We start from the raw sequence: 110,739 nt of genomic DNA, 5'->3' as shown, positions 1-110,739 counted from the left end.
GCCGTCGGGGAACTGCAGTGATGCGAGCCGGTTGCGTGCGTCATAGGAACGCACCACCCGGCGCCCGCTCGCCGCGGCAATGTCCTGGTTGCAGTTGCCTGCATCGGACAGGTCCAACCCCTGCGCGCTTCCAACCGGGTTCGATGCGGCGTCGTAGTCAATTACGGTGGCGCCGGTTTCCGGTTCGATCGTCTTGCACAACCGCTGCGCCGCATCGTAGACATAGCGCCGGGTCGACGTCACCGAGCCATTGCTGGCCCTGCGGATGATCGACGTCGGCTTGCCGAAGACGTCCCGCGGGATATCCAGCACGGCTCCCTCGGCCAGTTCGATACGTACCGGCCAGTCAAGCTTCGCGGCATCTGCACCGGTGTAGGTCACGACGGTCGGGATACCCCTGGCATTGGTCGTGCGCACGCGCCGCCCCGGCAGGTACTCGGTTGTGCTGACCAACGCGCCAATCTCGGAATCCTGGCTGACCTGGACCACCCGCCCAAGTGCGTCGTACGTCGTACGGACGCCAGTTCCGGCGTCCTGGACCGTACCGACCCCCGCGACAGGATAGGACTGGAAGGTGACCCGCCCTGCCGTGTCATAGGCGGTCACCGAGGCCCGCTGCGTGCCGGCTTCATTGCCCGCGTCGTACTCGCGCACCAGCAATGGGCGCCACAGCGCATCGTAGTAGGTGACCTTGCGCGCATTGCCGGTGCTGACCGTCTGCCGCCAATGACCGGCAGGAATGCCGTACTCGGCGCCGCCCACCTGGGCAAACTGTGTCGTGGTGGACGCCCAGTCCACCGTATCGCCGTCGGGGTAGTCGACCAGCGACATGCGCCCCATCGCGTCGTAGTCGTAACGCGTGGTGTTGCCCCGGCCATCGGTGATCCAGCGTATCCAGCCATTGTCATCCACGCCGGCAGACTGGGTCGAACCATCCGCATACTGGATGTTCCCGGGGATGCCGCGCTTCCAGCCGGACAGGCTCACCGTATTGCCACGCCCGTCCACCACGGCGCGAACGGTACCGTCGCTGTTGTAGTGAATGGTCTGCTGGAGCTGGCCGAAGGCATGGATCCGCTGGGGCTTCGCGGTGGCCGGGTCATAATCCACCTGGGACTCGGTCCGGCCCGTGTCCTGGTTGACCGACGTCCGGACCTGGCCAAGCACCCACTTCGACAGATCATCGTGATAGGTGATGACGTTGGTCTTGCTGTAGGACTGCGCCCCCGCACTTCCCACAACCGTGCCCAGCAACATCATCGCGGAAAGTGCATTGACTCGACGCATCGTCAGTGGGCCTGTTCGCAATGGATGGCGATGGGACAACCAGGACCAGGCAACGGAAAGACCGGCGAAGCGCACATCACAGCAAACCGCGCACACGCACAAAACCGGACGCGACTGCATCCGGTTGGCGATTGACGTTGATGCTGGACGAAGCCCCCTTCGTCATGCCGCGCCTGTTCCCTGGACTCGGCCAAGTATAACCATGGAAACGGGGGCGGGACGCCCGGTCCTTCGCAGCCCTGCCGGGCTGCGAAGGTTCCCGGGGCATGACGCGCCTCCGGGGCTCGACGGCCGCGATCGGCCGCCCGGCGCGGGACGTCAGGCGGCCTTCATGGCGTGCTTGCGTGCCCGCATGACGTTGTGGCACTCCTGCACATCCGGCAGCAGCTGGGTCACTTCCTGGCGCACCGCCGGCGGCAGATCGTTGTCCTGCAGCACATCCTTGAACGCGCCCAGCAGGCGGTCTTCGGATTCTTCCAGTTCGGCCACGTAGCCGTAGTTGGTATCACCAAACGCGGCGCGCACCTTGCCGTAGAACTGCTGCATCGAACCGACCATGGTGCCGTGCTCGGCCGGCTTGCCGCCGCTGGCGGCAACCGAACCGCTGAGCGCCGCGACGATCCGCGCCTTCACCCCGGCGATACGGGTGAACAGTGCCGACAGTTCGGCATCCTTTACCTTCGTTGCGGCTTCCTCATAGAAGGACTTGCCATCACGGGCGATCTCGATCAGGTCGTTGAGGCGATGTTCGATGGTGGACTGGGTGCTCATGGCGTCGCTCCTGTGTGCTCGAAAGTCAGTGGAGAATGGCAGCGCGTCGGCACTGCCTTCGACCTCACTATCATCGTCCTCGTGTGCCGGCCGGGTGAGTACGAATTGATGTACACATCACCATGCGGAACACGTGCTGACTTCTTCATTGCCGGCATCATTGAATGTTCACGGAAAACAAGCATGCGATGCCTGCCTTACCATGGCGCGATGACGATGATCACACTGATCAGCAGCGCAATTGCCAGAATCACCAGCAGCACATGCCATTGCTTCCAGCTGGGTTTCGGCTTGCCAGGCGTATTCATCGGCGGCCTCCTGTGTATGCCGGGAAAGGAGCTGCCAGACTGAAGCGAAACGACATTGCACAACGTCGACGCGACGTGCACTCCCCGTGCAGGACAGCGGCCAAGGGCGCGCGAAGATAACGCGTCCATAACGCAGTTCAAATGTGAGCGGGATGTTAGGTTCCTCTCGATTCCGGGTAACGGAATGCAGACCGGTCGTAGCGCCGCGCGCATTGCGACCACACAACGGATTTGGAGAGAGAAACAATGCACTACAAATACACTCTGCTTTCGGCAGGGATCGGCGCCGTGTTGGCTGCCGTTTTCTCGCCGGCTGCCAATGCACAGGACGATGCTGCGAAGTCTCCGAAGAACCTGGACCGCATCCAGGTGACGGGATCGGCGATACGCAGCGTGGATGTGGAAACCCAGCAGCCGGTGCTTGCCATCTCGCGCAAGATGATCGAGCAGCAGGGCTTCACCACCATCGCCGACGTCCTGCAGAACCTCACGTCGGCCGGCGCACCAGCGCTCTCACGTTCGCGCACGCTGTCGTCCGGCGAAGACGTCGGCGGCAGCTACGCAAACATCCGCAACCTCGGCGCCACCCGCACCCTGGTGCTGGTGAACGGCAAGCGCCTGGGCGCCAGCACCAGCGGCCTGCAGGACCTGAGCCAGATTCCGATGAGCGCGGTCGAGCGCATCGACGTGCTCAAGGATGGCGCCTCGGTGCTCTACGGATCCGACGCCATCGCCGGTGTCATCAACATCATTACCCGCAAGAGCGTCGAGGGGCTGGAGCTTTCGGCGCAGCATGGCCAGTTCAGCCAGGGCGACGGCAAGGACAGCACGTTCTCGCTCGTTACCGGCGCGCGCGGCGAGCGAGGTGGCTACACCTTGGCCCTGGAATACCAGAAGGCCGACCCGGTGTTCGCCCGCGACCGCTGGTTCTCCAAGCATGGTGGTTCGGGGCCGGGTTATCCGCGCGCGGGCTGGAGCGACCTCAGCCAGAACGGCTCCTGGTGTGACCCGGCGCTTTACGACTGTGCCACCGGAAATTCCGTATTCAAGACACTCAATCGTGGTGGCGACCCGAAGAACCCGAACGATTACCATCCGATCACGCCGGCCGAGTATTCCAACGGCAACGAGCAGATGCATGTGCAGACCGGCATCGAGCGCCGGTCGCTGTTCCTCAGCTCCGACTATGCACTGAGTGACCAGATCACCTTCACCACCGATATCGGCTACAACGAGCGCATCTCGGACCAGCAGATTGCCGGCTACCCCTACGAATCGACCAAGTTCGGGACGCCTCTGGCCGGCAACAGTGCGTTCAACCCGGTCGGCCATGACATCGCCTTCAACCGCCGCCTGTGGGAGCTTCCGCGCACGACCGAAAGCAAGCTGAAGTCGCTGCGCGTGGCACCGACGCTGTCGGGCTACTTCGAACTGGCCAGCAAAACGTTCGACTGGGAGGTGGGCGCGCTGTTCAACCGCAACGAGGTGACCAAGACCGGCCGTGGTGACATGAGCCTGATCGCCTCGCGCCAAGCGCTGGGACAGTCCTTTGTTGATGGCAACGGTGTAGCACGCTGTGGCAGCGCAGGTGCACCGATCGCCGGCTGCCTGGCCTGGAATCCGCTGCTGCCGTACGGCGTTGCTGGCGCCGGCTCGCTTGCCGACCCGGAACTGCAGCGCTTCCTGTTCCCCACGTTCACCGATACCGGCATCACCAAGACCCGAAGCTACTTCGCCAACATCTCCGGCCCGGTGCTGGAACTGCCGGCGGGCGAGCTCTCGGTGGCGATGGGCTACCAGTACCGCAAGGAAGAAGGACGCTACGTTCCCGACGCCTTTGCCCAGTCGCGCCAGAGCACTGCACTGGGGGCACAGACCACTGCAGGCGGTTACAGCCTCAATGAAGTCTTCGCCGAAGTGAATGTGCCGGTGCTGCGTGACCTTCCGTTCGCCAAGGAGCTGACCGTCAACGTTGCGGCACGCTATTCCGACTACAGCAACTTCGGCAGCACCACCAACACCAAGGCCAGCTTCGCCTGGCGCCCGGTCGAGGAGCTGATGGTGCGCGGCACCTTCGCCGAGGGCTTCCGTGCTCCCAGCATCTCCGACCTGTATGGCGGCCTGGGCACCAGCTTCGAAACCTACGTGGACCCCTGCGGCATCGGCGCCACCAACAGCGTCAACGGCAACGCGGCCTGCAACGCCGCCGGTGTTCCGCGTGGCTACGAGCAGCTGGCCCAGGGCCTGAAGCCCTGCACCAGCTACCCGTGCGCCACCCCGAACGAATTCACCACGGGCTCGAACCCGAACCTGCGCCCGGAAGAGTCCAAGAGCAAGACCGTCGGTGTGGTCTGGAGCCCGCGCTGGGTCAACGGTCTGGACATCAACCTGGACTGGTACAGCTACAAGATCGCCAACATGATCATCGAGGACAACGTCGATCGCATCCTCCGTGACTGCTACGTGCTGGGCAATGCCTCGCGCTGCGGCAGCGTCAAGCGTGCCGCTGATGGCCACATCACCAGCATGTTCTACGGCCTGACCAACCTCGGCGCGATGAAGACCGAGGGCTGGGACCTGGGCATCCGTTACCGCCTGCCGGAGTACGCGTTCGGTCGCTTCACCCTTGACCTGCAGAACAGCTACGTCTCCAAGTACGACGAGGAGAAGCAGAACTCGGCCGGTGACACCATCATGGACGGTCGTATTGGACGCCCTGGGGTGTTCCGCCTGCGGTCCAATCTCGGCGTCAACTGGCAGCTGGGCAACCTCTCGGCCCAGTACACGGTCCGCTACTACTCCGGGATGATGGAAGGCTGCATGCCAAACCGGCCCTGCACCGCGCCCGAACGCATCGCCAACGGCGAACCGGATGCCGTGCGCAGGGTCGGCTCGAATGCGTTCCACGACATCCAGGTCAGCTACAGGCTGCCCTGGGATGGCACCGTGGCAGTGGGCTCGAACAATGTGTTCGACCATCGCGGCCCGATCATGTTCTCCAAGCCGGAGAGTTCCTTCCCCTACTACGGCGGCTTCGACATCGGCCGCACGGTGTACGTGAAGTACTCGCAGCGCTTCTGACCGTAGCGTCCGTGCACGTGGCCGGCGGAAGGGGAGTTCCGCCGGCCACGCCGCACACAACCTCCACCCAATCTCCACGCTACTTCGACCCAATCTCCAACATCCCCGGCAACACTGGCGCAACGGCAGCAGATGGAGCAGGCAAGCGAGGATCGCCCGCGCGGCATCCACCTCGCCCGACCTCTCCGGATTCACCACTGAATGCGATGGACCACCCCCTCCCCGCTGCGGGGATGAGGCTGGTCCAAGGGAAGCAAGCGATGACAACGGCAGTACACAGTGGCTTGACCGATCTGGTCATGGATGCGCAGCGCTACCTGCGCCGGATCCTGCCCGGCCTGGCCTCGGTGGTCGGCCCCGTGGCTGCGGCCCGCTTCATCCCGCAGACCATGGCCTCGCGCTATCACATCGCCGAGCTGACCCTCTATGGTGAAACGCCGGCGATGCTGGCAGTTCCACGCGTCCCGGGCGAATCCAGCAGCCGCGTCATCCAGGATGTGAAAGTGCTGCGCTCAGCGGCAAAGGCCATGGTGCTGTATGTCTCGCCGTACCTCACCCCCACCCAGCGCAGGTTCCTGGTCGAGAACCATATCGACTTCGTGGTACCGCACAACCAGCTGTACGCCCCCAGCCTGGCGATCGAGTTCCGCGATGCGCCCGACCACGAGAAGAAAGCGATTTCGCTGCTGCCTTCGGCGCAGGCCGTGCTCATCCACGTACTCCTGTCCGGCCAGGTACGCTGGTGGTCGCCGCGTGAGGTCAGCCGTGCTGCCGGATACACCTCGATGACCGCGTCGAGGCTCTCCGCTGAACTGGTCGGTCGCGGACTGGCCGAACGCTCCACCGGCGGACGCGAACGCTTCCTGAGACTCGCCGGCAGCCGCGGCGAGGTCTGGGCGAGAGCGCAGCCGTTCCTGCGCTCCCCCGTGCTGAAGGAAGTGGAGGTCTGCTGGGAACAGGTCGCCGACGTTCTGGCCCGACATGCTCAATCCGCCCCCCAGGCAGGGACGGAAGCAATGCTTGCGGTGCCGTCGAAAGACCACGGCATCACGCGCGCCCTGTACATCGATGCCTGGCGGAAGCTGGGGGCACTGCCTGCAGCCGGCCGCGACTGCACGCGCAGCGGAACGTTGCAGATATGGTCGTATCCGCCTGCCTTCACCGGTAGCGGTGACCGCGTGGACCCGCTGTCGCTGTACCTGAGCCTGCAGGGCAAGCGCGGCTACGACGCCGACGCGCTGGAGCAGGAGGTGGAGCAGGCGCTGTGCGGGACGACACGCCACGGCTGAGGTCCGCGCGGGTCCGGCCCGACCGCGTCAGGACGCTTCGCCCCCACTCGCCATCGTCGCGCGCTTCGCTGCGTACTCGGCGAAGACCACACCGGATACCGCCAGCACGCCCCCTGCCAGTACCCAGCCACTGAGCGATTCACCCAGCAGCAGCACGGCCAGTGCGGCGGTCACGATCGGCACCAGGTTGAAGAAGCCGGAGACACGCGCTGCGCCCAACCGTGACAATCCGGTCATCCAGGTCAGTGGGGCCAGGATCGACGCGCATACTGCCGCAAACCCGATGCAGCCGACCGCGGTGAGATTGTTCACCCCGGTACCGACCAGCAGCTGCGCCGGCAACAGGATCAGCGACGCGGCGGTGGCCTGCAGGAACAACGATTCCAGCACCGTCAGCGGGATCTTCCAGCGCTGCATCAGCACGTTGTAGGCGGCAAAGGCCAACGCACCGATCAGCATGATCGCATCACCGCGGTTCACGCCCTGAGCGGCCAATCGTGCCAGGTCGCCCTGCGAGACCACCGCCACCACCCCGACAGTGGAAATCACCGCACCGGCAATGGAGGTACCGCGCACCGGATGGCCCATGAACACGCGTGACAACGCCAATGCGAGCAGTGGAATCAATGCCTGGATCACGCCCATGTTGGTGGCCGAGGTGAAGTGCGCCGCATAGTACGCAAGGCACTGGTACATCACCCCGCCCAGGCACCCCAGCAGCAGGAAGCGGCCAAGGTTGGCACGCACGGTCTGCAGGTTGTTGCGCAGCCGCGGCAGCGCGAAGGGCAGCAGGACAATGGCCGCCACCAGCCAGCGGAAGAAACCAATATCGATGGGACCGACCGCGCCCGAGGCCAGCTTGGTCACGATGGTATTCGCGCCCCACAGCAGGCAGGCAAGGATTGGGAAGAGGTAGTTCAAGAGCGTGGGTGTACGTGGGGGAATGGCCAGCGTACGCTTGGCGCATATCGAGGACATCCTGAAAATGCGTCACTCCGACCCCGGGTTGCGGCAACCGATGGAGCCCATCCCCACCTTCCGCCAGCTGCCCGGTCCGGTCTACTTCCGGCAGGGTGCGATGGAGCCCACCGACTGGGGCACGCACAGCCATCCTTGGGGCCAGTTCAACTTCGTCGCACAAGGGGTGATGGAGATGAAGATCGACGGCGAGTGGATGGTGTCCCCACCCCATTACGCGATCTGGATCCCACCGGGAATGCCCCACTATTCGCGCAACCGGTCGCGGTTGGCCTATCGCTCGGCCTACCTGTCGCCGGCGTTGTCACGCCGCCTGCCCGAGCGTTGCAGTGCGCTGGAAGTCAGCCCATTGCTGCGCGAGCTGCTGCACGAGCTGGCGCGACAGGGCGTGACCGATCCGCGGACGCCGGCCCAGCGGCGCATGGCCGCCGTGGTGATCGACCAGATCCTCAATGCCGCAGTGCTGCCCAGCTTCCTGCCGATCGCCAGCAGCGATGCCCTGAAACAGGTGATGGCGTACATCGAGAAGCACCTGTCCGCAGCCGAGTCGGTCGCCGATATCGCGCAGCGGCACCACATGAGCGTACGCAAGCTGGAACGCATGGCACGCAGTGAGCTGGGCATGTCACTCGGTGACTGGCGCGGTCGGGTGAAGTTCGTGCGTGCCACCGAAGCGCTGTGCACACGCCGGCCGATCAGCCGGATTGCCGAGGAGCTGGGCTACTCCGGCGTCAGCGCCTTCGCAGAGATGTTCAAGCGGCACGCACAGTGCACGCCGGACCAGTACCGGAAACTGCATCAGGCGGGGTGAAGAGCGCATCGAGGGATGTCGATTTCCGTCCTCGTCGTTCGTCGGAACAGAAGAGACAGGCCTTCCCGCCTGCAGGAGCGCCGCGATGTCCCCCATCCTCACCGCCTTTGCCACCTCCCCCGACCGCGGCCAGGGCCTGGCCCGTGACATGCGCGTGCGCTGGGCGCTGGAGGAACTGGGCGTGCCCTATGACGTGCAGCTGCTGACCTTCGCCGAAATGAAGCAACCTGCCCACCTGGCGCGGAATCCCTTCGGACAGATTCCCACCTGGCAGGAGGGCGACCAGGTCCTGTTCGAATCCGGCGCGATCGTCCTGCACCTGGCCGAACAGCATGCCGGCCTGCTGCCCGTCGGTCCGGATGCACGCATGCGCGCAGTCATGTGGGTGTTCGCCGCGTTGAATACGGTGGAGCCACCCATCGTCGAGCGCTCGATGGCCTGGGTGCTGGAGCGCGAACAGCCCTGGTATGCACAGCGATTGGTGATGCTGGACGAGCGCGTGCGGATGCGTCTCTCACAACTGTCCGCGTGGTTGGGCGCGGCAGCGTGGCTGGACGGCGGGTTCAGCGTGGGCGATCTGATGATGGTCTCGGTACTGCTGCGCCTGAAGAGCAGCGGCCTGCTCGACGAGTACCCGCTGCTGGTAGCCTATGTGGCACGGGCGACGCAGCGTCCCGCCTATCAGCGCGCGTTTGCTGCGCAGTTGGCGGTATTCCAGAACGGGTAGTTCCACGCCATGGGGGGAAACACTCAGCGCAAGCTGCGCCGGCAGGCGGCCTGCACCAGCATCAGCTGCGCTACCAGGATCAGCATCGCGCAGCCTGACAGCAGCCACGGGTCGATGTACCACTGCGCGTTGAAACTGAAATCGCCGGCGGAAATGCGCTTCCAGCCATTGAAGTGCTGCATCGCTGCAACCACGAACGCGAAGCCGCCCGCTGTGTACGACAACCAGGGCACGATGAGGCTCCCCGGCCGCGCGAACAATGTCAGCACCCCCAGCACACCGATGACAGTGCGTTGTACGCGGCAGTATGGGCAGACATAGGCCATCCCGCTCCATTCCACCGCCCAGGCCAACAGGCTGACCAGCACGGCCACGCCTGCGGCTGTGTACAGGACTTTCGGCGTGATCGTCATGCCACCCTCGTGTGCCATCCGGTGCTCCTTGGTTGAAAGACCCGGGCAGGGTAGCAGTGCTGCAGCCTCATCCCTTCTTGATGACAGTCCGCTTGCCGATGGTGCTGGTCTTGCCAGCGGTCGGCCTGGCCAAGCCAGGAATCAGGAAATCGGTGGCCTTGTGGCCCATCGACACCTTGGACGCCAACCAGCGCGGCATGCGCCCGCGACCGGTCCAGGTCAGGCGCTTGTATTCCGGGTCGCGATACTTGGGCGCGACTTTGCCGGATTTACGGCGGGTGGGTTTGCGGGCGGGCGCAGGTGTTTCCGAAGCTTCGCCACCGAAGAGTTCTTCGAGGGTGTAGCCGGCTTCGGCCGCAGCAGCCTTCAACATCCGCCGCACCGCGCTGGCCGGACGGCGGCTGGAAATGAGCTGTTTCCGCTGTTCAGCCGCAACCACCAAGGCGCCCAGCTCCCGAAGGCTGAGCGATTCAATATCGATCGTCATGATGGAAAGGTGTCCTGCGGCCGGCCAGCTGTCAAGCCGCCTTGCCCGGTACGTAGACACGGGCTTCACTGCCGGTGGGCTCCGATCGCCTTCGGCAGCCATCTCCGAGGACTTCGACGTGAGCAACTCATCGCATTCGCTCGCCTACCTGCTTGCGCGCATCCTGCTGATGGCACTGTTCCTGGTGTCCGGCATCGGCAAGCTCGGCGACCTCAGCGGTACCCAGGGCTACATGGAAGCGATGGGGGTACCCGGCATCCTGCTGTGGCCTACCATCGCCTTTGAGATCGGCAGCGGCCTGTGCATCCTGCTGGGCTTCCAGACCCGGCTGGTATCGATCGTGCTGGCAGGCTTCAGCCTGGTCACCGCCTTCATCTTCCACCACAACGTTGGCGACCCCACCCAGCAGATCATGTTCCTGAAGAACCTGGGGCTGGCCGGTGGCTTCCTGCTGCTGGCCTGCACCGGGGCGGGGCGCTACAGCATCGATGGGCGTGGGCGGCGCGGATGAGCACGCGGCATGCCGCCGTCATCCCTGGCCCACGGGCTGGACGCGCTGCAGACGCAGGTTGCGCCATGTCGGCTGGGAGCTGCGGAAATCCACCGCTTCGCCATCGCTGGTGAACAGCAGGCCTGGCTCCACTTCAGTGACCAGGCGGATGCCATCGATGTACAGCCAGCCCTGTCGCTGCTCCAGCACAACGGACATCGACGGTTTTCCCCATTGGTCGATGCGATAGCGCCCCAGCCAGGGTTGCCAATGGGGCGCGTGCGGCCCGGTGGACCCATCGATGGGATCGTTCTGGTCCAGGCTATCCTCGCCGTTCGTACATTCCAGGTGCGCCGGCAGCCTCTCCGTCGCCGCATGGTGACGGTACGTCGCAACCTCTCCATCGGTGTCCGCGGTGAACAGTCGGTCGCTGTCGATGGCCGCAAACCGTCTGCCCACAGCTTGCGCCCCACGATGCAGTTGCAGTTCACCGCTTCCGGCAACCACGATCTTCGCCTTGCCGCTGCGCCCTATCCAGTCTCCCGCCATCCGCTGCATCTGGTCCTGGTTCAACCTGATCGGCGCCAGGGACGATAGCGGCACACGCGGCTGACGGGGCCCGAAACGCGCCGACAGCAGCTGATCGATCAGACGCTCGCCGATGCCGTACCCCGCGGACGTCGCGCGGTTGAACATCGCGGCAAATCCAGCGTTGGCCTGCCTGCAGTAGGTGAACACGCACCCGAATCCGAAGCCTCCGCCGCGATGGTGAAGCAGCCGCACCGGCGTACTGCCGTAGAGGCGTTCGCTGCGCATTACACCGAGCCCGTAGTCACCGCCCAGGCCGAAACCATGCATCTGGTCCCAGAGACGGGGCTCAAGCAGTTGCTGCGCACCGGATCGGCCGCCACCGAGCAGGAAGCCAAGATACTTCGCCATGTCGGCGGCACTGGTCCAGACGCCTCCCGACACCACCAGCGGTGTCACTGGCGGCACCTGCGCATAGCCCTCCTGGGTTCCCAGTGCCCGACCCTTGCTTGCCAGGTAGACCGACGCATCGGCCGTACTGTCGTGCATTCCCAGCGGCTCGAAGATCCGGCGTTGCAGCCATGCCGGATAGCCAATGCCCGCAACCTGCTCAAGGACATGACCGGCAAGGTCGAAGCCCAGGTTGGAATAGCGATAGCGCGTACCCACCGGAAAGCGCAGCCATGTCTGCGAGATGCTGCGGACGTGCGCATCAAAGCCCGGTGACGCCGGTTCGTAATTGTTGCCCAGCGGCGCCTCGTGCGTGAATCCCGCGCGGTTGGCAAGCAGCAGGCGCAGGGTGATGCGCTCCTGCGGGGAATGCTCGAAGCGACTGCGCACGGTGAACGACGGCAGATAGCGGGTAATGGGCGCATCCAGATCAAGAATGCCGTCCTGCACGGCCAACAGCACCGCCACCGCCGCGAAATTCTTCGAGGTGGACTGGATGCTGAACATCGTGCTGGCGTCTACTGCTGCACTACCGTGACCCGACGCGTACCCGAAGCCCTCGAGCCAGCGCACCTGCCCGCCTTCGACCAGGCAGACGGCAGCGGCACCGATGCCGCTGCCTTGCATGGCGGAGCGGATCACGCTGCGCTCCGCTTCGATCAGGTTCCCGGTGGTGACGGTGGGCTGCGCCGCCGTGGCAACACCGGTGGGCATGAGCGTGGCCGCCGGAACAGCCGCGACATTGGCCAGGAAGGCGCGACGACTGAGCGTACCAGGCATCAGAACACTCCACTTCGGGATGCCGCCATCTTCCCGCCAGCAGAAATGGCGGGGCATGTGTCATTCGGCACAGAGTGCGGTGATCGACGGTGCTGCGCCTTCGCCGGCCGAGCAGGCCTCAGCCCGGAGGGTCCGGCAAGCGGATTCCCTGCGCCGAAACAAAGGCGCGGGACTCGCTCCAATAGGCCTGTGGCGGTTCCCGCAACTCTGGTCGCGCCCAGTAATCGTCGCCATGCAATACGCTCATCACATGACGCCAGCCATCACGCGGATCATGAACCTGAAATCGACCGCGATGATGGCGCGGATGATATGCGTAGTGGCCGAGCGCCTCCTGGCGCGCTTCATCCGGCGAACGACCTGTCTGATGGACCAGCGTCCATGCACGCATGTGGCGCGCATGCGCGAGCGCGCCAAGGTACTCGTCCTCATCCAGCAGTGGGACCCGCTCACTGCGGGCCAGGCACAGTGCGTCCGATTCGGCTTCATAGTCCAGCGATGGCTGCGCCAGTTCCGGGCGCCGGTGCCAATAACCTTCCCCTTCCACCTGCAGCATCGCCCAATGCCAGGGCTCGTCGTGGAAGATCAGCGCGTGCTCGTAATCGCGGCCGGGGCTCTGGTCGGGATAGCGTTGGCGTGCCTGTTCAAGTGCCAGCGCCTCGGGCACCTGTCCATAGTGGACCAGGCACCAGGCAAACAGGTGCCGGCTGTCTTCGATTTCGTTGGTGAAGTCTTCCACCGGCGTATCGGTGCTGGCCATGGTCGATCCCTGTGTGCGGATCAGATGGTACCGACGCTGCAGGTCGCGCTGGGGAGCGATGAGACCTGCGACCGGTCAGGCGAGGTCGGTTGGTGGGCCCACCAGGATTCGAACCTGGAACCAAGGGATTATGAGTCCCCTGCTCTAACCGTTGAGCTATAGGCCCGGCGCAGCCTCACAGTGTAGTGGAGGCCGCGCTCGATCGGCTACCCGGCAGCAGCAAGAGCCTCAGCCACATGCCCCAACCGCTTCTCCGCCACTTCCGCAAACCACACCTGCCGCCGCAGGTGCGCGTGGAACAGCGCCACAGTCCTCCTGGTCTCTTCCAGCCCCTTCTGGTTGTCCGCCGCCGAAGCCAGCAAATAATCCAGCACCAGACTGCGTCAGCAACGCCAGCGTCGCTCTTCGGGCGAATCCCAGTGAATCCTCGCGCTCGTCGCGCATCACATCTTCCCAATCCAATAGCGGCGCAAACGCGCAGCCGTTGAGAAGACCTGCTGGATACGTCATCGCAAACAGCAGCTGGCACGGCTCTACAGAAAGCACACACACCCCAAAAAGAAAAACCCCGCACCAGGCGGGGTTTCTCTCAACGCTTCAACAGCCGCTGGAAATCAATCGATATCCAGGAAGCTGCGCAGCTGCTCCGAGCGGCTCGGGTGACGCAGCTTGCGCAGGGCCTTCGCTTCGATCTGGCGGATGCGCTCGCGGGTCACGTCGAACTGCTTGCCGACCTCTTCCAGCGTGTGGTCGGTGTTCATGTCGATGCCGAAGCGCATGCGCAGCACCTTGGCTTCCCTCGGGGTGAGGCCGGCCAGCACGTCGCGCACGGTTTCAGACAGATTGATGTTGGTGGTGTTCTCGATCGGGGACTCCACGTTGGTGTCCTCGATGAAGTCGCCCAGATGGGAATCCTCGTCGTCGCCGATCGGGGTTTCCATCGAGATCGGCTCCTTGGCGATCTTCATCACCTTGCGGATCTTGTCTTCCGGCATGTCCATTTCCTTGGCCAGCTCCTCCGGCGTAGCCTCGCGGCCGTACTGCTGGAGCATCTGGCGGGAAATGCGGTTCAACTTGTTGATCGTCTCGATCATGTGCACCGGAATACGGATGGTGCGTGCCTGGTCGGCGATCGAGCGGGTGATCGCCTGGCGGATCCACCAGGTGGCGTAGGTCGAGAACTTGTAACCGCGGCGGTACTCGAACTTGTCCACGGCCTTCATCAGGCCGATGTTGCCTTCCTGGATCAGGTCGAGGAACTGCAGGCCACGGTTGGTGTACTTCTTGGCGATGGAGATGACCAGGCGCAGGTTGGCCTCGACCATTTCCTTCTTGGCCTTGCGCGCCTTGGCTTCACCGTAGGCCATGGCACGGCTGATTTCCTTCAGCTCTTCCAGGTCCAGCTGGGTCAGCGTCTCGATGTCGATCGTCGCCTGCTGTTCGGCAATGATCTGGTCCTTCACTTCGCGCAGCGCCGAGGACCACTTCTGCTTGCGCTTCAGCGCGTCTTCCACCCACTCCAGGTTGGTCTGGTTGCCTTCCCAGGAACGGATGAAGTCCTTGCGCGGCATGCGGGCGGTAACGGTCGCCAGGTTCAGCACGCGGCGCTCATGGGCCTTGATCGATGCCATGGTGTCGCGCAGCTGCTTGGTCAGCACGTCGGTCAGCGGCAGCGGCAGCTTCAGGGTGACGAACACCGCCGACATTTCTTCGCGCAGGCGCGGCAGGTTCTTCTTGTCGCCCTTGGTCGCGGCCTTCTTGAAGGCGTTGAAGGCATCGCTCAGCGCCTGCATGCGCGCGGCGACTTCCTCCGGATCCGGACCGGTCGGTGCGGCTTCTTCATCGCCACCGTCGACATCGTCGTCCTCGTCCTCGTCGCCTTCGGCGTCCGCATCGGCGCTGTCATCGGCAGCGACCGCCGGCGGCGCCGGCTCTTCGTCGACCAGGTCGTTGAAGCCGACGATCACTTCGGCCAGGCGCTTCTTGCCTTCCTTGTGGGCTTCGTAGTCGTTCAGCAGCGACTCGACCGAAACCGGGAACTGGCCCAGGGCCGCCTGGACCTGCGAAAGGCCTTCCTCGATGCGCTTGGCGATGGCGATTTCGCCTTCGCGGGTCAGCAGCTCGACGGTGCCCATTTCGCGCATGTACATGCGCACCGGGTCGGTGGTACGGCCACCTTCGGTGTCGAGCGCGCTCAGCGCGGCGGCAGCTTCTTCAGCCGCGGTGTCATCGACTTCGCGGTTGCCGGTGTTGCCATCGTTGAGAAGCAGGGTTTCCACATCCGGCGCAACTTCATGGACATCGATGCCCATGCCGTTGATCATGCCGATGATGTCTTCGATCTGTTCCGGGTCGACCATGTCGTCCGGCAGATGGTCATTGACTTCGGCGTAGGTCAGGTAGCCCTGTTCCAGGCCCTTGCTGATCAGTTGCTTGATTTCGGATTGGGCAGGACGTTCGTTGGCCATGTAGTGCTCGCGCCACCGGCAGGGAGAAATAGGGAACGTAGCATTATACCAGCCCGGGGCCCTGCCTGCCGGGCGGTGGTCCCGCAGGCTCAGGGCCGGAGAAGGAAGGTCACGGGACCGTCATTGACCAGGCTGACGACCATATGGGCACCAAATCGGCCCGTTTCCACCCCTGGCGCGTGATTTTCACGACAGATCTCAACAAAACGGTTGAACCCGCGTTCAGCCTCTTCCGGCGGCGCGGCCGTGGTGAAGCTCGGCCGCATGCCCGAACGGGTGTCGGCGGCCAGGGTGAACTGGCTGACCAGCAGCAGGCCGCCGCCGGTATCGCGCAGCGAGCGGTTCATCTTCCCGGCCTCGTCGGCGAATACCCGGTAGCCCAGCAGGCGCTCGGCCATCCGCCGCAACTGGGCCTCGGTATCGCCCGGCTCCATGCCGACCAGGGCCAACAGGCCAGGGCCGATCTGCCCCACGGCCTCATCGTCGACATGGACGGCGGCCTGGCTGACACGCTGGATCAGGACGAGCATCGTGGGCTTCCAATGAACAGGGCCGGCCACGATAGCAGCGCCCTTGGCTAAACTGGCGCCGATGAATCCGCAACGCAAAGCCCGGCTGGTCTACCGCGCCACCACCCTGTTCGCCCGCCTGCCCTGGCCGCTGCTGCGGGCGTTCGCGCGCGCCCTGGCGTGGGCGTGGATCGCCCTCAATGCCCGTGAGAGCCGCGTCACCCGGCGCAACCTGGAACTGGCCTACCCGGAACTGGATGGCGCCGCGCGCGACCGCCTGCACCGTGATCTGCTGCGCTCCACCGCGCTGCAGGCCATCGAAACCCTGCGGCTGTGGAGCCAGGCGCCGGCCGACAACCTGCGCCTGCACCTGAAGCAGCGCCATGGCGAGGCCCTGTACGACGCCGCCCTGGCCAGCGGCAAGGGCGTGATCGTGGCCGCGCCACACTTCGGCAACTGGGAGCTGCTGAACCAGTGGCTGGCCTCGCGCGGGCAGATCGCCATCGTCTACAAGCCGCCGGAGGACGAGGCCAGCGATGCCTTCCTGCAGCTGGTGCGCGGCGGCCAGAACGTACAGCAAGTGCGCGCCGAAGGCCCGGCCGTGCGCCAGCTGTTCAAGGTGCTCAAGGACGGCGGCGCCACCGGCATCCTGCCCGACCAGCAGCCCAAGGCCGGCGACGGCGTGTTCGTGCCGTTCTTCGGCGTGCAGGCGCTGACCATGACCCTGGTCAACCGGCTGGCCGAACGCACGGGTGCCACCGTGCTCTATGGCTGGTGCGAACGCATCGGGCCGGACATGGAGTTCGCGCTGCACATCGAGCCGACCGACCCGGCCGTGGCCGATCCGGACCCGCTGGTGGCGGCCACCGCCCTCAACGCCGGCATCGAACGCATCGCCCGCCGCGACCCGGCGCAGTACCAGTGGACCTACAAGCGCTATACGCTGCGGCCACCGGGCAGTAGCGAGGAAGACCCGTACGCAACTGAGGAACACCCCCACTGACGGCCGCCTGCGACCACTGGCCGCACCACGTTGAATACGACGCCGGCGCCCCCATAGAGACTGCGATGTCCGCCTCCCCCGGTCCTGCCATGCCTGCTGCTTCTTCCCTGTTCGGCGATCCGGCCGCGATCCGCTGCGAACGCGCGGTGGCCGAACTGCGCGCCGGTCGCCCGGTGCTGCTCCACGATGGCCAGGGCCAGCGCCTGGCGGTGATCGCGCTGGACAGCGCCACGACCAGCAGCTTCGCCGCCTTCGCCGCTGCCGCCCGCGAGCGCCATTACCTGTTCCTGACCGCCACCCGCGCCCGCGTGCTCGGCGTGGAGGCACCACAGGGCGCGCGCCTGCCGCTGAGCGGCGTGGCCTTCGAGGCCCTGCCCTCGCTGGGCTACCTGCGCGAACCCGGGCCGATGCCCGAAAGCTGGAGCGCCGGCGACGCCTTCGATGCCGGCGCGGTGGAGCTTGCCCGCCTGGGTCTGCTGCTGCCAGCGATGGTCGCGGTGCGCCTGGACGTCGATGACCACACTTTCGACGGTGCGGCCGAGGTGGCCCTGTGCGACCTGGCCGAAGGCGCAGCACATGCGGCCCACGACTACGAACTGGTGGCGCGTTCGCCGGTTCCGCTGCGCGACGTCGGCATGACCACCTTTGCAGTCTTCCGCGGCGGCGTGGCGCAGCGCGACCAGGTCGCGATCATCGTCGGCGAGCCGGACCTGTCGGCAGTGGTGCCGGTACGCGTGCATTCTTCGTGCCTGACCGGCGATCTGTTCGGTTCACTCAAGTGCGACTGCGGCGACCAGCTGCGGCGTGGCCTGCGCAAGCTGAAGGACCTGGGTGGTGGCGTGCTGCTGTACCTGGACCAGGAGGGCCGCGGCACCGGCATCGCCGCCAAGATGCGCGCCTATGGCTACCAGCACGACGGCCTGGATACCATCGACGCCGATGCGCAGCTGGGCTTCGGTGCCGACGAGCGGCGCTACGGCAGCGCGGTGGCGATGCTGCGTGGCCTGGGCATTTCGCGCGTGGCGCTGCTCAGCAACAACCCGACCAAGGCACAGCGCCTGCGCAATGCCGGCATCGAAGTGCTGGACTGCATTCCGGTCACCGGCGAGATCACTGCCGAGAACGAGAACTACCTGCGCACCAAGGCCGACCGTGCCGGCCACCTGCTGGATGTCGATGCGTTGATCCAGGCTGCCCAGTAACGCAGCCGACCTGCTACCGTCTGCGCGGTGCGGCCACGGCCGCTACCGCCCGCCCTGCTGCCTGACGGAGCCCGCGTGACCGACGCCACGATTCCTGCACCACCCGCCACCGACTGGCAGTCACTGCCGCAACGCGCAGCCCGCCTGGCCGCACTGGAAGGTGCCTTTGGCGGCCTGTTCGTCCCGGGCCTGCCACTGGCGGCGGCGGCGTGGTTCTTCGATCTGCCCGGTGGCCTGTGGACCGCTGCAGCCGGGCTGCTGATGGGTGTGGCTTTTGGTGCGTGGCTGGGCCGTCGACGCCTGGTCCGCACCCGTTGGCGGCTGGACGCACAGGGCCTGGGCCTGCGCCGCGACCTCATGTGGCAGCTGGAGACGCGCATCCCGCTTTCGCGAGTGCAGCATCTCGATCTGCGCCGGGGCCCGCTGGAGCGCCGTGCCGGCCTGGCCACGCTGATCGTGCACACCGCCGGCACCCGCATGAGCGCGGTGACCGTGAGCGGCCTGGACGAGGCGGATGCCGAGCGCCTGCGCGACACCCTGTCCCACCAGCTCGACCAGGACGCCGACGCCCTGTGAGCCTGCCGCCGCCCCTGCCTGCACCGCCGCCCGCCGGTACCGAGGACCACCGCCTGCACCCGTGGTCGTGGCTGTTCGTGCTGCTGATGCAGCTGCGCCACTACTTCCTGCCACTGGTCGCGCTGCTGGTGTTCGGCCAGCGCGGCGACCGCGATCCGATGTGGGCGCAGCTGATTCCGCTGACGGCAATTGCCGCCCTGGTCCTGGTGTCGGTGCTGCAGTACCTCAGCTACCGCTACCGCATCGGCAGCGATGCGATCACCGTGCGCAGTGGCCTGTTGGCGCGCAACCGCCGCGAGATCCCGTTCGCCCGCATCCACAACGTGGAAGTGCGACAGAACCCGCTGCACCGCCTGTTCGGCGTGGCCGAGCTGCGCCTGGAATCGGCCGGCGGTGTGCGCCCTGAAGCGGAGATGCGGGTGCTGAAGCTGGACCAGGCACTGGCGCTGGAACGGCTGGTCCGCCAGCGCGGGCAGGCGCCGCAGGCCAACGACGCCGTCGATGCACCGCCCATTGCCGACGTCGACAGCGAACGCGTACTGCTGCGACTGTCCAGCTGGGACGTGGTGCGCATGGGACTGCTCTCCAACCGCGGCTGGGCACTGGCAGTCGCCGCGTTCGGCGTCCTGTTCCAGACAGTGCCGCGGCCGGTGATGGACGATGCCATCCAGCGCGGCGGCCGCGAGGCCTTCGGCTATGCCAGCCACCTGCATCCCGGCGTGACCGGCGCGTTGCTGCTAGCGGCGGCGGCCCTGCTGCTGGGATGGCTGGCGCTGCGCGTGCTGTCAGTGGTGCTGACCCTGTTGCGTTACCACGGCTTCACCCTCGTCGAGCAGGACCGCCGCCTGACGGTGTCGGCCGGGATGCTCAGCCGCACCCGCAGCAGCGTGGCACGTCGCCGCATCCAGGCCTGGACGCTGCGCGAAGGCACCCTGCAGCGCTGGTTCGGGCTGCGCCAGCTGCGCATCGACAGTGCCGCCGGTGGCCCTTCGCGTGATGAGGACCGCGCCCTGCGCGAACTGGCGCCGCTGGCAACCCGCGAGCATTGCACGCAATTGGTGCAGCACCTGCTCCCCCAGCTGCACTGGCCACCGGCGCAATGGCAGTCCATCCCGCAACGTGGCTGGTGGCGGCTGTGCCTGGGCGCGCTGCTGCTGGTGCCGCTGCTGGCCGCCGCCGCGTACTGGCGCTGGGGCCCATGGGGCCTGGTCGTGCTGGCCTGGCTGCCGGTCGCGTTGTTGGTCGCACACCGGCAGATGGCACGCATGGGCTGGTATCTGGACGAGCACTATGTGGCCGTGCGCGGCGGCTGGTGGAAACGCTGGTGGCGCTGGGCCGAGCTGGACAAGGTGCAGGGCCTGCGCCTGCAGCGTTCACCGCTGGACAAGGTGCTGGGCACCAGCAGCCTGCAACTGGACACCGCCGGTGCGCATGGCGACGTGGCACTCACCCTGCACCATCTGCCGCAGGCACAGGCACAGCAGGCGATGGATCAACTGGCGGCCACGCTGGCGCGGCGCAAACTGCGCTGGTGATGCGGGGTCGGATCCCGGCCTGAATCAGGTCGTGCCGGCCGCTGGCCGGCAACTGCACATCCCCCGGTTTGCCGGCCAGCGGCCGGCACGACCGAAAGCAGGGTCAGCGAGGCATCATCGCTGCGAGGGGCCCCAATAGCCCAGGTCCCTTCGGATCTGCAGATCGCGCACCCAGCTGCCGAGAGGCTTGCGGCGCAGCGCACCCATTTCACCGGACAGGAAATCCTCGGTGGCCGCGATTACCCGCTCGCTGGACAGGCCGTCGCGGTACGGATGGATGGCATCGGCGTAACGCACGATTTCCGCCTGCAGCGCGGCATCCGGATGCAGCGCGCGCTGCAGCATCGCCGGCAGCTGTGCCGGGTCGTCGAAATCAATCATGTGCGGCTTCGGCACGCGGTTGCGGAAGGTCACCACCGGCTTGTGCTGGACGATGAACTCCGAAACGATCGACGAGGTGTCCGACACCAGCACATCGGCGGCGCGCTGCGCGGCCATCACCTGCTCCGGCTCGATGAAGCGGGCATTGGCACCGGCCAGCGCGCGGTAGCGCTCGAACAGTTCCGGCGGACATTTGGGATGCAGGGTCAGCAGCCAGTAACGTCCACCGGCAGCGATATCGGCGGCGATCTGCGCATGCAGGTGCGGTGCCGCACTCAGCCGCTCGGTGAAGGTGGAACCAAACAGGATCACCGGGCGATCGCCGGCCGGCGCGCGCAGTGCGGCGCTCTCGCCACCGTCATCGCGGAACAGCGGGTCCAGCTTCGGCCAGCCGGTCTCGGCCACCGCGAAATGGCCCTGCTGGGCCGCGATCTCGCGGAACGGTGTGGTGGTGGCCGGCCCCTGCGTGCAGTACAGGTCGAACATGCCGCGCACCCGGAAGTGGCCGCGCGCGCTGTCGCGCTTTTCCACGTTGAAGCCATGGAACAGCTGCACCTTGGCCCCCGAAAGGAAGGTCGGCACCCAATTGGCCGCGCTGAACACCGCCCGCGGGCGCATTGCCAGTGCCTGCTTCAGGCCGACGTTGGCCACCCCCGGCAGGCTGCTGCCGGCCGCGCCGCCTTCTAACCAGGCCGCAACCTCCTGCCCGGACGCGTGCAACGCCTGCGCCAACGGGGCGAGAATAGGCAGCGCATAGCGCTCCGTCGCAAACAACAGGTACCCGGCCATCATGTCCTCCACGACCGCTCCCATCGAACGGCCTCGCATCTCGGCGTGCATTATCGCGTTCAACGAGGCCGGGCGCATCGGCGACTGCCTGGCCTCGCTGGCCTTCTGCGATGAGATCGTGGTGGTGGACTCGCAGTCCACCGATGCGACCGTGGCCATCGCCGAGGCTGCCGGTGCCCGCGTGCTGCAGCGTCGGTTCGAGGGCTTCCGCAGCCAGAAGGCGTTCTGCGTCGAGCAGGCCAGCCACGACTGGGTACTGTGCCTGGATGCCGACGAGCGCATCAGCCCCGAGCTGCGTGCGGCCATCGAACAGGCCCGTGACGGCGGCTTCGCCGGCCACGCCGGCTACCGCTTCGCCCGCCTGTCTGAGTACTTTGGCAGGTTCCTGCGCCACGGCAATGCCTACCCGGACCGGGTGATGCGCCTGTTCGACCGCCGCCAGGGCGGCTGGCGCGGCAAGCGCGAGATCCACGAGGCGGCCAGCGTCGACGGCAGCGTCGGCACCCTGCGCGGCGATCTCATCCACTATCCCTATCGATCGTTGCAGCAGCAGCTGGCCAAGACCGAGAAGTATGCGCGGATGATGGCCGAGCACGAGTTCGCGCGTGGCAAGCGCGCCACGCTGGGCAAGCTGGTGCTGGCGCCGGCCTGGCGGTTCTGGCGTGGCTTCCTGTTCCGCGGCGGCTTCCGCGACGGCTGGCACGGCCTGGTCTATGCCTATGTGCGCGCCAACTACGTACGGCAGAAGACCATCATGCTCTGGATGCTGGGCAACGGCCAGGCGGTGGCCGATCCTCCAGCCCCTGTGGAACGGCCCTGAGCCGGCTGTGTCACACTTGCCGCGCGTTGCCTGAAGATCCCCCATGAAAATCCTGTACACCAACTTCCACTATGGCGACGGTGGCGGCCACACCACGTACATCGTGTCCCTGGCGCGCGCCCTGCATGGCCAGCACACGCTCCATGTCGCAGCCCCCGCCGACAGCCGCCTGCTGCGCACGGTGGCCGAGGAAGGAATCGCCACCCCGCTGCCGATGGCCTTTGGCAGCGGCCTGCCGACCTTGCCACGACAACTGGCCGAACAGCATGCGCTGCGCCTGCTGGTGCGGGACGAGGGCATCGACCTGGTCCACGTCAACGGTGCTCGTGATCACCGCTTCGTGATGCAGGGACTGCTCGGCATGCGCCGCCCGCCGATCATCCTGACCAAGCACAACAGCAAGCCCACCCGTACGCTTGGCAATGCCTTCAGGGCCCGCTGGGCCACCGACCGCGTGATTGCGGTTTCGGCACACACCGGGCGCCTGCTGGAGCAGGGCCCGTACCGGCGCTGCCCGATCGATGTGGTCCGCAACGGCGTCGACCTGGACCGCTTCGCGCCGCTGCCGGTCGACGCCGGCCAGGCAATGCGGCAGCAATGGACGCAGGATCCGGATGCGCTGCTGCTGGTCAGCAACGCCGGCACCGATGACTACAAGGGCTGGATCGACCTTGCGCAGGCCATTGCCCTGCTCCCCGACGCGATCCGGCCGCACGTACACATGGCGGTCGCAGGTCACCTGCCCAACGCGCAGCAACGCGCGCAGGTGCAGGCCCTCGGCGATGTCGCCGCGCAGGTCCACTTCACCGGACTGCTGGCCGATACGCGCCCACTGATCGCCGCCGGCGATGTCGGCTTCGTGCTGTCCAACGACATCGAGACAATTTCCTTCGCCTGCCGCGAAATGATGGCCAGCGCCAGGCCGATGCTGGTCAGCGACTACGCGGGGCTGCCGGAAAACATCGAGCAGGGAGTCGACGGCTGGGTCGTGCCCACCCGCAACGTGGCCGCCATCGCCGCACAGGTGCAGGCGATGTATGAACAACGCCAGGCGCTGACGGCGATGGGCATGGCCGCCCGCCGCCATGCAGAGCGTGAGTTCGGCCTGCAGACCTTCGCCGGGGCGACCCTGGCCAGCTACGAAGCGGTGCTGGCCTCAGCCTGATCTGACCGGCGCGGCTCGGACAGGGCCAGCAGCAGGGCAACCCAGGCGGCATAGAACGAGGCGGTCCGCATGTCACGCAGCATCATTTCGGTAACCCCGAAGACGGCGAATGCCACGCAGATGCTCAACCCTGCCGCGGCATGCAACCGCGACCGTTCGTCGCCACGCCACAGGCGTGGCACGAACACCAGCGCCGGGGCCACGTACACCAGTACCAGGCCAAGTCCCCCCAGCACGCCGTAGGTGGCCAGGAAATACAGCAGGTCGTTGTGGGTCTCGCCGAAATCACGCGCGACCATCGCCGACACCTTTCCCTGTCCGGCAAGTCGTTCCAGTTCCTGGCGGAAGCGGTCGCCACCACCGACACCGAACACCGGCTGCTCGCGGATCATGTAGCCAGCCGCGGTCCACAACTGAAGGCGGATGCAGACCGAGGTATCTGCCAGGTGGTCGGCACTGCAATCGCCATACTCGCTCACGCCCGCATCGATGCGATCGCGCAACGCACCATCATGGGTGGCGACGATGCCGACGCCGGCCGCGAGTACCAGGCCCAGCAGGATCTTCATCCGGCCAAGCCGGCGCCCCATCACCAGCAGGCCGATCAGCAGGAAGCAGGGAATCGCCAGCAGGCCACCGCGGGTCTGCGTCCACAGGAATGCGACCAGGCCAAGGATGCCGGTCAGCAGCTTCAGCGTGGCTTCGATGCGGGTGAAACGGGTTACCGGCAGGCCCAGCGACATCAGGCTCAGCACACCGAACAACAGGGTCAGGTCGCCGTAGGTCACCGCATTGAACTGCTGGGTGGCAGGCCGCACGCCGGTCTCCAGCGCCAACCAGCCAATGATGGCTGCTGCCGACCACACCGCAGGCAGGGTGCCCAGCATCGCCCGCGCAAGGATCCTGCGCGGCACCCGCAGCGCGGCGAACAGGATCAGCAGCATCGACAACAGGCGTGCGGCCTTTTCGACCTCCGATCCCTTCCAGATGCCATGCACGCCCAGGCTGATCAGCACGCCGACCAGCATCACGCCCATGCCGATGCCCATCCATGCATAGCGCCGGGCGGAACCGGGCAGCAGGCGCGGAGCGGCCGAGGGCACCAGCAGCAGGACGATCGACAGCAGGATCGCCAGGTAGAACCCCGCGCTGCCGCCCTCCATGGTGATCATCAGCAGCGTCGGCAACGCCCCCAGCACCACGGCGTAGGCGCCGGCCAGGAAGCCCGTCGTGCGGGAAGTAGGCAAGGAAAGCGGGGTCACGTGGTGCGGTCGGCAGGTCGATGGCGATAGACCGGCGCGGTGCCGGGAGCGGCCCTCATTCTAGGACAGAGCAGGCCGCTGGTTGAGGCAGACTGGCCATGTCCGCCGCTCATTCGTTCAGTCCGCATCCGGTGGCCCCTGCAGCCGGTACTCGCGCTCGAGCTCCTTCAGGTCAGGCACGCAGGCCCCGGACACCGCCCCGGCGGGAACCAGCCACCAGCGACGGCGGTTGGATATGCCGGCCATCTGCGCCTGCGAACGATCAATGCACTCCTGCATGGCATCGTCATTCACCAGCAACCAGCGATGCCGGGGGGACAAGCGCTGCCAGCGCACGGCCGCCTGCAGCTGTTCATGCCAGCGGTTCTCGAATCCAAAGGTCGCCGCGCGGCGGTCCGCCATCAGCAGATTCTGTTCCTTCCAGGCCACCAGCCCCAGTTCCGCGCCGGGCCCGAGACGCGCGCCGACGTCACGCATCAGACCACGCGCAGAGCTTGAATCATTCAGCAACGGGTAGCCGAACAGGCCGTAAAGCACCCAGGCCACGGCCAGGGTCGATAGCAGCGCCACATGGCTTCGACGCCAGCCGGTCACCACCAGGCTCAAGCCACCCCAGAGCCCCATCGCCAGGATCGTCCACGCCAGTGCATCGGTCGCGCCCGGCGTCAATCCGCGTCCATGGGCAAGGTTCACCTCGAAGCGCGGATCACCCAGCAACGCGAGCGCCCCGACCAGGCTCAATCCCAGTGCCAGCAACGCGGCAAACCCTCCCAGCACGCGCTGCACATCGCGCCGCTTCAGCAGCCCGGGCAGCAGCGGCGCCAGCGCCAGGCAGAACATCGGCAGCGCCGGCAGGATGTAGACATCACGCTTGCCCTGGGGAATCGAGAAGAACAGCACGACCAGCAACCACCACGCCAGCGGCAGCAGGTAGCGTGGATCGCGGCGGCACAGGCGCCGCCGCCACGCCGGGATCGCCCATGGCAGCGCCAGGAACGCGGGTATCCACATCGTTGGCATGACGCCGAAGAAGTACCACCACGGCTGGTGATGGTCCCAGGACTGCGTGTAGCGGCGGGCCGTCTGCCGCACCAGGATGTCGTTGATGTAGCCGCGGTACTCGTCCGATCCGGTGCCCAGCGCGGCCAGCAGCATCGGCGCCAGCCACAGCGATATCGCCAGCAGGAAGGCCAGCGGTGCCAGCCAGAAGCGGCCATCGCGCGCGTGCAGGGAAACACGGGGCCACTGCAGGGCTGCAGCGATGGCCGCCGGCACGATCATCAGCAGCGCCAGCATGCCCACGCCCTTGGTGATCACCCCGATACCGGCAAAGAACCAGCCCAGCCACCACCAGCGCCAGGCCGGGCCCAGCAGCAGGTGGCGCAGCAGGCCATAGTTGGCCAGGGTGATGAACAGCACCAGCAGCGGATCGATCTGCGCCTTCTTCGCCTGGAAGGTGAACTGCAGCGCGAACAGCAGTGCCCACCCCGCGCAGAGCCCGACCTGCCGCGTCCACAGCCGGCGCCCCAGATCGACCACGCACCACAGCGTGCCCAATGCGGCCAGCAGCGAGGGCAGCAGGAAGGCCACGCGCCAGTGGCCAACCAGGCCATACAGCGAGGCCTGCCACCACATCAGCATCGGCGGCTTGTCCGAATACAGCTCGGTACCGCGATGCGGGAACAACCAGTAACCGCTGTCGACCATCTGCCTGGCCACCAGCGCGAAGCGTGGTTCGTCAGAGGGCCACGGATCGCGGAGACCGAGCCCGGCCCCCAGCACCAGCAGGGCCACCACCACGAACAACCACGTCTGGCGCGACGCGTGGGTCTTCAGCATGGGACTCGAAACGGCAGCGGGGGTCAGGCTGCTTTTATCAGACGCGCGTAGAAGAAACCGTCAGCATCGTTGTCACCAGGCAGTCGCTGGCGTGCCACGCCTTCGCAATCCACGCCGAACGCATCGCCCAGCGGCTGCGCCACCGCGTTCGGATGCCACTTCAGGAACGCACGCACCTGATCGATGTTCTCGGCGCGCAGGATCGAACAGGTGGCGTACAGCAGCACGCCGCCCGGGCGCAGCATCGACCAGCAGGCTTCCAGCAGGCGCGCCTGCACGCCCACCAGTGCATCGACGTCCTCGGCGCGACGGTGGAACATCACATCCGGCTGGCGGCGGATCACGCCCGTGGCCGAACATGGCGCATCCAGCAGGATCGCGTCGAACGGCACGCCGTCCCACCACGAACCGGGATCGCTGGCATCGGCGACCAGGGTCTGCGCATGCTCGCCCACACCGGTGCGGGTGTAAGTGTCACGTGCCCGGGCCAGACGGCGCGCGTCGATATCCAGCGCCAGCAGGCGCAGGCTCGGGTCACGCTCCAGCAGATGCGCCGATTTGCCGCCGGGTGCCGCGCAGGCATCCAGCACGCGGGCACCGGTCGCGGGTGCCAGCGCATCGGCCGCGCATTGCGCCGACAGGTCCTGCACCGACAGTGCACCATCGCCGAAGCCCGGCAGCTGGTTCACGGCAACGGGGGTCGCCAGGCGCAACGCATCGGCGCACAGTGCAGTGGCTTCAGCGGCAATGCCGGCCTCGGCCAGCGTCGCCAGGGCCTTGTCGCGACCGCCGTGCTGGCGGTTGGCACGCAGCCACAAGGGCGCGGGTTGCAGGCTGGCGCTGAAGATCGCTTCGGCCTGCGCCGGCCAGTCGCGTTCGATCGCATCAGCCAACCATTCCGGGAAGGCGTCGCGCGCAGGCTGCTCGGGGAACCCCTCGCGCTGGGCGCGGCGCAGGATCGCGTTGACCAGGCCTGCCTGGCGCTCACGGCCCAGCGCGCGCGCCGCATCGACCGTAGCCGAAAGCGCTGCGTGCGCAGGCAGTTCGAGCACGTCCAGCTGGGCGAAACCGACCATCAGCAGCGTGCGCAGGTCGGCATCGCGCGCCGACAGCGGCTTCTGCATCCAGGCCTGCAAGGCCGCGTCATAGGTGCTGCGACGGCGCAGCACAGCGAAACACAGGGCTTCCAGCAGCGCGCGGTCGCGGCTGTCGGCCAGCTTCGGCAGCGCCCAGGCCAGTTCGGCCTTCAGCGAACGGCCACGGGTGAACACCTGTGCCAGCACGCGTGCGGCCAGCATGCGCGTGGCCGCGCCCGGTGCCGCCTTGGCGACGGAGAAATCGTTCTGCTTGGACACCGCTTATGCCCCCACGCGCAGGTCGCGGCGAGCGTTGAGGTAATCGGCAGCGGTGATCGCCTTGCCGCCTTCACGCTGCAGCACGCGCAGGCGCAGCGCGCCCTGGCCACAGGCAATGTCGATGCCGTCGCGGCCGGCGGCCAGCACGGTGCCCGGCGCCTGGCCGTGGTCTGCCTCCAGTGCCACCGCACCATGGATGCGCACGCGTTCGCCAGCCAGCGTTGCCTCGGCGATCGGCCACGGATTGAACGCGCGCACGGTACGCGCCAGCGCGTCGGCGTCCTGCGCCCAGTCCAGCCTGGCTTCGGCCTTGTCCAGCTTGTGCGCGTACGTCACGCCCTGTTCCGGCTGCGGTCGCGCGATCGGCTTGATGCCCGCGCGCAGCAGGCCCAGGCCATCAGACAACACCTGGGCACCAAGCTCGGCCAGCTTGTCGTGCAGCTGGCCGCCGGTATCGGTGGCGGCGATCGGCAGCTCCTGGTGCAGCAGCACCGGGCCGGTATCCAGGCCAGCCTCCATCTGCATCAGGCACACCCCGGTCTTCGCGTCACCAGCCTGGATCGCACGCTGGATCGGCGCAGCGCCGCGCCAGCGCGGCAGCAGCGAGGCATGCACGTTCCAGCAACCATGGGTCGGGATGGCCAGTACTGCCTTGGGCAGGATCAGGCCATAGGCCACCACCACCATCAGGTCCGGCTGCAGGTCGCGCAACTGCTGCTGGGCGGCCGCGTCCTTCAGCGACTCCGGCTGGTAGACCGGAATGCCACGGGCCACGGCTTCGAGCTTGACCGGCGAAGGCGCCAGGCCACGGCCTCGGCCGGCCGGGCGATCAGGCTGGGTATAGACGGCCACGACCTCATGGTGGCGCGCAGCCGCGCGCAGCGACGACACCGCGAATTCCGGCGTACCGGCAAAGACAATCCTCATGGCTACCCCACTTGCAGGATGGATTCGTGCAGGAAAGAAAACGGCGCCGTCGGCCGGCGCCGTAGAGCCCGCGCGAGCCGCGCAGGCACGGGCCACCCGAAGGGTGGCCCGGATTGGCGATCACGCCACGTGCTTGCGCTGCTTGGCCAGCTTCTTGCGCACCATCTCGCGCTTGAGCGGCGACAGATAGTCGATGAACAGCTTGCCGTCCAGGTGATCCATCTCGTGCTGGATGCAGGTGGCCAGCACGTCACCAGCCTCCATCTGCTGTTCCTGGCCGTTGCGGTCCAGGTACTTCACGGTGATGGTGTCGGCACGGGTCACGTCGGCGAAGATGCCCGGAACCGACAGGCAGCCCTCCTGGTACACCCGGCCCCCGTCCTTGGCGACGATTTCCGGATTGATGAACACATGCGGTTCATTCTTTTCTTCGCTGACGTCGATGACCATGAAGCGCTTGTGCACGTCCACCTGGGTGGCGGCCAGGCCGATGCCCGGGGCGTCGTACATGGTCAGGAACATGTTGTCGATCAGTTCCTGGAAGGCCGGCGTGGTGACTTCGGCAGCTTCGATCAACGCGGCCTTGGTACGCAGGCGCGGATCGGGGAACTCGAGAATGGGGAGAAGGGCCATGGCTGTTTCCGGATAGGGGGCCGGCACGCCGGCATACGTCGCAGATTCTAGCTCCAACGCTTGCCTTGCGCCCCGGTTTCTGGACTATAGTGCGCGGACCTGTTGGGGAATCAGGGCTTCACACCTATGTTGCTTCGTTTTCGTACGGTCGTCGCCGCGGCGATGCTGACCGTGGCTGCCTATGCTACCGCCGTGGAAGTGAATGGCGGGCACCCGGACACCTATGTGGTCCGAAAAGGGGATACGTTGTGGGATATCGCCGCACGTTTCCTGCAGAAGCCGTGGCTGTGGCCGGAGATCTGGCAGGCCAATCCGCAGATCGCCAATCCGCACCTGATCTATCCCGGTGACGTCCTGAGCCTGGCCTACCTGGACCGGGTAACCGTGGCGGCCCGGCCCGGCCCACGCCAGGAGGCCCCGATCGACGCCATTCCGCTGGCCCAGGTCGAGCCGTTCCTGAAGCAGCTGAGCGTGGTCGACAGCATCGAGCAGCTGCCCTACGTGGCCGGCCTGGAAGAGGAACGCCTGCGTGCCACCAGCGGCCACGCCGTCTATGTGCGCCTGGCTGACGCCCAGGTAGGCCAGCGCTGGGCGGTTGTCCGCCCGACCGTGCGCTACGCCCAGCCCAAGCCGACCGAGGACCTGACCGCCAACGGCGACGTCACCCCGGGCAGCGGCAACCTGTGGCGCGCCTACAGCGCACCCAACCACCGCCGCGGCGTGCTCGGCTATGAGCTGGCCCAGGTCGCCACCGGCACCATCACCCATGTCGCCGGAGGCAAGGTCGAGGCGTCCACCCTGGTGCTGGACAAGAACGAAGGCGGCCGTGAGGTGCGTGCCGGCGACCGCCTGGTGCCGATCGAGGCCAGGCCGTACGACCTGCAGTTCGTGCCCCATGTCCCCGCCGCAGGCGTCGAGGGCGTCGACGTACGCGTGCTGGCCGTCACCGACATGTTCACCGCCGGCGGCCCCCGCGACGTGATCGCGATCTCGGCTGGTCGCACGCAGGGCGTGGACAATGGAACCGTGTTCTCGCTGTGGCGCCCGGGCCGCCATGTGGCGCACCGCATGAAGTACCCGAACTCGTCGCGCACGGACGATTCGCTCAGCACCGGCGCCGGCCGGGTCTCGCTGCCGGACGAGTACGCGGCGCATGCCATGGTGTTCCGCACCTTCGACAATGTCAGCTACGCGCTGGTGATGCAGGGCGTGAAGCCGGTGCGCGTGGGGTACAACGCGCTGCACCCGGATGCGCGGTAGAGTCGACTGTTGGTCGACTGCTCTTCACCGCCCCCCCGAAAGCGCCCGCGCTGCGCGCGGTAGTCGACTGACAGTCGACTCTACAGGGGCGGTCTCCGGCAAAACCTGACAGCCACATGCGAAGGCGCCCTAGGGCGCCTTTGTTGCATGCGCTCGATAGTGGGGAATGACCAAGCAAGCTGATGAGGCGCTGCTGCGCCTGGTGATGGCAGGCGGCGCGCTGGCGCCACGGCGGTCCCTGCTGCAGGCCGCGGGTAGCGCGCAGACTGCGATCGCGCAGGGCGCCGCGAACTGGCGCGCGCACGGTTGCACGCCAGAGCAGTGCGCTGCACTGGAACACCCCGACGCCCGCGCCTGGACCGTGGCACGGCACTGGCTGGAAGACGACGACCACCATCTGCTGTCCTTCGCCGATGCGGCCTTTCCGCCGCCCCTGCTGGACGTCCCGAACCCGCCACTGGCGCTGTTCGTGGCGGGCGATCCGAGCCTGGCCTGGCGCCCCTCGGTGGCGCTGGTCGGCAGCCGCTCGCCCACCCCGGGAGGACGCGCGCTGGCCGCGCGCTTTGCCGGCTGCTTCGTCGAGGCCGGACTGGCCGTAACCAGTGGCCTGGCGGCCGGCATCGACGCGGCCGCCCATCTGGCCACACTGGAGGCAGGCGGCTGCACCGTGGCGGTGATCGGAACCGGCCCTGATCGGGCCTATCCGAACAGCCACCAACGGTTGCAGGGGCGGATCGCCGCCGAGGGCGCGGTGCTCAGCGAGTACCTGCCCGGCACAACGGCACGCCCGGGCCACTTCCCCGCGCGCAACCGCCTGGTGGCCGGGCTGGCGCTGGCGACGGTGGTGGTCGAGGCCGCGCAACGCTCCGGCGCCCTGATCACCGCACGGCTGGCTGCCGAGGCGGGCCGTGAAGTCTGTGCCCTGCCCGGCTCGGTACTCAACCCACGCGCAGCGGGCTGCCACCGGCTGATCCGTGAAGGAGCCGCACTGGTCGAGCGCCCCGAGGAAGTGCTGGAACTGCTGGCCCCCGCCCTTCGCCAGCAGCTGCCGGGCTTGCAATCACGGCTGGGCACCCCCACTGAACAGGCACCGCCGGCGCTCCTGCCGGCGCGCTGGGCCGACGACCCTGACTACCAGTGCTTGTGGCGGGCCCTGGACCACGACCCAAGCAGTATGGATTCACTGATCACACGCTGTGGATTGACGGCGCCCCAGGTGTCCTCCATGCTGCTGGCCATGGAACTGGCGGGAATCGTGGTGTGCGTACACGGCCGCTACTGTCGAACTCCCTAGTTTCTTCACCTCCACAGCGTCGCGCGACGCAGGCCGAGGGGCAATGAAAGAGAGCATCCTGGACGTACTGCTGTACCTGTTTGAACACTATTTCAGCGAAGACGCGGACCTGATCCGTGACCGCGATTCGCTCCAGAACGGCCTGATCCAGGCCGGTTTCAGCCCAACCGAGATCAACAAGGCGTTCGACTGGCTCGACGCCCTGGCCGCGCAGCGGCCGAGCGTGGCCCAGGCACGGGTCGACGGCCCCGTGCGCGTCTACCACGGCCCCGAGCTGGACAAGCTGGACGTGGAATGCCGCGGCTTCCTGCTGTACCTGGAACAGCACGGCATCCTCGACGCCGACCAGCGCGAACTGGTGCTGGACCGGGCGATGGCCCTGGACCAGGACGAACTGGACCTGGACGACCTGAAATGGGTCGTACTGATGGTGCTGTTCAACCAGCCTGGCTCCGAAGCGGCCTATGCCTGGATGGAGACGCAGATGTTCATGGACGAGCCAGAACCCCTGCACTGACCGTACACTTGGGGGCATAGCGCATTCAGGAGCGTCCCCGTGAGCGAGTGGTTCCATGCAGAAGGCAACCGGCAGCAAGGTCCGCTGCCGGCGGAACAATTGGTCGAGCTGTTCCGCAACAACCAGATCACCCTGGACACCCTGGTGTGGCGCGACGGACTGCCGCAATGGCAGCCGTTGCGCACCGTCGTGGACGAACTCGGCCTGATCGTGCCGGCGCTGGACGCCGCCGTACCGCCGGTCGAACCCGAACCGGAACCGGAACCGGAACCCGTCGCACCGCCTCCGCCGCAGCCGCCGGTACTGCCGGCGTCCACGCCCTACGCCGCCAGTGCATCGGCCACCGTCCTGCCGGCACCGAAAAAGAAGCTGTCCGGCTGTGCGCTGACCGCCATCATCGGTGGTGCCCTGTTGCTGGTACTGGTCCCGATCGTGGCCATCCTGGCCGCCATCGCGCTGCCGGCCTACAACGACTACACCGTGCGCAGCAAAGTCGCCGGCGCCGTGGCCGCGCTGCAGCCGCTGAAGGACCAGGTGCAGCATTTCGCCGATGACGAAGGCCGCTGCCCGGGTGCCAATGACGCCGGCTTCCCGGCCCCGGGCGACTTCGCCAACGCGGGCCTGTCGGCGGTGAACATCGGCCGCTTCAACAACGGTCACTGCGGCATCGAAGCAACGCTGGCGGTACCAGGCAAGGGCATCGACGGCGACCTGCTGTGGCTGGAATACGATCGCGACAGCGGCCGCTGGGAATGCAGTGGCGAAAGCAACGACAAGTACCTGCCGCCGACGTGCCGCGGCTGAGCCACGCGCACGCCAGCACCTCCAAGGATGATTCAACAGGGAACATGCAATGACTGAGTGGTACTACGCCGAAGGACAGCAACGCCAGGGCCCGCTGCCGGTCCAGGAGATCCGCCAGCGCTTCCAGCGCGGCCAGTTGAACCTGGACACCCTGGTCTGGCGCGAGGGCATGGCCCAGTGGGCTGCACTGCGCCAGGTGGTCGACGAGCTCGGCCTGCAGACGCTGGCCGATGCCAGTACGGCCACCAGCAGCGGCGGGTTCGACCTGCGCAGCGACTATGCCGCCATCGACAGCGGCACCGCACCGCTGCCCGGCACCGGCGCGCTCAGCAGCTCGCCATACAGCGCTCCAGCCGCCGTCGGCAGCGGTGGCCACGCACAGCCTGTGGTTGGCGGTGAAGTGGTCTACGCAGGCTTCTGGAAGCGCGTGGCGGCCTACATGATCGACTACTTCGTGCTGGTCATCCCCGGCAGCATCATCGGGGCCATCCTCGGTGCGATCCTGGGCGCCAGCATGGGCGCGGTGGGCAGTGGCGAATCGGCCATCGAGATCGTGGCCCAGCTGGCCAGTGCCCTGATCAACCTCTGCATCGGCATGGCGTACTACACCTGGTTCCATGCCTCGAAGGGCGGCGCCACGCTGGGCAAGATGGCGGTCGGCATCAAGGTCGTCCGCGGCAACGGCGAGCGCCTGACCAAGGCCCGCGCGTTCGGTCGTTACTGGGCCATGCTGCTGAGCAGCTTCACCCTCGGCATCGGCTTCCTGATGGCGGCCTTCACCGAACGCAAGCAGGGCCTGCACGACATGATCTGCGACACTCTGGTGGTCGACCGCTGGGCCTACACCGACCAGCCCCACCTGCAGCGCCGCGAGCTGGGCACCGTCACCGTGCTGGTACTGGTGTTGACGGCGGTACTGTCGCTGGTGGGCCTGGCGCTGCTGGTGTTCGCGGTCGGCTTCATCGCCAAGATGGCCTCCTGAACGGCCATCCTCACGGCTGGCTGCTTGACACGGGCTGGCCGGGCGTGATTCCTCTAATAAGGTGAAACCTGAACGCCCGGCACATTACCGGGCGTTCAGTTTATGGATTTGCGCGTGGCCGCTTCACTAATGCGGCCATTTGCTCCACCCTAGCGGCCCCTTCCCCACGGTTCGCCCCACAGACCCTGCTGCCATGCCCAAGCACCTGCTCATCGTCGAATCGCCGGCCAAGGCCAAGACGATCAACAAATACCTCGGCAAGGACTACACCGTCCTGGCCTCGTATGGGCATGTGCGTGACCTGATTCCGAAGGAAGGCGCGGTCGACCCGGACAACGGGTTCGCCATGCACTATGACGTGATCGACAAGAACGAGAAGCACGTCGACGCGATCGCCAAGGCCGCCAAGGGCGCCGACGACATCCTGCTGGCGACCGACCCGGATCGCGAGGGTGAAGCGATCAGCTGGCATATCGCCGAGATCCTGAAGGAACGCGGGCTGGTCAAGGACAAGCCGATGCAGCGCGTGGTGTTCACCGAGATCACCCCGCGCGCCATCAAGGAAGCCATCAGCCAGCCGCGCGCGATCGCCAGCGACCTGGTCGATGCCCAGCAGGCGCGCCGCGCGCTGGATTACCTGGTCGGTTTCAACCTGTCGCCGGTGCTGTGGCGCAAGGTCCAGCGCGGCCTGTCCGCCGGCCGCGTGCAGAGCCCGGCGCTGCGCATGATCGTCGAGCGCGAGGAAGAGATCGAAGCCTTCATCGCCCGCGAGTACTGGTCGATCGCCGCCGAGTGCGCGCACCCGTCGCAGCACTTCAACGCCAAGCTGATCAAGCTGGACGGGCAGAAGTTCGAGCAGTTCACCATCACCGATGGCGACACCGCTGAAGCGGCGCGGATGCGCATCCAGCAGGCCGCGCAGGGCTCGCTGCACGTCACCGACGTGGCCAGCAAGGAGCGCAAGCGCCGCCCGGCGCCGCCGTTCACCACCTCCACCCTGCAGCAGGAAGCCTCGCGCAAGCTCGGCTTCACCACCCGCAAGACCATGCAGGTGGCGCAGAAGCTGTATGAAGGCGTGGCGATTGGTGACGAAGGCACCGTCGGCCTGATCTCGTACATGCGTACCGACTCGGTGAACCTGTCGCAGGATGCGCTGGCCGAGATCCGCGACGTGATCGCCCGTGATTACGGCATCGCCTCGCTGCCCGACCAGCCCAACACCTACCAGACCAAGTCGAAGAACGCCCAGGAGGCGCACGAAGCGGTGCGCCCGACCTCGGCCCTGCGCACCCCGGCCCAGGTCGCCCGCTTCCTCACCGACGACGAGCGCCGCCTGTACGAACTGATCTGGAAGCGTGCAGTGGCCTGCCAGATGATTCCGGCCACGCTCAACACGGTCAGCGTCGACCTTTCGGCCGGCAGCGAGCACGTGTTCCGTGCCAGCGGCACCACCGTGGTCGTGCCCGGCTTCCTGGCCGTGTACGAGGAAGGCAAGGACAACAAGAGTGCCGAGGACGAGGACGAAGGCCGCAAGCTGCCGGCGATGAAGCCCGGCGACCGCGTGCCGCTGGAACGCATCCAGGCCGAACAGCATTTCACCCAGCCGCCACCGCGCTACACCGAAGCGGCGCTGGTGAAGGCGCTGGAAGAGTACGGCATCGGCCGTCCCTCGACCTACGCCTCGATCATCCAGACCCTGTTGTTCCGCAAGTACGTGGAAATGGAAGGGCGCAGCTTCCGCCCGTCCGATGTGGGCCGCGCGGTGTCCAAGTTCCTGTCCAGCCACTTCACCCAGTACGTGGATTACGACTTCACCGCCAAGCTTGAAGACGAGCTCGATGCCGTCTCGCGTGGCGAAGAAGACTGGATCCCGCTGATGTCGCGCTTCTGGGAACCGTTCAAGGAACTGGTCGAAGACAAGAAGGAATCGGTCGACCGCGCGGAGGCCAGTGGCGCGCGCGAGCTCGGCACCGACCCCAAGACCGGCAAGCCGGTCAGCGTGCGGTTGGGCCGTTTCGGGCCCTATGCCGCCATCGGCAGCACTGCCGAAGATGCCGAGGAGAAGCCGAAGTTCGCTTCGCTGCGCCCCGGCCAGTCGATGCACACCATTTCCCTGGAAGACGCGCTGGAGCTGTTCCTGATGCCGCGCGCACTGGGCGAGGACAACGGCGAGCCGGTCAGCGTCGGCATCGGCCGCTTCGGCCCGTTCGCCAAGCGCGGCAGCACCTATGCCTCGCTGAAGAAGGAGGACGACCCGTACACCATCGACCTGGCCCGCGCCGTGTTCCTGATCGAAGAGAAGGAAGAGATCGCGCGCAACCGGATCATCAAGGAGTTCGAGGGCAGCGACATCCAGGTGTTGAACGGCCGCTTCGGCCCGTACATCAGCGACGGCAGGATGAACGGCAAGATCCCCAAGGATCGCGAACCGGCGTCGCTGACCCTGGCTGAAGTGCAGCAGTTGATGGAAGAAACCGGCAAGCCGGTGCGCAAGGGCTTCGGTGCCAAGAAGGCCGCCGCGAAGAAAGCCCCGGCCAAGAAGGCGGCAGTGAAGAAGGAAGCCGCGCCGAAGAAGGCCGCTGCAAAGAAAGCGCCTGCCAAGAAGGCCGCTGCAAAGAAAGCAGTAAAGAAGGCCGCCGCGAAGAAGGCCCCGGCGAAGAACGCCGTCAAGAAGGCCGCGAAGTAACTCCACGCCATACGTGGATGAGGGGTAGTGCCGGCCGCTGGCCGGCAACCCCAGAAGCATCAGATGCCGGCCAGCGGCCGGCACTACCGGGTGCCAGGGTCCACCCCTTCTGCACGCAGCAGGGGGATAATGAAGGCCCACGCCGGGCCGGTCGCCGCCATGAAAGAACTCACCCTGGACTCTGCTGTCGCCACGCTCCGCGCGGGCGGCGTGATCGCCTACCCGACCGAAGCGGTCTGGGGCCTGGGCTGTGACCCTTCGCACGAGGCGGCGGTGCACATGGTGCTGCGACTGAAACAACGCCCGATCGAAAAAGGCATGATTCTGGTCGCGGCCGATCTGGCGCAGCTGGAAGGCTGGGTGCGCCTGCAGGCCCTGCCGGACGCACGCCAGCGCGCGGTGCTGGCCAGCTGGCCCGGCGCCAACACCTGGATCCTGCCGGCCGGACCCCGTGCCCAGCCGTGGGTCACCGGGGAGCACAGCGGCATCGCCGTGCGCATCAGCGCCCACCCGCTGGTGGCCGAACTCTGCCGTGCCTGGGGAGGCCCGCTGGTCTCCACCAGCGCCAACCTGGCCGGCGAACCACCGGCGCGCCGCCGCGAAGAACTGGATCCACGCCTGCTGCGCCTGCTTGATGGCATCCTGGATGGCGAAACCGGCGGCCTGGCCCAGCCCACCCCGATCCGCGACGCGCTCAGCGGCAACGTGCTGCGCTCCTGAGCGGCCGATTGCGCTGCCCCGGACAATCGCGCACCCTGCCGTCATGAACCTGCTGCGCACCGCTTTGGGCCTGTGCCTGCTGCTGCCATCGACGGCACCGGCGGCCGAGGATGTGCGGGTCTACCGCTGCGTCGCCAGCAACGGCGCCGTGGCCCTGCAGGACAGGCCCTGCAACAGCGGCCGCCAGGAAGTCCGCGACCTGCAGCGCCCGCGCGATCCAGCGCCGCGGGTGGTGCGCAGCGATGCGCCGCCCGCACCGCCGGACGAATCTCCGGTGATGCGTGACCGCGAGGTCCGCCACGTCTACATCCAGCCGCCCCAGCCGCTTTACGAATGCGTGCGCGACGATGGCCAGCGCTATACCAGCGACAGCAACGAGGGCAATCCGCGTTGGGTGCCGTTGTGGACCAGCGTCTGGCTGCCACACGGGCATCGGGGCCCATCGTACCCGGGTCCGCGCCCGGCCATCGGCACACCGATCGGTCCGCCCGTCGGCGAGGGCCCCGGTTACCGGCCGCCCGCCGTCGGCGTAGGCGTGCAGGTCCCGGCCGGCAGCGTGCTGGTGCGCGACAGCTGCCACGCGCTGCCGCCACAGGAGGTCTGTGCGCGCCTGCGCGACCGCCGCTGGGAACTGGACCGTCGCTACAACAGCGCATTGCAGAGCGAGCGCACCGCCATCAACAACGAACAGCGTGGCATCGACGCGCGCCTGTCACGCGACTGCCAGCGTTGAGCGCAGCCTGTACGCTGTGAGCATGAACAGACTGATCTGGTTGCTTCTGGCGCTGCTGCCCGGAAGCGCGTTGGCCGAAGAGGGCGTGATCTACCGCTGTACCTCCAGCAGTAGTGACGTCCCTACCCTGCAGCGCACGCCGTGCCCCACCGGCAGCAAGCAGCAGGTGCTGCGCGTGCCCGGCCCGGCCAACCCGCAGCCGGCTGCCGCTGCACCTGTGGCTGCGGAACCTGCACCCGCCCCCGTCGAAACACCCGCGCCGGTGCCGGCCGGACCGGCCGTTGCCCCTGCGGCCCCAGCGAAACCACGACGCGCGGACGAAGGACGCACCATCATGGAAGCGGGAATGGTTGAACGCGAAGGTGCCAACCAGATTCTCGACAGTGCGACCCTGCGCCGTGATGCCGATGCCCGTGCCGAAGCAGGCAACGGTCCACCGAAGCCGCCGCTTCCCCCGATCTTCCAGTGCACCGACGGACAGGGCGGTGGTTATCTGCACGAGTACGAGGCATCACCTGGTCGCTGCGAACCGATGACGGTGCAGGGCCTGGGCGGGGTCACGCCGATGAACGCGGCCGGCTGCGAAGTCGTACGCGACCGCTGCGAGGAACTTCCCGAAGCACAGCGATGCGGCAGCTGGCAGCAGCGCTTCCGCGATGCCCGCGGCCGTGAACGCTTCGCCGCACCGGAAAACCGCGATACCGCGCGCGGTGAACGCGAGCGGCTGCAGGCGGTGTTGGAGGCCAGCAACTGCCCGGTACCGGGGTGACCGCCACCCGGTAGTGCCGGCCGCTGGCCGGCAACCACAGGATCTTCAGATGATTGCAGTTGCCGGCCAGCGGCCGGCACTACCCCCTGAAAGATCAGAACCCGTAGCGCAGGAAGCCGCCATCCACCGCGATGCACTCACCGGTGACATAGCTGGCTGCCGGCAGGCACAGGAAGCCCACCGCGGCGGCCACTTCCTCCGGCTCGCCGATACGACGCATCGGCGTGCGGTTGATCACTTCCTCGTAGTAATCCGGGTCCGACAACGGACCGGAGGTCCGCCGCGTGCGGATGTACCACGGCGCCACTGCATTGACCCGGATGCCATCCTCGGCCCACTCGACGGCCAGGTTGCGGGTCATCTGGTGCATCGCGGCCTTGCTCATGCCGTAGACCACGCCGCTGCGCACATGGGTCAGGCCGGACACGCTGCCGACGTTGACGATCGACGACGATGCGTGGCGAGCCAGCAGCGGATGCGCGTAGCGCGACAGCTCGAACGCCGAGAACAGGTTGGTCTCGAAGATCTTCCGCCATTCGTCCTCTGAATACTCCGTGGCCGCCTTGGTGACGTTGCCGCCAGCGTTGTTGACCAGGATGTGCAGGCCATCACTGTGGTCTTCCACCCAGTCCAGGATCTGCCGGCGGTCCTCGTCGTCGGAGACATCGGCGGCCAGCGCGTGCACCTGCATCTGCGGATACACATCCAGCAGCTCGTCGCGCGCGGTCTCCAGCATGTCGATATCGCGCCCGACGATCATCAGGTCCGCGCCGAAGCCGGCCAGTTCGTGCGCGATGGCCAGGCCGATACCGGCGCTGGCACCGGTGATCAGGGCGGTCTGCCCGTCCAGGCGCCACCGTTGCTGGGTCATGTTTCCTCCGGGGCCGCGCCCGCTGCATTTCGATGCGGCAAGGATACGCGCTCACGGCGGCCCTCTGCCGAGGATGCGACACTGCACGTACGCCCACTGCGGAGAGCCGCCATGCGCATCCTGACCCTGTTCTCGTCCCTGCTGGCCGGCGTGCTGCTGGTGGCCTGCCAGCGGCCGCCGACGCCGAACCCGGAGAAGCCACCGGTGCCCAAAGCGATGTCGCGTGCGATGCAGGAACCGCTGGACCGTGCGAAGGACGCAGGGAAGGCCGTGGAAGAGGCCGCCGCACGCGAACGCAAGGCCGAGGCCGACGCGACGCAGTGACCTGTGGGGTCAGAGCCCTTTGCGGGGCAAAGGGATCCGACCCCACCAACGAAAACGCCCGGCCAGGGCCGGGCGTTTTCATTCGTCACCGCTGCCGATCAGAACCCGCAGAAGCAGTAGGCCAGCGCCTTCACCGGCGTGCCGTTGCCCTTCTCGCGCGCCGCGTTCTCGACAAAGCGCAGCTGCGTATCCACTTCCGGCATCGCGCGCGCCAGCACCATCCGCGCCATGCCCGAGTCGGACAGCATCCAGGCGCCGGCGCGGCTGCCGGCGAAACCGCTGACGAACTGCGCGAACGGCGTCGCCGCCTTCTCGATGTAGCGCACGCGGTAGGCATCGGCCTTGCCCAGCTTGGCGCGGCTGGCGGCATCGGCCACAGCATCCTTCAGGCCACCGAAGGCATCGACCAGGCCACGCTCCTTGGCCTGCGCACCGCTCCACACGCGGCCACGCGCCACTTCGTCGACGGCCTCGACCGGCTTCTTGCGGGCGTCGGCGACGCGACCGGTGAAGTCGGCGTAACCCTTGTTGATCACCGACTGGATGACCTGGCCCACGGCCGGATCCATCGGGCGGGTGACATCGAACGCACCCGCGAAACGGGTGGTGCCGACACCATCGGTGTGCACGCCGATCTTGTCCAGCGCGCGGCTGAAGTTCGGCACCATGCCGAAGATGCCGATCGAACCAGTGATGGTCGACGGATCGGCATAGATGCGATCGGCATTCATGCTGATCCAGTAGCCACCGGAGGCGGCCAGGTCGCCCATCGACACCACCACCGGCTTGCCGGCGGCCTGCAGGGCCACCACTTCGCGGCGGATCTGCTCGGAGGCGAACACTTCACCGCCCGGCGAATCCACGCGCAGCACCACCGCCTTCACGTTCTCGTCGTCACGCGCGGCACGCAGCAGCGCCGAGGTCGATTCGCCACCGATGCGGCCGGCCGGGAGATCGCCGCCGCTGATTTCGCCGGCGGCCACAACCACCGCTACCTGCGGACGGTTGTCCACCGGGTTGCGGCGCGCATCGAGCTGGCCCAGGTAGGTGCCGAAGTCGACGTTGCGGAAGCCACCGTCGGCATCGTCGTCGGCCACGCCGCGCTCGATCATCAGATCCTCGAATTCCTCGCGGGTCTTCAGCGCGGTCACCAGCTTCTGCTGCAGGGCGAACTTGGCCAGGTCGCCACCGGCGGCGGCGATGCCTTCCGGCAGCGTGTCGATGCCGGCGGCCAGCTGTGCCGGGTCCAGGCGACGCGCCTTGGCGATGTCCGCCAGATAGCGCTGCCACACGTCGTTCATCCAGAACAGGTCGGCTTCCTTGGAGGCCGGCGAGGCCGCATCGAGCACGTACGGCTCGGCCGCGGACTTGTATTCGCCCACCTTGAACAGGTGCACGTCCACGCCCAGCTTGTCCTGCAGGCCGGTTCGGAAGTACTGGCGGTAGCGGCCCAGGCCCTCGAGCACCACCGACCCCATCGGGTCCAGGTAGACCTCGTCGGCCTGTGCGGCCAGCAGGTACTGCGACTGGCCCATGCTCTCGCTGTAGGCCACCAGCTGCTTGCCGGAGGCACGCAGGTCCTGCAGCGCGGTGGCCACTTCACGCAGCGAAGCGAAGCCGGACGGCTGCAGCTTGTCCAGCTCCAGCACCACGCGCTCGATCTTCTTGTCTTCCTTGGCCGACTCGATCACCCGCAGCAGGTCGCGCAGCTGGATCTCTTCGGCGCCGTTGTCGCCCACCGCCTTGGCCAGTGCGCGGCTGACCGGGTCGGCGCTGAACTGCTCGACCAGGCGGCCTTCCGGGGCGATCACCAGGGTAGTGCGGTCCTGCAGCGACTTGCTGGCACCGGCGCCCATGCCCGCCGCGATGACGAACATCACCAGCAGCAGGAACAGCAGGCCGAAGAACAGCAGGTTGAGGATCAACCGGCGGGTGAAGTTCATGACGTCCCACAGCCCGATGAAGAAACTGGCGACGGGGTTGCGACGCGCCGGGGGCAGCGGGGGCACGGGTTGATTCATGGAACGCTCCGGATGGCTTCTTGCCGTGGTACCAGCATAGCCGGTGCCGTGTGATGCGGCATCGGACACAAGTCAGGGGATCGCCCGCCATGGGTCGGCATGACGGGCGCAAAGGTCAGGACAACATCGACTGGCCGATGCGCAGGCTGCTGCGGCGCAGGCGCCAGCCCATCAGGATGGCAGCGGCGGTCAGGCCAACGATCAGGCCGATCCACATGCCCTGCGGGCCCATGCCCAGACCCAGGCCGAGCCCGGCGCCGAGCGGCATGCCCAGGCCCCAGTAAGCGAACATGGCGATGAACATCGGCACGCGGGTGTCTTTCAGGCCGCGCAGCGCGCCGGCCGACAGCACCTGGATGCCATCCGGGAACTGGAAGGTGGCCGCGTACAGCAGCAGGGTCGAGGCCAGGCCGGCCACCGCCAGGTCGTTGGTGTAGACACCGACGATGGCATCGTGGCCGAACAGCAGCACCGCCGCCGACAGCGTCTGCGTGCCCATGATGATCGCGTAGCCGGCCCAGGCCGCACGCCGTACGCCGAAGCCATCGCCACGGCCAACCGCATGGCCGACGCGCACGGTGGTGGCCTCGGCCACGCCCATCGGGATCATGAAGCACAGCTGCGCCACGTTGATCGCGATCTGGTGCGCGGCCGCTTCATTCGCACCCAGGCGGCCGATCAGCAGCGCGGTGACGATGAACAGGCCGCCTTCCATCAGCACGGTAATGCCGATCGGCAGGCCGGTGCGCAGCAGGTCCCAGATCGCCTTCCAGCGCGGTCCTTCGAAGTGCGAGAACAGCTGCAGGTGGGCGAAGCGCTTGGTGCGCCACAGGTAGAGGGCAAACGCCGTGGCCTGCAGCCACATCATCACCGCCGAAGCGATGCCCAGGCCTTCCGCACCCAGTTCCGGGAAACCGAGCTTGCCGTTGGCCAGCACGTAGCCCATCGGCGCCAGCACCAGCAGGCCGCCGAAGCCGAGCAGCATGGTCGGCAACGTCCAGTGCATGCCTTCGCTCAGGTAACGCATGCAGAAGTACAGGGTCAGTGCGGGCCCGCCCCAGCGCACCGCGTGCAGGAACGCGGTCGCCCCCGGCACGATGTCCGGCGCGATCCCGAACGATGGCAGCAGCGGCGGCACCACCGTGAGGAAGGTGAACATGATCAGCCCCAGCCCCAGCGCCAGCCACAGTGCCTGGCGGAACAGCGGGCCGATTTCGCGCTCGCGGCCGGCGCCGTGCAGCTGCGATACCGAGGCGGTGAGCGAGATCAGGGTGCCGATCGGGATCAGCATCGGCAGCCACAGCAGCGCCGTGCCGATGGTCACTGCGGCCAGGGTCGCGGTGGCATGGTGGCCGGCAATCACGTTGTCGACGAAGGAGATCAGGCCGGTGGACACATGCCCGAGCACAAGCGGCAGGGCGAGCAGACCGGTGGCGCCGACTTCCTTGCTGAAGCGCGGCGTGGAGGTTGCAGTAGACATAAGGTGCTTGACGCGAACTACGGTTGCGCGCGAAGGGCACAGGCACCGGGTTGCGGCCGGTCATCTTACGCGCGCAGCGCGCGCATTCCCATGACATGGCGTGAATGCTGGGTTCCGGCAGGCCTCGGCATCACGCGTTGCGATCGCGTTACGAACAGAAAAAGGGGACGGAGGGGATTAAGTCGTTTCAAGCCCGACTGTGCCGAACACGACTTAATCCCCTCCGTCCCCTTTGTTTACTGGCCGGCCTGGCGCTTGAGCCAGGCGTCGCGCTCGGCGGCCGGCACGGCGAGGAACGCGCCTCGCACCGTGTCACGCTCCTGCGGTGGCGTGCGCTGCGCGACCAGGGTCAGCTGGGCCAGCTGCGCCGGGCTGAGCTGGCGCAGCACGGCCAGCGCGGCCTCGCGCTGTTCCGGTGGCACGAAGCCGAACAGGCCGTGCAGCTTGGGGAACTCCAGTCCCAGCTGCGGGCCCAGCCGCCAGCCCTCGCGGAAGGCCTGGTCCTGCGCCTGGAACTGCTCGCGCAGGCGCTGCTGCTGGTCCGCCGGCAGCGCATTGAACCGCGACGCAGCCTGCCGGATGCGCTCCCGCTCGCTCTCCGGCAGGGCGCGCCAGGCCGCGTAATCGGCACGGCGCTGACGCTGCTGCTGGGCGTCGAGCTGGGTGAACGCAGCGGGCGTCGTGTTTGTGGTGGCCGGAGCGGGAGCCGCCGGTGAACTGCCCGGCACTGGCGGCGGCAGCGGCACGCTCAAGGTCTGCGGCGCGGCGGACAGCGACAACGGCAGGGCCAGCAGCAGGCTGGCGAACAGGGTCTTATTCATCGGCGGCAGCGGTTTCCAGCGTGGCGCTGGCCGGCTCGGGCCGGCTCGGCCTGGATTGCGATTCGTCCACCGGCAACGGGCCGCCGGCGGCGGTCCAGGCATACAGATCGGCATCGGCCACCAGCGGATAGTCGCGGTCGGCCAGCATCATGGCGTCGTCGGAGGCTTGGGCCGGGGTCGCATCCGGCGTGGCATTGACCTTGCTCGGCGGAAGAGCTTCCACCGTGACCGGGCCAGCTTCGCCCACTACCCCTTCCGGCAGTGGAGCGTCGCTACCGGATGAATGTCCTTGCCAGTAGCGCCAGCCCAGTGCCGCAGCCAACAGCACCGCCACCGTCACCAGTAGGATCACCGGGCCGCGCCAGCGCGGCCTGGCATTGGGACGCCGCCGCTTGCCCTGGGCGGTCGCACGATCATCGCGCTGCGGTGCGCGCCAGCTGGTCGCGGGAGCTTCATTGCTGGCGGCCGGCGCAGCCGGCTGCTGCAGCTGCTGCAGGCGCTTGGCCGGCAGGTCGCGGATGCGCAGCTGCACCTGTTCGGCCAGCTGGCGCCATGCCGACGCATCGGGCTGGCCGTGCGCATCACGGGGGCAGGCATCGGCCAGCAGGTGCTGGTAGCCCGCTTCGTCCTGGTCGAGCACGCGCATGGCGATACCCTCGTCCAGACTGCCGCCCACCCGCAGCAGGAGCGCCAAGCGCGGCAGCGGCCCCATTTCGCCCAGCGCGGCCAACGGCGGCAGCCACTGGCCGCCCACCGGCTCGCGCAGCGCCTGGCGCTGGCCCAGCAGGGTCCAGAAACGGGTCGGCCACTGCGCCATCGGCAGGTCGCTGGCGACCGCGGCGAAGGCGCGCATCACCGCCACCAGCGTCTGCTCGGCTCGCGCGGCATCGCCGCACTGCAGCTCAGCCACCACCAGGGCGCGGCGCTCGACGCCGCGCAGGAACGCCGACAGCGCGCCGGCCGCGGTCGAGGAAACAGGGGCGGGCACAGCCGTCATCGGTCACTCCAAAGGTCTGCCGGCATGATAGCGGCAGCCCATCGGCACCCGTAGGACTTGCGCGCGCAGGCACTTCGTGCTGCAGGTTGTGCACAGCACCACGCCCGCCTCGGGGAAAACTGCGGCATCCAGCTGAATTCACTCTGTTTCAGCAATGTTTCACACTCAAGCTGTTGATTTTGAATGACTTTGAAGTGTGGCGATTTTTTGACCAACCCAAGCGTGAGCTCGTCGCCATCGGCCTCCTGCGTTCCCGTCGACCGGTAACGCACAACGTTATCCACAGAACATGTGGATAAGACTGAATCTCCAATGGACACCGATATTTAGGTGACATTTATGATTCGACGGAGGCCCCCGGCAGTCTCTGGCCCCTGCCATCCGCGCGCGCATGGCCCGTTACACTGGCCCGATGCTTTCACCCATTCCGACCCTGCAGGTCGCCCTGCCCGTCCCGCTGCCGCGCCTGTTCGACTACCTGTCACCAGAGGGCGATGGCCCCACGGTCGCGGTCGGCTGCCGCCTGAAGGTGCCGTTCGGCAACCGCGAGCTGGTCGGCGTGGTGGTGGGGCACGGCCAGACCGATGACGGCCAGGGACTGCGCCAGGCCTTGGCCTGGTGCGACCCGCAACCGCTGCTCCAGGGCGAGCTGTGGCACAGCCTGCAGTGGCTGGCGCGCTACACCCATGCGCCACTGGGCGAGGTGCTGAGCACCGCCCTGCCGGGCCCGCTGCGCCATGGCGACGCCCTGCCCGACACCCATCACTGGGGCTGGCAGCTGACCGCCGAAGGCCGCGCCCAGCGCGAAAAACTGCGCGCCGGCAGCCGCCCCCGGCAGCTGGCCGAGCTGCTGGCCGACGCCATCGTCGATGAGGACGTGCTGGGCGAACGCATGGACGACTGGCGCACCGCCGCGCGCAGCCTGGCCAAGCGCGAGCTGGCCGAACGCGTGGCGCTGCGCGTCGCTCCGCAGCACGCGCAGCCACTGCCTGGCCCCACCCTCAACACGGAGCAGGCAGAGGCCGTGGCGGCGATCAACGCAGTCGAGGGCTTCCAACCGTTCCTGCTGGATGGCGTAACCGGCAGCGGCAAGACCGAGGTCTACCTGCAGGCCATCATCCACTGCCTGGCCCAAGGCAAGCAGGCGCTGGTGCTGGTCCCGGAAATCGGCCTCACCCCGCAGACCCTGGCACGCTTCCGCGGCCGCCTCGGCATCGCCGTGCATGCACTGCATTCGGGGTTGAACGACAACGAGCGCGCCCGGGTCTGGGCGGCGGCTTCGCGCGGCGAGGCACGGGTGATCGTCGGCACCCGCTCGGCGGTGTTCACGCCGCTGCCGCAGGCCGGCCTGCTGATCGTCGACGAGGAGCATGACGGCAGCTACAAGCAGCAGGACGGCATCCGCTACCACGCACGCGATTTCGCTCTGGTCCGGGGCAAGGCGCTGGGCGTTCCGGTTCTGCTGGGCAGCGCTACGCCTTCACTGGAGACGCTGCACAACGCCTATGCCGGGCGCTACACCCACCTGCGCCTGAAGCAGCGTGCCGGTGATGCGCGGCCACCGCGCGTGCGCATCCTTGATGTGCGCAAGCGACCATTGCATGACGGCCTCTCGGCCGACGTGCTGGCCGGCATTGGCGAGCACCTGCAGTGCGGCCAGCAGGTGCTGGTGTTCAAGAACCGCCGTGGCTATGCGCCGGTACTGCTGTGCCACGACTGCGGCTGGACCGCGCCATGCAACCGCTGCGATGCACCGATGACCGTGCATGGCGGCGGTCGTCGCCTGCAGTGCCATCACTGCGGTGCGCGGCAACCGGCGCCGCTGGCATGCCCCGCGTGCGGGAGTCTGGCGCTGCAACCGCAGGGCATCGGCACCGAGCGCCTGGAAGAACATCTCACCGCCGCCTTCGCCGACTTCCCGGTGGTGCGCATCGACCGCGGCACCACGTCGCGACGCGATGCACTGGAACAACAGCTGGCGAAACTGGGCGACCAGCCCGGCATCCTGGTCGGCACGCAGATCCTGGCCAAGGGCCACGACCTGCCCAAGCTGACCCTGGTGGTGGTGGTCGGCATCGACGAAGGCCTGTTCTCCGCCGACTTCCGCGCCAGCGAGAAACTGGCGCAGCAGCTGATCCAGGTCGCCGGTCGCGCCGGACGCGCGCGCGACCCGGGCGAAGTCTGGCTGCAGACGCATCACCCGGGGCACCCACTGCTGGAAACCCTGGTCAGCGGTGGCTACCACCCGTTCGCGCAGGCCGAGTTGAACCAGCGCCAGGCCGCAGGATTCCCGCCGTTCGCGCATCTGGCGCTGATGCGCGCCGAAGCGCAGCAGGTGGAGCATGCCAATGCATTCCTGCTGGCAGCGCGACAGCTGCTGGGCGAGCAGGACGTGGTGGAGGCCTATGGACCCATGCCGGCGCCGATGCCACGGCGCGCCGGTTATCAGCGCGCCCAGCTGCTGCTGTCTGCCGCGCAGCGGCCACCGCTGCACGGGGTGCTTTCGCAACTGGTACCGCAGCTGTATGCGCTGCCGGAAGCACGCAAGGTGCGCTGGTCGCTGGATGTGGATCCGACGGATCTTTATTGAGGGGTCAGAGCCCACCCGTCGGGTGGGATCCGACCCCGATGCCCTGGGGCCGGATCCCTTTTCGCAGAAAAGGGCTCTGACCCCGGACGCTTTCGCTTACGTCAGCGGCGACATCACGCCGCGCTGGTAGGCGGGGCGCTCGCGAAGACGGGCGTACCAGTCGGCCAGGTGCGGCAGTTCCGGACGCTGGATCGGCAGTTCGAACCAGGCATAGATCAGCGAGCCAAGCGGGATGTCACCCATCGCGAATGTCTCGCCGGACAGCCACGGCTGCTTGGCCAGGGTGGCATCGGCCATCGCCAGGTAGTCGCCGGCGCGCACGATGGCGGCATTGATCCGCGCTTCGTCGCGGTCGGCCGGGGCGGTGCGCATGATGCCCCAGATCAGGTCGGTGTACAGCGGCGCCATGCGCGAGGTGCTCCAGTCCATCCACTTCTCGGCCTGGGCGCGTTCCATCGGGTCTTCAGCGTACAGCGTGCCCAGCGCGTAGCGCGCACTCAGGTAGCGCACGATGGCGTTCGATTCCCACAGCGGCAGGCCGTGGTCTTCGATCACCGGTACCAGGCCATTGGGATTCATCGCTTGGTATTCCGGCGTCTGCGTGCCGCCGTGGCTGCCACCGACCTCGATGGACTCGTACGGCAGGCCGATTTCCTCGGCACACCACAGCACCTTGCGGACGTTGCTGGAATTGCGACGGCCCCAGATCTTCAACATGCGGGTATTCCTTGCTGGCAATGCGAGCGGCAACGATACCCCTGATCGGGCGGGGTGTGTGCATATCGGATGCGGGATCTGGCGTCTGGGAATTGCCGGCCAGCGGCCGGCACTACCGGTTCCTCGCTGGCCAGCGGCCGGCATTACCGGTTCTTTTTCGGCAGCGCGCGCACGTAGGACGACTTGCCATCCTTCTTCAGTTCGAACAGGCCGATCGCTGCCAGCAGATCGCTGAGCTTGCCGTAGCCGTAGTTGCGCGGGTCGAACGACGCCTGGTTGCCGATCTGGCTGCCGACCGGGCCGAGGTGCGACCAGCCATCCTCGCCCTCGGCCGCGGACACCGCGCGGCGCAGCATCTTCACCAGCCGCGTGTCGCTGCGCATTTCCGCACCGCTCTTGCGCGGGCGCGCATCGTCGTTGGCCACCGGCTCGTTCGAGGCCTGTTCGCTGGATGCCTGTTCGGTATCCGGCACGCTGGCGTGGGTCTGGCCCAGTGCTTCCAGGTAGGTGAATTTCGAGCACGCGTTGACGAACGGCTCGGGTGTTTTCTTCTCGCCGAAACCGTACACCTTCACGCCATCGGTCAACAGGCGCATCACCATCGGGGTGAAGTCCGCATCGCTGGAGACGATGGCAAAGCCATCCAGGTTGCGCGCGTACAGCAGGTCCATGGCATCGATCACCATCGCCATGTCCGAGGCATTCTTGCCCTTGCTGTAGGCGAACTGCTGGATGGGACGGATCGCATACTCATGCAGCACCGCTTCCCACCCCTTCAGTCGCGGGCTCTTCCAGTTGCCATAGGCGCGGCGCACGTTGGCCACCCCATAGCGGGCCACTTCGGCCAACACCTCGTCGATCTTCGAGGCCGGCGCATTGTCGGCGTCGATCAACAGGGCGATGCGCTTTTCCGGTTCGCTCATGGACTCCTCGCGGGCGGTTGCCTGAACCCGAGTATCGCCGATCCACGCGGGCGCTGACGTGACAGGCGGCCGCCGTGCGAAGATGCCAGGCGCTTCCCCCAATGCCCCCACTGGAGTGAGTCGATGAGTCGCGAGCGCGTTCCCCACCTGGTTGTTGTCGGCGGCGGTTTTGCCGGTCTCTGGGCCACCCGTGCCCTGGCCCGCGAGCGCATGCGCATCACCCTGGTCGACCGCCGCAACCATCATCTGTTCCAGCCGCTGCTGTACCAGGTGGCCACCGCCGGCCTGTCCGCGCCGGATATCGCTGCACCACTGCGCCATATCCTCGGCCACCAGCGCAACGTGGAAGTCCGCCTCGGCGAAGTGGTCGCCATCGACAAGCAGGCCCGGCAGATCCGCATGGCCGATGACAGCACGCTGGACTACGACAGCCTGCTGCTGGCCACCGGCGCCACCCACGCCTACTTCGGCAACGACCAGTGGGCCGATGATGCGCCCGGCCTGAAGACGCTGGACGATGCGATCGCGCTGCGCCGCAAGCTGCTGCTGGCGTTCGAGCGCGCCGAGGCGGAACCGGACCCGGCGAAGAAGGCCGCATGGCTGAGCTTCGCGGTGGTCGGTGGCGGTCCCACCGGTGTTGAACTGGCCGGCACCCTGGCCGAGATCGCGCGGCATACGTTGCGCAACGAATTCCGCCACATCGACCCGGCCAGCGCCAAGGTGCGGCTGGTCGAGGCCGGCCCGCGCGTGCTGTCCTCGTTCCCGGAAGTACTTTCGCTGAAAGCACGCCGCCAGCTGGAAAAGCTGGGCGTGGAAGTGCTGACCGGTACCCCGGTGAGCGACATCGACAGCCAGGGCTTCACGCTCGGTGACCAGTTCGTACCGGCCCGCACCGTGGTCTGGGCCGCCGGCGTGGCCGCTTCACCGCTGGCGCGCACGCTGGACGTGCCGCTGGACCGCGCCGGCCGCGTGCCGGTGCAACCGGACCTGACCCTGCCCGATCACCCGGAGCTGTTCGTGGCCGGTGACCTGGCCGCACTGACCCAGGCCGACGGCAAGCCGGTACCCGGCGTGGCACCCGCTGCCAAGCAGATGGGCAAATACGTGGCCGAGGTGATCCGCGCACGCCTGCACGGCAAGCCCGAGCCCGGCCCGTTCAAGTACGCCGACTACGGCAACCTGGCCACCATCGGTCGCATGGCCGCGATCGTGCACTTGGGCCGGCTGCAGCTGTCGGGCGTGCTGGCCTGGTGGTTCTGGCTGGCCGCGCACGTGTTCTTCCTGATCGGCTTCCGCAACCGCATCGTAGTGCTGCTGAACTGGGCCGTGGCGTACTGGAGCTACCAGCGCAGCGCGCGCATCATCTTCGGTGATGACCAGGAAGACCGGCGACCCCGACGGTAGTGCCGGCCGCTGGCCGGCTGCCGCGCGGTCCGTCCCCTCTCCGCAGGAAAGGGCTCTGACTCCGTCAACATCATCCATGCATGGCGTGGATCTACCGCTTCATCGGGCCGCCGGGCACCCGCCGTTTCGACCATGCGCGGCAGAAGTCCTCCTTCCTTGCGGTGTCGGCAATCTGCGCGGCACTCCAGTTGCGGGTAATCCAGATCGTCAGTGCCGTGCTGCTCAGATGCCAGCGCAGCATGTCGTGCCGTGGCTGCCGCCAAAGATGGCGGCGGGCAATCCAGAACGCCTCCCGTTCCACCTCTGGCACCTTCTTCTTCATCGCGTCGTCGTCGAAGAACTGCGCGGCGAAACTCCAGGGATTCATCGGCTGAGATCCTGTTCGCGGTTCACTGCTGCACGCAGCCACACCACTGGGCGCACGGTCTGCTGGCTTCGGCCAACCGCCCACCAGGGCAAGCCCGAGCAGGTACAGCAGGCCAGGCAGCAGTGCGATGCCGGCGGCCAGTACGACGACGGAGACCCATGCCTTACCGGCGGCACGCATCGTGCTCACTTCGCCTTCGGTTTCGGGTACCACAACGGGTCGGCCTCCAGCTGGCCGTCGACGTAGTCATGGCAGGTGGCTTCGATGGCCGCGAGGGTGGCCGGGTCGGCAGCGGGACTGGTTGACGCGGAGAGAGCGAACAACAGGGCGACGGTGGACATCCGGGTCTCCAGCGCTGAGGGCTGGGCGATCATGGCATATGCAAGCCGCATCCACGCATGGCGTGGATCTACGGCATCAGGCCCATTTCGTCGGTGCCCAGCTGCATGTACATGAACGCAGCGGCTTCTTCAGACATGGGCTGCCCCTGCGGGAAGCTGTCCAACCAGGCGGTGATGCGCGCATGGCGCCCCGCCAGCGCATCCGTCAATGCCTGCTTTTCCGCGTCAGTGGCGCGCTCCCGCATTTCATTGCGAAGCACGTCATCGCCGATCCCCCACTTTTCCGCGAACGGGATCAGATCGACCAGATCGGGAGGGACCCGGTCACGACGCAGGTGGATCGGTTCGGGTGTCCTCGGGCCATACGCAGCCAGCTCAGCAGCGGTGCCGATCTGCCCATGCTGCAGTGGCGGTGGCGACGGTGCTTGGGTGCAGGCCAGAAGGGCCGCGCAGGCAGTCAACAGCAGTATCCCGCAGTTCTTCATCGGACGGATCCATGTGTCGATGGGTGTGGCGATCATGGCATGACTGGAAGCGCCCATCCACGCATGGCGTGGATCTACTGTAGAGCCGGGTCCATGCTCGGCTTCACCATCAGGCAGCAGCAACAACAGCCGAGCGTGGGCTCGGCTCTACAGAAGCGCGGGATCCGGCGCCTGCAGCCAGGCCAGCTTGCGTTCGCGCGGCTGCTGCTTGAGTTGCCACTCGGCCCGTGACGCGGCGGCCCGGTCCGGGTACTCGCGCACGGCCAGCACCCGCAGCGGTGGCCGGGCCCGGGTGTAGCGCGCGCCCTTGCCGGCCTGGTGGGCGGCGAAGCGCGCTTCCACGTCGGTGCTGATGCCGGCGTAATAGCTGCCATCGCGGCATTCGAGCAGGTACAGGAACCACGGGCGGAGGGACGGGGCCATGCCCGGATTATGCCGTGCTGCACTACAGCGGATATACTGGCGCCCGAATGCAGGAGAGAGGCGCCGCGCCGGCGCCCGCCGAAGGCGCAGGCTCCCATGATCGCTCAGGCCGGTGGGCTGGAATCCCACCAACCATGCATTCGACTCGCCGAGCTGGAGAGAGGTCACCGGGCACGCCCGGGACGATCCGCCGAAGGGGCACGCGGCCCATGCCGCTGAACTCTCAGGCAAAAGGACAGCGGGAGCGGCACCGGTCATCGTCATCCCGTCATTGCGCAGGCAGTGGCGGTAGTCGCGCATGGCCGGCCCCACCGCGCCCGGAGCCTGTCCCATGCTGCTGTCCATCATCTACCTGATCGCCATTTCCGCCGAAGCCATGACCGGCGCACTTTCTGCCGGCCGCCGCCGCATGGACCTGTTCGGCGTGGTCATGATCGCCTGCGTCACCGCACTCGGCGGTGGTTCACTGCGCGACATCCTGCTCGGCCACTACCCGCTGGGCTGGGTGAAGCATCCCGAGTACCTGGGCTTCACCGTGTGCGCGGCGCTGATCGCCACCTGGGTGGCGCGCTGGATGCACCACTTCCGTCGCACCTTCCTGGTGCTCGATGGCCTGGGCCTGATCGCCTTCACCCTGATCGGCTGCTCGATTGCGCGCGAAGCCGGCCATGCGATGCCGATCGTGCTGATCGCCGGCATGCTGACCGGCGCGTTCGGCGGCGTGCTGCGCGACATCCTCTGCAACGAGGTGCCGCTGATCTTCCAGAAGGAGCTGTACGCGATCATCGCGCTGCTGACCGGCGCGGCCTACCTGTTGCTGCTGCACTGGGGCGTGGCCGACGCCACCGCGATCCTGTGCTGCCTCGGCGGCGGCTTCGCGCTGCGCCTGCTGGCGATCCACTACCGCTGGGAAATGCCGAAGTTCGTGTACCACGACGAAGTGCATTGAGGTTCGCGCGGCGGAATCCGCACCACCCCGGCGATGTACCTGGCGCTGTCGCTCATGCGCAGCGCCAGGCGCATCGCCGGTGCAGATGGGCCGGTCTCCAACTCCGACCGGCCCTGATCGCGGCCGCACCCCCGCAGGCGCTGGCCGCCATCCACACACGTGCCGCACTCAAGCGGCTTCGGACACCTTCACGTCGCGACGGGCGCGCACGGCCGCGGCCAGTCGCTCCAGCACCGTCACGGTGGTGTCCCAGTCGATGCAGCCATCGGTGATGCTCTGCCCGTAGACCAGCGGTTGGCCTTCCACCAGTTCCTGGCGACCACCGACCAGATGGCTCTCGATCATCACACCGACGATGCGCTGTTCACCGTCTTCCAACTGAACGGCGATGTCCTCGATCACCTTCGGCTGGTTGTCCGGGTTCTTCAGGCTGTTGGCATGGCTGGCGTCGATCATCAGACGAGTCGGCAGCTTGGCCTTGGCCAGCGCCTGGCAGGCCTCGGCGACACTGCCTGCATCGTAGTTCGGCTGCTTGCCGCCGCGCAGGATCACATGGCAGTCCGGGTTGCCGGTGGTCGACACGATGGCGGTGCCGCCCTGCTTGGTGACCGACAGGAAGTGATGCGGATTGGAGGCCGCACCCACCGCGTCGGCGGCGATCTTCACGTTGCCATCGGTGCCGTTCTTGAAGCCGACCGGGCACGACAGCCCCGAGGCCAGTTCGCGGTGCACCTGGCTTTCGGTGGTGCGCGCACCAATGGCGCCCCAGGCCACCAGATCGGCGATGTATTGTGGCGAGATCACATCAAGGAACTCGACGCCGGCCGGCAGGCCGAGCTTGTTGATGTCGCGCAGCAGGCCACGGGCGATGCGCAGGCCCTTGTCGATCTTGAAGCTGCCGTCCAGGTCCGGATCGTTGATCAGGCCCTTCCAGCCCACCGTGGTGCGCGGCTTCTCGAAGTACACGCGCATCACGATTTCAAGTTCCCCGGCCAGCGCGTCACGCAGCGGCTTCAGGCGCTGGGCGTACTCGATGGCGGCCTTCGGGTCGTGGATCGAGCATGGGCCAACCACCACCGCCAAGCGGTCGTCACGGCCATGCAGGATCTGGTGCAGGGCCGCGCGCGAGGCGCTGACGGTGTCGGAGGCTTCATCGTCACACGGCAGCATCGCCAGCAGCTGGGCAGGCGGTGTCAGCGGTTCGATGGTGCGGATACGCAGGTCGTCGGTGTGCGGGGGCATTGGGGGAGGTCTCCGGAACGTTGGGGGTCCCCAGCGTGGCAGCATGAAAAAAGCCGCCAGGTTCGCTGGCGGCTTTCGGGAATGCGTCTGAAGCTTTCTTCAGGGTGAGCGCAGTCCTTCCTCCGCCAGTGGCTTCGGAAAGTAATACCAGTAAAAGCGGGTGGCGGCTGCGTTCATGGGTTGTATTGATAGCACAGCTTTTGCGCAGTGCAAAATGTTTCATCCGCAACTGGGGACGCGGTTCAGCGAGATGCTCGCCAGCCCTGCCCACGCGGCGGCACCCACGCAACGTCGCTCATTTGCTATGCACTTCCACGTCCAGCAGCAGGCCCTCATGGATGTCGGCCCAGCGTTCCAGCACGCGGTCCAGTTCCTGCCGGGCCTCGTCCAGCTGCTCGGGGTTGAGCAGGGAACGCGCGGTGTAGAGATCGGAAACCAAGCGCCGCAGGGCCGATTCCTGGATGGCCACCGACGGCCCCTCCAGCCCCGGCAACTGCAACGCCGGGCTGTCGCCAAGAGGGCCGAACAGCGTGACCTGGAGCGTGCTCTGCATGATCGACCTTCCTGCGGATGGACATGGGCAACGTCCTGTTTACCGCGTCTGCGTGACAGGCGCATGTGCCACCCATGCCCAGCACCGGGATCTGCCGGCGTCTGCCGCCCCGCTACAAGGCGGCCAGGTCGGCAAGGTGCTGGGCCATGCTGTCCATCGCGCCTACCGCCTGGGTGGTGGTGAAGTACTCATGCCAGCCGGTAGCGGCAATGCCGGCCATCAACGCATCGACCTCCTCGCGGCTTGCGCAGCGCCAGACCGCATAGAACTGCTCATCGCTGCCGTGCGGTACGCCCGAGGCAATGCGGCCCATCGCCAGCGGCGTGATGCGGACCGGATCGAACTGCTGCATGCCGGCGCCGATACGGGCGAAGAAGGCGTTCCGCTGCTCGGGCGGAAGTGTGGTCCAGGCAGGGGTGGCGGTGTAGAGCTCGATGAAGGTGTGCGACATGGTGGTTCTTCCTTGAGGGTTCAGGGGTTGCCGGCCAGCGGCCGGCACTACCGGAGCGAGCGCAGCGCGCGTTTGCGGATGTAGGCGTTGGCGTCGCTGTGGCGCTCATGCTGCCAACGCGTACACAGCTGGCGCAGCCACTGCGGCTGAGTCTTGCCGGCATCGTTGAGCCAATTTCCGACCGAATCCTGCACATAGCGTTCCGGATCGTCGGCCAGTGCTTCCAGCAGCGCGGATGCATGTTCCGGGTGATGCTTGAACAGTGCGATATGCGTGGCCCAGACACCGCGCGGACGCAGTGCTTCGCAGGCGAAGCGGCGCAGGTACGGCGATGTTTCCTGTGACCACGGTTGCAGGTACTCCAGCGCCTGCAGTGGTGCGGCAACGATGTCCGTGCGTAGTGCCAGCCACGCCCATTCGCGCACACCGAAATGGGGGTCATCGGCCAGTGTGCGCATCTGCTGCAGCTTCCCTGCCAGCGTTGCGCGGGCATCGCTGCCGATCAGGTAGCAGGCCCAGCCACGCACGGTATCGGAGCTGTGATGCTGCCAGAGCGCGGGCGCCCCCTGCCCCGCCTCACGCAGCAGTTGCGCAGCCAGGGCCATGCGCAGGGTGATGCCCTTGCCTGAGGCGTCCCGCATGCGTTGCAGCGCCTCCGGTGCAAGCGCAGGCGCCGCCACCTGCAGAAGCGCGGCAAAATCCACTGCCAGGCATTCGGCCAGATGGGTGGCGGGGACGCGGCCGGTGTTGAGTGCTTGCCGGCGTTCCGCAGGAATGGCCGTGCTCATGCTGCGGATTCCCGCCCGGCGTCCGTGTGCTGCCAGACCTTGTGCAGCAGCTGTGAGAGCTGCTGCTGTTCATCAGCATCCAGGCCGTTGAACAGCCCACCGATCCATTGCGTGTGCTGCTCGAACAGCGATTCGGCCAAACGCTTTCCCGGTGCGGTCAACACGATCTGCAGGCGGCGGCCATCTCCGTCGTCGTTGCGACGCTGCAGCAGGCCTTCGCGCTGCAGGCCGTCGAGCAGGCCGCTGATGGTGGCGCGGGTCACGCCGGCGCGTTCGGCCAGCACATGCGGCGGCAGTGCGCCACCGGCCCCGTGCAACAGGAACAGCACGATGAAGCGACCCTCGCTGAGCGCATGCGGCGCCAGCCGCGCGGCGCAGTCTCGATCGATCGACGAGGACAGCGAGAGCAGCTGGAAACACAGGCGCAGCGGCGCGATGTTGGCGTGACCGCGTCGCTGCGCTTCCTCGATCAGGGCATGATGCTTGGCTTCGATCATCTCACGCACGCGATATGGTTAGGCGCCTAATCATACATCCGAACAGCCGCTGCCTGTAAACCACAGCCGATATCAGGTGAACTTTCCCAGCAGCAGGCACGCAATCAGCCCGCCGCCCTCCCGGTGCAGCAGCTGCAGTTCGCCCGCGTGCCGCCTCGCCACATTGGCGGCCACTGCCAGCCCAAGTCCCGCTCCACCGGTGGTGCGACTACGAGAACGCTCGCTGCGCTGGAACGGTTGCAGCAGGCGTACTCGGTCGCCCTCGGCGATACCTGGGCCCCGATCCATCACCTCCAGCTGGACCCCTCGCTCAACCACGGCAAGCCGCAGTTCCATCGCCCCGGCATAGCGATCGGCATTGTCGATAAGGTTGTCGAACGCGCGCCGAAGCAGCAGCGCGTCGCCGTGCCAGGGCAGACTGTCCGGCCCCTGGATGGAGATCTCGACACCGCGCAGCAACGCTGCCTGCACGCACTCCTCCAGCAGCGCGGCCAGATCCAGCGGGCGCATCTGCAACGGCTGCAATTCGCCGCGTGCGTAATCGAGCACCTGCTCGATCATCGTGTCCATGCGCTCGATGTCCGCCACCATCCGGGCCGCCTGTGGTGTGGGCGCGAACTCGGCGCGCAGTCGCAGGCCGGTCAATGGTGTGCGCAGGTCGTGCGCCACTGCAGCCAGCATATGGGTCATGTCCTGGGCCTGCGCACGCAGGCGCTCTCGACCGGTGCCGATCGCGGCGGCCAGCATCTGTACCTCGCGCGGGCCATCATCCGGCAGGGGCGTGTCGGCTTGCAGGTCCACACGTGCACTGGCATCGGCCAAGCGTCGTAGTGGACGCCCCAGCCGGATCGATGCCCACGCCGCCAGCGGCGCCAGCAACACGGCACCGCCCAGCAGCGCCAGTATCACCTGTCGCCGCCAAGCTGCCAGATCACTGTGATCGCTGCCGACCACCCGCCAGCGGCCATCGGCCTGGCGCACGCCCAGTTCAAACGGCGGCCATTGCATCGCGGTCAGCAGCGCGGCCTGCGCCTTCAGTACACCGACCCGCGCCGTGCCGTCGAGCACCTCGCCGCCTTCGATGACCTGCACATCAGGCGCCTTGCCCTGTCCGCTCCAGACCAGGCGCACCTCCTTCGCCGGCAAACCCATCTGCAGCGCCGCCAACTGGGTGAGCCAGTCACTGGCACTGCCCTGTGGTGGCGCATCCTGCGTCGCCAGATGCAGGCCCAGTGGTGCCGCGGCCTGCTCCCCCCGCAGCACCTGCACGGCCTGGTCCAACCGCATCGGTGGCGGCGCGGGCCGAGGCATCCAGCCAACCACGGCCACGCTGACCAGTGTCGCCAGCAGCAGGCTGGCCAGGGCCAGCATCGTGATCCAACGCGCGGTCGGCCACCGGCTGTTCACAGCACCTGTACCTCGGCGTGGAAGCGATAGCCTTCGCCACGCGATGTCTGCACCAGGGCTTCCGCACCGGGTGAGGCCTGCCCGAGCTTGCGGCGCAGGCGGCTGATCGCCAGGTCGACCGCGCGGTCGACGCTGTCACTCGGTTCGCCACGGCTCAGCTGCAGCAGCTGCTCGCGCCCCAGCACCCGCCCGGGGCGTTCGGCCAGCGCCAGCAACAGGCTGAATTCACCACGGCTGAGCACCAGCTCGTTCCCATCCGGCGCCAGCAGGCGACGTTGTTCCGGCAGCAACCGCCAACCAGAAAAGCGCAGTTCACTGGCTACCCGCGCGCGCAGCTTGTCCTGCCGGCGCAGCAGCGCGCGTACCCGCGCCAGCAGCTCGCGCGGGTCGAACGGCTTGGCCAGGTAGTCGTCCGCGCCCATCTCCAGGCCGATCACCCTGTCCGGTGCGCTGCCCATCGCCGACAGCATCAGGATCGGAATGGCCCGTGCCTGCAGCCGGCGGCAGACCGACAGGCCATCCTCACCGGGCATCATCCAGTCGAGGATGATCACGTCCGGGCGATCGACCTGCAGCAGCACGTCCAGCGCCGTCGCGTCCGCTGCCACCCGTACCTGGTAGCCATGCAGCAACAGGCAATCGGCGATGGCATCACGGATGCTGGCGTCGTCATCGACAACGATGACACGGGCGGGAGTTGTCATGCAGGCAGTATCAGGCAGGTCTGTATCAGGACGGTATCAACGCCGATATTCCCGCGATACGGCGCTGCGCGCCAATGGTCACCCATGATCACTGCGGAGACCTGCCTTGCGCCTCATTCCATTCGTCCTGCTTGCTGCCCCGCTGGCTGCGCTGGCGTCCGATTCCCCCGAACACATCCTGCCGATGTGGATGCAGGGCGGTCATCCGGCCGTGGCCGTGTCGCTGGACGGGCGTGCCGAACCGCTGCGCTTCGTGGTCGACAGCGCGGCAGGCGCCACGCTGGTCGATGACCGCGTCGTGCGGCGCTACGGTCTGGGAGATGCGGATGCGGAGGTATCACAGGCCCAAGGGGCAAGTGCAGCCTCCGCGCGGCTGCAGCGCATACGCAGAACGTCCTGGCAGCTGGGCAGTTGGCAGCTGCAGGCCCAAGCCATGAAGGTCGATCTGTCGTCGTTGCCGAAGGACGATGATCCGGCCATTGACGGCTTGATCGGCAACGATCTGACCGGACGCTGGGACACCCGTTGGGACTTCGGCCGCAATCAACTGGCGCTGTGGACACCCGGCGGATTGAACCTGGAAGGACCGGGTTGCCAGCCCAATGCGCTGCCCGGACGCACTGACGGCCTGCGCCAGTTCGGCTTCATCATGCTTGCACTGGGCGCGCCCGCGGTGGACGCCATCGCCGTGGTCGACACCGGTGCCGCGCAGACCGTCCTCAACGCCGAAGCAGCCCGCGCACTGGGGCTGCGCACCGACGGCAGCGACGCACGGGTGCGGGTGCGTGAAAAGGGCACCGAAGGCCTGGGCGGCGGAAAGCAGGCAACCTGGCTGTACACCCTGCCCGGCATGGCCGGCAACGGCTGGCAGCACCCCTCGATGGAGGTCCGCATCAGCGAACTGCCAGTGTTCAAGGCGATCGGCCTGGAGGGCCGGCCGGCGCTGATCCTTGGTGCGGATACAATGCGCGGCGGCCAGGTGGACATTGGTGCCGGCGCGTCCCGGATCTGCCTGCGCCGGCCGCAGGCCAGCTGACATCCGGCAATGACGCCAGCGGCAGCCTGGCGTAGCATCGCCGTGCGCCCCACCAGGAGTTCCACGCATGTGCCGTGCTGCCCTGATGTTGCTGACGCTGTTCCCGCTGGCCGTGCTGGCTGCACCTCCCCCGGTACCCTCGCCGGCCCGCATCGACGCCGAAGCGCAGCGGTTGATGCAGGCCGCACAGGCGCGCGGCATGGCACTGGCGGTGATCGACGGCGGCAAGGTGGTGCACGTCGCCGCCTACGGCGAGCGCAATACCGCAGGCGAACCACTGCGCACCGATACGGTGATGTACGCCGCCTCGCTGACCAAGATGGCATTCGGCCATCTGGTCGCGCAGCTGGCGCAGGACCGCAGGATCGATCTGGATGCCAGCATCGCCACAGCGCTGGACAAGCCGTTGCCGGACTATCCGCCCGAAACGAAGAAGTACGCCGACTACAGCGTGCTGGCCGATGATGCGCGCTGGCGCCAGCTCACCCCTCGCCTGCTGCTCAACCACGCCAGTGGCTTTGCCAACTTCGGGTTTCTTGAACCGGACGGCCGGCTGAAGTTCCACTTCGATCCAGGCAGCCGCTACGGCTATTCCGGCGAAGGGCTGATCCTGCTGCAGTTCGTGATCGAACGCGGACGGCTGGGCGAGGATGTGGGTGCGTTGATGCAGCAGCGGGTATTCGACCGCTTCGGCATGACCCGCACCAGCATGATGTGGCGCGGGGACTTCGCCACCAACCTGGCCGACGGCTGGACCATGGAGGGCACCGCCGAGCCGCACGATGAGCGCAGCCGCGTGCGCGCGGCCGGTTCGATGGATACCACCATCGCCGACATGGCCCGTTTCGCCGCCGGCTACGTGCGCGGCGATGGGCTGTCAGCGACGATGCGCAAGGAGCTGGTGCGGCCGCAGCTGCCGATCACCACCGCCAGCCAGTTCCCCACCCTGCAGCCGGAGCTGCCGAAGGCGCTGCAGCGCAAGGACCTGGCGGCCGGCCTGGGAGTGGTGACGTTCCGTGGCCCGCAAGGCGCGGGCTTCTACAAGGGCGGCCACGATGATGCGGTCGGTAATACGCTGGTGTGCGTCGAGCAGCAGCAGCGCTGCGTGGTGATCCTGGGCAACGATGTGCGCGCCGAGGCGACCTTCCCGGCGCTGGTGGCCTTCGTGCTCGGCGACATCGGCGTACCGTGGCAGTGGGAGTACGGCGCAGCGAAGGCATTCGTGAAGTAGATCCACGCCATGCGTGGATGACCTCCCTTCAACGCGCCTGCTCGAAGAACATCAGGTAGACCAGCCGCCCATTCTCCGGCCGGTCGCCGAAGGCCGGGCCGGCGGTATGCCAGAACCACGGGCGCAGCAGCACCAGACGGTTGAAGCGCATCGGGATGCGCATGGTCATTTCCCACTGGCTGTCGTCGACGCTGTCGCGCTCGATGATGTCCCGATGCATGTCGCCGCCGTTGGCGTAGCCCAGCGCAGCCAGCTCGTGGGCGTTCAGCGCCATGCGCTCGGTGTTGGTGCGGCGATGGCGGAAGAACTCGGTACCCCCTTCGCAGTGCTCCGGGGCGCTGAGGTAGAGGATGCCGGACCAGTGCGAATGGTCGGTGTGCACCTTGGCGCGACCCACATCGCTGGCCAGGGTCAGCCGGAACTTGCCGTGCGACTGCAACGGATTGACCGGCCGCAGCGGCTCGTTGACCAACCGCGACGCGGCCTCGGACAGGCCGTCCAGCTCCAGCCGTTCGAGCGAATTACGCCCGGGGAATGCCCCCTCCTGCGCCGGGTAGGTCAGGCCCAGCCCGGCCTGGCGCAGGCCGTGTGCATCGGCTGGAGAGAGGAAGTCGTCGACGACGATGAACGAGGTAGGCATGGTCTGCGAGCGTAGCGACGCGGCGCCATGGCGGCAACCGGGCAACAAAAAAACCCCGCCTCGCGGCGGGGTTTTTCCGTGCATCGGGGAGACGCGCCGACCAGGGCCGGCAACGTCCGACGCGGGCGTGGACCTTAGAAGTCCATGCCGCCCATGCCACCCATGCCGCCCATGCCACCGGCGCCGCCCATGGCCGGCTCGTCCTTCTTCGGAGCTTCGGCAACCATGGCTTCGGTGGTGATCATCAGGCCAGCGATCGAGGCCGCGTTCTGCAGCGCCGAACGGGTCACCTTGGTCGGGTCCAGGATGCCGAACTGCAGCATGTCGCCGAACTCGCCGGTGGCGGCGTTGTAGCCGAAGCTGCCGGTGCCTTCCTTGACCTTGTTGATGATGACCGACGGCTCGTCACCGGCGTTGGCAACGATCTCGCGCAGCGGGGCTTCCATCGCACGCAGGGCGATCTGGATGCCGTGGTTCTGGTCTTCGTTGGCGCCCTTCAGGCCGGCCAGCGCGGTGATCGCGCGGACCAGGGCAACGCCGCCGCCCGGAACCACGCCTTCTTCAACGGCCGCACGGGTGGCGTGCAGGGCGTCGTCGACGCGATCCTTCTTTTCCTTCATTTCGATTTCGGTCGAGGCGCCGACCTTGATCACGGCAACACCGCCGGCCAGCTTGGCCACGCGTTCCTGCAGCTTCTCGCGGTCGTAATCCGAGGAGGTGTCCTGGATCTGGGTCTTGATCTGCGCCACGCGTGCATCAACGTTGGCCTTGTCGCCGACGCCGTCGATGATGGTGGTGTTCTCCTTGGAGACCTGCACCTTCTTGGCGCGGCCCAGGTCCTTGATGGTGGCCTTCTCCAGCGACAGGCCGACTTCTTCGGAGATCACGGTGCCGCCGGTCAGCACGGCCATGTCTTCCAGCATCGCCTTGCGACGGTCGCCGAAGCCCGGAGCCTTGACGGCCACGACCTTGACGATGCCACGGATGGTGTTGACGACCAGGGTGGCCAGCGCTTCGCCTTCAACTTCCTCGGCCACGATCAGCAGCGGCTTGCCGGCCTTGGCGACGCCTTCCAGCACCGGCAGCAGGTCACGGACGTTGGAGATCTTCTTGTCGTGCAGCAGGATGAACGGGTCATCCAGGTCAGCGGTCTGCGACTGCTGGTTGTTGATGAAGTACGGCGACAGGTAGCCGCGGTCGAACTGCATGCCCTTGACCACGTCCAGCTCGTTGTCCAGGCCCGAGCCTTCTTCAACGGTGATGACGCCTTCCTTGCCGACTTCCTTCATCGCGTCAGCGATGATCTGGCCGATCGACTCGTCCGAGTTGGCCGAGATGGTACCGACCTGGGCGATCGCCTTGTCGTCGGCGGTCGGCTTGGAGATGTTCTTCAGCTCGGCGACGGCGGCCGAAACGGCCTTGTCGATACCGCGCTTGAGGTCCATCGGGTTCATGCCGGCGGCAACGGCCTTGGCGCCTTCGCGGATCAGGGCCTGGGCCAGCACGGTGGCGGTGGTGGTGCCGTCGCCGGCATCGTCGTTGGTGCGCGAAGCAACTTCCTTCACCATCTGCGCGCCCATGTTCTCGAACTTGTCAGCCAGTTCGATTTCCTTGGCGACGGAGACGCCGTCCTTGGTGATGGTCGGGGCGCCGAAGCTCTTTTCCAGCACGACGTTGCGGCCCTTCGGGCCCAGGGTGGCCTTGACGGCATTGGCGAGAACGTTGACGCCGCGCACCATGCGCGAACGGGCGTCTTCACCGAAACGAATATCCTTGGCAGCCATTGCATTTACCTCATTGGTAGCGCCGGACGATGCCCGGCGGCTGGGAGTTTGGGATCAGGTTGAAACAGGTCGCGCCGAGGCTCAGCCGATGACGGCGAGCACGTCGTCTTCGCGCAGGACCTTGTATTCGACGCCTTCGCTCTTGTACGAGCTGCCGGCGTACTGGCCATAGATGACCTTGTCGCCGACCTTCAGCGACGGCGCGCGCACGTTGCCGTTGTCCAGCGGCTTGCCCGGGCCGACGGCCACGACCTCACCCTTGGTGGACTTTTCCTTGGCCGAGTCGGGGATGACGATGCCACCGGCGGAGATTTCGTCGGCTTCGATCGGCTTGACCACAACGCGGTCGTGCAGCGGCTTGATGCTCATAGGAGACCTCTTAAGTGATTGATTGGTCTAAAAAAGTCCGGCGATGTTAGCACTCACCCCAGGCGAGTGCCAGAACCGCACGTGAAGAAACCCGACAACGTCGGGAGCAGGGCAGAGATGGAGCCCCGCCGCCCCCTTTCAAGGGCGGAATGAAAAAATTTTTTCCACCCGCGCGCCTCGGCCAAGGCGTTGGTCCTGGACAATTTCGGTGACAAGCGTCGCACTGTCAGATATCTGACGTTCATTTACGACAAAGTGTCACTGGATCGGCCTTAGGCTCGGTCACGCATTCCCAATCACAAGGAGTAGTCGATGCGATTGCTGTCCCCGCTTGCCGCCGCCTGCCTGCTGGCACTGGCCGCGGCGCCGGCCCAGGCCGAGGTCTTCATCAATGAACTGCACTACGACGACAGCACCGCCGCCGGTGACGTCGGCGAAGCCATCGAAGTGGTCGCTACCGCAGGTGAAGACCTGTCCGGCTACCGCCTCTACCTCTACAACGGCAGCAATCCTTCGGCCGCCACGGTCTACGCCAACAACCCGGTCCCGGCCGGCACCGCCGCCGGTTGCGGCAGCGCCAGCATCGCCGTGGTCAACTACCCGACCAACGGCATCCAGAACGGCCCGAACGACGGCATCGCCCTGGTCGACGCCAGCGGCAAGGTGGTCCAGTTCCTCAGCTACGAGGGCGCCATCACCGCCTCCGGTGGCCCTGCCGCCGGCATGACCAGCCAGAACATTCCGGTGGCCGAGACCAACAGCACGGCCCCCGGCACCTCGCTGCAGCTGACCGGCAGCGGCAGCCAGTACGCCCACTTCACCTGGGCCGAGTCGGCCAGGCAGACCTTCGGCAGCTGCAACAACGGCCAGACCTTCAGTGGCGGCGGCACCCCGGGCCCGAACACGCCGCCGTCGGTGTCCACCACCACCCCGGCGCAGGGCAGCAGCACCTTCCCGGCCGCCGCCGATCTGGAAGTGGTGTTCAGCGAAACCGTGAACCTCGCCAGCGGCGCGTTCGCGCTGAGCTGCGGTACCTCCGGCAGCGTGCCGCTGACCTTCCCGGCCAGCGGGCGCAGCGTGAAGCTGTCCACCAACACCGCGCTGGTGGCCGGTGAAGCCTGCCGCTTCGACATCCGCGCCGCGCGCATCACCGACCTGCAGGGCGCACACCCGGCGGCCGACAGCCGCATCGCCTTCACCGTGGCCAGCACCGGCGGCAATCCGGACCCGGGCAACCCTGGCGTGCCGGCCGGCTACTACTCCAAGGTCAACACCAGCAGCCCGAGCCAGCTGCGCTGCTCGCTGCACGCGACAATCAAGGGCCACACCGCCTACCCGTACAGCGGCTCGGGCACCAGTACCTGGACCATCCTGGAGATCGCCGACGAGGACCCGAACAACCCGAACCGCATCCTCGACGCGTATCGCAACCGCAGCTACGCCAAGGTGACCGATCGCGCCGGCAGCGGCAGTGGCCTGAAGTACAACCGCGAGCACACCTGGCCGAACTCGCTGGGTTTTGCCACCACCACGGGTGACAAGGGCCTGCCGTACGCGCCGTATACCGACACCCACATGCTGTACCTGACCGATGCACAGTGGAACGCCGACCGTGGCAACAAGCCGTTCGGCAAGTGCGACGCCAGCTGCGGCGAGCGCGCCACCGAGGCCAACAACGGCCAGGGTGGCGGCAGTGGTGGCTATCCGGGCAACTCCAACTGGGTGCGCACGCCGGACGGCAACACCGGCACGTTCGAGGTGTGGGGCAAGCGCAAGGGCGACATGGCGCGTGCGGTGATGTACATGGCGATCCGCTACGAGGGCGGCAAGGATGCAGCCACTGGCCAGTCCGAGCCGGACCTGGAGCTGACCGACGACCGCAGCAGGATCGTCAAGACCAGCAGCTCGCCGGCCTACATGGGCCTGCTGTCGACGCTGATCGACTGGCACCTGTCCGACCCGCCGGATGATGCCGAGCGTGCGCGCAATGACGTGATCTACAGCTTCCAGGGCAACCGCAACCCGTTCATCGACCACCCCGAGTGGGCGACCCCTGGCCTGTTCACCTCGGCCAAGCCGGCCACCTGCCAGCTGGCCAACTGACCGCGCAACGCAGCGGTCCACGGCCGCCGCCGGGTCCTGACCCGGCGGCGGCCCTATACTCGACGGTCATGTCGACCATCGATCCCGTCCTGCTGCTGTTGACCACCTGCCCGGACCGGGCCAGTGCCGAGCGCATCGCGCACGCGCTGGTTGGCGAGCGCCTGGCCGCGTGCGTGACCCGCCTCGATGGCGCGCAGTCGACCTACCGCTGGCAGGGCGAGGTGACCACCGACGCCGAGCTGCAGCTGCTGGTGAAGACCACCGCGAGTCGCGTCAATGACGCAATCGCCCGGATCGTCGAACTGCATCCGTATGAACTCCCGGAGTGCATCGCGGTCGAAACCCGGGCCGGCCTGCCGGCGTATCTGGACTGGATCCGGGCACAGACCCGGGAGGACACTGATTGAAGACTCTGTTTGCGCGTGGCGCCGCCCTGTGCGCCCTGATGTGGCTCTCGCTGCCCGCCTTCGCCCTGGATGAGAAGGATCTGCTGCCGGTGGACCAGGCGTTCGCGCTGACCGCCAGTGCCCCCGAACGGGGCCAGGTGCAGCTGCAGTTCAAGATCGCGCCCGGCTATTACCTGTATCGCCACCGCACCAGCGTCAGGGCCGACCCGGCCTTCAATGCCGGCGCGCTGCAGATGCCCAAGGGCGACAAGCACCACGACGATTTCTTCGGCGAGGTCGAAACCTATCGCGAGCGCCTGCAGGCCACCCTGCCCGGCACGCCGACCGAGGCCGCCAGCACCATCAGCCTGGAAGTGCGTTACCAGGGCTGCGCAGATGCCGGTGTCTGTTACCCGCCGCAGAAGCGCGTGGTGCAGGTCACCCTGCCCGGCAGCGGTGCACAGGCCGCGGCCCCTGCCGCGCGCGCCGGTGCGGCCAGTCCGTTCAACAACCCACTGGCCGGTGCCGGCAACAGCGGCGGCCTGCGCCTGCCGGGTGCGGCCAGCAACAGCCAGGCGCTGCCGCTGCCGTCGGAGCAGGCGTTCGGCTTCGATGCCATCGCCAGCGACGGCAACACCCTGCTGCTGCGCTTCAGTCCGGCACCGGGCTACTACCTGTATCGCGACCGCACCTCGCTGAAGCTGGAAGGCAGCACCGGCGTGCAGGCCGGCACGCCGCGCTGGCCAGCCGCGCAGTCGCATCGCGACGAGCACTTCGGCGATGTCTCGGTGTACTTCAACCAGGTGGAAGTGCCGCTGCCGTTGCGGCGCACGGTTGCCGACGCGGTTGACGGCACCCTCGTGGTGACCTTCCAGGGCTGCCAGACCGATGGCATCTGCTACCCGCCAATGACCCGCCGGGTGAAGCTGTCGATCCCGGCCGGCAAGGTCAGCGCCAGCGCCGACCAGGCACCGCCGCGCAACGAGGTAATCAGCCCGTTGGCTGCGGCGCCACGCGAAGGCGCCAACGGCGCCCCCCTGCGCCTGCTGCCGACGGTGCCCAATACGGATGCCGCCCCCCCGGCCGTCGCAGGCCCCGTGGACGGCAATGAATTCGCCGCCGATGCGCGCGGTGACAACGCGCTGCGTACGCGCCCGCCGGCGACCACACCGAACCCGGACCGTTCGTTCGTCTGGGTGCTGCTGCTGGCGCTGGCCGGCGGCCTGGTGTTGAACCTGATGCCCTGCGTGCTGCCGATCCTGTCGCTGAAGGTCCTGAGCCTGGCGCAGAGTGGCGAAAGCCCGCAGCGCGCACGCAGCCACGCGCTCTGGTACACCTTGGGCGTGCTGGTCGCATTCGCGGTGATCGGTGCGTTGATGGTGGGCCTGCGCGCAATCGGCAACGCCGTCGGCATCGGCTTCCAGCTGCAGCACCCGGGCGTGGTGGCGGCGCTGGCCTACATCATGTTCGCGGTAGGCCTGAGCCTGTCCGGCGTGTTCACCCTGGGCGGCGGCATCGGCAACCTGGGCCAGTCGCTGGCCAGCCGCAGCGGCCCGGCCGGTGACTTCTTCACCGGTGCGCTGGCCTGCGTGGTCGGCAGTGCCTGCGTCGGCCCGTTCATGGGTGGCGCGATCGCCTACGCGTTCATTGCCCCGCCGCTGAAGGCGATGACCGTGTTCCTGTTCCTCGGCCTGGGCCTGGCGCTGCCGTTCCTGCTGATCGGCTTCGTGCCGGCGCTGGCGCGCCGCCTGCCCAAGCCCGGCCCGTGGATGGAAACGCTCAAGCACGTGCTGGCCTTCCCGATGTACGCCACCGCGCTGTGGCTGCTGTGGGTGCTGGGCAAGCAGCGCGGCGTGGACGGCATGGCGCTGGTGCTGAGTGGCCTGTTGCTGTTCGCCTTCGGCCTGTGGCTGTTCGAGCGCAACCGCTGGACCGGTTCGCGTGCAGTAACCCTGCTCGGCGTGCTGCTGGCGATCGGCGCATTGGTACCGGCCTGGGGCGTGACCCAGCTGGCAGCGCCGGCTCGCGCCGCACAGGCCGCCAGCGACAACGTGGTGGAGTATTCGCCGCAGTTGCTGGACCGCCTGCGCGCCGACAACCGCGTGGTGTTCGTCAACATGACCGCCGACTGGTGCGTGAGCTGCAAGGCCAACGAGCGCGCCGTGCTGTCGCGGCCGGAGTTCAAGGACCTGCTCAAGCGCACCAACGCGGTGTACATGCGCGGTGACTACACCAACGTCGATCCGCAGATCACCACATTCCTGGAAGAGCACAAGGCCGTCGGCGTACCGCTGTACGTGGTGTACGGCCCCGGCGCGCCGCCGACCGTGCTGCCGACCCTGCTGACCCAGGCGGTGGTGGAGGAAGCGCTGCTGCGCACCGCACGATGAAGTGGCAACGGCCAGCGCTGCTGTGGACAGCGGTGCTGGCCGCCGGCCTTGGCCTGTGGGCCGGCCATCGATTGGCTCCTGCGCCGGTTGGGCCTGAGGCCATGCCAGCGGCGCCTGCTGTGGCTGTGGCGGCTGCGGCACCTGCCCTGCAGGTCGGCGGCAGCCTGCCCGCGCTGTCGCTGCCCGATCTTGAAGGCCGGCCGCTGGACCTGCGCCAGCACGCTGGCGGTCGCCCGCTGTTGATCAATGTCTGGGCCAGCTGGTGCGCGCCCTGCGTGGAAGAAATGCCCGAACTGGCGCGTTTCGCACATATCCAGGGCGAGCACGGTGTGCAGGTGCTGGGACTGGCGCTGGATACGCCGGAGGACGTGCGCGGTTTCCTGCAGCGGGTACCGGTGGATTATCCGATCGTGATCGAGACCCCGGGGCCGCGCGATGCCAGCGTGCAGCTGGGCAATACACAGGGCCTGCTGCCCTACAGCGTGCTGTTCGATGCGCAGGGGCGGCTGGTGAAGGCAAAGCTGGGACCGTTCGCCCACGGCGAGATCGACAGCTGGGTGAAGTGAGGGTGTTTTTTGCAGGGCTTGCAGCCCTGCACCCTGCTCGATGCAACGGCAACAGCCAAAGCCAAAGCGGGCATTCCGTGGGATGGCGGGGCAGTGTCGGAGTGCGGGGACGCTGCAAGTACGTCCCTGTAAGCTTGGCAGCCGCATCCATGCGGCTGACACCCCGCACTCCGACACCGCCCCGCCTCTGACAGATCTTCGCGGCTGTTGGTAGGTGTCGACCTTGGTCGACACATCTGTCAGATATCGATATTCAGAACGGAATCAGACCCCGTGCCGACCAACGGTCGGCACCTACCAAAGCAGAACGCCGTTCCGACAGATCGCAGGAAACTGTCGAAGGCGGGGTGGGTCCGGTTGAGGGGGCGTGAGCCGCATGGATGCGGCGACCGAGCTTACATGGGTGAGGGCGCTTTGCTTGCGAAGCACTGCTTCGCAAGCGCCCGAACGCACAGCCGCCAGCGGCTGGGCCGGGCCCCGGAGGGGGACTTGCAGCGTCCCCCTCAACCGGACCCACCCCGCCAACCCACGGAAAGCCAGCTTTTGACGTTGACGTTGCTCCGGCTTGTAGCGGGTGCAGGGCTGCAAAGCCCTGCAACAAAACCCTCCTTGACCGTAGCCCGTCCGCCACGGAGAATTCCGCGACTAATTCTCATTTGCTGTTGCGCAGGATGCGGGCGGCAGCCTTCCAGGCCCTCCTCCTTCCATGTTCAAGAACGTCCTGTTCCAACTGCACTGGCTGCTGGGCATCACCGCCGGTGCCGTATTGGCCGTGATGGGCCTCAGCGGCGCCGTGCTGTCCTTCGAGGACGAACTGCTGCGGGCGGCCAACCCCGGCTTCGCCGAAATCGCCGAGCATCATGCCGACGGCCAGCTTCCGCTTGAACTCAGCGAACTGGTGCCGCTGCTGCAGGCCGGCGGTGATCGCCCCCTGCAGCGCCTGCGCGTGGACGCCACCGGGCAGCGGCCTTCGGTGGCACGCTTCGCTGGTGGCAAGGAGCACTGGGTCTACTTCGACCCGTACAGCGGCGAGCGCTTCAGTGCCTTGCGTGGGCAGGCGTTCTTCGATTTCGTCGAGGACCTGCATCGCCACCTCGCCGCCGGCGAGCGCGGCAAGTGGATCACCGGCAGCTGTGCGATCGCGCTGCTGTTCTTCACCCTGTCCGGTCTTTACCTGCGCTGGCCGCGCCGCTGGTGGCACTGGCGCAGCTGGCTGGCGGTGGAATGGAAACGCAGCGGCCGTGGCCTCCTGTGGAGCCTGCACTCGGTGGTCGGCACCTGGATGCTGCTGATCTACCTGATGAGTGCGCTGACCGGCCTGTGGTGGTCCTTCGACTGGTATCGCAGTGCCGCCAATACGCTGCTTGGCGTCGCACCGGCCGCCAAGCACAAGGTCGCCACCGGCGCCACCCTGAACCTGGAGCGCATCGAAGCCACGCTGTATGCCCTGCCCGGCGTGCACACCGGCTACATCGACCTGCGCCTGCCGGAAAAGCCTGGCCAGGCGCTCAACGTGCGGGTGATGGCTGGCGATCCGTCACAGCGCGGTGGTCACCATGACCGTGCACATGATCTGCTGCAGCTGGATCCGGCCAGCGGGGCAATCCTCGATTCGCGCCCCTACGCGCGCCAGGGCGCCGGCGCGCAGCTGGCCACCAGCGTGTTCGCATTGCACTCGGGCAGCTACTTCGGCATGCCCGGGCGTGTCGTGGTGATGCTCAGCAGTCTGGCCATGAGCCTCTTCTTCATCACCGGCTGGATGCTGTACCTGGACCGCCGCCGCAGCCAGCGTGCCGCGCGCGGGCTGCGCCGGTCGCTGCCGGTTGCCACCGATGATGGCCGCGCACCTTGGCTGGTCGTGCATGCCAGCCAGAGCGGGCTGGGCGAGCAGCTGGCCTGGCGTGCCGCCGCGCAGCTGCAGGCCGCTGGCCATGGCGTGCAGGTACTGCCATTGGCCCGGGTCGATGCCCCGCAGCTCGCGCGCACTGCGCAGGCATTGTTCGTACTGAGCACCTTCGGCGATGGCGAACCGCCGGATGCGGCACGGGGCGCTGCGCGGCGGCTGCTGGCACAAGCGCCCGATCTGTCGGGCCTGCAGTTCGGCCTGCTCGCCCTGGGTGACCGCCAGTACCCGCATTACTGCGGCTTTGGCCGCCAATTCGATGGCTGGCTGCTGGGCAACGGCGCACGTGCGCTGTTCGAGCGCATCGATGTCGATGCCGCCGCGATACCGGCGCTGCGCCAGTGGCAGCAACATCTCGGCGCGCTGACCGGCATCGCCACCGATGACAGCGTGTTGCCGGCCGCGACGCAGATGCACGAGTGGCGCCTGCTCGGCCGTGACCGCCTCAATCCAGGCAGCATGGGCGGCGCCATCTGGCACATCCGTCTTGCGCCACCGGCTGATGTGCAGTGGCAGGCGGGCGACATCCTGCACATCGCGCCCCGCCACAACGCGCGGCACGCCGCTGCGGTGCTGAAGGCACATGGGCTGGATCCCCAGCAGCCGCTGCTGATTGACGGCCAGCCGCGCACGCTGTTGGCGCTGGCCAGCGAGCGCGAGCTGCCCGATGCCGATGCTGCGCTGGCGGTGCAGGATGCGTGCCTCTGGCTGGCAGGGCTGCCACTGCTGCCGGGGCGCGAGTACTCCATCGCATCCTGTACGGATAACAGTGCGGTCGAACTGGTGGTGCGGCTGGTCCATGACGAAACCGGACGCACCGGCCTGGGTTCGGGCTGGCTGTCGCTGCATGCGCCGGTCGGTGCCAGCATCGTGGCCCGCGTGCACCGCAACCCCGGTTTCCATCGCGTTGGCGGTGCGCCGATGGTGCTGATCGGCAATGGCACCGGCATCGCGGGCCTGCGCAGCCTGCTGCGCGAAGCCGCGCATGCAGGTGAACACGGGCACTGGCTGCTGTTCGGCGAACGCCAGCGCGCGCACGACTTCCTGTTCGCCGATGAGATCGAAGCGTGGCAGGCCGATGGCCATCTCGCGCGGGTGGACCTGGCGTTCTCGCGCGATGGTGAGGGCGGCTATGTGCAGGATCGCCTGCGTGCAGCAGCCGATGCCCTGCGCGACTGGATGCAGCGTGGTACGGTCATCCACGTCTGCGGTTCGCTGCTGGGCATGGCCGAAGGCGTGGACCAGGTGCTGCGCGAAGCACTGGGTGATGAAGAAGTGGAAACGCTGCTGGAGACCGGGCGCTACCGTCGCGACGTGTATTGAGCCACAAGGGTAGTGCCGGCCAGCGGCCGGCACTACCGGAGCACGATCAGGCCGCAGCGCGCGCCTGTGGCATCGACTGCAACTGGAACGCGCCCACCGCTTCGGCCAGCGCGTGTACCTGCGCCTGCATCTGCGCGGTGGAGGCACCAGCCTCTTCCACCAGGCTGGCGTTGCGCTGGGTGCTGGCTTCCATCTGCACGATGGTCTGCTTCACCTGCGCGATGCCGGCATGCTGGTCCTGCGATGCACTGCGGATACCGGCCAGCAGCTCGGCCAGCTGCTGCACGCTGCCAACGATCTCGCCCATCGTGATGCCCGCCTGCTCGACCTGCTGGTTGCCCTGGCCAACACGCGCCACCGAATCCTCGATCAGTCCTTTGATCTGCTTGGCCGCTTCGGCACTGCGCTGGGCCAGCAGGCGCACTTCCGCAGCCACCACGGCGAAGCTGCGGCCCTGCTCACCTGCGCGCGCGGCTTCCACCGCGGCATTCAGCGCGAGGATGTTGGTCTGGAAAGCGATGCCATCGATCAGCTGGGTGATGTCGCCGATCCGCCGCGAGGCCTCGCTGATGCCATGCATGGTCGCGACCACCTGGCCGACGGCCTCGCCACCGCGCTGGGCCACCGCGGCCGCCCCCTGCACCAGGGCATCGGCGCGGCCCGCGGCATCGGCGTTGCGGCCAACGGTGTCGGTCAACTCGTGCATCGACGCTGCCGTCTCTTCAAGGTTGGCCGCCTGCTGTTCGGTACGCTGCGACAGATCATGGTGACCGGCAACGATCTCACCCACACCGGTGTCGAGGCTGGACGTCGCCTGCTGGATGCGGGTGACGATGCGGCCCAGTTGCGCGACCGTGGCGTTGGCATCGTCGCGCATGCGTGCGAACACGCCCTGCAGCTCACCTTCCATGCGCACGCTGAGGTCACCACGGGCCAGCGCCGCCAGAAGCGCCTGCAGATCGCCGAGGTTGGTCTCGAAGGTCGCCAGCAAACGGTTGATGCTGGTCGACAACGTGCGCACGAAGCCCTGTTTTCCCTCCAGCGCGATGCGGCCGTGCAGGTCGCCATGTGCGGCGGCGTCGACCAGTGCTGCCACTTCGGTTTCCAGCAGCGTTTCCAGCGCGCGGCTGCGCCACTCCACTGCCACGCCGAGGAAATGCCCTTCGTCGGTGATGGCATTGGCGATCAACTGATAGCGGACGCCGGCATGACCGATCTCGCGCTCCTCGCGCTGGCGCACGCCAGCCAGGCTGGCCAGTGCCGGATGCAGGCGTACCGCATCGCTCCCCACCAGATCTTCAAGCCGGAGTGCAAGCTGCTCCAGCAGCGCCGGATTGGCGTACGCCACCAGGCCTTCGGCATCAATCACCATCAAGCCGGCCTGTGCGCTGTCCAATGCCTGGCGCACGCGGGTGTTGCCGCGGGCCACCGCACGCTCGGTCTCGATGCGCGCGCGCAGGCGCTGCTGCATGTCGACCAGGCGCTGGGCCAGCTGGCCGATTTCATCGTTGGCGTTGTAGACGCGCAGGGTGGTGTCGAGGCGGTCGTCGGCGATGTCGCTGGCGAAACGCAGGGTGTCCTGGATCGGCTGGCGCACCGCACGTAGCACCAGCACCAGGCTGGTGATCAGCACGCCGGCCACCAGCAGCAGGGTCAGTGCGAACACCACGCTCATGGTGCGCGCGCCGGCCTGCTGGCGTGCCTGCGCCCTGGCCAGCGCCGCCACCTGTGCCTGCTGGAATGCGGCCAGCGCCGGCGCTACGCCCGTGGCGGTATCCAGCAGCGACTGCGCTTCCACATCCAGGCCGACGCGGGCAGCGGTATACCCCAGCAGTGCGGCCTGATACGCCTCCATCCCGGTGCGCAGGGTGTCCCGCACATCCGCAGGCAGGCCCGCCAGCGCGAGGTCGAACGGCAGCTTCTCCTCGCTGGCGCGGTCGGCGTGGGTGGAATCACCGTCGAGCAGCAGCAGTGCCTCCTGCCTTCGCATCGTCTGCAGGGACAGCGCCAGCGCGGGCCGCTGCTGCACATCCACCTGCGCCTGCAGGGTGTCGGCGGCCTGCTGCAGCTGCGCAGCGAGGCCGGCATCACCACGGCCCATCTCGTCGACCCGTTCGAACAGGGCGGCCACACCCTGCGAGAACGCATCGGCGGCTTCGGTCAGCGCCTGCAGGGCCTTGCGCCGGCCAGCATCCATCGGCATCGCGCGCAGCGCCTGCAGATCGGTCTGCAACGCCTTCTGCGTGGCCAACAGCTGCGCGCGGTCGGCATCATCGAAACTGCGTGCATACTGGGTCTGCAGGCGACGCGCTTCGGCCACCCGCGTGGACAGGCTGGCAGCCAGATCGCTGCCGCGCTGGTAGCTGGCCTGGCTGCGCGCAGCCAGTGCGTTGGCATGGCCAGTCCAGGCGTAGACAGCAGCGATCGCCACCAGGCCCAGGCCGCAGATCCACAGTGTGGCCTTGAGCTTGTTGGCCACGCTGAGCCGATGTGGCTGCAGCCAGCGCAGCAGCCCGGGGGACGCCGAGTGCAACGCAGCAAGGCGCGTGCGCAGGGACCGGAGGTGGGGGACAACGGCCGACATGACAGACTCCAGGCGGAAAGACGCACCTGTATCGGCCGTATGCGAAGAAACTTTAGGTCTAATTTTCTTCTTCGCGGATCCGATCTCGCTTCTTGTACCGGCAACAAGCGACGATGCGATGACAGAGAACACCTCCATTTCTCATCTCCTGAGAATCCCGACTGATAGAACTACGTTTCACACAACTACCTTGGAGCAACTGCAGCCATGCTTAGCAGCACGGTACTGAATCAGATTCAGACGCTTGGCATCCCTGTCGGGATCGGTACTGTCATAGTTGTCCTCGCAACTATCGTGCGCTGGTTCTTCGGACCTCCTATGGACAGTTTCCACCGCTGGAGAGAGTCAAAGCATCGGGATCGCGAGTACTTGCTGAAGATCGCGGATCATTCAGAGGATGATCTGGAAGCAAGCTGGGTAAAGGAGTCCACGTTGCAGGAGGCATTTCGAGGGCGCTATGGCCTCCTGGTCGGGCGCGAGGAGCGCCGGGCCTACTTCAACCTCATGCGCTGCTACTCGCCAAGCATAAAATGGCGCCATATCAGGGGCATAAGCACACTGGCACGGCGCAGCATGGATGGCGCCGGCATTGAATTTCACATGCCCAAGCGAGAGCGCCGCTGGCGATACGCTGCCGCTGCTACTGGCATGATCTTCTATCTGTTCGGCAGCGTGCTTTGGGTTGAAGGCCTGCTTTCCGCCATGCATGGCTCTTGGGCGGGAATTGTTCTGGGGGTTCCGGTCGCAGTAATGGGCGCTTTCACAACGCGCGTATCCCTGTTCCCTCTGCAGAGCTACGACGCAGTTGGAAAAGTTATCCAGCCTAATGAGCGTAATGAGTTTCTTTTGATTCCGATCCCCGAAGCAAAGAAGCCAGAGCCCTCCTCTCTCAAGCCGGCGCCAATTGACGCTATTCCGCGCCACCGCGCTTGACCTCACCCCCGGTTGGGGGAGCACAGTGGACATCCCTCCCCCGCCCGCTGCCTCCATGACGACGCTCGATGTCCCCCGCTACCTGCAGCGCCTGCAGCTGGATGCGCCGCCACCGCGGACCCTGGCCGGCCTGACCCTGCTGCAGCAGCGCCACAACGCACTGCTGCCCTTCGAGACCCTCAGCTGCCTGCTGCGCGATGCGGTGCCGATCGACCTGGACAGCGTGCAGCGCAAGCTGCTCGACGAGCGCCGCGGTGGTTACTGCTTCGAACTCAATGGCGGGTTGCTGGCGCTGCTGCAGGCATTGGGCTTCGATGCGCAGCCATTGAGCGCGCGGGTACTGCTGACCGCCCAGGACGGCGAACTGACCGCGCGTACCCACCTGCTGCTGCGCGTGAACGTAGACAGCGACGATTGGCTGGTGGATGCCGGTTTCGGCAGCCTGACCCCGACCGTGCCGCTGCGCCTGCATGATCCGCAGCCGCAGGCCACGCCGCACGAACGCTATCTGCTGCAGCGCCTGACCGACGAGGGTGATTTCGTGCTGTCGGCCGAGTCCAACGATGGTTGGCGGGCGATGTATCGGTTCGACCTGCAGGCGCCGGCACCGATCGATAACGTGGTGGGCAACTGGTACGTGTGCACCCATCCCGATTCCAGTTTCCCCGGGCAGCTGCGCGCGTCGCTGACCGGGCCGGACTGGCGCCGCACCATCGGCAGCGGCAACTACACCGAGTATCGCCCCGGGCAGGCACCGGACAAGCGCCCGCTGCATGATGTGGGTGATGTGCGTGCCGTGCTGCAACAGCGCTTCGGCATGCAGCTACCGGACGACCCGCGACTGGACCCGGCCATCAATGACTGGCTGCAGCGCTCGCGCGCCGCGACCTTGTAGGGCCGAGCCCATGCTCGGCTGAGCTGGAGCGGCTGGGCCAACAGCAGCCAAGCGTGGTCTCGGCTCTACAGAGCTGCGCGCGCCTGCAGCGCAATGCGGTTGCCTTCGCTGTCGCGGATCTCGGCCACGCGCCAGTCGCCCGCATCGGCGGGTCCGAAGCGCAGCTCGGCGCCCGCTTGCAGTGCTCGCTCCAGGCTCGCATCCAGGTCATCGACGCCGATGTAGACGCGCGCCCCCTGTTCGGAAGGCCGGTAGTCCGCGCCGTGCACCAGCGCAATGCTGGCACCGGCGGCCTCATCGGAGAACGGCAGGTAGGCCATCCGGCAGTCGTGCAGCACGACAGGTTCGTCCACCGCGACCTGCAGCCACCGCTGGTAGAACGTGATGGCACGGTCCAGGTCACTGGCCGGGATTTCCACATGCAGGATCGGGTTCACTGGCACTCCTTGCTCGGTCCACTCAGATGATGCGCAGGGTAATCGCCTTCAGCACCGCACGGGTGCGATCGCGGGTGCCCAGCTTGTCGAGTATGGCGGACACGTAGTTCTTCACCGTGCCCTCGGCCAGGAACAGGCTGCGCGCGATCTCCTTGTTGCTGTAGCCACCGGCCAGCAAGCGCAGGATCGCCACCTCGCGTTCCCCGAAGGTATCGGTGGGCGGTGCTTCATCGTGGAAGCGGTAGCGGGCGCGTACCGGCTCGGTGCTGACCGGCAGCAGCAGGGTTTCGCCAGCGGCGACGCGCTCGATCGCCTCGCGCAGGTCTGCGGGTGCGGCGTCCTTGAGCAGGAAGCCCTGTGCGCCGGCCTCGCTGGCGCGCAGCAGCAGGTCACTTTCATCAAAGGTCGTCAGCAGCAGCCACGGCGTGGCATCGCCGCGCGCGCGCAGCTGGCGCACTGCCTCGATGCCGTCCATCCCGGGCATGCGGATGTCACTGAGCACAACATCCACGCGCTGGGTGGACAGCGCGTCCAGCAACGCCTGGCCCTCCTCGGCCTCCAGCGCCACGTCCACGCCCAACCCCTGCAACAACGCACGCAGCCCGGCGCGGACCAGCGCCTGGTCGTCGGCCAGGGCAACACGGATCGCGCTGCCGTTCATGCCGGCACCCAGGCGGTCAGGTGCATGCCGCCCTGTGCGGTGCGGGCCAGTTCCAACTGACCACGCACTGCGGCCAGGCGCTCACGCATGCCGGCGATGCCGTTGCCCTCGCGGATACGTTCGGCGCGCTGGCCGTCGTCACGGATGTCGATACGCAACCGGGAATCCTCCTCGTTGATCGTCAGCCATACGGTGTCTGCGTTGCCATGCCGGGCGGCATTGGTCAGCGCTTCCTGTACCAGGCGCAGCACGGTCTCGGCCATCAGCGGGTCAACCACGCGCACGCACTCGCCGATCTGCAGCTGCAGCTTCGGGCGCGGGAACGGCGCGGCCAGCGCGTGCAATGCGGTGGCCAGATCGAGGCCGCGATCATCGCGCATCGATTGCACCACCTGGCGGATGTCAGTCAGCAACTCGCCGGACAGCTGCTCGGCCAGCACCAATCCTTCGCGCTTGGCCAACACAGGGTCGGCCGCAAGGGCACGCAGGTTCAAGCGCATCGCGGTGAGCTTGTGCCCGGCCACATCGTGCAGTTCGCGCGCCAGGCGCAGGCGCTCGGCATCGCGTGCGCTGTCGGCCAGCAGCGCGCGGGTGGCCAGCAGGTCGGCGTTGACGCGGGCCAGGTCATCGCGGGCCAGCGCCGTGCTGCGGGCATAGTGTGCGGTCAGTGCGGCAAAGGCCTGGAAGCCGCCATAGAGCAGCACCACCAGCAGCGGCTGGCTGAAGCCGCTGTAGCGCAGCACGAGATACATGGCGAGGTTGGCCAGCAGTGCAACAGCCAGCACGAAGCGCGGTGGCCAATGCTCGGCCAGCTGCGCCACCAGCACCACCAGCAGTACCGGTGCGGTGCCGGTACGCGGCTGCAGCGCAACCAGCACGACCGCCAGCAACACCTGCAACACCGCCGCGACAGCGCGCACGCGGGATGGCACCGACGCCCAGCCGTGCACCACGAACAGCAGCAGGAACACGGCAAGCAGCAGCAGGCTCAGCCCGGCACCGTTGCGCTGCACCGCGAATGACAGGCCCACCACCAGCACGGTGGCCAGGCCGGCGAGGCTGAGGGGACGCAACAGATGGCGGAACAGGCTGGGCATGGCCAGATGCTGACCGCCGCGCACGCCGGCGGCAATGGGTCCGGCGCAGAAAGTGACTTCTGGCACGTCGAATCGATGACCACTGGCCCTGAACCCGGTGCAGCGCCGCACGCAGACTGGCGCCACACCGCCACACACACTTCCGGAGCCACTGCCATGATCCGCACCGCCCTGCTCAGCACCGCCCTGACTGCCCTGGCCCTGGCCGGCAGTGCCCACGCCGCCGACCTGGCCGTGACCGTGCACGACGTCCGTGTGCAGACCGGCACCCTGCGCGTTGCGCTGGTCGACAGCGCCGCCGCCTGGGACGGCAAGGCCAGGCCCGTGCAGGCCCAGCAGGTGGCGCCCAGCGGCGACAGCGCCCACTTCACGTTCAAGGGCGTTCCGGCCGGCAGCTATGCCGTGCTGCTCACCCACGACGAGAACGACAACGGCAAGCTCGACACCAACCTGGTCGGCACGCCGGTGGAGGGCTACGGCTTCAGCAACAACCCGCAGGTGATGCGCAAGCCGACCTTCGACGAGGCGCGCGTCGACGTACCGGCCGCCGGCACCGCCATCGACATCACCCTGCGCTGATTCCTGCATCCAGACCCGAGGCCACCATGGACCGTCGCCGCTTCCTTCGTACCCTGCTCAGCAGCAGTGCCTGTCTGGCCCTGGGCACCACCGCGCTGCGCAGCGCTCCCGCCTTCGCCGGCGACCCGGCGCGGTTCGCGCAGGGCATGCAGGAACACCCGTGGCTGCTCGGCTGGCGCAGCGTCGGCAGCGAAAGCCTCGGCCCGGCCACCGTGCAGTTGCAGGGAAAGCTGCCGTCAGGCCTGGCTGGCACGCTGTACCGCAACGGTCCGGCGTGGACCGAGCGCGATGGCTTCCGCTACGACCACTGGTTCGACGGCGACGGCATGGTGCATGGCTGGCGCTTCAATGGTGATGGCAGCCTGACCCATCACGGGCGCATGGTTGCCACGCCGAAATTCACCCGTGAACAGAAGGCCGGCCGCTTCCAGTATCCGGCCGCCGGCACCAGCATTCCCGGTGCGCTGGCGGTACGCAACAACGATGATGCCAACGTGGCCAACACCTCGGTGACGATGATCAATGGCCGCCTGTTCGCCCTGTGCGAATCCGGTTCGGCGTTCGAAGTGGACCCGGATTCGCTGCAGACGCTTGGCCCTGTCACCTGGCGTCCGGACCTGGCGGCGCTGCCGTTCTCGGCGCACCCGCTGACCGACCACGACGGGAGCCTCTGGAACTTCGGCTCGATCAGCCTGATGGGGGGCCATGGCCTGCTGGTCTGGCACATCGGTGCGGACGGCCAGCTGCGCAGCGCAAATGTGATCGAAACACCCGAGCATGGCTACCTGCATGCCTTCGCGATGACCGACCAGCACCTGGTGTTCGTGATGATGCCGTTCGATTTCACCGGCGCAGGTGGCAGCTTCTTCGAGCGCATGCAGTTCGCACCGCAGCGTCCGGTGCGCATCGCGGTGGTCGCCAAGTATGCCCCGGACAAGGCGCAATGGTTCGAGGCCCCGTTCGCGGCGATCTACCACTTCGGCGACGCGTTCACCCGCGATGGCGGCATCGTGCTGCGCGCAGTGCGCCACGACGACATCAATGAGGCGCGCTCGCCGATGAAGGAAGCGATGGCCGGTGATGGCGCACACGCGGCCAACAGTGGCGCCAGCCTGGTCGAGCTGCATCTGGACCTGCGTCGTGGACAGGCCCGCTGGCAGACGTTGGGCATCAGCGCGGTGGAGTTCCCGTTGTTCGACCCGCGCTCGGCGAACACACGTGGCGCACGGCTGTATGCGCCGACCATCGACGGCACGGCCACTGCGCCGTACTTCAACGCGGTGGCCGCGTTCGAGATCGAGCACGGGCGCCGCCAACTCTGGAACTACGGGGCGGACATCATGGCCGAAGAGCATGTATTCGTACCGCGCCCGGGCAGCCGCAACGCCGATGACGGCTGGCTGATCGGCACCCTGCTCGATCCGGTGAACCAGCGCAGCGGTCTGGCCGTGCTGGATGCGCGCCATGTGGATGACGGTCCGCTGGCCCAGGCGTGGCTGCCGTATGCGGTGCCACTGGGCTTCCACGGCACCTTCGCCGCGCGCGGCTGAGTCCACGCCACGCGGACACCGTTGTTGGCATGCTGGGTCTCCCCTGCCCCGTGGAGTCCTGCATGTCCCTGGCCGACCACCGACGTACGCTGGCACCGCACGGTTTCCTGCGCGTGGCGATCAACCTGGGCAACCCGGTGCTGGCACAGGGCGATGCGCGCTCACCGCGCGGCCCCTCGCTGGAACTGGCTACCGCGTTGGCGCAACGGATGGGGGTGCAGGCACGCTTCACCTGCCACGATGCCGCAGCCTCGGTGGTCGCCGCAGCGGGCGAAGACGGCTGGGATCTGGCCTTCCTGGCGATCGATCCGGCGCGTGCCGACCGCATCGCCTTCAGCGCTCCGTATGTGGAGATCGAAGGCACTTACCTGGTGCGCGAAGACAGCCCGGCGCAGCAAGTGGCCGACCTCGACCGCGACGGACTGCGCATCGCGGTGGGGCGTGGCGCGGCCTATGACCTGTTCCTGAGCCGGGAACTGCGCCATGCCACGATCGAGCGGGCGGACACCTCGGCAGCGGCCATCGCCCTGTTCGACCAGCACCGCCTGGATGCCGCCGCAGGTGTACGCCAGCCGCTGGCGGCCTGGGCGAAGGCACATCCCGGCCATCGGGTGCTGGCCGATCGCTTCACCGCGATCCAGCAGGCAGTGGCGGCACCGGCCTCACGCCCCGCCGATGCGCTGCGGGCGCTGTTTGAGGAAGTGGAAGCGATCAAGGCGGGCCCGTTGCTGGAGGAAGCGTTCGCGCGTGCCGGGCAGGCGGTTACCCTGGTGCAGTGACTGTAGAGTCGAGATCGAGCACCGCGCGGCGTTACAGATGCGCGTCCGCCATGTGCTGCACATGCTCGGCGGCCTGCGCATGCAGCCAGTCGCGGAACGCGAGGAAGCCGCGATGGCTGGCCGAGCGCTGCGGGTACACCAGCCAATGCGGCCACGCCGTCTTCAGGCGCTGGCTGGACAGTGCGACCAGCTGGCCGGATTCCAGCAGCAGGCGTGCCCGGGTCACCCGGCCAAGGGCCACGCCTACGCCATCCAGTGCGGCGCGATGGTGCGCCTCCGAATCATCCAGCACCGCCACGAAGCGCGATGGCGGGCTCTGCCCGCTCAACGCGAACCAGGCGCCCCACGCGCCGTCGGGATCACCGAGCAGCGGCCACTGGGTCAGCGGTACACGGTCGATGCCCCCCATGCGCTCGATCAGCGCGGGGCTCGCCATCGGCACCAGCCACTCGTCGAACAGCGGTTCCACCACCAGGCCCGGCCATTGCCCGCTGCCCAGCCGCAGCGCGGCGTCGAACTGGCGCTGCCGCTCGAAATCAATCAGGCGCTCACTCGACTGCAGGTTGATCTCGATCTGCGGATGCTCAGCCACGAAGTGACCCAGGCGCGGCACCAGCCAGGCCGATGCCATCGATGGCACCGCACTGATCGTCAGCACGTGCTCGGCACGCGCGGCATAGGGCTGGAAGGCTTCGTTTATCGCATCCAGATGCGGCCCCACCTGCTCGAGCAGGCGCTGCCCCTCAAGGGTAAGGGTGATACCACGCGGCTGGCGGATCAGCAGCGGCTGCCCGAGCCGTTCTTCCAGCTGCCTCATCTGGTGGCTGAGCGCGCTGACGGTCAGGTTCATCGACGCCGCCGCGCGCGACAGGTTGCCAAGCCGGGCGGCAGCCACGAAGCCCTGGAGGGCATGGAGCGGAGGGCGGGACATAAGGCTTGAAATTCTCTCAAGTCATGCTTGCGGAAATGTCGCTTTTTGCCCGTCCATGCTGCCCGTATCGTGCAATCCACTCAAGTGGAGGCACGCTCATGAACATCTTCGGCGGCTTGTTGTTCCTGCAGGGCCACGTGGCCAGCGCCGAGCTGGCACGCCAGCTGGCCAGCCCGTCCACACCTGCCCCGCAGTGCGCGCGGCAACCGGCCGCGCCGGTTCAGCCGCCGCGAGCCCGTTGAACGCTCCTCAACCTGCATACCAGCGTTGGACGTGTTCAGGCAGCCACGGGATCGGATCGATGTCCAATGCCTGACAACCGTCGAGGGTGTCACGCAGCGCTCTTTCGCCGGGGCCACCGGGGATCCGCAGGCCTTCCTCTTCGGGAAGCTGCGCCGCAGCCCAGTCGTGCAGCCGGTCCATGCGCAGGCGAAGCGCGGCTCGCAGCCACCCCTTCAGTGGATAGCAGCGATAGCCCTGTTCGCCCAGGCCGGCAACCGCAAGCGACAAAGCGTGGTTGGCACCACGTACCCATTCGGTGCGGCCTCCAGCCTTGTCCTGGACCGTCATCGGCGCCGGCGCGCGGTGCGCCTTGAACGGCGAACGCAGCTGCAGCTCCAGATCCCGCGCATCGCGCTCGCTTTCCGCTTCCACCAGCGCACCGGCGTCGAGATCGAAGAACTCGAACCAACGCCGGTGCAATGCGCTGATGCGCCCAAGCGGATCACGTGAGAAACCAATCTTCGCGTAGTCTTCCCACGCACAGGGGAAGACGTAGGCGAAGACACGACCGTCGATGCGGATATCCGACTGCATGTGCGCAGGCTGCCTCGACAACAGCCCGCGTGCAACCGGGCGTTACCGTGGACGCTGCAGCGCTTCCTGCACTGCGGCAGCCACGTCGGTATTGTCGATGTAGCTGCCGTCGTTCCAGCGCACGTGCTGACGGTAGCCGGCATCGACGCCCCGCACGCGCTTGCCCAGCAGCTCCGCGCCGGCGCCCCTCGCCCACAGCGGCACCAGCGCGTTGGAGTGGTTGCCGGTGGGGCGGAAGCTGATTCCGGGCATGCGGCCGCGACCGTTGTTGCGTACCGGCGCGAAAGCCACGTTCTGTGCATCCGGGCCCATCGGCATGCTGTTGTCGTGGTCGGTGGTGACGATCAACAGGTTGCGCTCCCAGCCACCGTTGCGCTCGATCCAGTCGACCACCGCCGCCACCGCGTCATTGAACTCCACGGTTTCTTCGATCAGCCGGCCATGCTGCGGCTGATCGCTGCACTGGCCGTAATGCCATTCGGTGCCGCACGCACTGGTATGTGCGGCCCAGTCGGTGGCGCCGCCTTCCACCATCAGGAACAGCCCCTTGGACGAGCGCTGCTGCAGGAACTGCAGTGCGCCACGCGTCATGGTCGCCAGATCAGGCACGCTGTCGATCTTCCTCACTCCCGAGGGCGTGGCTGCATCCTTGCCCAGCACCTGCAGCTGGCGCGCCTGCTGCAGTGTGTTGGCCACGCGCGGTACACCGATCAGCGGCCTGTCGGCCGGCAACCGTCCCTGCGCCAGTGCGGCGAACGCTTCCTTGCTGCGGATCAGGCGCCACGGTCCCGCCGGATTGCCGCCGATGGTGCTGCCCGCTTCCAGCTGCTGCCAATCCTGCTGCGACACCCACTCCCATGGATTCGCACAGCCCTCCGCCTTCGCGGCGTCCGTACCTTCATGGCAGGCGCGGCCGTCGACGCTGTAGCCCGGGCCGCCCGTGCCCATCACCAGGTCCATGTGGCCCTGCGCCAGCATCTGATGTGCGATGGCGTGATAGTTGCTGCGCGATTCGTTCTGCGCCGCGAACGCGGCCGGCGTGGCATGCGCGAACGGCACCGAGGTGACCACGCCAGTGGCCATGCCCAGGCGCTTGGCGCGCAGCGTATTGAACTCGACCGGCTGGCCATCGTTGTTGAAGTTGATGGCGTTGTTGTAGGTCTTGATCCCCGAGGACAGCGCAGTGCCCGCCGCCGCACTGTCGGTAGCCACCGCGGCCAGGTACTGGTAGCCCGCAAAAGGCAGGTCCAGCGCAGGAACCGGCGCGTCATCCCAGGCCTTGCCCGGGTCGTAGCCAAGCGTCTGCGCGTTGTCACCGGTCGGCTGGCTGCTCGCGTTCAACGGAAAGGTGGTCACCGCCAGGCGCAGTGGGAAATCCGCATAGGGTGCGCCTTCACGGCTGCCGTACTGCCAGTAGGCGGCGGCGTCCCAGGTACCCCAGCCGGCACCGTCGTTGATCATCACGATCACATTGAGCGGACCGGCTTCGGCGCTGGAAACAGCCTCGGCGCGCAGGTTGGGCTGGCAACCGCCAAGTGCGGCCAGCGCGAGCAGCAACGAAGAATGAAGCCAGCGGCGTGGAATGCGTGCAGTCATCGGATGTCCCGTCGGGCCATCGGCGGCCCACAATGGCGATACGTTATATCGTTTCAATATTTCAGCTTCGTGCAGCCGCCGCACACTATCCTCCAGGGTCCCCGCTACCATCGTCGCTTCCATGCCGTCTCCTGCTCCTGCGCGTGCACCGCTGTCGTCCATCACCCTCGATGCGGCAACTTTCGCGGTGATTCACCAGCACAACGCGGATATCGCCAGGCAGCCGGCCTCGCTGACCAAGCTGATGACCGCCTACGCGGCTTACGAATGTGTCGAGGAGCGCGGGCGCTCGTGGGGCGACGAAGTCACCATCGCCGCCGGCGACGTGCATGCGGTTGCCGACGATGAAACGCGCATGGGCCTGGTGCCCGGCGAAACGGTCACGCTCGCGCGCCTGCTGGAAGGGTTGATGATCGTCTCCGGCAATGACGCGGCGCTGGCCATCGCGCGCCACCTGGACGGATCGCAGCCTGCGTTCCTGGAGCGCATGAACCGGCACGCACGCCAGCTCGGCCTGCGCAGCAGCTGGTTCGCCAGCGTCTCCGGCATCACCACGCCGCACCATGCATCCAGCGCGCGCGACATGGCAGTGCTGGCCGCCTGCCTGCTGAATGACCATCCGCAGATACTGGCAATCACCGCGCAGCGCGCGTTCGTGCATGGCAGCTTCAGCCGCAACAACCAGAATGCGCTGCTTGGCGATGATGGCGTGGATGGATTGAAGACCGGCTACACCCAGGCAGCAGGCTTCTGCCTGGCCGCCACCGTATGCCGGGCAGTGCCCGGGCGGGATCAGCCGGTACGCCTGATCACCGTGGTATTGGGTTCTGAAAGCCGCGACGCGCGCGATGCCCTAGTGCGCGATCAGCTGGCGGCAGGATTCGCCACGCTGGCCAGCAGCACTGCCGGGGCCTGACGCCCGAAGCGGCTCAGCGCCGCTCGACCGTCGCCACGATCAGCCGCTGCAGCTCGGCCTCGGCGTTGGTCTTGTCCAGCGCGCCTGCCGCCACGGCTTCGGACAGGGCTTCAGCCGCACCGAGAATCGCCCAGCGCCCAGCAAGTGGCACCGTGCCATCGGCGGCAAACGGACCCAGCCATATGTTGCAATTGTCGATGAAGTCCTGCTGGTAACGCCGCCGCACCTCGTGCAGTTCCGGCGCTCCCACCAGCGCGGCGAGGATGCCCTGCACTTCACTGCCCTGGCTGAGGATGCAGTCGATGTAGCCGGAGCCGATGGCCGCCGCACGGTCGGCCAGCTGCGCGCGGGCGCGGCCGATACGCTCGTGGAAGACCACCGTCTGCCGCCCGTCATAGTCATCGTAGAGCGCGGCCAGCAGGCCGTTGCGGGTCACGAAGTGATCGTAGGCCACCGGCTTGGTCACACCGGCCGCCTCGGCCAGCCGTCCCAGCGTCAACGCGTCGGTGCCTTCTTCACCCACCAGCGCCCAGGCCACGTCCAGCAACTGGCGGGCGCGTTGCTCGCGGGTCAATCGGCGGCGCGTGGGAGCGGCGTTGGCGGGCATCGGCGGAACACGGCGATCAGCGCATCGGAGTGCCTATTTTACGGCCGATCGCCAGCGCGGTCTGCAGATGCGCTCCAGCCGCACCGGTATCGGCATCCAGCAGCAGGTCGGACGTCAGCACGCGTGCGCCACAGTAGTCGAAGATGCCCATGTCGATCTGCGTCTTCATCGCCGCATCGTAGCCGCGTCGTTCGACCATCGCTGCATCGGCACCGCCCAGCCCCACCAGATGCACGTTCAGGCGCTGCAGCTTCTTCACCAGCTTGCCCTGCGCATCCTGTGCGTAGGCCCATTCGTTGGTGAAGACACGGTCGATCCAGCCCTTCAGCAGTGCCGGGAACGACCACCAGTACAACGGGAACACCAGCACCAGCGTATCGGTGGCCTCCAGCCGTGCGTGCTCGGCGGCGATGTCGGCCGGTACCGCGCCGGTGCTGCGGAACAAGGCTTGGTCCTGAGCGTTGAAGCGCGGATCGAAGCCTTCGGCCATCAGATCGGCGTAGGCCACGGTGTTGCGGGCGTCGGCAGCATTGATGGCATCGCCGATGCGATGCGCCATCGCATGGGTCAGCGAACCGGGTTCAGGGTGGGCGATGACAATGAGGCTGTGCATGGGGGGTCTCCAGAAATCAATACCTACCAATAGTAAGTAGTGATTTTCGGGATACCAGCGCCATCGATGGGACGCTGTTTTCGCATCCACCGTATAGTGCGGCGGTGCCCTGTGAGACACCCGAACATGGATCGACGCCTGCCCCTGACGATGCTGATGCTGCTGTCGCTGTTGCTGTTGCTGCCATCCGCCTTCGCAGGTGAACTCAGTCCCAGTGATGCGAAGGCTCTGCGCGAAGATGTGCGCGCCATGATGGCTGCATACGCCCGCGGCGATGCGGACTTCCTCATCGAACGTACCCATCCCAGCCTCAAGCGACTGGCCGGCGGCGATGACGCCTTCCAGGCGATCACCCGTGATGCGTTGAAGAAGCAGCACAACGCCGGTGTAGTGATCATCAGCGAAGATGTAGGTGTGCCGACCCGGACCTATGCTGCCGGAGAGGAAGAAGTCTGCTTCGTGCCACGCCAATCCCTGATACGGGTGCGTGAAACCCCAATGCGCAGCACCACGTTCATGGTGGCCGTGCGCCGCGTTGGTGGTTCCGGCTGGACGTATCTGGATGGCACCGGGCTGCAGGGCAATCCAAACCTGCTTCGCCAACTGCTGCCAGCGCTGGAACCCGACGTGACCTTACCCAAGCGGGAGATCGAGGCGCTGTAGTCGCCGGCCCCTCCCGCCTTGCACGGCGTGGATCTAGCGGAACAGCGCGTTCAAGGCAGCCCCGGAGGCCGCCTGCTGCAGGCCATCGAAGCGTCCGTCCTGCACGATCGGCTGGGTCGCCTGCATCAGCCCGCCCCACGCGGCACGGGCGAGTGCGCCGCCCAGACTCACCCGGCGCACGCCGAGCGCGGCGATGTCCTGCAGGCTCAGCGACGTCGGTCCACCGACCAGCAGGTTCACCGGCTTCGACCCGGCAGCGGCGACCACCGCGCTGATCTGCTCGCGCGTGCTGATGCCAGGTGCATACAGCACATCGGCACCGGCCTCTGCGTAGGCACGCAGGCGCTGCAGGGTGTCCTGCAGATCCGGCACGCCGACGAAGAAGTTCTCCGCACGCCCGACCAGCAGCACGTCGCCGCCCGCGCGGTCGATGGCTGCACGGGCAGCGCGCAGGCGCTCGACCGCCTGGTCGATCGGACGCAGCGGTGCATCGGCCACGCCGCTGGCATCCTCGATCGACAATGCCGCAATGCCGGTGTCGATCGCCGCGGCCACCGCCTCCTGCACCGCCTGCGGCGTGGCGCCGAAGCCATCACCGAAGTCGGCATTCAACGGCAATGGGGTCGCTGCCGCCATCACGCGCAGATGCGCCAGCGTGGCCTGCAGCGAAACCGCTCCGTCCGGCCGTCCTTCGCTCCAGGCGCAGCCGGCACTGGTGGTGGCCAGTGCCTGGAAGCCCTGCCGCTGCAGGTAGCGGGCACTGCCCACATCCCACGGGTTGGGCAGCACGAAGCAACCCTGCGCGTGCAGCTGGCGGAAGAACGCGCGCTTTTGCTGTGTGTCGGCATCGGGCGAGATCATGGAAGGGCTCCGGGGCGGCAGACCTGCACCCTAGCCCGCCCAGCGGCCACGCTCAACGACAACGGGGCGCACCTGCATGAGGTGATGCCCCCTGCTTATTGGACGCTGTGGATGCGGGTGCCCGAGCGTGCTTGCCTGCCCACACGATGCCGCCACGGAGCCCTTCATGCACCCGGACCCGCAGACCCTCACCGACGCCGGCGATGATGACGCCCACTGGGCCGACCTGCTTTCGCCGGCACGGCGCCGCCTGATCGCTTCGGCGGGTCTGGCCGCTGGCGGCCTGGCCAGTGCCTCGACCGCCGCCGCAGCACCGCGCGGCAACGACGCGGTGAACACCACCGAGCCTGGCCGCCCCGGCTTCCGTGCCATCGTGCCGCCAGCACCGGAAGGGCACAGCCCCTGGGGCCAGGCCACGGCCAGCGAACCGACCCCGCGCCCGACCAGCGTGCGTCCCGGCGAGGCCACCCTGCCCGTGACCCCACGCGCCTACACCGACATCAAGAGCTATCACGCGCACATCTACTTCGACGAGGACAGCTTCGAGAAGGCTGCGCTGCTGCGGCGCTGGGCGGCCGAGCGCTTCCCGGTGGAGCTGGGCAACTGGAACCTGGAACCACGCGGGCCGCACGTCACCCCCTCGTTCTACTTCGGCTTCACCAACGACCTGCTGCCGGTGCTGGTGCCCTGGCTGCAGCTCAACAGCCTGGGCCTGACCATCCTGATCCACCCCAATACCGGTGATGGCCGCGCCGACCACCTGTATTACGCGTTGTGGGTAAACCGCGCGCAGCCGGTGAATGCCTACAACTGGCCGGCACCGAAGCCTGGAGAACGGGAACCGCTGGAAGAGGTGTTCCCGAACGTGGTGCCGACGGTGCCGCTGGAGACGTGAGCGGGGGCGTGGCGGGGGGCAGTAGGCGTGCGGCGCACCTTGGGCTGCCCCTCGGTGGGTGCGTAGCGTGCTGCGTACCGAACGTCCTCCATCCACGCATCGCGTGGATCTATTGAATGGTGGCCTCATCCGCGCGTGGCGTGGATCTACTGCAGCACCACCCATGACAGCATCAGCCCTGCCCATGCCTGCCGCCATCGTCGGCCTACGTGCATGCATCCCCGGCCTGCGAGCCATTCAGCGCGCCTTGATCCAGCGCCCGCCATACGGCCACAAGCGCTCCGGCAGATTTCAAACGTTCGATTGAAACGCTGCAAACTTCGCCGAACTGGACAGCATCCGCCGGTTCCGCCAGACTGCCGCCCTTTCCCGTCTTCCGGATCCCATGGCGAAGCTGCTGGTCCTGCACGGCCCCAACCTCAACCTGCTCGGCACACGCGAGCCGGAGGTCTACGGCCACACCACGCTGGCCGACATCGACCAGGCCCTGGCCAGCCAGGCATCGGCCGCCGGGCACGCGGTGGAGAGCCTGCAGTCCAATGCCGAGCACGTGCTGGTGGACCGCGTGCAGGCCGCGCGCGACGACGGAACCGCTTTCATCCTGATCAACCCCGCCGCCTTCACCCACACCTCGGTTGCCCTGCGCGATGCGCTGGCCGCGGTGGCGGTGCCGTTCATCGAGATCCACCTGTCCAACCCGCATACCCGCGAACCGTTCCGCCAGCACAGCTACTTCAGTGACAAGGCGGTGGGCGTGGTGTGCGGCTTCGGTGCCGACAGCTACCGCTACGCGATGGACGCGGCGCTGCTGCGGGTATCCGCCACCTGATTGTCGACCCGGGCGCCCACGGCGCTCTCCTCACCTAGATAGAAACCAAAGAGGCCCTCATGGATCTGCGCAAAATCAAGAAGCTGATCGACCTGCTGGAAGAGTCGAACCTGGCTGAAATCGAAATCAAGGAAGGCGAAGAGTCGGTGCGCCTGTCGCGTGCCCCGGTGGCCGGCTATGCCGCCCCGGTCGCCGCCCCGGTGTACGCCGCTCCGGCCGCCCCGGCACCGCAGGCAATGCCGATGCAGTCGCCGACCGAAGCCTCCACCGGCGGTACCGCCAAGCCGGGCCCGGCACTGCCGGAAGGCCACGTGCTGCGCTCGCCGATGGTCGGCACCTTCTACGCGTCGTCCGCCCCGGACAAGCCGGCCTTCGTCACCGTTGGGCAGCAGGTCAAGGAAGGCGAGACCCTGGCCATCATCGAAGCAATGAAGATGTTCAACCCGATCGAAGCCGACACGTCCGGCACCATCGTCGCCATCCTCGGCGAGAACGGCCAGCCGGTGGAATTCGACCAGCCGCTGTTCGTGATCGGCTGAGGGGCACGCCATGCTCGACAAAGTCGTCATTGCCAACCGAGGGGAGATCGCGCTGCGCATCCTGCGCGCGTGCCACACCCTCGGCATCCGCACGGTGGCCGTGCATTCCACGGTCGACCGCAACCTCAAGCATGTGGCCATGGCCGACGAGTCGGTCTGCATCGGCCCGGCGCCGTCGCCGCAGAGCTACCTCAACATTCCGGCGCTGATCGCCGCCGCTGAAGTCACCGACGCGCAGGCGATCCATCCCGGTTACGGCTTCCTGTCGGAGAACGCCGACTTCGCCGAGCGCGTGGAAGAATCCGGCTTCATCTTCATCGGCCCCAAGGCCGACACCATCCGCATGATGGGCGACAAGGTCGAAGCCATCCGCGCGATGAAGTCGGCCGGCGTGCCGTGCGTGCCCGGTTCGGGCGGCCCGCTGGGCGATGACATCGTCGCCAACACCAAGATCGCCCGTGAGATCGGCTACCCGGTCATCATCAAGGCGGCCGGTGGCGGTGGCGGTCGCGGCATGCGCGTGGTGCATGCCGAGGCCTCGTTGAAGACCTCGATCGAAACCACCAAGAGCGAGGCCAAGGCCGCGTTCGGCAATGGCGAGGTCTACATGGAGAAGTTCCTGGAGAACCCGCGCCACGTGGAAATCCAGGTGCTGGCCGACGGCCAGGGCAACGCCATCCACCTGGGTGAGCGCGACTGCTCGATGCAGCGCCGCCACCAGAAGGTGGTGGAAGAAGCACCGGCACCGGGCATCACCGCCGAACAGCGCGAGCAGATCGGCAAGGTCTGCACCGAAGCCTGCGTGCGCATCGGCTACCGCGGCGCCGGCACCTTCGAGTTCCTGTACGAAGACGGCCGCTTCTACTTCATCGAGATGAACACCCGCATCCAGGTGGAACATCCGGTCACCGAAATGGTCACCGGCATCGACCTGGTGGCCGAGCAGCTGAAGATCGCCGCCGGCCAGAAGCTGTCGATCAAGCAGAGCGACGTGGTGCTGACCGGCCACGCGATCGAGTGCCGCATCAACGCCGAAGACGCCGAGACCTTCGTGCCCAGCCCGGGCACCATCACCGGCTTCCATCCGCCGGGTGGCCCCGGCGTGCGCGTGGATACCCACATCTACAGTGGCTACCGCGTGCCGTCGAACTACGACTCGATGATCGGCAAGCTGATCGTGCACGGCCCGGACCGCGAAACCGCCATCGCCCGCATGCGGGTGGCGCTGAGCGAGATGGTGGTCGACGGCATCAAGACCAACATCGCCCTGCAGCAGCGGATCATGCGCGACAAGGGCTTCCAGGCCGGTGGCCAGAACATCCACTACCTGGAAAAGCGTCTTGCCGAGCGCAAGAACAAGCCGATCGCACTGACCTGATCGGCAGCAGGTACTGGACATGAAAAGGGCGGGGATATCCCCGCCCTTTTTCCATTGCCGTAGAGCCGAGCGTGGGCTCGGCTCTGCAGCAGGTGCATCAGCGCTTGTCGGCAGCTTCGGCCGGGATCTGCGAATTCGCCAGCGGGCGAACACCATTGGGCGAGCTCGGGTCGACGATCACCATCGTCTCGGTGGACCCATCGGGCCACACCACCTGGAAGGTACTGCCTGCCGGCAACGAAGCAAACGGCATGCCGCTCTGCGCGCGATAGACCGCAGCGACCTGGCTGGCACCCACGCGGCGCACATCTTCCTGCGCCTTCACCGTGGTCAGTTCCACTTTCGACAGATGCCGGTAACGATCTTCATAGGTGTCGATCATCAACAGCCCGACCGCGCCGGCCGAATAGGCCACGAACAGCGCCACCCAGAACCAGAACTTGGCCCCATGCAGGAATCGACGGTAGTTCATTGCCCGCCCCTCTTGCCAACCAATCGCTTGATCCACTGCTTCATTTTCCCCGCACCTTGCCGCGAAACCGCAGCGTCATACACGAAATCCCGGAAATCCTGCGTCCCATCCTGCGAACAGATCCCTCCATTCGCACAAAAACTGTTGACCAGCACGCTGTCGGCACCACACGGTAGACCGAGCTCGCAGGCCGCAACCCGCCACGCCAGTTCACTGAGCTGTTCACCCGCCACCAGGCCAGTGAGCGCCTGGTCGCCCGCCGCGCGCACGCCCATGCCCGGTGCAATGGCCATGAAGGCCTCCGGATCGCGCGATGTGCGCACCCGCTCGACCAGGTCACGGCGGTACTCGGGGCTGTCATTCAGCGGCTCGCCTTCGGCAAACAGCGATGCTTCCGCTGCGAGGTTGCCCTGCGTGGCCGCCTTGCGGCGCTCGGCCAGCACCAGCGCGGACCCCAGCTTGTCGCCCGGCACGAAGCCGCCACAGCGCTGCGCCACGCGCTCGCGCGCCTGCACCATCGCCGGTGCAGCGGTCAGGCCCAGCCCGGCCAGCACATTGTTGTCCAACCGATAACCGCCCGGATCGATGGCGTACTGCGCGCAGTAGTCGTAGACCCGGCTGAGCATCCAGCGCGCCTCGTGATTGCCGTCGTCGGCCTGCACGCGCAGGCGCTGCGCGTAGGCGTACAGATCGGTCGCATCCTCGATGTCCGCGCGCAGGTCCAGCGGCAGGCCCGAAGGCAGCGCGTTGCCGCGCTCGAACGCCGCCAGGCGACGCGCCAACGCTTCCGGCACGACCGGCAGGGGCGCCGCATCGTCCGCCGCAACCTGCGCCGTCGGCAGTTCGCCTGCGGTCACCGGTACCGACCCGGCATGGCCGCTGGCCCGATACCCGGCCACGCCCAGCACGGCCACCGCCGGCAGCACGAGCAACCAGGTTTTCAGGGTCGGAGCAAAGGCCATTGGCGGCAGTGAGCGTTCATGGCGCACAGGAAAGCAACAAGTTTAGCAAGGCCCGCCAGGCCTGTCTGAATCGGTTCCGTTCATCTCCAAGCGGCATCTCAGGCAATACGGAGACGCTCCGATGGTCTAGCATGGCCCCCTTTCCCGCGATTGCCCCCACCGCCATGCCGTTCCTGGAACTGACCCTGCGTTGCACCGAAGCTACCCAGCCCCGCTATGAGAATGCGCTGGAGGATGTCGGCGCACTGGCCGTCACGCTGCTTGATGCCGAGGCCGATACCAGCAACGAACAGGCCATTCTCGAGCCGGGCGTGGGCGAGACCCCGCTATGGGACACACTGGTGCTGAGCGCGCTGTTTCCCGCCGACAGCAACGCATTGCTGCTGCTGGCCGCGCTGGAGGCGTTCGACCCGGAACTGGACTGGAGCAGCGGCAGTTTCCGCGCGGTCGAGGACGAGGACTGGGAACGCGCCTGGCTGGACCAGTTCCAGCCGATGGCTTTCGGCAGCCGCACCTGGATCGTGCCGTGGAACCATGAACTGCCGGAGGCCGCACAGGCTGCCGACGCCGCCGTGGTGCGGCTGGACCCGGGCCTGGCGTTCGGCTCGGGCACCCACCCGACCACCGCGCTCTGCCTGTGCTGGCTGGACCAGCTGGCCGTGGATGGCTTGCTGCAGGGCCAGCGCGTGCTCGACTTCGGCTGCGGCTCCGGCATCCTTGCGCTTGCCGCGCTGAAGCTGGGCGCCGCTGAGGCCATCGGCGTGGACAACGATCCGCAGGCCCTGGTCGCCACCGCCGACAATGCCGAGCGCAACGGCGAACAGGCGCGCATGCACGTGTACCTGCCGCCGGACGAACCGGTCGCCACCTACCCGATCGTGGTCGCCAACATCCTCGCCTCGGCACTGGACGCGTTGGCCGAGCTGCTGGCCGCGCGCGTGGCTGCCGGCGGCCGTATTGCCCTGTCCGGCATCCTGCACGGCCAGGAAGGTGAACTGCTGCAGCGCTATGCCGAATGGTTCGACGACCTGCAGGCGACCCAGGATGGCGACTGGATGCGCATCACCGGCGTGCGCCGCGCCTGATCGTGGTTGAATGACTGCTGGATCCGAGCCCGCACCCTGAGCATGTCCGAGCCGAACCCACCGCGACGCCCTCTGGCAACCTTCCTGCGCACCGCCCCGGAAGGTTCGCCCGTGCCTGCGACCGATGCGCGCACGCAGGAACCGCAAGAACACGCGTCGCCTGCCATGCAGGTGCCAGCCGGGCCCGCCGAAGCGGCGCATGTTGCGGCGGAGATGCAGCACGACGATGCGCCTGTCATCGTTGATGACATTGCGGCCATCGCGTCGGCACCGGTTGCAGTGCCGGCAACGACGGCCGCCGTTGACGCGCCGAGTTTCCTTGGCAATGCGCGCCCCCGCAGCCTGCCGGCACCGCGCTGGCACTGGCTGCTGGTTGCAGGGCTGGCGCTGCTGCTGGTGCTGCAGAGCCTGCTGGCCGACCGTGCGCGGCTGGCCGCCGACGCTGGCAACCGTGCTTGGCTGGGCACGCTCTGCGGCCTCCTGCGCTGCAGCCTGCCGGCCTGGCATGAACCCACTGCCTTTACCATGACCAGCCGCGAGATCCGGCCGCTGCCCGGCCGGGCCGGCGTGCTGCAGGTGCAGGCCAGCATCCGCAACGACGCTCGCTGGGCACAGGCCTGGCCGGACCTGCGCCTGTCACTGTCCGATGCTGATGGCCGGGTGATCGGCAGCGGTGTGTTCACGCCTGCGCAGTACCTTGGCGAGAACCCCGGCGCCGCGCTGCTGGAACCGGGCCAGAGCGCGCGCGTCGCCTTCCGTGTGCAGGAGCCCGCCGCATCCACCGTCGCATTCACCTTCGACTTCCTCTGAACGTGAAAAGGCGACCGGCCGTGGCAGGCCGGGCACGCTCGCGCTAGACTGGCCGCCACCACCTCGTCCGGCCGCGCGCACCGCGCGCACGGGCCCACCGAATCGGGAACCCCCTTGAACGCTGTCCTCTCTCGTCCTGACAACAGTCGTGGCGCTCCCCGGCCACCGCTGCGTGAACATGTCGCCCAATCCGTGCGCCGTTACCTGCGTGACCTCGATGGCTGCGACGCGGACGATGTCTACGAGATCGTGCTGCGCGAGATGGAGATCCCGCTGTTCGTGGAAGTGCTCAACCACTGCGAAGGCAACCAGAGCCGCGCCGCCGCGATGCTGGGCATCCACCGTGCCACCCTGCGCAAGAAGCTGAAGGAATACGGCATCAGCGCGTAAACGCGCACGGGTAGTGCCGGCCGCTGGCCGGCAACCCCACGAACGGTGGCAGGATGTTGCAGTTGCCGGCCAGCGGCCGGCACTACCGGTAGATCCGCCCCATGCGTGGATGGAAGCCCGGCAGAATCAACCGCCGCCGCCCGCCTTCCAGTAATACCGCACCACGTGGAAGAACACCGGCGCGGCGAAGCACACCGAATCCAGCCGGTCGAGCATGCCGCCATGGCCCTCGATCATGTGGCCCCAGTCCTTGATGCCCCGGTCACGCTTGATCGCCGACATCACCAGGCCGCCCCAGAACCCCATCAGGTTGATCAGCAGCGACAGGCCGAACGCCTGCAGCGGCGTGAACGGGGTGATCCACCACAGCGCCGCGCCCAGTGCGCTGGCACTCAGCACGCCGCCGACGAAGCCCTCCACCGTCTTCGACGGCGACAGCTTCGGCGCGATCAGGTGCTTGCCCAACAACTTGCCCCAGATGTACTGCAGCACGTCCGAGGACTGCACCACGATCACCAGGAAAGCAAACAGCAGCACGTTGCGCGAGGGGTCATGGCCCGGCACGTGCAGGTTCAGCAGCAGCGGCACATGCGAAATGCAGAACACGCAGATCATCAGCCCCCACTGCACCTTAGCGGTCCGCTCCAGGTAGTGCGTGGTGTCGCCGCCGATGGTCGACAGGATCGGCAGGAACAGGAACGCGTAGACCGGAATCAGCAGCGTGTACATGCCGTACCAGTCGATCCACACCAGGTAGTACTGCCACGGCAGCACGATGTAGAACGCGGCCAGCAGCGCGTAGTAATCGCCTGAGCGGGTCGGCGCCAGGGTGATGAACTCGCGCAGTGCGAACAGCGAGATGATCGCGAACAGCACGATCACCCCGGCGCGGCCGAAGAACAGCGCCAGCCCGACCACGATCGCCATTACCCACCACGCGCGGATGCGCGACACCAGGTTGGCGATGACCGCGCTGGGCCGGCCGCGCTGGCGCCATCGCAGCGTTTCGGCCACCAGCGTGGCCAGTACCAGCACCGCACCGACGCCAGCGAACAGCAGGCCGGTCTGCTGGCCCACGCTCTGCGCTGCCAGGTCGCCGGACACATCGATCAGGAAACTCATGCGCGCCCCCCGTTCGGCGCCAGGTCCAGCAGCGCCTGCCGGCTGCGGGCCAGGAAGGCCGCCTTGTCCTCGTCGGCCTGCAGCCGCAGCGGCGTACCGAAGGTGGCCGTGCACAGCAGCGGCAGCGGCAGGAACCGGCCCTTGGGCATCACCCGCTTCAGGTTGTCGATCCACACCGGCACGAATTCCAGCTCCGGCCGTTGCCGTGCCAGGTGATAGATGCCGCTCTTGAACGGCAGCAGCGGCTCATCGCCCACGTTGCGGGTACCTTCCGGAAACAGGATCAGCGAGCAGTCTTCGTCCACCGCGTCACGCAGGGCCTGCAGCGGATCCTGCTGGCGATGGCCGGCCTCGCGCTCGACCAGCACGCCGTTGAACACCGCATCGATCAGGTAGCGACGCAGGCCGTCGCGCTGCCAGTATTCGGCCGCGGCAACTGGCCGCACCTGGCGCCGCAACGCAGGCGGCATCGACGACCAGATCAGCACGAAGTCGCCATGGCTGGCGTGGTTGCCGTAGTACACACGGCGCTCGCTGGACGGCGCGCAACCGATCCACAGCGCGCGGGCACCGGTCACTACATGGATCGCACCACTGCAGGCGCGGGCAATCAGTTCGGCGAACATTGGTCCCTCCCGTTCACGTCTGCGGCCACAACACGGCCAGCACCAGCAGTGCGAACTGCACCGCTGTCAGCAGGTACTGGCGCAGCAGCAGGCGACGCATGCCGGCCCAGCGCGCGTCCCAGCCCCGCAGGGGCGCCTCGGGCGACGCGCGGCGCAGGCCGCTGTCCTGCAGCAGCTGATCAGTGCGGCGCGCGGCGGCATCGCCGTCCATACGCTCATCGCGCAGCAGCTGCAGCAGGCTGGCGTCCAGCGCAACCCGCCACGCGTGGTACGTCTGGGCCACCCCTGCAGACATGCTGGCCAGCAGCAACCCTGCAGCGATCATCGCCAGGCCCGGCTCGGTGCCGAGCAGCAGCAATGCCACCAGCAGCAGCCCCAGCGACAGGCATGCCGGCCAACGCCCCTGCCGCAGCAGCAGCTGCATGGTCGCCAGATCGGGAACCGTGCTCATGCGCGCACTCCTGCCGCATCGGTGATGGCACGCAGATGGGCCGTACCCAGCACGATGCCAGGGCGCGCAGCACGCACGATCGCCACCGCCGCGTCCGCATCGGCCGCACGACCACTGCGCAGCAGCCAGGTGGCCACGCTGGCGGCGCTGCGCGAATAGCCCAGCGCGCAGCACACCAGCAACGGTCCGTGCGCATGCAGGCGCTCGATGGCCTCGGCCGCTTCGCGCAGCTGTTCCGGTGCAGGGACCACCAGGTCCAGCATCGGCACGCTGGCATACGCGGCGCCCTGCGCGCGACAGGACAGCTCGGCGCAGGCATCCACCACGCCCCCCAGTGGCGGCGGCAACGCGCCGTTGGGAATGCGGCCCAGCCACACGCCGTCCAGCACCGGCTCCGGCTGCGGCGCACGCCGCGTCCACAGCCGCGAGTTGATCCAGGCAGCGCCCAGGTACGGTGCCAGCAGCCATCGCGCGGCCATCGTCAGGCGGCCATCGGCGCGCTTCTGGAACACCGCTGTACCCAGCCCGGCATAGGCCAGCGCCACCAGCAGCAACGACGTCACCGGCCACAGCAGCCACAACGCGGCGCCACGCAGAAGCACCACCGGCACCAGCAATACAGCGGCCCCCAGCAGGTACAACGCTGCCAATCGCCAACGCCTCGCATCACGCGCGGTGTGCCAGGCCCACGATGGTGGCGTGCCCTGCTCCGGCCACAGCCAGACGCACAGCCAACCGGCCAGCAGGCCGGTCGGGATATCGACGAAATGGTGCTGGAACGTGGTCAGCACCGAGACGCCGATCAGCAGTGCCCACACATGCAGTACCCCGCGCCACACGCCATGCAGGTACTGCGCGAACTTCACCCACAGCACGATCAACAGCACGATGTGCAGCGACGGCGCCTGGTTGAACGGCTTGTCGAAGCCCAGCAGCACATCGAACAACCAGCCGAACACACCGCCGATCTCCGGACGCTCGAAGCTGAAACGCAGCGGCCACAGCAGGAAGCAGGCCACCGCGATCAGCTGTGCACTGAACAGTCGCAGCGCATGCCGGTCCAGTTCCAAGCGATGCCGGCACAGGAAGAACGAGATTGCGTAGAACAGATCGATCGACCAGTACGGCACGATCGTCCACGGCACGAACGGGATGCGTGTCTCCCACGCGAACGCCATCACCGGCAGGGTGGCGTGGCGGCCGGCCATCCAGTTGGCGAAGCCGTAGCTGGCGAAGAAGAACGGACCCAGCAGGGCCAGCCACAGCAGGGCGCGCCGCCAGGGGCGCCCTTCCTCGGCCAGCGGGGTTGCGGCGAGCGTCGCCATCACGCGGTCCGGCGCGCCAGCGACACGGTGAAGATGCCGAAGTCGTCGATGCGCTGCGCCACCTTCTCGAAGCCGGCGAGGCGCACCAGCTCATCCATCTCCTGCTGGGTACGGCGACGCATCACCCACGCCGCGCCACCGCGATGGCTGGTCAAGGCGCGCGCGATGAATTCCAGCTGCGGGTGCCAGGGCTGGCCGGTGTAAGCCAGGTAGCCTCCCGCCGGCACCGTTGCGGCAATGCCCTGCAGCGAGCGCAGCACGGCGTCGTTGTCGGGGAACAGTTCGTACAGGCCCGAGACCACCGCCAGTGTCGGTACTGGATCGACCTTGGCCAGTTGCGCCGGATCGAACGCATCGCCCTGCTCGAAGCGGGCGATGTCGGCCGCACCCAGGCGCTCGATCAACGCTTGGCCCTGGGTCACGTTCAGATCGCTGAAATCACGCAGCACGATACGGTCGGCGCGCTGTTCGCCCTGGCCCAGCGCTTCCAGCACATACCGGCCATGGCCGGCGGCCACGTCCAGCACACGCACCGGCGTGCCCTGCCCGCGCAGGCGCTGGGCGGCGTCACGCAGCAGTTCCTGCAGGTGCTGGCCGCGCACGCGGATGCCGCGCCAGCCGATCGCATCCAGGTAGTTGCGATCGACCATCCGCCCCAATGGGCCCTTGCCGCGCGCCTCATTCCGGTAGATGTAGTCCAGCGTGCTACCGGAATCGAAACCGGTCCGCAGGCCCAGCGCGATGCCTTCGGACAGCGTGCCGCCGAAGCGCAGGCCGCCACGCACCACGCGCCAGCGCAGGTCGGCCAGGCTGTTGCGCTCCGGTGGCCAGGCCAGGATCTCGGATTCTTCGAAGGTTGGCCCGTGACGGTGCGCGTCGCGCCGTGACAGCTCGCGCAGCGGCTCGGCAAAACGCGCCTGGATGAAGCTGCGGATGCGCGCCAGTGCTGGTGCACGATCGCGCTCGCCGAGCGTGTCGTGGAAGAAGCCCGGCAGATGCACACGCTCCTTGATCGGGCTGGACAGGCGCTCGTAGAAGCGGTCCTGCGGGCCACGGTGCACGACGAAATCCGAGCCGGACACCAGCAGCTGCACCGGTACGCTGATTGCCTGCGCATCGGCCACGATGCGGTCGGCCGCCTCGTACAGGCCCAGCAGCACGCGCACCGAAATCGGCCGGGTGATCAGCGGGTCGGTGCGATAGCTTTCCACCCGCGCCGGATCGTGGGTCAGCCACTGCGGCTTGACGTAGCTGTTGACGAAGAAGTTGCCACGCAACTTCTGCATCAAGGCCAGGCCCGGCCGCGCGAACGGCACGTACAGCTTCACCTTGAACGCCGGCGAGGCCATGACCAGCGCGCGCAGGCGTGGCGCGTAGTCGTGCACCCAGGTCGCGGCGACCACCGCCCCTACGCTCTGCGCGATCACCACGATGTCTTCCACCGCAATGCCGTGCTCGGCGCCGATGTGGGCGATGAAACTGTCCAGATCACGCACCAGCGCCGGGAAGCCCGGTGCATCGCCCCGTGCGCCCGGCGAACGGCCATTGCCGCGCGCGTCCCAGGCGAAGAAGGCGGTGTCGGGCAGGTCCAGCTCATCGACCAGGTGGGTGACCCGGCCGGAGTGCTCATGGCCGCGGTGCAGCAGCACGATGGCCTTGGTGGCCGGCGTTGCGGTGGTGCCCGCCCAGTACCGGTAGAACAGCGGTACCTGGTCGAAGCTGTGGAATTCCCGTTCCTGCGCCTGACGCATGCAATCTCCTGATTGTCTTCTTGTATCTGCTTGATTAATTCGGCGAAACCGCTGCTTCCCGCAGTCCCCGACGGACGCGGTTGACCATCGTCAGCACGCACAGCACCGCCATGACCGCGGCCACGCCAGTGACCGTCATCGCGCCAACCCACTCAAACGCCAGCAGCAGGCCCAGCGCACCGATCACGAACGCGCGGTCGCTCTTGCCCATCGGGCCGTCGTAGCGGCGGCTGGCACCGACCATCAGCCCCAGCACCCCGGCGTACTCGCTCAGGGCCGCGGTCCAGGCCAGCAGCCACAGCGTCTCGGGGCGCACGCCCGGCACACTGAGCAGGCTCAGGTACAGCGCCGCATCGGCGATCACATCGCACAGCTCATTCAGATAGGCGCCCAGCCGCGACTGCTGGCCGAACTCGCGGGCCAGCATGCCGTCCACGGCGTTGAGCGCCATGCGCAGCAGCATCCACAGTGGCAGCAGCAGGTACAGCAGGGGCTGGGCCGGCGCGCAGCACCGGACGGCGGCGGCCACCAGCAGCGAGACCACGGCAGCGGCCACGGTCACCGTATTGGCAGTGATCCCCATGCGGTACAGGCCGCGTACGGCTGGACGCAACAGGTCCTGGAAACGTCCTTTCAATGCATAGATCGACATGATCCGTACCCGCTGATCCTTGGCAGTGCGGGCACAGCCTACCCCATCGTTGGCAGATTCCGACAACCCTGCTCTGGTCCGCAGGCCAGCCCCCGGATCGGGCCGGATCGGTGTGCCCGACCCGGCCTTGCGTCGATCGCCACGGCAAATTACCCCTTCCAGCGCCCGCCACCGGCCCCCACCGCCTACAATATCGGCCCCGCTCCGCTGCCGATTCTGTCCCATGACTGCTGATCTGTTGCCCGTCCGCCGGGCCCTCCTCTCCGTTTCCGACAAGACCGGTCTGGTCGAGCTGGCCACTGCGCTGGCGGCACGCGGCGTGGAGCTGCTGTCCACCGGCGGCACCGCCAAGGCGATCCGCGATGCGGGCCTGGCCGTGAAGGACGTGGCCGACGTCACCGGTTTCCCGGAAATGATGGACGGCCGGGTCAAGACCCTGCACCCGATGGTGCACGGCGGCCTGCTCGGCCGTTCGGGCCTGGATGATGCGGTAATGGCCGAACACGGCATCGGTGCCATCGACCTGCTGGTGCTGAACCTGTACCCGTTCGAATCGGTCACCGCCAAGGCCGACTGCACGCTGGCCGACGCGGTCGAGAACATCGACATCGGCGGCCCGGCCATGCTGCGTTCGGCAGCCAAGAACTTCGCCCGCGTGGCGGTGGCCACCGACCCGTCGCAGTACGCCGAACTGCTGGCCTCGCTGGACGCCAACGACGGCCAGCTGTCGGCCGCCACCCGCTTCGCGTTCTCGGTGGCCGCGTTCAACCGCGTTGCCCAGTACGACGCCGCGATCAGCAACTACCTGTCGGCGGTCACCGCCACCGACGCCGCCGTGCCGGCCCGCGCCGAGTACCCGGCGCAGATGAACTCCACCTTCGTGAAGGTGATGGACCTGCGCTACGGCGAGAACCCGCACCAGAGCGGCGCGTTCTACCGCGACCTGTACCCGGTGCCGGGCACGCTGGCCACCTTCCAGCAGCTCCAGGGCAAGGAGCTGAGCTACAACAACCTGGCCGACGCCGATGCGGCGTGGGAATGCGTGCGCCAGTTCGATGCGCCGGCCTGCGTCATCGTCAAGCACGCCAATCCGTGCGGCGTGGCGGTTGGCGCCGGCAACGGCGATGCCTACGAGCTGGCCTACGCCACCGACCCGACCAGCGCCTTCGGCGGCATCATCGCCTTCAACAAGCCGCTGGACGCCGCCACTGCCAAGGTGATCCTGGACCGCCAGTTCGTGGAAGTGCTGATTGCCCCGGATTACGAGCCGGCCGCGCTGGAATACGCACAGAAGAAGGCCAACGTGCGCGTGCTGCGCATCCCGCACGGTGATGGCCTGAACAACTTCGACAGCAAGCGCGTCGGCTCGGGCCTGCTGCTGCAGTCCTCGGACAACCGCGGCATGACCCGCGACGAACTGAAGGTGGTCAGCAAGCTGGCGCCGACCGACAAGCAGTTCACCGACCTGCTGTTCGCCTGGAAGGTGGCCAAGTTCGTGAAGTCCAACGCGATTGTGTACGCCAAGGACAACCGCACGATTGGCGTGGGCGCCGGCCAGATGAGCCGCGTGTACTCGGCGCGCATCGCCGGCATCAAGGCCGCCGATGCCAACCTGGTGGTCGAGGGTTCGGTGATGGCCTCCGATGCGTTCTTCCCGTTCCGCGACGGCATCGATGCCGCCGCCGCCGCCGGCATCAAGGCGGTGATCCAGCCGGGCGGTTCGATGCGCGATGCCGAAGTGATCGCCGCCGCCGACGAACATGGCCTGGCCATGGTGTTCACCGGCGTGCGCCACTTCCGCCACTGATACTGGAGCGACACGGATGTCCGCAGTCTCACTGAAATCGCTGGCCATGCTCGCCCTCGCGGGCGCGGCCGTGCTGGCCGGCTGCAAGCCTGCGGCCGCCCCGGTGCCTGCGTCGTCGCCACAGGCCGCCACGTCGGCCCCTGCCGAGCCGACGGCGCACGTGAGCCGCACCGCACGACTGCAGGCCTTCCTGGTCCAGCGCTACGGCAAGAACGCCAGGCTCTCCGGTGAATGGCACGGCAGCTGGAACGACGACGGCGAAACCCGCCCGATGGACTGGCACGTCTGCGCCGAGCAGCCGGTGGTGAGCGGTGACAGCTGGCAGCAGTTGCTGGCGGTCTGCGGCGCACTGTCCGAAGGCGCGCACATCGACGCGGGAACGATCGACTTCTTCGTGCTGCGCCCGAAGGGCGATGGCTTCGACGTGACCAGCGAACTGACCGGCGAACGCTTCGGCAGCGGTGGCCAGCCCGGCACGGTCAGTGTCATCCGCGCCGGTAGCGACTTCCATGGCTTCCGCGTCGAGGACGGCTGGTTCGGGCAGGGCTTCTCGCTGCTCTCGCAGTCGCTGATCCTGCCAGGCCCGAACGGCCTGGTGGCCAGCGGCAGCGTGCGCAGCCATATCGACAATGATGCCCAGTACGAGTGCGACAACCCAGGGGCCAGCAGCGACCCGGAGACCGTCGAGGACTGCCGTACCCGCCGCTTCAGCATCGATTTCGCACTGCGCTTCGACGACAGCGATCGCAGCGCGCGCATCTGGCCGCTGCTGATCGAGGAAACCGGAACCACCTGTGGTGGCAAGCAGGTCCGGCAGGAACACCGCTTTACCCTGGACCCGAAGACCTGGGCCTATTCCTTCCCCGAATCGCTGCGACGCGAAGGCTGCGAATGAAGCACCTGCGCCAACGGGGACATCGACCTTCCCTTCCCACGCAATCTGGAATCTCGTGATGAACGTACTTGTCATCGGCTCTGGCGGCCGCGAACACGCCCTGGCATGGAAGCTGGCCCAGTCCTCCCGTGTCACCGAAGTGATCGTGGCGCCCGGCAACGCCGGCACCGCCAGCGAAGACAAGTGCCGCAACGTGGCGGTGAAAGTGACCGACATCGACGGCCTGCTGGCGCTGGCCCAGGCCGAAGGCGTGGCGCTGACCGTGGTCGGCCCGGAAGTACCGCTGGTGGCCGGCGTGGTCGACCGCTTCCGCGCCGCCGGCCTGCGCATCTTCGGGCCGACCGCCGCCGCCGCGCAGCTGGAAGGCAGCAAGGCCTACGCCAAGGACTTCCTGGCCCGCCACAACATCCCCACCGCGTTCTACGCCGTGCACACCGAGGTGGATGCCGCGCTGGCCTATGTGCGCGAGAAGGGCGCCCCGATCGTGGTCAAGGCCGATGGCCTGGCCGCCGGCAAGGGCGTGATCGTGGCGATGACCCTGGCCGAAGCCGAAGACGCGGTGCGTGACATGCTGTCGGGCAACGCCTTCGGCGATGCCGGTGCGCGCGTGGTGATCGAAGAGTTCCTCGATGGCGAGGAAGCCAGCTTCATTTCGATGGTGGACGGCGTGCACGCGCTGCCGATGGCCACTTCGCAGGACCACAAGCGCGTCGGCGACGGCGACACCGGTCCGAACACCGGCGGCATGGGCGCGTATTCGCCGGCCCCGGTGGTCACGCCGGAAGTGCATGCCCGCGTGATGCGCGACGTGGTGAACCCGACCGTGCAAGGCATGATCGCCGACGGGATCCCGTTCACCGGCTTCCTCTATGCCGGCCTGATGATCGACGCCAGCGGCGCGCCGAAGGTGATCGAGTTCAACGTGCGCTTCGGCGATCCAGAAACCCAGCCGGTGATGCTGCGCCTGCAGTCGGATCTGGTCGAACTGGTGGAAGCGGCCATCGACGGCCGCCTGGACCAGATCGACGCACAGTGGGATCCGCGGCCGTCGCTGGGCGTGGTGCTGGCGGCGAAGCCGTACCCGGAAGCGCCGATCACCGGCGACGTGATTTCCGGCCTGGATGAAGTGCCGGCCACTGCCAAGGTATTCCACGCCGGTACGGCATTGGATGCACAGGGCCAGGTGCTCAGTGCCGGCGGCCGCGTGCTGTGCGTGGCTGCACTGGGTGACAGCGTGCGCGACGCGCAGGCGAACGCCTATGCCGGCGTGGCCAAGGTGACCTGGGCCAACGAATTCCACCGCAACGACATTGGCTGGCGCGCGATCGCACGCGAGGGGTGAGGCCCACGCGGGATCGGGGCATCCACGCATGGCGTGGATCTACCTGATCTTGCCGCATCCATGCATGGCGTCGATCATGCGAGGCTCGCGGTAGATCCACGCCATGCGTGGATTGAATACCACGGTAAAGCAAAGGCCCGGCATCGCCGGGCCTTTGCTTTACAGAACTGCTTCGAGGCCCTTCCGTTCAATCAGGTTAAGCAACTTCAGTGACGGTCCGCTGGGCTTCTTTTCGCCCTGCTCCCAGCTGCGTACGGTGGAAACGCTGGTATTGAGAACTCCCGCAAATACCGGCTGACTGAGCTGCAATGACGTACGCAGGGCACGGATCTGGGCACTGCTGTATTCAGGGACCGGCTCAAGGCAAAGCGCTTCGTAGCTGCTCAACCGACGCTTATCAATGAAGCCATGCGCGTGCAGATTCACAGCCGCATCATGCACCGCTTCAAGAAGCGCACTTTTCGCGCGCCGTCGCTCAGGGGGCTTCGTCATGGCCGATCTCCTGTAGATCCCCGTATTCCAAGGCACGATTCAGCTGCGCCGTACTCATTTTCAGGAACTCCGATGCGTACAACTGCAGCGCATCCCGTTCCGCATTCGTGATCGCAGTACGTTCATTCTTCTCGTAGCCGAAAAGGAAGAACCAATGCCCGCCTCGCTGCGTGGCGACGATGATTCGAACGCTCCCACGCTTTCCTCGCCCCGGCAACGCAACGCGCTTCTTGAAGATTCCGCCGCCAAGATCAGCATCCACCAGACCCGCTTCCATTTCACGTACCGACCGGTACAGCGCAGCGTCGGACAGGGTGGTCCTGCGCATGCTGCGATTGAAACTTCGTGTGCGGAAGATGCGTGGCATGATCATACCGTGCCACTGCGTGGTACGGCGTGAACATCAGCACCCAGCACATGACCCGGTCGGCGCAATCACCGCCCTGGCGTCAGAGTAGAGCCACGCCATGCGTGGCTAAGCCCCACAAATGAAAAAGGCCCGGCATTACCGGGCCTTTTCAGTACTTCAACGCCACCCGCGCCTTACGCGGTGAACAGCGCCTTCATCTTCTTCAGCGCGTTCGCCTCAACCTGGCGGATGCGCTCGGCCGACACGCCGTACTCGTCGGCCAGCTCCTGCAGCGTCACCTTGCTGTCGGCGTCCAGCCAGCGACGGCGGATGATGTCGCGCGAGCGGGCATCCAGTTCCGCCAGGCCTTCGCGCAGCAGCTGCATCTGGTTGTCTTCGCTGTCCTCGCGCTCGTAGGCCATCGACGGGTCTTCGTCATCGGCAACCAGGAACGCAGCCGGCGACGGCGGTGCGTGTTCGTTGTCCTCGTCGGTCGGCGCGTCGAAACCGATATCGCGGCCGGACAGGCGCGACTCCATTTCCATGACCTCGCGCTCGGACACGTTCAGGTCCTTGGCCACCGCGCTCACTTCCGCCGCGTTCATCCAGCCCAGGCGCGTCTTCGACTTGCGCAGGTTGAAGAACAGCTTGCGCTGCGCCTTGGTGGTGGCGACCTTCACGATGCGCCAGTTCTTCAGGATGAACTCGTGCATCTCTGCACGGATCCAGTGCACGGCGAAGGAGACCAGGCGCACGCCCATGTCCGGGTCGAAGCGCTTGACCGCCTTCATCAGGCCGATGTTGCCTTCCTGGATCAGATCGCCCAGGGCAAGGCCATAGCCGTTGTAACCGCGGGCCACGTGCACCACGAAGCGCAGGTGCGAATGCACCAGCTCGCGGGCGGCGTCCAGATCGTTGCCGTCGCGGAAGCGACGGGCCAGGTCCTGTTCGTCATCGACCGACAGCACCGGGATCTGGTGCACGGCACCGATGTAGGCGTCCAGCGAACCGAGCGCACTGGGAATCGGGAGATTGTTTGCCACAAGGGCAGTAGAGGTGTTCTGGCTCATAGGCACCCATCTTAGCAGTCCGGGATTTGGACTGCTAAAGGAGGAAAAAGTTCCAGCATCCTATTGATGCAACACTGGTCCCAAACAGAGCCCTACCGTAGCGCGATTTGATGACAGTGGCGAGCGCGCTTTTCGGGATTCACAATCCCTTGGAATTCAAGCAATTACCTGCCGGGAACCGGCCGATTCCGGTCAAGCGGAGCTGAACGGGCCGTTCTGGAGGCCCATTCAGGCCAGGGAACGTTGTCCGGCGTTCAGGCCCGGCCGCCAGCCGGCGCTCAGAGCACCGAGCGCGGCGGCAGCGACCAGTCGATCGGGGCCTGGCCGCGACGCAGCAGGTACTCGTTGGCCATCGAGAAATGGCGGCAGCCGAGGAAGCCACGATGGGCCGACAGCGGCGACGGATGCGGGGCCTTCAGAACGCGATGGCGACGGGTATCAATGACCTTGCCCTTCTGCTGCGCGTAGGCACCCCAGAGCATGAACACCAAGCCTTCGCGTTCGCGGTTGAGCACGTCCACCACGTGATCGGTGAAGCCTTCCCAGCCACGGCCCTGGTGTGCGCCGGCCTTGCCCTCCTCCACCGTCAGCACGGCATTGAGCAGCAGCACGCCGCGTTGCGCCCACGGGATCAGGCAGCCGTGGTCCGGGCGCGGGATACCGAGATCGCTCTCGATCTCCTTGTAAATGTTCAGCAGCGACGGCGGCACCGGCACGCCCGGCGGCACCGAGAAACTCAGGCCATGCGCCTGGCCACGGCCGTGGTACGGGTCCTGGCCGAGGATCACCACATTCACCTGCTCGAATGGCGTGGCGTCGAATGCGGCGAAGATCTGCGGGCCGGGCGGGAATACCGCCGCGCCACTGGCCTTGCGCTGGCGCAGGAAGCTGGACAGCTCGCGCATCTGCGGCTGCAGGAGGTAATCGCCGACATGCTGCTTCCAGCTCGGTTCCAGCTGGATCGTCGGGGTGTCCGCTACTTCATCAATCATTGCACCACTTCATCGAATCAGGGGTCCATCGTTCAACCGGGCCAGGCGCAGCTGGAACAGCACCTTGGTGACCAGCAGCCGTTCTTCGATCGGCTTGAGTACCAGGTCGTTGGCGCCGGACTGCAGCAGCCCGGTCTGGTTATGCGGGTTGCCGTCGCCGGTCATCACCAGCACCGGCAGGCGGCGCTTGCCGTAGCCGAAGTCCACGCGCACGCGCTGCACCACGTCGCGGCCGCTCAGTTCGCCCTTCAGGGTGACGTCGGTCAGCACCAGGTCGATGCGATGGCGGCTGCGGCCCAGCGACTCGGCGGTGAGCAGGGTGAACGCCTCTTCGGCGCTGACCACGTGCAGCACGTTCAACTGCTGGCGTTCGAGCATGCGCTTGGTGGCCTCGGCCACCACGCGGCTGTCCTCGATATAGAGGATGGTCGCGCCGGGAATGGTCTGCGGCTGCACATAGCCGCGGATGAAGGTCGCCAGCGCCTCGTGGCCCAGCGCCTTGTCGAAATAGT

The 110,739-nt window shown here is 67.2% G+C and carries 107 protein-coding genes, 1 tRNA gene, 1 pseudogene and 2 riboswitches (2 of these 111 only partly in view); of the genes and pseudogenes, 49 read left to right on the top strand and 60 right to left on the bottom strand.

Annotated features, from left to right (window positions below):
- Window positions 1–1,287: the 5' portion of an RHS repeat domain-containing protein gene (locus AC5P9F_RS04280; RefSeq protein ID WP_043034584.1), read on the bottom strand. 1,242 nt of this gene lie to the left of the window's left edge; 1,287 of the gene's 2,529 nt are visible here — the first part of the coding sequence; the start codon lies at window positions 1,285–1,287; the stop codon falls past the left edge of the window.
- A 318-nt stretch (window positions 1,288–1,605) separates the two neighbouring features.
- Complete coding sequence (locus AC5P9F_RS04275) at window positions 1,606–2,058, bottom strand: PA2169 family four-helix-bundle protein (RefSeq protein ID WP_005411167.1); 453 nt, start codon at window positions 2,056–2,058, stop codon at window positions 1,606–1,608.
- 554 nt (window positions 2,059–2,612) lie between these two features.
- Between AC5P9F_RS04275 and AC5P9F_RS04270 the strand changes: the two genes are divergently transcribed.
- Together AC5P9F_RS04270 and AC5P9F_RS04265 are read left to right on the top strand one after the other, a co-directional pair.
- Window positions 2,613–5,447 carry a TonB-dependent receptor gene (locus AC5P9F_RS04270; RefSeq protein ID WP_052504352.1) on the top strand — a complete coding sequence of 945 codons (2,835 nt, stop codon included), beginning with the start codon at window positions 2,613–2,615 and terminating at the stop codon, window positions 5,445–5,447.
- 260 nt (window positions 5,448–5,707) lie between these two features.
- On the top strand, window positions 5,708–6,736 hold the full coding sequence (locus AC5P9F_RS04265; protein WP_005411170.1) for a hypothetical protein: 1,029 nt from the start codon (window positions 5,708–5,710) through the stop codon (window positions 6,734–6,736).
- Window positions 6,737–6,763: 27 nt separating this feature from the next.
- On the opposite strand, the gene AC5P9F_RS04260 is transcribed toward AC5P9F_RS04265, so the two are convergent.
- Window positions 6,764–7,657 carry a DMT family transporter gene (locus AC5P9F_RS04260; RefSeq protein WP_024957912.1) on the bottom strand — a complete coding sequence of 298 codons (894 nt, stop codon included), beginning with the start codon at window positions 7,655–7,657 and terminating at the stop codon, window positions 6,764–6,766.
- 64 nt (window positions 7,658–7,721) lie between these two features.
- Here AC5P9F_RS04260 and AC5P9F_RS04255 point away from each other — a divergent pair, with 64 nt between their 5' ends.
- Together AC5P9F_RS04255 and AC5P9F_RS04250 are read left to right on the top strand one after the other, a co-directional pair.
- The gene (locus AC5P9F_RS04255) at window positions 7,722–8,525 is read left to right on the top strand and encodes an AraC family transcriptional regulator (protein WP_088431974.1); all 804 of its coding nucleotides are present in this window, start codon (window positions 7,722–7,724) and stop codon (window positions 8,523–8,525) included.
- 85 nt (window positions 8,526–8,610) lie between these two features.
- A complete protein-coding gene (locus tag AC5P9F_RS04250; RefSeq protein ID WP_005411173.1) occupies window positions 8,611–9,252 on the top strand; it encodes a glutathione S-transferase family protein in 642 nt (213 codons plus the stop codon).
- A gap of 23 nt (window positions 9,253–9,275) precedes the next feature.
- Here the strand turns inward: AC5P9F_RS04250 and AC5P9F_RS04245 are convergent, their stop codons facing one another.
- Window positions 9,276–9,683, bottom strand: a complete 408-nt coding sequence (locus AC5P9F_RS04245) for a hypothetical protein (RefSeq protein WP_024957909.1) — start codon at window positions 9,681–9,683, stop codon at window positions 9,276–9,278.
- Between the two features lie 49 nt (window positions 9,684–9,732).
- Entirely contained in the window at window positions 9,733–10,152 is a 420-nt protein-coding gene (locus AC5P9F_RS04240; protein ID WP_005414575.1) for an H-NS histone family protein, read from the bottom strand.
- Between the two features lie 118 nt (window positions 10,153–10,270).
- On the opposite strand from AC5P9F_RS04240, the gene AC5P9F_RS04235 reads away from it, so the two are divergent.
- The gene (locus tag AC5P9F_RS04235; RefSeq protein WP_005411176.1) at window positions 10,271–10,663 is read left to right on the top strand and encodes a DoxX family protein; all 393 of its coding nucleotides are present in this window, start codon (window positions 10,271–10,273) and stop codon (window positions 10,661–10,663) included.
- 18 nt (window positions 10,664–10,681) lie between these two features.
- Here the strand turns inward: AC5P9F_RS04235 and AC5P9F_RS04230 are convergent, their stop codons facing one another.
- The 5 genes from AC5P9F_RS04230 to dtd all read right to left on the bottom strand — a co-directional run bounded on the left by AC5P9F_RS04230 (window position 10,682) and on the right by dtd (window position 16,158).
- The gene (locus AC5P9F_RS04230) at window positions 10,682–12,457 is read right to left on the bottom strand and encodes a serine hydrolase domain-containing protein (protein ID WP_495231892.1); all 1,776 of its coding nucleotides are present in this window, start codon (window positions 12,455–12,457) and stop codon (window positions 10,682–10,684) included.
- Between the two features lie 61 nt (window positions 12,458–12,518).
- On the bottom strand, window positions 12,519–13,160 hold the full coding sequence (locus tag AC5P9F_RS04225; protein ID WP_111188971.1) for a hypothetical protein: 642 nt from the start codon (window positions 13,158–13,160) through the stop codon (window positions 12,519–12,521).
- A 90-nt stretch (window positions 13,161–13,250) separates the two neighbouring features.
- Window positions 13,251–13,326 (bottom strand) — tRNA-Ile (locus AC5P9F_RS04220).
- 448 nt (window positions 13,327–13,774) lie between these two features.
- Window positions 13,775–15,628: an RNA polymerase sigma factor RpoD gene (rpoD, locus tag AC5P9F_RS04215; protein WP_005411179.1), complete on the bottom strand. Its 1,854-nt coding sequence runs from the start codon at window positions 15,626–15,628 to the stop codon at window positions 13,775–13,777.
- Window positions 15,629–15,717: 89 nt separating this feature from the next.
- Complete coding sequence (gene dtd, locus AC5P9F_RS04210) at window positions 15,718–16,158, bottom strand: D-aminoacyl-tRNA deacylase (RefSeq protein ID WP_005411180.1); 441 nt, start codon at window positions 16,156–16,158, stop codon at window positions 15,718–15,720.
- 61 nt (window positions 16,159–16,219) lie between these two features.
- Between dtd and AC5P9F_RS04205 the strand changes: the two genes are divergently transcribed.
- The 4 genes from AC5P9F_RS04205 to AC5P9F_RS04190 all read left to right on the top strand — a co-directional run bounded on the left by AC5P9F_RS04205 (window position 16,220) and on the right by AC5P9F_RS04190 (window position 20,453).
- On the top strand, window positions 16,220–17,140 hold the full coding sequence (locus tag AC5P9F_RS04205) for a lauroyl acyltransferase (RefSeq protein WP_005411181.1): 921 nt from the start codon (window positions 16,220–16,222) through the stop codon (window positions 17,138–17,140).
- A gap of 65 nt (window positions 17,141–17,205) precedes the next feature.
- Window positions 17,206–18,342, top strand: coding sequence for a GTP cyclohydrolase II RibA (gene ribA, locus AC5P9F_RS04200; RefSeq protein ID WP_033834003.1), 1,137 nt, complete (start codon window positions 17,206–17,208; stop codon window positions 18,340–18,342).
- Between the two features lie 75 nt (window positions 18,343–18,417).
- Window positions 18,418–18,918 (top strand): PH domain-containing protein, encoded by a 501-nt coding sequence (locus tag AC5P9F_RS04195; RefSeq protein WP_005411183.1) that lies wholly within the window; start codon window positions 18,418–18,420, stop codon window positions 18,916–18,918.
- Window positions 18,915–20,453: a PH domain-containing protein gene (locus AC5P9F_RS04190; protein WP_165711080.1), complete on the top strand. Its 1,539-nt coding sequence runs from the start codon at window positions 18,915–18,917 to the stop codon at window positions 20,451–20,453. The genes AC5P9F_RS04195 and AC5P9F_RS04190 overlap by 4 nt, the downstream gene beginning before the upstream one ends.
- 114 nt (window positions 20,454–20,567) lie before the next feature.
- Here AC5P9F_RS04190 and AC5P9F_RS04185 read toward each other — a convergent pair whose 3' ends face one another.
- The gene (locus AC5P9F_RS04185; RefSeq protein ID WP_088431972.1) at window positions 20,568–21,626 is read right to left on the bottom strand and encodes a CDP-glycerol glycerophosphotransferase family protein; all 1,059 of its coding nucleotides are present in this window, start codon (window positions 21,624–21,626) and stop codon (window positions 20,568–20,570) included.
- On the opposite strand from AC5P9F_RS04185, the gene AC5P9F_RS04180 reads away from it, so the two are divergent.
- The gene (locus tag AC5P9F_RS04180; protein ID WP_005414597.1) at window positions 21,625–22,443 is read left to right on the top strand and encodes a glycosyltransferase family 2 protein; all 819 of its coding nucleotides are present in this window, start codon (window positions 21,625–21,627) and stop codon (window positions 22,441–22,443) included. The genes AC5P9F_RS04185 and AC5P9F_RS04180 overlap by 2 nt on opposite strands.
- Before the next feature lie 43 nt (window positions 22,444–22,486).
- The gene (locus tag AC5P9F_RS04175) at window positions 22,487–23,608 is read left to right on the top strand and encodes a glycosyltransferase family 4 protein (RefSeq protein ID WP_133050275.1); all 1,122 of its coding nucleotides are present in this window, start codon (window positions 22,487–22,489) and stop codon (window positions 23,606–23,608) included.
- Here the strand turns inward: AC5P9F_RS04175 and AC5P9F_RS04170 are convergent.
- The 5 genes from AC5P9F_RS04170 to def all read right to left on the bottom strand — a co-directional run bounded on the left by AC5P9F_RS04170 (window position 23,581) and on the right by def (window position 29,624).
- A complete protein-coding gene (locus AC5P9F_RS04170) occupies window positions 23,581–24,855 on the bottom strand; it encodes an O-antigen ligase family protein (RefSeq protein ID WP_199801545.1) in 1,275 nt (424 codons plus the stop codon). The genes AC5P9F_RS04175 and AC5P9F_RS04170 overlap by 28 nt on opposite strands.
- 132 nt (window positions 24,856–24,987) lie before the next feature.
- On the bottom strand, window positions 24,988–26,709 hold the full coding sequence (locus AC5P9F_RS04165; RefSeq protein ID WP_133050274.1) for an ArnT family glycosyltransferase: 1,722 nt from the start codon (window positions 26,707–26,709) through the stop codon (window positions 24,988–24,990).
- Between the two features lie 23 nt (window positions 26,710–26,732).
- On the bottom strand, window positions 26,733–28,064 hold the full coding sequence (gene rsmB, locus AC5P9F_RS04160) for a 16S rRNA (cytosine(967)-C(5))-methyltransferase RsmB (protein ID WP_133050273.1): 1,332 nt from the start codon (window positions 28,062–28,064) through the stop codon (window positions 26,733–26,735).
- Between the two features lie 3 nt (window positions 28,065–28,067).
- A complete protein-coding gene (gene fmt / locus AC5P9F_RS04155) occupies window positions 28,068–28,991 on the bottom strand; it encodes a methionyl-tRNA formyltransferase (protein WP_024957899.1) in 924 nt (307 codons plus the stop codon).
- 120 nt (window positions 28,992–29,111) lie between these two features.
- Window positions 29,112–29,624: a peptide deformylase gene (def, locus tag AC5P9F_RS04150; protein WP_005411192.1), complete on the bottom strand. Its 513-nt coding sequence runs from the start codon at window positions 29,622–29,624 to the stop codon at window positions 29,112–29,114.
- Window positions 29,625–29,750: 126 nt separating this feature from the next.
- Here def and AC5P9F_RS04145 point away from each other — a divergent pair, with 126 nt between their 5' ends.
- The 9 genes from AC5P9F_RS04145 to AC5P9F_RS04105 all read left to right on the top strand — a co-directional run bounded on the left by AC5P9F_RS04145 (window position 29,751) and on the right by AC5P9F_RS04105 (window position 39,389).
- Complete coding sequence (locus tag AC5P9F_RS04145; RefSeq protein WP_005414604.1) at window positions 29,751–30,884, top strand: LysM peptidoglycan-binding domain-containing protein; 1,134 nt, start codon at window positions 29,751–29,753, stop codon at window positions 30,882–30,884.
- 166 nt (window positions 30,885–31,050) lie between these two features.
- A complete protein-coding gene (gene dprA, locus AC5P9F_RS04140) occupies window positions 31,051–32,178 on the top strand; it encodes a DNA-processing protein DprA (RefSeq protein WP_133050272.1) in 1,128 nt (375 codons plus the stop codon).
- A 43-nt stretch (window positions 32,179–32,221) separates the two neighbouring features.
- Window positions 32,222–32,695, top strand: a complete 474-nt coding sequence (locus tag AC5P9F_RS04135) for a DUF494 family protein (RefSeq protein WP_005411195.1) — start codon at window positions 32,222–32,224, stop codon at window positions 32,693–32,695.
- Between the two features lie 39 nt (window positions 32,696–32,734).
- Window positions 32,735–33,499, top strand: a complete 765-nt coding sequence (locus tag AC5P9F_RS04130; protein ID WP_111150225.1) for a pilin — start codon at window positions 32,735–32,737, stop codon at window positions 33,497–33,499.
- A 49-nt stretch (window positions 33,500–33,548) separates the two neighbouring features.
- Complete coding sequence (locus tag AC5P9F_RS04125) at window positions 33,549–34,481, top strand: RDD family protein (RefSeq protein WP_005411197.1); 933 nt, start codon at window positions 33,549–33,551, stop codon at window positions 34,479–34,481.
- Between the two features lie 193 nt (window positions 34,482–34,674).
- Window positions 34,675–37,167, top strand: a complete 2,493-nt coding sequence (locus AC5P9F_RS04120; RefSeq protein ID WP_133050271.1) for a DNA topoisomerase I — start codon at window positions 34,675–34,677, stop codon at window positions 37,165–37,167.
- Between the two features lie 129 nt (window positions 37,168–37,296).
- The gene (gene tsaC / locus AC5P9F_RS04115) at window positions 37,297–37,887 is read left to right on the top strand and encodes an L-threonylcarbamoyladenylate synthase type 1 TsaC (protein ID WP_005411199.1); all 591 of its coding nucleotides are present in this window, start codon (window positions 37,297–37,299) and stop codon (window positions 37,885–37,887) included.
- Between the two features lie 43 nt (window positions 37,888–37,930).
- The gene (locus tag AC5P9F_RS04110; protein ID WP_043034572.1) at window positions 37,931–38,620 is read left to right on the top strand and encodes a DUF4124 domain-containing protein; all 690 of its coding nucleotides are present in this window, start codon (window positions 37,931–37,933) and stop codon (window positions 38,618–38,620) included.
- Between the two features lie 22 nt (window positions 38,621–38,642).
- Window positions 38,643–39,389, top strand: coding sequence for a hypothetical protein (locus AC5P9F_RS04105; protein ID WP_005411201.1), 747 nt, complete (start codon window positions 38,643–38,645; stop codon window positions 39,387–39,389).
- 94 nt (window positions 39,390–39,483) lie between these two features.
- Here AC5P9F_RS04105 and AC5P9F_RS04100 read toward each other — a convergent pair whose 3' ends face one another.
- Window positions 39,484–40,260, bottom strand: a complete 777-nt coding sequence (locus AC5P9F_RS04100; protein ID WP_005411202.1) for an SDR family oxidoreductase — start codon at window positions 40,258–40,260, stop codon at window positions 39,484–39,486.
- 111 nt (window positions 40,261–40,371) lie between these two features.
- Here AC5P9F_RS04100 and AC5P9F_RS04095 point away from each other — a divergent pair, with 111 nt between their 5' ends.
- Window positions 40,372–40,584 (top strand): hypothetical protein, encoded by a 213-nt coding sequence (locus tag AC5P9F_RS04095; RefSeq protein WP_005411203.1) that lies wholly within the window; start codon window positions 40,372–40,374, stop codon window positions 40,582–40,584.
- A 98-nt stretch (window positions 40,585–40,682) separates the two neighbouring features.
- Here the strand turns inward: AC5P9F_RS04095 and sppA are convergent, their stop codons facing one another.
- From sppA to AC5P9F_RS04075, 4 genes are all read right to left on the bottom strand, one after another.
- Window positions 40,683–42,605, bottom strand: coding sequence for a signal peptide peptidase SppA (sppA, locus tag AC5P9F_RS04090; RefSeq protein ID WP_049450300.1), 1,923 nt, complete (start codon window positions 42,603–42,605; stop codon window positions 40,683–40,685).
- A gap of 115 nt (window positions 42,606–42,720) precedes the next feature.
- Window positions 42,721–44,085, bottom strand: coding sequence for an MATE family efflux transporter (locus AC5P9F_RS04085; protein WP_005414611.1), 1,365 nt, complete (start codon window positions 44,083–44,085; stop codon window positions 42,721–42,723).
- A gap of 236 nt (window positions 44,086–44,321) precedes the next feature.
- Window positions 44,322–44,906: a DUF3106 domain-containing protein gene (locus AC5P9F_RS04080; protein WP_274849932.1), complete on the bottom strand. Its 585-nt coding sequence runs from the start codon at window positions 44,904–44,906 to the stop codon at window positions 44,322–44,324.
- Window positions 44,899–45,903, bottom strand: a complete 1,005-nt coding sequence (locus AC5P9F_RS04075; RefSeq protein WP_133050267.1) for a hypothetical protein — start codon at window positions 45,901–45,903, stop codon at window positions 44,899–44,901. Before AC5P9F_RS04075 ends, AC5P9F_RS04080 begins: the two co-directional genes overlap by 8 nt.
- Window positions 45,904–46,315: 412 nt before the next feature.
- Between AC5P9F_RS04075 and AC5P9F_RS04070 the strand changes: the two genes are divergently transcribed.
- Complete coding sequence (locus tag AC5P9F_RS04070; RefSeq protein ID WP_133050891.1) at window positions 46,316–48,493, top strand: primosomal protein N'; 2,178 nt, start codon at window positions 46,316–46,318, stop codon at window positions 48,491–48,493.
- A 96-nt stretch (window positions 48,494–48,589) separates the two neighbouring features.
- Here the strand turns inward: AC5P9F_RS04070 and AC5P9F_RS04065 are convergent, their stop codons facing one another.
- Window positions 48,590–49,210, bottom strand: coding sequence for a glutathione S-transferase family protein (locus tag AC5P9F_RS04065; protein WP_005414615.1), 621 nt, complete (start codon window positions 49,208–49,210; stop codon window positions 48,590–48,592).
- A gap of 143 nt (window positions 49,211–49,353) precedes the next feature.
- A complete protein-coding gene (locus AC5P9F_RS04060) occupies window positions 49,354–50,133 on the bottom strand; it encodes an NYN domain-containing protein (RefSeq protein ID WP_005411210.1) in 780 nt (259 codons plus the stop codon).
- Window positions 50,134–50,256: 123 nt separating this feature from the next.
- Here AC5P9F_RS04060 and AC5P9F_RS04055 point away from each other — a divergent pair, with 123 nt between their 5' ends.
- Window positions 50,257–51,537: an NAD(P)/FAD-dependent oxidoreductase gene (locus AC5P9F_RS04055; protein ID WP_133050266.1), complete on the top strand. Its 1,281-nt coding sequence runs from the start codon at window positions 50,257–50,259 to the stop codon at window positions 51,535–51,537.
- Between the two features lie 91 nt (window positions 51,538–51,628).
- Here AC5P9F_RS04055 and AC5P9F_RS04050 read toward each other — a convergent pair whose 3' ends face one another.
- The 4 genes and pseudogenes from AC5P9F_RS04050 to AC5P9F_RS04035 all read right to left on the bottom strand — a co-directional run bounded on the left by AC5P9F_RS04050 (window position 51,629) and on the right by AC5P9F_RS04035 (window position 53,153).
- Entirely contained in the window at window positions 51,629–52,084 is a 456-nt protein-coding gene (locus tag AC5P9F_RS04050; RefSeq protein ID WP_005414617.1) for a hypothetical protein, read from the bottom strand.
- A 35-nt stretch (window positions 52,085–52,119) separates the two neighbouring features.
- Window positions 52,120–52,245, bottom strand: a pseudogene (locus AC5P9F_RS04045) (nuclear transport factor 2 family protein); the annotation flags it as partial.
- A gap of 68 nt (window positions 52,246–52,313) precedes the next feature.
- A complete protein-coding gene (locus AC5P9F_RS04040; protein WP_227843416.1) occupies window positions 52,314–52,856 on the bottom strand; it encodes a hypothetical protein in 543 nt (180 codons plus the stop codon).
- Between the two features lie 21 nt (window positions 52,857–52,877).
- Window positions 52,878–53,153, bottom strand: coding sequence for a GIY-YIG nuclease family protein (locus AC5P9F_RS04035; RefSeq protein ID WP_049480213.1), 276 nt, complete (start codon window positions 53,151–53,153; stop codon window positions 52,878–52,880).
- Between the two features lie 40 nt (window positions 53,154–53,193).
- Window positions 53,194–53,283: riboswitch (glycine riboswitch) on the top strand.
- Window positions 53,284–53,296: 13 nt separating this feature from the next.
- A riboswitch (glycine riboswitch) is annotated at window positions 53,297–53,400 on the top strand.
- An 84-nt stretch (window positions 53,401–53,484) separates the two neighbouring features.
- Here AC5P9F_RS04035 and AC5P9F_RS04030 point away from each other — a divergent pair.
- Window positions 53,485–54,102, top strand: coding sequence for a trimeric intracellular cation channel family protein (locus tag AC5P9F_RS04030; protein WP_005411215.1), 618 nt, complete (start codon window positions 53,485–53,487; stop codon window positions 54,100–54,102).
- A gap of 168 nt (window positions 54,103–54,270) precedes the next feature.
- Here the strand turns inward: AC5P9F_RS04030 and AC5P9F_RS04025 are convergent, their stop codons facing one another.
- The 7 genes from AC5P9F_RS04025 to AC5P9F_RS03995 form a co-directional block, all read right to left on the bottom strand.
- Complete coding sequence (locus AC5P9F_RS04025) at window positions 54,271–55,344, bottom strand: 3-deoxy-7-phosphoheptulonate synthase (RefSeq protein ID WP_133050265.1); 1,074 nt, start codon at window positions 55,342–55,344, stop codon at window positions 54,271–54,273.
- Window positions 55,345–55,639: 295 nt separating this feature from the next.
- The gene (locus AC5P9F_RS04020; protein ID WP_133050264.1) at window positions 55,640–55,897 is read right to left on the bottom strand and encodes a hypothetical protein; all 258 of its coding nucleotides are present in this window, start codon (window positions 55,895–55,897) and stop codon (window positions 55,640–55,642) included.
- Window positions 55,898–56,009: 112 nt separating this feature from the next.
- Window positions 56,010–56,348, bottom strand: a complete 339-nt coding sequence (locus tag AC5P9F_RS04015) for a DUF6616 family protein (protein WP_005411218.1) — start codon at window positions 56,346–56,348, stop codon at window positions 56,010–56,012.
- A gap of 47 nt (window positions 56,349–56,395) precedes the next feature.
- The gene (locus tag AC5P9F_RS04010) at window positions 56,396–57,136 is read right to left on the bottom strand and encodes a DNA alkylation repair protein (RefSeq protein ID WP_133050263.1); all 741 of its coding nucleotides are present in this window, start codon (window positions 57,134–57,136) and stop codon (window positions 56,396–56,398) included.
- The gene (locus tag AC5P9F_RS04005) at window positions 57,133–57,633 is read right to left on the bottom strand and encodes a MarR family winged helix-turn-helix transcriptional regulator (RefSeq protein WP_049450285.1); all 501 of its coding nucleotides are present in this window, start codon (window positions 57,631–57,633) and stop codon (window positions 57,133–57,135) included. Before AC5P9F_RS04005 ends, AC5P9F_RS04010 begins: the two co-directional genes overlap by 4 nt.
- Before the next feature lie 72 nt (window positions 57,634–57,705).
- Window positions 57,706–59,004: a sensor histidine kinase gene (locus AC5P9F_RS04000; protein ID WP_099484487.1), complete on the bottom strand. Its 1,299-nt coding sequence runs from the start codon at window positions 59,002–59,004 to the stop codon at window positions 57,706–57,708.
- 32 nt (window positions 59,005–59,036) lie between these two features.
- Window positions 59,037–59,744, bottom strand: coding sequence for a response regulator transcription factor (locus AC5P9F_RS03995; protein WP_133050262.1), 708 nt, complete (start codon window positions 59,742–59,744; stop codon window positions 59,037–59,039).
- A gap of 106 nt (window positions 59,745–59,850) precedes the next feature.
- Here AC5P9F_RS03995 and AC5P9F_RS03990 point away from each other — a divergent pair, with 106 nt between their 5' ends.
- The gene (locus AC5P9F_RS03990) at window positions 59,851–60,780 is read left to right on the top strand and encodes an aspartyl protease family protein (protein WP_495231891.1); all 930 of its coding nucleotides are present in this window, start codon (window positions 59,851–59,853) and stop codon (window positions 60,778–60,780) included.
- A gap of 67 nt (window positions 60,781–60,847) precedes the next feature.
- A complete protein-coding gene (locus AC5P9F_RS03985; RefSeq protein ID WP_111687733.1) occupies window positions 60,848–62,011 on the top strand; it encodes a serine hydrolase domain-containing protein in 1,164 nt (387 codons plus the stop codon).
- Between the two features lie 28 nt (window positions 62,012–62,039).
- Here the strand turns inward: AC5P9F_RS03985 and AC5P9F_RS03980 are convergent, their stop codons facing one another.
- From AC5P9F_RS03980 to AC5P9F_RS03970, 3 genes are all read right to left on the bottom strand, one after another.
- Window positions 62,040–62,651: a DUF6445 family protein gene (locus tag AC5P9F_RS03980; protein WP_005411225.1), complete on the bottom strand. Its 612-nt coding sequence runs from the start codon at window positions 62,649–62,651 to the stop codon at window positions 62,040–62,042.
- Between the two features lie 134 nt (window positions 62,652–62,785).
- Window positions 62,786–64,435, bottom strand: coding sequence for a chaperonin GroEL (gene groL / locus AC5P9F_RS03975; protein WP_005411226.1), 1,650 nt, complete (start codon window positions 64,433–64,435; stop codon window positions 62,786–62,788).
- Window positions 64,436–64,516: 81 nt separating this feature from the next.
- Window positions 64,517–64,804, bottom strand: a complete 288-nt coding sequence (locus AC5P9F_RS03970; protein ID WP_005411227.1) for a co-chaperone GroES — start codon at window positions 64,802–64,804, stop codon at window positions 64,517–64,519.
- A 312-nt stretch (window positions 64,805–65,116) separates the two neighbouring features.
- Here AC5P9F_RS03970 and AC5P9F_RS03965 point away from each other — a divergent pair, with 312 nt between their 5' ends.
- The 5 genes from AC5P9F_RS03965 (at window position 65,117) to AC5P9F_RS03945 (ending at window position 73,475) form a co-directional block, all read left to right on the top strand.
- The gene (locus AC5P9F_RS03965) at window positions 65,117–66,907 is read left to right on the top strand and encodes an endonuclease (RefSeq protein ID WP_005414629.1); all 1,791 of its coding nucleotides are present in this window, start codon (window positions 65,117–65,119) and stop codon (window positions 66,905–66,907) included.
- A gap of 68 nt (window positions 66,908–66,975) precedes the next feature.
- Window positions 66,976–67,314, top strand: a complete 339-nt coding sequence (gene cutA / locus AC5P9F_RS03960) for a divalent-cation tolerance protein CutA (RefSeq protein ID WP_495231890.1) — start codon at window positions 66,976–66,978, stop codon at window positions 67,312–67,314.
- Entirely contained in the window at window positions 67,311–69,683 is a 2,373-nt protein-coding gene (locus tag AC5P9F_RS03955) for a protein-disulfide reductase DsbD family protein (RefSeq protein WP_495231889.1), read from the top strand. Before cutA ends, AC5P9F_RS03955 begins: the two co-directional genes overlap by 4 nt.
- A complete protein-coding gene (locus tag AC5P9F_RS03950) occupies window positions 69,680–70,249 on the top strand; it encodes a TlpA family protein disulfide reductase (RefSeq protein WP_100438935.1) in 570 nt (189 codons plus the stop codon). Before AC5P9F_RS03955 ends, AC5P9F_RS03950 begins: the two co-directional genes overlap by 4 nt.
- Window positions 70,250–70,955: 706 nt before the next feature.
- Window positions 70,956–73,475 carry a PepSY domain-containing protein gene (locus AC5P9F_RS03945; protein ID WP_164225650.1) on the top strand — a complete coding sequence of 840 codons (2,520 nt, stop codon included), beginning with the start codon at window positions 70,956–70,958 and terminating at the stop codon, window positions 73,473–73,475.
- A 46-nt stretch (window positions 73,476–73,521) separates the two neighbouring features.
- Here AC5P9F_RS03945 and AC5P9F_RS03940 read toward each other — a convergent pair whose 3' ends face one another.
- Window positions 73,522–76,059 (bottom strand): methyl-accepting chemotaxis protein, encoded by a 2,538-nt coding sequence (locus AC5P9F_RS03940; RefSeq protein ID WP_099473996.1) that lies wholly within the window; start codon window positions 76,057–76,059, stop codon window positions 73,522–73,524.
- A 207-nt stretch (window positions 76,060–76,266) separates the two neighbouring features.
- Between AC5P9F_RS03940 and AC5P9F_RS03935 the strand changes: the two genes are divergently transcribed.
- Both AC5P9F_RS03935 and AC5P9F_RS03930 read left to right on the top strand, forming a co-directional pair.
- Window positions 76,267–76,992: a hypothetical protein gene (locus tag AC5P9F_RS03935; RefSeq protein WP_099530448.1), complete on the top strand. Its 726-nt coding sequence runs from the start codon at window positions 76,267–76,269 to the stop codon at window positions 76,990–76,992.
- Window positions 76,993–77,047: 55 nt separating this feature from the next.
- Window positions 77,048–77,887: an arylamine N-acetyltransferase family protein gene (locus AC5P9F_RS03930; RefSeq protein WP_100438937.1), complete on the top strand. Its 840-nt coding sequence runs from the start codon at window positions 77,048–77,050 to the stop codon at window positions 77,885–77,887.
- Between the two features lie 65 nt (window positions 77,888–77,952).
- On the opposite strand, the gene AC5P9F_RS03925 is transcribed toward AC5P9F_RS03930, so the two are convergent.
- The 3 genes from AC5P9F_RS03925 to AC5P9F_RS03915 are packed head-to-tail and all read right to left on the bottom strand — an operon-like array spanning window position 77,953 to window position 80,082.
- Window positions 77,953–78,324 (bottom strand): VOC family protein, encoded by a 372-nt coding sequence (locus AC5P9F_RS03925; protein WP_049452088.1) that lies wholly within the window; start codon window positions 78,322–78,324, stop codon window positions 77,953–77,955.
- Between the two features lie 22 nt (window positions 78,325–78,346).
- Complete coding sequence (locus tag AC5P9F_RS03920) at window positions 78,347–78,985, bottom strand: response regulator transcription factor (protein ID WP_005411236.1); 639 nt, start codon at window positions 78,983–78,985, stop codon at window positions 78,347–78,349.
- Window positions 78,982–80,082: a sensor histidine kinase gene (locus AC5P9F_RS03915; RefSeq protein ID WP_100438938.1), complete on the bottom strand. Its 1,101-nt coding sequence runs from the start codon at window positions 80,080–80,082 to the stop codon at window positions 78,982–78,984. Before AC5P9F_RS03915 ends, AC5P9F_RS03920 begins: the two co-directional genes overlap by 4 nt.
- Before the next feature lie 156 nt (window positions 80,083–80,238).
- Between AC5P9F_RS03915 and AC5P9F_RS03910 the strand changes: the two genes are divergently transcribed.
- From AC5P9F_RS03910 to AC5P9F_RS03900, 3 genes are all read left to right on the top strand, one after another.
- A complete protein-coding gene (locus AC5P9F_RS03910; RefSeq protein WP_100438958.1) occupies window positions 80,239–80,661 on the top strand; it encodes a DUF2141 domain-containing protein in 423 nt (140 codons plus the stop codon).
- Window positions 80,662–80,687: 26 nt separating this feature from the next.
- Entirely contained in the window at window positions 80,688–82,211 is a 1,524-nt protein-coding gene (locus AC5P9F_RS03905; RefSeq protein ID WP_164225652.1) for a carotenoid oxygenase family protein, read from the top strand.
- Between the two features lie 62 nt (window positions 82,212–82,273).
- Complete coding sequence (locus AC5P9F_RS03900) at window positions 82,274–82,990, top strand: ABC transporter substrate-binding protein (protein WP_005411240.1); 717 nt, start codon at window positions 82,274–82,276, stop codon at window positions 82,988–82,990.
- Window positions 82,991–83,021: 31 nt separating this feature from the next.
- On the opposite strand, the gene AC5P9F_RS03895 is transcribed toward AC5P9F_RS03900, so the two are convergent.
- Entirely contained in the window at window positions 83,022–83,921 is a 900-nt protein-coding gene (locus AC5P9F_RS03895) for a LysR substrate-binding domain-containing protein (protein WP_005411241.1), read from the bottom strand.
- 98 nt (window positions 83,922–84,019) lie between these two features.
- Between AC5P9F_RS03895 and AC5P9F_RS03890 the strand changes: the two genes are divergently transcribed.
- Entirely contained in the window at window positions 84,020–84,163 is a 144-nt protein-coding gene (locus AC5P9F_RS03890) for a hypothetical protein (RefSeq protein WP_164281572.1), read from the top strand.
- A 7-nt stretch (window positions 84,164–84,170) separates the two neighbouring features.
- Here the strand turns inward: AC5P9F_RS03890 and AC5P9F_RS03885 are convergent, their stop codons facing one another.
- A complete protein-coding gene (locus AC5P9F_RS03885; protein WP_088431089.1) occupies window positions 84,171–84,737 on the bottom strand; it encodes a GIY-YIG nuclease family protein in 567 nt (188 codons plus the stop codon).
- Between the two features lie 42 nt (window positions 84,738–84,779).
- Window positions 84,780–86,333, bottom strand: a complete 1,554-nt coding sequence (locus AC5P9F_RS03880; protein ID WP_100438959.1) for an alkaline phosphatase — start codon at window positions 86,331–86,333, stop codon at window positions 84,780–84,782.
- 121 nt (window positions 86,334–86,454) lie between these two features.
- Between AC5P9F_RS03880 and AC5P9F_RS03875 the strand changes: the two genes are divergently transcribed.
- A complete protein-coding gene (locus AC5P9F_RS03875) occupies window positions 86,455–87,249 on the top strand; it encodes a D-alanyl-D-alanine carboxypeptidase family protein (protein WP_100438941.1) in 795 nt (264 codons plus the stop codon).
- Between the two features lie 13 nt (window positions 87,250–87,262).
- On the opposite strand, the gene AC5P9F_RS03870 is transcribed toward AC5P9F_RS03875, so the two are convergent.
- Entirely contained in the window at window positions 87,263–87,856 is a 594-nt protein-coding gene (locus tag AC5P9F_RS03870) for a TetR/AcrR family transcriptional regulator (RefSeq protein WP_100438942.1), read from the bottom strand.
- A 16-nt stretch (window positions 87,857–87,872) separates the two neighbouring features.
- Entirely contained in the window at window positions 87,873–88,469 is a 597-nt protein-coding gene (locus AC5P9F_RS03865) for an NAD(P)H-dependent oxidoreductase (protein ID WP_049418037.1), read from the bottom strand.
- Window positions 88,470–88,595: 126 nt separating this feature from the next.
- Here AC5P9F_RS03865 and AC5P9F_RS03860 point away from each other — a divergent pair, with 126 nt between their 5' ends.
- Window positions 88,596–89,132 (top strand): hypothetical protein, encoded by a 537-nt coding sequence (locus AC5P9F_RS03860; RefSeq protein WP_005414649.1) that lies wholly within the window; start codon window positions 88,596–88,598, stop codon window positions 89,130–89,132.
- A gap of 33 nt (window positions 89,133–89,165) precedes the next feature.
- Here AC5P9F_RS03860 and AC5P9F_RS03855 read toward each other — a convergent pair whose 3' ends face one another.
- Window positions 89,166–89,993, bottom strand: coding sequence for an isocitrate lyase/PEP mutase family protein (locus tag AC5P9F_RS03855; protein ID WP_274849933.1), 828 nt, complete (start codon window positions 89,991–89,993; stop codon window positions 89,166–89,168).
- A gap of 166 nt (window positions 89,994–90,159) precedes the next feature.
- Between AC5P9F_RS03855 and AC5P9F_RS03850 the strand changes: the two genes are divergently transcribed.
- The 4 genes from AC5P9F_RS03850 to accC all read left to right on the top strand — a co-directional run bounded on the left by AC5P9F_RS03850 (window position 90,160) and on the right by accC (window position 93,634).
- Entirely contained in the window at window positions 90,160–90,888 is a 729-nt protein-coding gene (locus AC5P9F_RS03850; RefSeq protein ID WP_180872629.1) for a DOPA 4,5-dioxygenase family protein, read from the top strand.
- Between the two features lie 385 nt (window positions 90,889–91,273).
- Entirely contained in the window at window positions 91,274–91,717 is a 444-nt protein-coding gene (gene aroQ / locus AC5P9F_RS03845; RefSeq protein ID WP_005411251.1) for a type II 3-dehydroquinate dehydratase, read from the top strand.
- A gap of 59 nt (window positions 91,718–91,776) precedes the next feature.
- On the top strand, window positions 91,777–92,256 hold the full coding sequence (accB, locus tag AC5P9F_RS03840) for an acetyl-CoA carboxylase biotin carboxyl carrier protein (RefSeq protein WP_005411252.1): 480 nt from the start codon (window positions 91,777–91,779) through the stop codon (window positions 92,254–92,256).
- A 10-nt stretch (window positions 92,257–92,266) separates the two neighbouring features.
- The gene (gene accC, locus AC5P9F_RS03835; RefSeq protein WP_005411253.1) at window positions 92,267–93,634 is read left to right on the top strand and encodes an acetyl-CoA carboxylase biotin carboxylase subunit; all 1,368 of its coding nucleotides are present in this window, start codon (window positions 92,267–92,269) and stop codon (window positions 93,632–93,634) included.
- A 97-nt stretch (window positions 93,635–93,731) separates the two neighbouring features.
- On the opposite strand, the gene AC5P9F_RS03830 is transcribed toward accC, so the two are convergent.
- Window positions 93,732–94,106, bottom strand: a complete 375-nt coding sequence (locus AC5P9F_RS03830; RefSeq protein ID WP_005411254.1) for a hypothetical protein — start codon at window positions 94,104–94,106, stop codon at window positions 93,732–93,734.
- Entirely contained in the window at window positions 94,103–95,068 is a 966-nt protein-coding gene (locus AC5P9F_RS03825) for a hypothetical protein (protein ID WP_032967023.1), read from the bottom strand. Before AC5P9F_RS03825 ends, AC5P9F_RS03830 begins: the two co-directional genes overlap by 4 nt.
- Before the next feature lie 164 nt (window positions 95,069–95,232).
- Here AC5P9F_RS03825 and prmA point away from each other — a divergent pair, with 164 nt between their 5' ends.
- The 3 genes from prmA (at window position 95,233) to fis (ending at window position 97,353) form a co-directional block, all read left to right on the top strand.
- Window positions 95,233–96,153, top strand: a complete 921-nt coding sequence (prmA, locus tag AC5P9F_RS03820) for a 50S ribosomal protein L11 methyltransferase (protein WP_049459111.1) — start codon at window positions 95,233–95,235, stop codon at window positions 96,151–96,153.
- 42 nt (window positions 96,154–96,195) lie between these two features.
- Window positions 96,196–96,963, top strand: coding sequence for a DUF3426 domain-containing protein (locus tag AC5P9F_RS03815; RefSeq protein ID WP_111174142.1), 768 nt, complete (start codon window positions 96,196–96,198; stop codon window positions 96,961–96,963).
- Between the two features lie 114 nt (window positions 96,964–97,077).
- Complete coding sequence (fis, locus tag AC5P9F_RS03810; protein ID WP_005419706.1) at window positions 97,078–97,353, top strand: DNA-binding transcriptional regulator Fis; 276 nt, start codon at window positions 97,078–97,080, stop codon at window positions 97,351–97,353.
- A gap of 126 nt (window positions 97,354–97,479) precedes the next feature.
- Here the strand turns inward: fis and AC5P9F_RS03805 are convergent, their stop codons facing one another.
- From AC5P9F_RS03805 to AC5P9F_RS03780, 6 genes are read right to left on the bottom strand one after another with little or no spacing between them, the layout of a single operon-like run.
- Window positions 97,480–98,475, bottom strand: a complete 996-nt coding sequence (locus tag AC5P9F_RS03805; protein WP_005414654.1) for a phosphatidate cytidylyltransferase — start codon at window positions 98,473–98,475, stop codon at window positions 97,480–97,482.
- Window positions 98,472–99,101, bottom strand: a complete 630-nt coding sequence (locus tag AC5P9F_RS03800) for a lysophospholipid acyltransferase family protein (RefSeq protein WP_005411260.1) — start codon at window positions 99,099–99,101, stop codon at window positions 98,472–98,474. Before AC5P9F_RS03800 ends, AC5P9F_RS03805 begins: the two co-directional genes overlap by 4 nt.
- A gap of 13 nt (window positions 99,102–99,114) precedes the next feature.
- Window positions 99,115–99,552 (bottom strand): hypothetical protein, encoded by a 438-nt coding sequence (locus tag AC5P9F_RS03795; protein WP_100438945.1) that lies wholly within the window; start codon window positions 99,550–99,552, stop codon window positions 99,115–99,117.
- On the bottom strand, window positions 99,549–100,877 hold the full coding sequence (locus AC5P9F_RS03790; RefSeq protein ID WP_109337587.1) for a phosphatase PAP2/dual specificity phosphatase family protein: 1,329 nt from the start codon (window positions 100,875–100,877) through the stop codon (window positions 99,549–99,551). Before AC5P9F_RS03790 ends, AC5P9F_RS03795 begins: the two co-directional genes overlap by 4 nt.
- Window positions 100,877–102,628: a bifunctional alpha/beta hydrolase/class I SAM-dependent methyltransferase gene (locus AC5P9F_RS03785; RefSeq protein ID WP_005414657.1), complete on the bottom strand. Its 1,752-nt coding sequence runs from the start codon at window positions 102,626–102,628 to the stop codon at window positions 100,877–100,879. Before AC5P9F_RS03785 ends, AC5P9F_RS03790 begins: the two co-directional genes overlap by 1 nt.
- A gap of 34 nt (window positions 102,629–102,662) precedes the next feature.
- The gene (locus tag AC5P9F_RS03780; RefSeq protein WP_100438947.1) at window positions 102,663–103,280 is read right to left on the bottom strand and encodes a CDP-alcohol phosphatidyltransferase family protein; all 618 of its coding nucleotides are present in this window, start codon (window positions 103,278–103,280) and stop codon (window positions 102,663–102,665) included.
- A 223-nt stretch (window positions 103,281–103,503) separates the two neighbouring features.
- Between AC5P9F_RS03780 and purH the strand changes: the two genes are divergently transcribed.
- The 3 genes from purH to purD are packed head-to-tail and all read left to right on the top strand — an operon-like array spanning window position 103,504 to window position 107,324.
- A complete protein-coding gene (gene purH, locus AC5P9F_RS03775) occupies window positions 103,504–105,087 on the top strand; it encodes a bifunctional phosphoribosylaminoimidazolecarboxamide formyltransferase/IMP cyclohydrolase (protein WP_099473486.1) in 1,584 nt (527 codons plus the stop codon).
- Between the two features lie 16 nt (window positions 105,088–105,103).
- Complete coding sequence (locus tag AC5P9F_RS03770) at window positions 105,104–105,982, top strand: hypothetical protein (protein ID WP_099473488.1); 879 nt, start codon at window positions 105,104–105,106, stop codon at window positions 105,980–105,982.
- Between the two features lie 58 nt (window positions 105,983–106,040).
- Window positions 106,041–107,324, top strand: a complete 1,284-nt coding sequence (gene purD, locus AC5P9F_RS03765) for a phosphoribosylamine--glycine ligase (RefSeq protein ID WP_099473490.1) — start codon at window positions 106,041–106,043, stop codon at window positions 107,322–107,324.
- A 159-nt stretch (window positions 107,325–107,483) separates the two neighbouring features.
- Here purD and AC5P9F_RS03760 read toward each other — a convergent pair whose 3' ends face one another.
- The 5 genes from AC5P9F_RS03760 to AC5P9F_RS03740 all read right to left on the bottom strand — a co-directional run.
- Entirely contained in the window at window positions 107,484–107,816 is a 333-nt protein-coding gene (locus tag AC5P9F_RS03760; protein WP_099473492.1) for a helix-turn-helix domain-containing protein, read from the bottom strand.
- A complete protein-coding gene (locus AC5P9F_RS03755) occupies window positions 107,800–108,183 on the bottom strand; it encodes a type II toxin-antitoxin system RelE/ParE family toxin (RefSeq protein ID WP_060381068.1) in 384 nt (127 codons plus the stop codon). Before AC5P9F_RS03755 ends, AC5P9F_RS03760 begins: the two co-directional genes overlap by 17 nt.
- A gap of 176 nt (window positions 108,184–108,359) precedes the next feature.
- A complete protein-coding gene (gene rpoH / locus AC5P9F_RS03750) occupies window positions 108,360–109,235 on the bottom strand; it encodes an RNA polymerase sigma factor RpoH (protein WP_005411269.1) in 876 nt (291 codons plus the stop codon).
- Window positions 109,236–109,513: 278 nt separating this feature from the next.
- Window positions 109,514–110,227, bottom strand: a complete 714-nt coding sequence (gene ung / locus AC5P9F_RS03745) for a uracil-DNA glycosylase (protein WP_099473496.1) — start codon at window positions 110,225–110,227, stop codon at window positions 109,514–109,516.
- Window positions 110,228–110,236: 9 nt separating this feature from the next.
- Window positions 110,237–110,739, bottom strand: partial view of a response regulator gene (locus AC5P9F_RS03740; protein ID WP_043034539.1) — the 3' portion only. Its footprint extends 340 nt past the window's final position; the window shows 503 of its 843 coding nt (coding positions 341–843); its start codon lies off the right edge, out of view — the gene reads right to left on this strand; its stop codon occupies window positions 110,237–110,239.

The organism is Stenotrophomonas sp. YJH_SMC_4 (genome assembly GCF_059371575.1).
The sequence above is the reverse complement of the archived record's forward strand: the minus strand, read 5'-3'. Positions and strand labels throughout refer to the sequence as shown.

What these genes read in the sequence shown, in the direction of transcription:
- AC5P9F_RS04275 (WP_005411167.1), bottom strand. Translation starts at nt 2,058, where the DNA reads ATGAGCACCCAGTCCACCATCGAACATCGCCTCAACGACCTGATCGAG.
- AC5P9F_RS04270 (WP_052504352.1), top strand. Translation starts at nt 2,613, where the DNA reads ATGCACTACAAATACACTCTGCTTTCGGCAGGGATCGGCGCCGTGTTG.
- AC5P9F_RS04265 (WP_005411170.1), top strand. Translation starts at nt 5,708, where the DNA reads ATGACAACGGCAGTACACAGTGGCTTGACCGATCTGGTCATGGATGCG.
- AC5P9F_RS04255 (WP_088431974.1), top strand. Translation starts at nt 7,722, where the DNA reads ATGCGTCACTCCGACCCCGGGTTGCGGCAACCGATGGAGCCCATCCCC.
- AC5P9F_RS04250 (WP_005411173.1), top strand. Translation starts at nt 8,611, where the DNA reads ATGTCCCCCATCCTCACCGCCTTTGCCACCTCCCCCGACCGCGGCCAG.
- AC5P9F_RS04245 (WP_024957909.1), bottom strand. Translation starts at nt 9,683, where the DNA reads ATGGCACACGAGGGTGGCATGACGATCACGCCGAAAGTCCTGTACACA.
- AC5P9F_RS04240 (WP_005414575.1), bottom strand. Translation starts at nt 10,152, where the DNA reads ATGACGATCGATATTGAATCGCTCAGCCTTCGGGAGCTGGGCGCCTTG.
- AC5P9F_RS04230 (WP_495231892.1), bottom strand. Translation starts at nt 12,457, where the DNA reads ATGCCCCGCCATTTCTGCTGGCGGGAAGATGGCGGCATCCCGAAGTGG.
- AC5P9F_RS04225 (WP_111188971.1), bottom strand. Translation starts at nt 13,160, where the DNA reads ATGGCCAGCACCGATACGCCGGTGGAAGACTTCACCAACGAAATCGAA.
- rpoD (WP_005411179.1), bottom strand. Translation starts at nt 15,628, where the DNA reads ATGGCCAACGAACGTCCTGCCCAATCCGAAATCAAGCAACTGATCAGC.
- dtd (WP_005411180.1), bottom strand. Translation starts at nt 16,158, where the DNA reads ATGCTCGTCCTGATCCAGCGTGTCAGCCAGGCCGCCGTCCATGTCGAC.
- AC5P9F_RS04205 (WP_005411181.1), top strand. Translation starts at nt 16,220, where the DNA reads ATGAATCCGCAACGCAAAGCCCGGCTGGTCTACCGCGCCACCACCCTG.
- ribA (WP_033834003.1), top strand. Translation starts at nt 17,206, where the DNA reads ATGTCCGCCTCCCCCGGTCCTGCCATGCCTGCTGCTTCTTCCCTGTTC.
- AC5P9F_RS04180 (WP_005414597.1), top strand. Translation starts at nt 21,625, where the DNA reads ATGTCCTCCACGACCGCTCCCATCGAACGGCCTCGCATCTCGGCGTGC.
- AC5P9F_RS04185 (WP_088431972.1), bottom strand. Translation starts at nt 21,626, where the DNA reads ATGATGGCCGGGTACCTGTTGTTTGCGACGGAGCGCTATGCGCTGCCT.
- AC5P9F_RS04175 (WP_133050275.1), top strand. Translation starts at nt 22,487, where the DNA reads ATGAAAATCCTGTACACCAACTTCCACTATGGCGACGGTGGCGGCCAC.
- AC5P9F_RS04165 (WP_133050274.1), bottom strand. Translation starts at nt 26,709, where the DNA reads ATGCTGAAGACCCACGCGTCGCGCCAGACGTGGTTGTTCGTGGTGGTG.
- fmt (WP_024957899.1), bottom strand. Translation starts at nt 28,991, where the DNA reads ATGAGGATTGTCTTTGCCGGTACGCCGGAATTCGCGGTGTCGTCGCTG.
- def (WP_005411192.1), bottom strand. Translation starts at nt 29,624, where the DNA reads ATGGCCCTTCTCCCCATTCTCGAGTTCCCCGATCCGCGCCTGCGTACC.
- AC5P9F_RS04145 (WP_005414604.1), top strand. Translation starts at nt 29,751, where the DNA reads ATGTTGCTTCGTTTTCGTACGGTCGTCGCCGCGGCGATGCTGACCGTG.
- dprA (WP_133050272.1), top strand. Translation starts at nt 31,051, where the DNA reads ATGACCAAGCAAGCTGATGAGGCGCTGCTGCGCCTGGTGATGGCAGGC.
- AC5P9F_RS04135 (WP_005411195.1), top strand. Translation starts at nt 32,222, where the DNA reads ATGAAAGAGAGCATCCTGGACGTACTGCTGTACCTGTTTGAACACTAT.
- AC5P9F_RS04125 (WP_005411197.1), top strand. Translation starts at nt 33,549, where the DNA reads ATGACTGAGTGGTACTACGCCGAAGGACAGCAACGCCAGGGCCCGCTG.
- AC5P9F_RS04120 (WP_133050271.1), top strand. Translation starts at nt 34,675, where the DNA reads ATGCCCAAGCACCTGCTCATCGTCGAATCGCCGGCCAAGGCCAAGACG.
- tsaC (WP_005411199.1), top strand. Translation starts at nt 37,297, where the DNA reads ATGAAGGCCCACGCCGGGCCGGTCGCCGCCATGAAAGAACTCACCCTG.
- AC5P9F_RS04110 (WP_043034572.1), top strand. Translation starts at nt 37,931, where the DNA reads ATGAACCTGCTGCGCACCGCTTTGGGCCTGTGCCTGCTGCTGCCATCG.
- AC5P9F_RS04105 (WP_005411201.1), top strand. Translation starts at nt 38,643, where the DNA reads ATGAACAGACTGATCTGGTTGCTTCTGGCGCTGCTGCCCGGAAGCGCG.
- AC5P9F_RS04100 (WP_005411202.1), bottom strand. Translation starts at nt 40,260, where the DNA reads ATGACCCAGCAACGGTGGCGCCTGGACGGGCAGACCGCCCTGATCACC.
- AC5P9F_RS04095 (WP_005411203.1), top strand. Translation starts at nt 40,372, where the DNA reads ATGCGCATCCTGACCCTGTTCTCGTCCCTGCTGGCCGGCGTGCTGCTG.
- sppA (WP_049450300.1), bottom strand. Translation starts at nt 42,605, where the DNA reads ATGAATCAACCCGTGCCCCCGCTGCCCCCGGCGCGTCGCAACCCCGTC.
- AC5P9F_RS04085 (WP_005414611.1), bottom strand. Translation starts at nt 44,085, where the DNA reads ATGTCTACTGCAACCTCCACGCCGCGCTTCAGCAAGGAAGTCGGCGCC.
- AC5P9F_RS04080 (WP_274849932.1), bottom strand. Translation starts at nt 44,906, where the DNA reads ATGAATAAGACCCTGTTCGCCAGCCTGCTGCTGGCCCTGCCGTTGTCG.
- AC5P9F_RS04075 (WP_133050267.1), bottom strand. Translation starts at nt 45,903, where the DNA reads ATGACGGCTGTGCCCGCCCCTGTTTCCTCGACCGCGGCCGGCGCGCTG.
- AC5P9F_RS04070 (WP_133050891.1), top strand. Translation starts at nt 46,316, where the DNA reads ATGCTTTCACCCATTCCGACCCTGCAGGTCGCCCTGCCCGTCCCGCTG.
- AC5P9F_RS04065 (WP_005414615.1), bottom strand. Translation starts at nt 49,210, where the DNA reads ATGTTGAAGATCTGGGGCCGTCGCAATTCCAGCAACGTCCGCAAGGTG.
- AC5P9F_RS04060 (WP_005411210.1), bottom strand. Translation starts at nt 50,133, where the DNA reads ATGAGCGAACCGGAAAAGCGCATCGCCCTGTTGATCGACGCCGACAAT.
- AC5P9F_RS04055 (WP_133050266.1), top strand. Translation starts at nt 50,257, where the DNA reads ATGAGTCGCGAGCGCGTTCCCCACCTGGTTGTTGTCGGCGGCGGTTTT.
- AC5P9F_RS04050 (WP_005414617.1), bottom strand. Translation starts at nt 52,084, where the DNA reads ATGCGTGCCGCCGGTAAGGCATGGGTCTCCGTCGTCGTACTGGCCGCC.
- AC5P9F_RS04035 (WP_049480213.1), bottom strand. Translation starts at nt 53,153, where the DNA reads ATGGCCCCGTCCCTCCGCCCGTGGTTCCTGTACCTGCTCGAATGCCGC.
- AC5P9F_RS04030 (WP_005411215.1), top strand. Translation starts at nt 53,485, where the DNA reads ATGCTGCTGTCCATCATCTACCTGATCGCCATTTCCGCCGAAGCCATG.
- AC5P9F_RS04025 (WP_133050265.1), bottom strand. Translation starts at nt 55,344, where the DNA reads ATGCCCCCGCACACCGACGACCTGCGTATCCGCACCATCGAACCGCTG.
- AC5P9F_RS04020 (WP_133050264.1), bottom strand. Translation starts at nt 55,897, where the DNA reads ATGCAGAGCACGCTCCAGGTCACGCTGTTCGGCCCTCTTGGCGACAGC.
- AC5P9F_RS04015 (WP_005411218.1), bottom strand. Translation starts at nt 56,348, where the DNA reads ATGTCGCACACCTTCATCGAGCTCTACACCGCCACCCCTGCCTGGACC.
- AC5P9F_RS04010 (WP_133050263.1), bottom strand. Translation starts at nt 57,136, where the DNA reads ATGAGCACGGCCATTCCTGCGGAACGCCGGCAAGCACTCAACACCGGC.
- AC5P9F_RS04005 (WP_049450285.1), bottom strand. Translation starts at nt 57,633, where the DNA reads ATGATCGAAGCCAAGCATCATGCCCTGATCGAGGAAGCGCAGCGACGC.
- AC5P9F_RS04000 (WP_099484487.1), bottom strand. Translation starts at nt 59,004, where the DNA reads ATGCTGGCCCTGGCCAGCCTGCTGCTGGCGACACTGGTCAGCGTGGCC.
- AC5P9F_RS03995 (WP_133050262.1), bottom strand. Translation starts at nt 59,744, where the DNA reads ATGACAACTCCCGCCCGTGTCATCGTTGTCGATGACGACGCCAGCATC.
- AC5P9F_RS03985 (WP_111687733.1), top strand. Translation starts at nt 60,848, where the DNA reads ATGTGCCGTGCTGCCCTGATGTTGCTGACGCTGTTCCCGCTGGCCGTG.
- AC5P9F_RS03980 (WP_005411225.1), bottom strand. Translation starts at nt 62,651, where the DNA reads ATGCCTACCTCGTTCATCGTCGTCGACGACTTCCTCTCTCCAGCCGAT.
- groL (WP_005411226.1), bottom strand. Translation starts at nt 64,435, where the DNA reads ATGGCTGCCAAGGATATTCGTTTCGGTGAAGACGCCCGTTCGCGCATG.
- AC5P9F_RS03970 (WP_005411227.1), bottom strand. Translation starts at nt 64,804, where the DNA reads ATGAGCATCAAGCCGCTGCACGACCGCGTTGTGGTCAAGCCGATCGAA.
- AC5P9F_RS03965 (WP_005414629.1), top strand. Translation starts at nt 65,117, where the DNA reads ATGCGATTGCTGTCCCCGCTTGCCGCCGCCTGCCTGCTGGCACTGGCC.
- cutA (WP_495231890.1), top strand. Translation starts at nt 66,976, where the DNA reads ATGTCGACCATCGATCCCGTCCTGCTGCTGTTGACCACCTGCCCGGAC.
- AC5P9F_RS03950 (WP_100438935.1), top strand. Translation starts at nt 69,680, where the DNA reads ATGAAGTGGCAACGGCCAGCGCTGCTGTGGACAGCGGTGCTGGCCGCC.
- AC5P9F_RS03945 (WP_164225650.1), top strand. Translation starts at nt 70,956, where the DNA reads ATGTTCAAGAACGTCCTGTTCCAACTGCACTGGCTGCTGGGCATCACC.
- AC5P9F_RS03940 (WP_099473996.1), bottom strand. Translation starts at nt 76,059, where the DNA reads ATGTCGGCCGTTGTCCCCCACCTCCGGTCCCTGCGCACGCGCCTTGCT.
- AC5P9F_RS03935 (WP_099530448.1), top strand. Translation starts at nt 76,267, where the DNA reads ATGCTTAGCAGCACGGTACTGAATCAGATTCAGACGCTTGGCATCCCT.
- AC5P9F_RS03930 (WP_100438937.1), top strand. Translation starts at nt 77,048, where the DNA reads ATGACGACGCTCGATGTCCCCCGCTACCTGCAGCGCCTGCAGCTGGAT.
- AC5P9F_RS03920 (WP_005411236.1), bottom strand. Translation starts at nt 78,985, where the DNA reads ATGAACGGCAGCGCGATCCGTGTTGCCCTGGCCGACGACCAGGCGCTG.
- AC5P9F_RS03915 (WP_100438938.1), bottom strand. Translation starts at nt 80,082, where the DNA reads ATGCCCAGCCTGTTCCGCCATCTGTTGCGTCCCCTCAGCCTCGCCGGC.
- AC5P9F_RS03910 (WP_100438958.1), top strand. Translation starts at nt 80,239, where the DNA reads ATGATCCGCACCGCCCTGCTCAGCACCGCCCTGACTGCCCTGGCCCTG.
- AC5P9F_RS03905 (WP_164225652.1), top strand. Translation starts at nt 80,688, where the DNA reads ATGGACCGTCGCCGCTTCCTTCGTACCCTGCTCAGCAGCAGTGCCTGT.
- AC5P9F_RS03900 (WP_005411240.1), top strand. Translation starts at nt 82,274, where the DNA reads ATGTCCCTGGCCGACCACCGACGTACGCTGGCACCGCACGGTTTCCTG.
- AC5P9F_RS03895 (WP_005411241.1), bottom strand. Translation starts at nt 83,921, where the DNA reads ATGTCCCGCCCTCCGCTCCATGCCCTCCAGGGCTTCGTGGCTGCCGCC.
- AC5P9F_RS03890 (WP_164281572.1), top strand. Translation starts at nt 84,020, where the DNA reads ATGAACATCTTCGGCGGCTTGTTGTTCCTGCAGGGCCACGTGGCCAGC.
- AC5P9F_RS03885 (WP_088431089.1), bottom strand. Translation starts at nt 84,737, where the DNA reads ATGCAGTCGGATATCCGCATCGACGGTCGTGTCTTCGCCTACGTCTTC.
- AC5P9F_RS03880 (WP_100438959.1), bottom strand. Translation starts at nt 86,333, where the DNA reads ATGACTGCACGCATTCCACGCCGCTGGCTTCATTCTTCGTTGCTGCTC.
- AC5P9F_RS03875 (WP_100438941.1), top strand. Translation starts at nt 86,455, where the DNA reads ATGCCGTCTCCTGCTCCTGCGCGTGCACCGCTGTCGTCCATCACCCTC.
- AC5P9F_RS03870 (WP_100438942.1), bottom strand. Translation starts at nt 87,856, where the DNA reads ATGCCCGCCAACGCCGCTCCCACGCGCCGCCGATTGACCCGCGAGCAA.
- AC5P9F_RS03865 (WP_049418037.1), bottom strand. Translation starts at nt 88,469, where the DNA reads ATGCACAGCCTCATTGTCATCGCCCACCCTGAACCCGGTTCGCTGACC.
- AC5P9F_RS03860 (WP_005414649.1), top strand. Translation starts at nt 88,596, where the DNA reads ATGGATCGACGCCTGCCCCTGACGATGCTGATGCTGCTGTCGCTGTTG.
- AC5P9F_RS03855 (WP_274849933.1), bottom strand. Translation starts at nt 89,993, where the DNA reads ATGATCTCGCCCGATGCCGACACACAGCAAAAGCGCGCGTTCTTCCGC.
- AC5P9F_RS03850 (WP_180872629.1), top strand. Translation starts at nt 90,160, where the DNA reads ATGCACCCGGACCCGCAGACCCTCACCGACGCCGGCGATGATGACGCC.
- aroQ (WP_005411251.1), top strand. Translation starts at nt 91,274, where the DNA reads ATGGCGAAGCTGCTGGTCCTGCACGGCCCCAACCTCAACCTGCTCGGC.
- accB (WP_005411252.1), top strand. Translation starts at nt 91,777, where the DNA reads ATGGATCTGCGCAAAATCAAGAAGCTGATCGACCTGCTGGAAGAGTCG.
- accC (WP_005411253.1), top strand. Translation starts at nt 92,267, where the DNA reads ATGCTCGACAAAGTCGTCATTGCCAACCGAGGGGAGATCGCGCTGCGC.
- AC5P9F_RS03830 (WP_005411254.1), bottom strand. Translation starts at nt 94,106, where the DNA reads ATGAACTACCGTCGATTCCTGCATGGGGCCAAGTTCTGGTTCTGGGTG.
- AC5P9F_RS03825 (WP_032967023.1), bottom strand. Translation starts at nt 95,068, where the DNA reads ATGGCCTTTGCTCCGACCCTGAAAACCTGGTTGCTCGTGCTGCCGGCG.
- prmA (WP_049459111.1), top strand. Translation starts at nt 95,233, where the DNA reads ATGCCGTTCCTGGAACTGACCCTGCGTTGCACCGAAGCTACCCAGCCC.
- AC5P9F_RS03815 (WP_111174142.1), top strand. Translation starts at nt 96,196, where the DNA reads ATGTCCGAGCCGAACCCACCGCGACGCCCTCTGGCAACCTTCCTGCGC.
- AC5P9F_RS03805 (WP_005414654.1), bottom strand. Translation starts at nt 98,475, where the DNA reads ATGAGTTTCCTGATCGATGTGTCCGGCGACCTGGCAGCGCAGAGCGTG.
- AC5P9F_RS03800 (WP_005411260.1), bottom strand. Translation starts at nt 99,101, where the DNA reads ATGTTCGCCGAACTGATTGCCCGCGCCTGCAGTGGTGCGATCCATGTA.
- AC5P9F_RS03795 (WP_100438945.1), bottom strand. Translation starts at nt 99,552, where the DNA reads ATGAGCACGGTTCCCGATCTGGCGACCATGCAGCTGCTGCTGCGGCAG.
- AC5P9F_RS03790 (WP_109337587.1), bottom strand. Translation starts at nt 100,877, where the DNA reads ATGGCGACGCTCGCCGCAACCCCGCTGGCCGAGGAAGGGCGCCCCTGG.
- AC5P9F_RS03785 (WP_005414657.1), bottom strand. Translation starts at nt 102,628, where the DNA reads ATGCGTCAGGCGCAGGAACGGGAATTCCACAGCTTCGACCAGGTACCG.
- AC5P9F_RS03780 (WP_100438947.1), bottom strand. Translation starts at nt 103,280, where the DNA reads ATGTCGATCTATGCATTGAAAGGACGTTTCCAGGACCTGTTGCGTCCA.
- purH (WP_099473486.1), top strand. Translation starts at nt 103,504, where the DNA reads ATGACTGCTGATCTGTTGCCCGTCCGCCGGGCCCTCCTCTCCGTTTCC.
- AC5P9F_RS03770 (WP_099473488.1), top strand. Translation starts at nt 105,104, where the DNA reads ATGTCCGCAGTCTCACTGAAATCGCTGGCCATGCTCGCCCTCGCGGGC.
- purD (WP_099473490.1), top strand. Translation starts at nt 106,041, where the DNA reads ATGAACGTACTTGTCATCGGCTCTGGCGGCCGCGAACACGCCCTGGCA.
- AC5P9F_RS03760 (WP_099473492.1), bottom strand. Translation starts at nt 107,816, where the DNA reads ATGACGAAGCCCCCTGAGCGACGGCGCGCGAAAAGTGCGCTTCTTGAA.
- AC5P9F_RS03755 (WP_060381068.1), bottom strand. Translation starts at nt 108,183, where the DNA reads ATGCCACGCATCTTCCGCACACGAAGTTTCAATCGCAGCATGCGCAGG.
- rpoH (WP_005411269.1), bottom strand. Translation starts at nt 109,235, where the DNA reads ATGAGCCAGAACACCTCTACTGCCCTTGTGGCAAACAATCTCCCGATT.
- ung (WP_099473496.1), bottom strand. Translation starts at nt 110,227, where the DNA reads ATGATTGATGAAGTAGCGGACACCCCGACGATCCAGCTGGAACCGAGC.